The following is a 115,343-nucleotide window of genomic DNA, read 5'->3' as shown; positions in this document are numbered from 1 at the left end:
AAAGTAATATTTTTGAGATTGCAAAAAACTACGATATTCTTGTGGATTGCACGGATTCCATCGAAACCAGATATTTAATCAACGACATTGCAGTTTACCTCAACAAACCGATGATTTACGCTTCTATTCATAAATTTGAAGCACAGTTGAGCGTTTTTAATTATAAAAACGGTGCAACTTATCGATGTTTATTTCCAGAAAAAGAAAGTGAAACTATTCCAAATTGTGTCACGACTGGAGTTTTAGGAGTTTTACCAAATACTTTGGGAATGTTGCAAGCAACAGAAGTTTTAAAAATACTATTAGGAATTGGTTCAGTTTTTTCGGAGAAACTGCTTCTTTATAATTCTTTAGAAATGTCATTTAATGAGATTGAATTTACTAAAAATAAAGAACAATTTGAAATTGGTTTTGAAAACGGAAAACAATTAATTCAAAATAAAAAACAAAATTTAGAATTGAATAAAATCGATTTTTTAGAAAAATGTTTGGATGAAAATTTCAAAATTATTGATTTAAGGGAGGATCACGAATTGCCAAAATTAAATTATAATTCAGTCATCAATATTCCATTTTCAGAAATTGAGAAACATCAAAATGAATTCGAAAAAATTCAAAAAATTGTACTTTTTTGTCAGAGTGGAATTCGCAGTAAAAAAGCATTAGAACTATTTATAAATAAAGGTTTTACCAATGTTTATCATTTGCAAAATGGCATTCAATCTTTACATTTAGAAAATTAATTATGGAGAAAAAAACTATAAAAAAATCATTCACTCAAGGTGCAATTGCTGCAGAATTTATTGGAAATTCTATTGCAAAACACCAAAACAAAACATCCATTGGTGCGCACAATATTTTTTTAGGTCAAGTTCGTGCAGATGAAATTGAGGGAAAAATAGTTTCTGCGATAGAATATTCTGCTTACGAAGAAATGGCAGAGCAAAGTTTTTATGAAATAAGAGAAGCTGCTTTCGAAAAATATGATCTAACGTGTTTGCATATTTACCACAGTTTAGGATTGGTGAAAACGGGAGAAATCTGCTTATTCGTGTTTGTTTCTGCACCAAGAAGAAAGGTGGTTTATAAAGCTTTAGAATTTTTAGTAGAAGAAATTAAAGAAAAAGTTGCCATTTTCGGCAAAGAAATATTTGAAGACGAAACTTATACTTGGAAAAAGAATTCTTAAAAATGTCCGTTTTTACAAACACACAATTATTTGCCACAATATTGTCATTCCGTAGGAATCTCAACGTTTTGATAAAGGGTAATTTAGATTCCTACGGAATGACAGAAAAATGTTTAAAAAACTTTTAATTATAAATCACGGACAATTTCAAAATAAAAATTATGGTAGATATCACACATAAAATTACAACACAAAGAACTGCAACGGCTCTAGCTATTGTAAAAGTGGGAAATCCCGCAACAATTCAAGCGATAAAAGATAAAACCGTTCCAAAAGGTGATGTTTTGGAAGTGGCAAGAACTGCAGGATTATTTGCGGTGAAAAATACATCCAACGCAATTCCCGATTGTCATCCTTTGCCAATAGAATTTACGGCAATTTCCTACGAAATTTTAGAAATGGAAATTCATATAGAAATTACGGTAAAAACGATTTACAAAACTGGTGTTGAAGTGGAAGCGATGCATGGAGCGAGTATTGTGGCTTTGACAATGTATGATATGCTGAAACCTATCGATAAAAATGTAGAAATTTCTACCGTTAAATTATTGCACAAAAAAGGCGGAAAATCTGATTTTAATGATGCTAAAAGTTTAAATTTAGAGGTTGCCGTAATTGTTTGTTCGGATAGTGTTTCTAAAGGAAAAAAAGAAGATAAAGCTGGAAAAGTAATTACTTCTAAATTGAATACATTAGGTTTGGAAGTTGCCAATTATATCATCATTCCAGATGAATTGACGGAGATTCAAAGTGCTGTAAATCAATTCAATAAAGATAAAATAGACCTCATCATTTTAACTGGCGGAACTGGTTTATCGAACAGAGATATTACACCAGAAGCAATAATTCCGATGCTCGATAGAAGAATTCCAGGAATTGAAGAAGCCATCAGATCTTACGGTCAAAACCGAACGCCTTATGCAATGCTTTCGCGAAGTGTTGTTGGTTTTATTGGCTCAACTTTGGTGATTGCTTTACCCGGTTCTACAAACGGAGCAAGCGAATCTATGGATGCAATTTTTCCTGCGGTTTTACATTTATTTAAAATATTGAATGGCTTTAATCACGGAAAATAATATGCTTAAAATAGAAGATTTACACGGTAGAGTTCACGATTATTTACGAATTTCAATTACAGAAAATTGTAATCTTCGTTGCACCTATTGTATGCCTGCAGAAGGAATAAATCTGACGCCAAAAGCGCACATTATGACGGCAAATGAAATAGAAACTATCTCAAAAACATTTGTAGAATTGGGTGTCAAAAAAATCCGTTTAACTGGTGGAGAACCTTTGGTGCGAAAAGATGCACGAGATATTATCGAACGTTTGGGAAAATTGGGAACAGAACTGACGATTACTACAAACGGTTTGCTCGTTCATGAATATATTAAAACCTTTAAATCTGCGGGAATTTCTTCATTAAATATCAGTTTAGATACTTTAAATAAAGAAAAATACAAGCAAATTACAAGACGTGATCATTACGATGCTTTATGGAAAAACATCAATCTTTTAATGGAAAATAATTTTGAAGTTAGAATTAATGTTGTTTTAATGAAAGGTTTCAACGACTCGGAAATTATAAATTTTATTAATTTAACTAAAAACCTCAACATTCAAATTCGGTTTATAGAATTTATGCCTTTTAATGGAAATCAATGGGACAAATCGAAATTGGTGACTTATGCGGATATTTTAGAATTGGTTCAAAACAATTTTCAGGCAGAAAATATTCTTCGAATACAAGACAAACCAAACGATACTGCTAAAAATCATAAAATTAAATCTTACGTCGGAAGTTTCTCTGTCATCAGTTCTGTAACCAATCCGTTTTGTGGAACTTGCAACAGAATAAGATTAACTGCCGATGGAAAATTAAAAAATTGTTTGTTTTCCAACACCGAAAACGCGCTCTTAGATACCTTGAGAAAGGGCGAAAGCATTTTACCATTAATTGAAAAAAATATTAAATCTAAATTTCCTGTTCGTGGTGGAATGAAATCTGACGAAGAATTTCAAAACCCAGAATTATTTTCTAAAAATAGAAGCATGATAAAAATCGGCGGATAATTTCTATATATTTCGATTAATCTGGCCATTTTTATGATAAGATTATCAGACCACAAACGATGAATTTTATAAATATCTAATGCTCTCATTCTGCATAAGTTCGCTTTTTTAAATAATTATATTAGCTTTGCACACTTTTTGTACATTATTATCGTTTGTATGAAGTTACTATGTTGAAGTCTTATCTCTCAAAATTTTGCTTGCTTTCTTTATTTCTGTTGAATTCATTTGTCTTCGCACAAAAGGACAAAACCCGTGAAAAAGAAATTGAAGGTGTTGTAATAAATAATAAAAAAATAGAATATAGCAACAAAAAAGAAAATCCTGCTTATGCAATAATGCAAGAAGTATGGAAGCGCAAGCGCAACAACGGACTTTCAAACTACGATACCTACAGTTTTAAAGAATACGAAAAAATTGAATTTGATATCACAAATATTGATAGCGCCTTCATGGATCGTAAAGTTTTTCAAAAATTAGATTTTATCTTCAATTATGCAGATTCTGCAGATAATGGGCAATTGGCGCTTCCGCTTTTTCTGAATGAAGCAATCTACAAAAATCTTGGGCAAAACAAGCCAACAGCGAAAAACAAAAGACTATTGACGGCACAGAAAACCTCTGGATTTCAGCAGAACCAGATAGTTTCTTTGACGGCAAAAAATTTATACCGAGATTTTGATATTTACGATGATACCATTAATTTTTTCGATATCGGTTTCACCAGTCCTGTTTCTAGAAACGGATTTAGCACTTATGATTATCAACTTCAAGATACACTTTTCGTCAATGGGCAAGAATCTTTTAAAATAAAATACGAACCAAAAAGAAAAGATGTACTCGCTTTTGAAGGGTACCTTTACATTTCTACAGAATATTTTGCTGTGGTAGAAGCAACTTTAAGATCAACTAAAAAATTAAATGTAAATTTTGTGAATGGTATTTTCACGCAATTATCTTTTGACAATCCAGATGAAAAAACATTTCTGCGTACAAAATTTACAACGTCTATAGAACTTTCGCCAATATCTAAAGGAAAAAATGCAAAAGGTCTTTTGGCAACACGAACTGTAAATTATTCCGATTACGAATTTAATCCAAAACTAAAACCGGAAGATTTTGAGCAGCGGGAAGAAGAATTGGATCCAGAATTTTATAAAAAAGAAGATGTTTTTTGGGATACTGCCAGAACAGATTCTCTATCTACTAAAGAAAAAGGCATTTATACGATGCTTAATCAACTAGAAGAAACTCCAAGATTTAATAGATTGGTGAAATTATATGAAACCCTAGCTTCTGGATATTATAATGTAGGAAATGCTATAGATTTGGGTAGTGTATATTCAATTTATGGTTTTAATGAAGTGGAAGGTCATAGAATTAGATTGGGAGCAAGAACATATTTCGGAAGAAATGATACATGGAGACTACAGGGTTTTGGTGCCTATGGTTTTAAGGATCAGCAATTTAAATATGGTTTTGAAGGGAAGTGGATGCTTAACAAAATAAATAGATTCACTATTGGTGCAGGCACAAAAAGAGACATCACGCAATTAGGAGTTCAATTAACGAATGACGATGGCGTTTTAAGCAGATCTTTCGCATCTTCTACCGTGTTTGCAAGAGGAGAAAATGCTAGTTTAAGTTCTGTAAATCAAACCAATATTTTCACCTCTGTAGAACCATGGAAAAACTATCAATTGAGAGTAGATGGAACTTTGCAAAGTATAAAATCTGCAAATCCCGTTGCATTCAATTTAAATTATATCTACAATGGAGACCAACTTCGCAAAACTGTGAATGATAGCCATGTGACGGTGAGCTTAATTGCAAGACCGGGCGCAAAATTTTCTACCTACGGTCTAGATCGGTATGAACATTCTGCATTAACTCCAACTATTGTTTTAAAATATACGCGCGGAATTGAAGGACTTTTCAATGCGGATTTTACGTATAATAAATTACAATTTCTCTACTATCAACCATTTCTATTAGGAAGTTGGGGGAAAACTTTAATTAATGCAGAAGCTGGGAAAAATTTTGATACCGTACCGCTTGCGTTGCAAAACGTGATACCAGGAAATCAAAGTTATGGTTTGGTTCCCAATACTTTTGCACAATTAAATTACTATGAATTTGTTGCAGATGCCTATACAACTTTGCACGTGGAGCATCATTTTAATGGTAAAATTTTATCTTATATTCCTCTCATTAAAAAATTGAAATTTCGAGAGGTAGGATTTTTCCGAGCAGCTTATGGTACATTGAGTGATGCTTCTAAAAACATCAATGTAGAAGGATTTAGATATTCTGCACCTTCTGAAAAAATCTACTACGAATACGGTTTTGGAATAGAAAATATCGGCTTTGGGAATGTAAGGATTTTGAGAGTAGACTTCAATTGGAGAGGAAACTATTTAGACCGAACAGATATTTCAAAATTTGGTATAAAAGCAGGCTTTCAGTTTTCATTTTGATGGTGATATTCCTTATTAAATTAATTTTTTGATTTAAATTTTCCACTGTATCGCTTATGTACTATAATCGTGTTTAAAAATTATAGTTAAAAAAGATTTTATAAATTTGCAGAAAACAATAAATAATTATGGGATTGCATTTGAAGCCGATTGATGTTGTAGATGATATTTCTAAAGAAGATTTTCTAGAAAAGTATGTAAAGACCAGAAAGCCTGTAGTTATTAAAAATATGGCTAAAAAATGGCCTGCTTATGAAAAGTGGACCATGGAATATATGAAGGAAGCTGTTGGAGATGTAGAAGTTCCGCTATACGATTCTTCTAAAGCAGATCCTGCTGCACCAATAAATGCTGCAACTACCACAATGAAATTTGCAGATTATATAGATCTTATCCAAAGAGAACCTACAGATTTACGAATTTTCTTTTTTGATCCAATCAAACACGCACCTCAGCTTTTGAAAGATTATGTTTCTCCAAAAGAATTGATGGGTGGTTTTTTAGATAAATACCCAAGCATGTTTTTTGGTGGCGAAGGTTCTCAAACTTTTCTCCATTTTGATATAGATATGCCACATCTTTTTCACACCCATTTTAATGGTAGAAAGCACGTTTTGCTTTTTGATTATAAATGGAAAGAAAGATTGTACAAATTGCCTCTTGCAACCTATGCTTTAGAAGATTATGATATTTCTAATCCAGATTTCGAGAAATTTCCTGCCTTGGATGGTGTAGAAGGTATAGAATGTTTTTTAGAACATGGAGACACCTTATTTATGCCAACAGGATGGTGGCATTATATGAAATATTTAGATGGTAGTTTTTCTATTTCGCTAAGAGCTTGGGATAAATCTTGGGCTGTAAAAGCGCACTCGCTTTGGAATCTTACCGTTCAGCGAAATTTTGATAATCTGATGAAAGGGCAATTCAAGAAAAAATATATGGATTGGAAAGAGAGAAAAGCAGTAAAAACTGCTAATAAAGCTCTATCTAAAGGTTTGCCTAAATAAAATTTAAAACGCTTTCATTAATTTGAAAGCGTTTTTTGATTATTTTTCTTACTAAAAATTCTCCATGCATCTGTAGAATAAAGTGTTAGAAAAATTAAAACTGGCTGCATGAAAAGTCTACCCAATCTTTTCGCATCACTATCCAAACCAAAACCATCCAATTTCTCTGTATATTGGTGAATGTTTCCAGGGAAAATTAATACATAGAAAATTGCCAAAACCAAACCAATTTGCTGCTTCTTCTTTCCACCCAAAACCATTGCTAAACCAAATGCGATTTCTACAAAACCAGAAGCGAGAACCGTAAAATCTTTAGAAAACGGCACAAAATCTGGAACCTGCGCTTGAAAAGTTTTGCGAACAAAAGTTAGATGACCAATTCCCGCAACTATCATGGCCAAACCCATTCCTATTCTGATGACGTTTTTCATTTCTTATATTTTAAGCTACATAAAAATACAGTTTTCTAATCAATTATTTTCATATCTTTAATTCGAAATGGGAAAATTGAAATTTCTTTTAATTATTTTGATAGTTTGCAGTTGCAAAGAGAAAACTTTTGCGGATGATATTGCGTTGAATTTTCATAAAAGTGAAAATCTGACTATTCAGAAATTTAACGAAGATGGGAATGAAATGGGAAGTAGTTTAATCTATTATGGTAAAATAGATTCTATAATTGATGTGAAATATTATCGAAATATGATTGAGCCACCTCCTCCTCCGCCAGAAAAAATGGAAAATAGAAAGGATTATGAAAAAAATTTACTTCAATTAAATAAAGAAAAAGACCCTAGTAGAAAACTTGAAAATCTCTATTTCAGAACTAAAGAAATTCCTTATTTATCTACAAAAGATTATATAGCAGATTCAATTACCAATAAAAATCTCTCCATAATTGTAAAAGAAAAAGATACCATTCCACTTTACAAGATGGATTATCAAAGTAATGAAATAAAAAAACACAAAGCATTTCCTATTTTTTTTAAAAATATTTCTGGTAAAACCTTGAAAATTCCTACTGAATTTTATCGAATTGCTGTATTCGTAGATTACAAAAACGGTTTTCACTTAATTAGAAATTCTGAACATTTAGTTCTTGGTTGCTTTCCGCCAATTGAATTTTCGTATTTTGACTTAAAACCGAACGAAATCATAGTTTTCGCCTTACCACATTTAAAAAAAGGGTTAAATAGGAAAGCAAAAATTAAATTTTACAACGCAGAATCCAAAGAGTTTAATATTTCAATCGATGAGAAAATTCTTGAAAAACAGGAACGCTCCAACTTTGGTTTTTTAGAATAAAAAATTCCTGAAAAATTTTCAGGAATTTTATTTTTATTTAAATTTCGTAAGAATCGAAAATCTGTGTATTAAAGATTGCTTTCCCGATGCATCGGGACAGGCTGTTTCTCGCAATTACAAAACTCTGTCTAATCATTCAACTTCAAAACTGCCATAAATGCAGATTGTGGCACCTCTACTCTACCAATTTGCTTCATTTTTTTCTTTCCTTCTTTCTGCTTTTCTAGCAATTTTCTTTTTCGAGAAATATCTCCACCATAACATTTTGCGGTTACATCTTTTCTCAAAGCTTTCACGTTTTCACGAGCGATTACTTTTGCTCCCAAAGCTGCTTGTATCGCAATATCAAACTGTTGACGCGGTATCAATTGTCGCAACTTTTCGCACATTTTTTTACCAATGTTGTAAGCATTACTGTCATGAATCAGCGATGAAAGTGCATCTACCATATCACCATTGATCAAAATATCCATCTTCACGAGTTTAGAAGCACGGAAACCAATTGGGTGATAATCAAAACTTGCATATCCTTTGGAAATGGATTTCAGACGATCATAAAAATCAAAAACAACTTCTGCTAAAGGCATATTAAACGCTAATTCTACGCGTTCTGCGGTAAGATAAGATTGGTTGACAATCTCGCCACGTTTTTCTATACAAAGTGACATAACGGAACCTACAAAATCAGATTTAGTAATGATGGTTGCCTTTATGTATGGTTCTTCTACTCTATCTAAACCAGAAGGATCTGGTAATTCTGAAGGATTATTGATCAATACCGCCACATCTGGATCTTTTTTGTGATATCCGAAGTACGAAACGTTTGGAACAGTAGTGATTACGTTCATATTAAATTCCCGATCTAGTCTTTCTTGCACTATCTCCATGTGAAGCATTCCTAAAAATCCGCAACGGAAACCAAAACCAAGTGCTGCAGAACTTTCTGGCTCAAAAACCAGAGAAGCATCATTCAATCTCAATTTTTCCAAAGAAAATCTCAGTTCTTCAAAATCTTCGGATTCTATTGGGTAAATTCCAGCAAAAACCATTGGTTTCACGTCTTCAAAACCATCTATCGCTTCTTCTGCAGGGTTTAAAGTGCTCGTAATTGTATCTCCAACTTTTACTTCTCGCGCATCTTTAATTCCAGAAATAATATAACCAACATCTCCGCATTCTATTACGTTTTTTGGAGCTTGTTTTAATTTTAAAGTTCCTACTTCGTCTGCATCATAAGATTTTCCGGTAGCCATAAATTTCACCTTCTCTCCTTTTTTGATGCTGCCATTCACTACTTTAAAATAAGCTTCTATCCCACGAAAAGGATTGTAAACAGAATCAAAAATCAAAGCTTGAAGCGGACCATCTGGATTTCCTTTTGGAGCCGGAATTCTATTCACGATATGCTCCAATAATTCTAAAACGCCTTCTCCAGTTTTCCCAGAAACACGAAGTACATCTTCATAATCACAACCGATTAAATTCATTATTTCATCCGTAACTTCTTCGGGATTTGCCGAAGGAAGGTCGATTTTATTAAGAACAGGAATAATTGTTAGATCATTTTCCAAGGCCAAATATAAATTGCTTATCGTCTGTGCTTGAATGCTTTGTGCAGCATCTACAATAAGAAGCGCACCTTCACAAGCTGCAATGGAACGAGAAACTTCGTAAGAGAAATCTACGTGTCCTGGTGTATCTATTAGATTAAGAATAAATTTTTCTCCTTTAAATTCATAATCCATCTGGATTGCGTGAGATTTTATGGTAATTCCTCGTTCTTTTTCAATATCCATATCGTCCAAAGTTTGCGCTTGCAATTCTCTGGATGTTACGGTGTTTGTATATTCTAAAAGTCTATCTGCTAAAGTAGATTTGCCGTGGTCTATATGCGCAATAATGCAAAAATTTCGCGTGTTTTTCATTCAATAATTCAATTGTATGCAAATATATCGTTTTTTAGTCGAAATCTAATACTAAAAAGAGCTTTACCAAATGGTAAAACTCTTAGGGTTTTTTAGAAATAAATTTAATATTATCTCCGTCTTTCGCTTTCGTTTCTGTGCGCGCTTTCTGTATTTTCGGTACTTTGTGTTTGTCCTTCCACTTCTTGGTTTCGTTCTCTCACTTTTGCTCGCATTCTTCCTTCACTTTCAAAAAGCTCTAAAACTTGCTGCGGTTTTATGATTTTCTGAAATTTTTTGGCGTATTCTTTTTTATTGTTCAATAGTTTTTGTCCAACTTCAAAACTTTTATCCAATTCTAAAATTGCTTCTTCATCTGTCATGTTTTCGAAATCTTTGCTTGGTCTGAAGGTGTTTTTTATATCTCTTTGGCTACTTTGGTAATTATTATACAAAGCACTAAAAGCTTCTCTATTCGTGTCTTTAATTTCAAGTTGTTCCTCTACAAGATTTTGTTTAAAACCTTGCATTAATTTTATCTTCTCTTCTGAAGTCATTTTATTTAATTCCGCTTTTTTTTCTTCGGTACTCATTTTTTTCCAATCTTTTCCTGGTTGCGCAGAAAAAAATACAAATGAAAAAAGAAATAGAATGTAGGATATTTTATATATGTTTTTCATATCTTATTTTTAAATTAATATAAATCTAGATACACATCTTGATCAGAATTTTTTGCTAAAATTGCCATATCTTCTGGAGTGAAATTTTCTAAAAGAAAATCTATCTGATCTTGTGGTTTTATTATTTTTACTTGCTTTTTTGTTTCAGTTTTTGCGATACTAGATTTTGCTGCATCGTTTAAAACTATATTTTTTTCCTTTTCCAAAACTGCTTCTTCTATAATTTGTTCGGGTTGTATTGTTTCTACAGATGCAGTATTAAAAATTGAATCTTCTGCAGCACTACTTTCTGGTATTTCAATTTTTGAGATCATTTGTTCTGCTGGTTCCACAGTTTTATGATCTAAATTGTTTTCTTGGAAGAAATAAGTTCCCCCAAAAATAATGGCTAATGATGCTGCGGCAGCATAAATCCAATTCAGTTTAGCTTTGGGTTTAAGTTCTACAATTTTGGTTGTGTTGATTGTATTATTCAACACATTTTCTTGCATTTTTTTGTAAAAAGCTTCGGGCATCTCTTGATGTTTCCGATTTTTTATCTGTTCTAAATCAAAATTTTTCATGTTTAAAAAATTTAATCTTGGTGGTTTGTTTTTATATATTCTTCTATCTTTTGCTTGGCATAATGGTAGTTTGTTTTCAAAGTTCCGACAGACATATCTACTATCTGCGAAATATCTTCGTAAGAAAGTTCATCATAATACCTCATCATAAATACCAATTTTTGCTTTTCAGGAAGCGTTTGAATAGCTTTTTCTAGAATTTCTAAAATTTCTATACTATCGCTTTCATTTGTTTCTGCTACTAAATTCATCAAATGATATTCTGCATTTTCATCTGCTTTCTGCAGTTTTTTCATCTTATTGAGCTGTTGCAAAGATTCGTTTGTTGCAATTCTGTATAACCAAGTATAGAGTTGACTTTCTTTTTTAAATTTTTCTATATTTTGATAAGCTTTTATAAAAGTATCCTGCAAAACATCTTGTGCCAATGCATGATCATCCATTAATCTTTTTATGTGCCAATACAACCTGCTTTGATAGGTATCCATCATCAAGCGAAGACCTTTTTCATGACCTCGTTTGTGTAGCATCAACGCCAATATTTCTTCGTCTATTTCCTTCATAGATGCTTTTACAGTTGTTGGATGGTTAAAATTACAAAAGGTTAAATTGAATTATCAATATTTAGTCCAAATATTAAATATTATCTTTGTTTTAATAAATCGCCATAAATAATTAAAGGAGGAAAGCTAGTAATAAAAGCAATTCCAAATGGCAATTTTAATAATAAATTTCTTCAAATGAAAGTTGTAATCATCGGTTCTGGAAATGTAGCTTATCATCTAGCGAATGCTTTTGTGCTAAAAGGAATAAATTTAATTCAAATTTTTGGCAGAAATGAAAATGATTTGCAAGAAATTGCCCTCAAAACGGGCGTTCCTTTTTCAACTAAAATTTTAGATAATGCGGATTTGTATATCATTGCTGTTAATGATGGAGCTTTGGAAGAAGTATCTCAATTGATAACGAAGAAGAATTGCATCGTAGCTCACACTTCTGGCTCATTGCCAATAGAAATACTACAAGGTGAATATAGAAAAGCTGTTATCTATCCTTTGCAAACCTTTTCAAAATCTAAAGAATTGGAATACCATAAAATTCCATTTTTTTTAGAAGCACAAAATACTGAAGATTATTTATTTATAGAAAATTTGGCGTTAAAAATATCCGATCATGTAGAAGCAAGTTCTTATGAAAAAAGAAAATATGTGCATCTTTCTGCGGTATTTGCTTGTAATTTTGTAAATCATCTATTCGCAAGAGCGAAGGAAATAACCGATGCACATGATATTCCATTTAAATATTTGTTGCCTTTGATAGAAGAAACTACGCACAAAATTTTCCAGGTAGAACCTAAAGAAGCGCAAACTGGACCGTCTGTGAGAAATGATGTACGCATCACCAAAATGCAGGAAGACCTATTGAATGGGGAATTTCTCAAAATTTATAAAACAATGAATGAATCTATAAAAGAAATGTATGAGCTATAAAAATAAACTTAAAGATATAAAAGCATTTGTTTTTGATGTAGATGGCGTTTTTACGGATGGAAGTGTATACCTTTTACCAGACGGTAATATGAGCAGAGTAATGAATGTTTTAGATGGATATGCTGTAGTTAAAGCCATTAAAAACAATTATAAAATTGCTATAATAACTGGTGGAGATGATCCTATGGTGAAAAATAGATTGAATTATCTTGGGATTACAGATTACTATCCAAAATCACCAAATAAATTGAAAGATTTGGAAGATTTTAAGAAAAAATACGCTTTAGAAAAAGAAGATTTGCTCTGTATGGGAGACGATGTTTCTGATATATGTATTTTACAAGAATCGCAGATTTCTACTTGCCCGCCAAATGCTGTAGCCGAAGTAAAAGCGATGGCAGACTATATTTCGCCAATATTTGGAGGAAAAGGTGCCGTGCGAGACGTGATAGAGCAAGTGATGAAAATACAAGGAACTTGGATCATTGATGATACACAATCTGTTTAAATTTTAAAAATGAAATTACTTTTAGCTTCTCAATCTCCTAGAAGAAAGCAACTTTTGCAAGAGTTAGGCTTTGATTTTACAACCGTGAATATTGATTGCGAAGAGATCGTTCCAGATAATTTTGATGTAGAAAATGTGGCCGCCTATCTTTCAAAATTAAAATCTGAAGCTTACCAAAATTTGCAACAAGATGAAGTTCTTTTAACAGCAGATACCATCGTTATTTGCAACGGACAAATACTTGGTAAACCGAAAAATGAATTGGAAGCGACAGGAATGCTAGAGAAACTATCTGATAATCACCACTTTGTACACACTGCATTTACTCTAAAAAATTCTACCAAAATTTTGACAATCAATGATATTGCCAAAGTTTATTTAAAAAAATTAAATACTTCGGAAATTGATAGATATATAAAAACGTACAAACCTTTTGACAAGGCTGGTGCTTACGGAATTCAAGAATGGATTGGGATGGCTAAAATTGAAAAAATAGAAGGGAGTTTTTATACAATCATGGGACTTCCCACGCATCTTTTATATGATGCATTACAAGAATTTTCCATAAATTTGGAATGAAATCTGCTTTTCTTGAAAATTATTTATAATAAAATGTATATTAAGCAGTTATAATCTGACGATGAAAAAAAACATATTATTTCTTATTTTAATTTCGATCATCTTTTCTTGCGCTACTAAAAAGCCAGAACAGAGGTCTAAATTTTTAAAAGGATTCTCTTCTCAATACAATACACTTTTCAATGCTGAACAAGCTTTGCAAGCAGAATTTGATGCCAGAACATCTGCACACAAAGATAATTTTTATGCACCATATATATCCGTACTCACCTACGATGAGTTGCCAAAAAGCACCATCAGCGAAAATAATTTTGGAGCAGCTGGTTTTAATAACAATAACAACAATCCGCCGCCAATACCACAAAAAGGAGGCAGACCTTCCGTGCAAAATGATGGCCAATTAGATAGCAACGTAAAAGGTTCTTCCATATTAGAAATTGCGGAAGCTAAAGCACTTAAAACGATAGAAAAATATTCTGTAACACGAGAAGGACAAGAAAAAAACGACAATATTTTTGATGCTTATATTGCTCTTGCACAAGCGAGAATTTACATGGGAAAACCTCTTTCTGCTATAGATGCACTTTCCCAAGTTTCTTTGAAAATGAAGAATGACAAAAGATTGCCATTAGCCAAAATATATGAAGGTTTGGCTTATTCTAAGATGAAAGATAATTTCAAAGCCAACGAAATTTTCGCAAAACTAAAAACGGAAAAATTAAAGAAAAGTGATGAAAATCTTCTCGCAATTTTCTATTCAGAATCTCTTTTAATTTCTGGAAATAAAGAAGCCGCTCTTAAAGAATTGAACAATGGTTTTGATTTACAAAATGATAGAAAACTGAAAAGCAGAATTGCATTTTTGCGTGGGCAGATTCTCGCTTCTCAAAATAAAAATGAAATTGCTAGAGAAAGCTTTTTAGATGCATACAAATATGCCAATGATTTTGAATTTGAAGTGAAATCTCAAATAGAAATCGCGAAAACTTATAATAGCAAAAACGACTATTCTGGCGCAAAAGAATATCTTGAAAATATAAGTAAGAAAGGAACTTACGGATCTAGGAAAAACGAGTTTTACTATGCAATCGGTTTGATGGCGAATAGAGCAAGCAAAAAAGAGGAAGCTATGCAATATTTTCGAAAATCTTTGAAAGAAAAAGTATCTGATCCGCAGATAAGAGGATTAGATTATTTTGAAATAGGAAAAAGTTTTTTAAATGATAATGATTACATTGCAGCAGGAGCTTACTACGATTCTGCATTGGTTGTAATGACGTATGAACCAACAAAAATTGAATTGAAAGAGCAATCTGGATACATCAAAAAAATAGCTAAAAACTATTATTTAGTTAAGAAAAATGACAGTATTTTATCTTTGGCAAAGATGTCTCCAGAAGAAAGAGAAACTTATTTTTCTAAATATATTGCCAGCATAAAAGCGAAAGACGAAATAAAAGAAAGACAAAGATTGCAAGAGGAAAGAAACAAAGGTTTTGGAGATTCAGATACAAATGCAAACTCTATTTTTGCTGGAAATTCAAAATCTTTTGATGATTTTGGAAACGCAGGAAAAGGTTTCTATTTTGCAAACAATAATACTGTTTCCAAAGGATCTTCCGAGTTTAAAAAAGTATGGGGAGATAGAGCTTTAGCAGACAATTGGCGTCTTTCTGCAAGAAGTGCAACCATTGCAGATGAAAAAAATAAAGCTTTGGGACTATCTTCTTTACCAGATCCTAGAAGATATGAGTCTTCATTTTACATAGAAAAAATCCCAAATAACCCAACCATATTAGACGGTTTGAAAAAATCTAGAGATACCGCTTCTTTAGGTTTGGGCACAATGTATCAAGATTTCTTTACCAATACTCCCTTATCTACAAAAACATTGTATGATTTGGTAGACAATAAGCCAGAAGAAAAGGTGATGTTGCAAGCTTTGTATCAAATTTTTAATATCAATTACAAAGAAAATCCACAAATTGCAGAGCGCGCAAAACAAATTCTTATCACAGATTATCCTTATACATCTTATGCAGAGTTTGCAAGAAATCCACAAAATAGCACTTTCGTAAAATCTGATCCGGAAGCTGAAAAAGCATATAAAAGTGCGTTCTTTTTGTATGAGCAAGAAAAATTTGCAGAAAGTTCTAAGGTTATAGATTTAGCCTTGAAACAATATCCAAAAGATGCTTTGGTTCCTAAGTTTTCTTTATTAAATGCCTTTAATGCAGGAAAAACAGCTGGAAAAGAAGTGATGATTTTGCAATTAGAACAGATAGCACTCAATTTTGAAAAAACTTCTGAGGGGGAAAAGGCAAAGGAAATGCTTAATTATTTGAAAAGCAATCTTACAATACAAATGAAGGATAATAATGGGAATGCAATAAATCCGAACAGTCCTCCTGCAGATCCAAATGCTTTGCCCGAGAATAGTGGCAAAATAAATCAGCAAAAAATTCGGGAAGGTCTAGATAATCAAAAGAAAGAAGTTCAACCGCAAATGAACATAAATCCACAAGCAAACGAATTCACGCCTCCGCCAATTCCAAGTGCTGTAAAGAAGAAATAATATAATTATTTAGATTTCATCTTAACCCCTTGAAAATCTTTCAAGTAAAATGGATTAAAATAGGCAACGTCTTCAAAATCTTTGGCCTTAAATTTTTGAACTGCTTTTTTAATTAAATATTTTGCACTTGGGAAAACTGTTGCATCAAAGCTTGCTTTTTGCAATTTCAAAATCTCTTCTGCTTTTTTTGCGCCATCTCCCACAAAAATTATTTTTTTATCCGCATATTCTTGAAAAGAAGCTTCGTCTAAAATTTTCGCTTCCGTTTCTGTAAGGTTTAGACCCGTTCTTCCATCAAAAATTGCAGTATATACCTCCATTCTTCTGGCATCAATAAGGGGAATTATTAAATCAAAATCTTTGTTTACAAATGGTTCTACCAATGTTTCTAAGGAATTTATTGCAATCAAAGGAATATCTAACCCGAAGCAAAATCCTTTCGCAGATGCTGCGCCAATTCTGAGTCCTGTGTAAGATCCTGGTCCTTTTCCGAGCGAGATTGCATCTAAATCTTGTAGTTTTATTTCTGCGCCTTCTAAAGCCCACTCTACAAATGTGTGCAAAGATTCTGACTGTTTATAATTTTCGGAATTTTCTTCGCATAAACATAGTATTTCCTCACCATCGGAAATAGCAACAGAACAATTTTTGGAAGAGGTTTCTATATGAAGGATTTTCATGTTTTAATGTAACAATTTTGCAATGGAACCGTATAACATTTTATTAGATATACTCCCAATTAGATATTTATTAAGAACTGCTGCAAAGATAATTGAAAGTTTAAGTTTTATAGTATACTGCTACTTATTTTCCACACTTTGCCTGCTCCAGAGTTTCCACTCAGAATTTTTTTTAAGCCAAATTTCTAATAATGTTAGTTTTATTTGAAATAATTCATCTTTATAAGTACCAGAAACTTGCAGGATTCTTCTAATACTTGCAGTTCGTTTTCTAGTTTTATATTCTAAAATTTCTAATTGTTTAATTTCTTTGTAGACTACTTTCTTAGAAGAAAAATCTTTTTTAAAATCATCAAAATTTTGAACCCATCCATTGGAATGCCCAAAAGAAACATCATTACACAAAATATCTAGAATTTTATTATCATTATTTTGAAGATAAAAATCTAAAAGTTCAATTTTTTTTAATAAAATACCATCAATTTTAAAGGAATTTTGCTGCCCATTACAGAATGATACCATCAAAAATATAAGTAGAAATGTGAATTTTCGCATTCTATTTTCTAAAAACCGTTCTTGGTTCTGCTTGCGCTTTCGGGAAAATAGCCACATCTGCAATACTCACTCTTTCTGGTGCATTCACAATATAAGACACCAAATCTGCAATATCTTCTGCTTGCAAAGCATCATAACCTTCATATACTTTTGCTGCTTTTTCTACGTCTCCTTTGAAACGTACCTCGGAAAATTCTGTAGCAACTGCACCTGGTTGCACATTGCATACTTTTATCCCAAATTCTGTAAGTTCAATTCTCATACCTTCAGATAGTACATCTACCGCTTTTTTGCTGGCACAATACACAACACCATTTGCGTAAGTTTGGCGAGCCGCAACAGAAGAAATATTGATGATTTGTCCAGATTTATTAGATTTCATTATTTTAATAATTGGCTGAGAAACGTAGAGTAGGCCTTTCACATTTCCGTCCATCATTGCATCCCAATCATCTGTGTTTCCTTCTGCAATTGGATCTAAACCATGTGCATTTCCGGCGTTATTGATGAGTATATCTATATTTTTAAATTCTTCTGGAAGGCTTTCTATTGCTGCAAAAACTTCGTCTTTTTTTCTAACATCAAAAGCGAGACTGCAAACTTCGGTGCTTACTGCAAGCTCTTCTTTTAAATTTTCTAAAACCTCTTTTCTGCGTCCACAAATGATCAATCTAAATCCTTGTTTTGCAAAATTTTGGGCAATTGCTTTTCCTATTCCAGAGGTTGCTCCGGTGATGAATGCTGTTTTCATTATTAAATTTTTTAAATTTTTAATTGGCGTCAAAGGCTTCAAAAGCGTTTTCTAAATGGGTAATCTGCAATTTTCCTGCAGCATCTGGAAGCACAGAAATAATATCAAACCGAACTTCTTCAGTTCTATTTCCCTTATTCATATATTCATTTGCTGCCATCACAATTAATTTAATTTTTCGTTTGTTTACGGCTTCCTGCGGTTCTAAAAACACATCGGTACTTCTTGCTTTTACCTCAACTATTAGAATTTCATTTTTATATAAAGCTATAATATCTATCTCCGCTTTTTGATAGCGAAAATTTCTTTTCAAAATTGTGCAGCCCATTTTAGTTAAAAAATCTACTGCCATTTCTTCTGCAAGATTCCCAAATTCGTTATGATCCGCCATAGTTTGTAAATTTAAAGGCCCACCAAATTAAAACCAATTGCAGCGGCAAACGCAAAATTGCCAACCAAAGATAAGGATGATTTTCTGTATAAAAATCTTTCGCCATTTGAATATTCGCAGGAAAAACTGCGATGAAAAGGGCAATAGAAAGCTTGGCTCCAATGTTTTGAGTTTGTGGAAACAGCAACAAAATTCCACATAAAATTTCTACCAAACCACTTATATAAACTAGTTTTAAATGAAATGGAATATAGCTGGGCATTATTTTAATAAAAAAATAAGGCTTTACGAAATGCATAACTCCGGCGAAAATTAAAATAATTGCTAGTATATATTTTGAATATTGCATTTGATTAAATATAAAATACAGAATTTTCTTTCCCAACTGTAAGTTGCACATTTGCACCAATGATCAACGGTCTATTTTCAAAAATATGTCCGTTTGGAAAGCGAAATAGAGTAGGGAATTGGTATTTTTTTATTCGCTCCGCAATTATTTCGTTGGCAAATTGATCAAAACTTTCGTTGAAGTTTTTGTTGCTTTCTTCCTTTCCCATATTGATCATGCCACCTACAATCAAGCCTTTTATTTTTTTGAAAACGCCCGCCATTTCTAAGCTCATCAACATTCTATCTAAAGCATAAAAATTTTCGCCTATTTCTTCTATGAAAAGAATTTTATCTTTCCATTTGAAAGAATCTTTTGTGCCAAGCAGAGCATATATTAACGCTAAATTTCCGCCAACTAATTGTCCGTCTGCTTTGCCTTTCTTATTAAATTGAGATTCTTCAACCAAGTATTTCGGTGAAGTGCCATTCAAAATTTTAAAAATTTCATTATAGCTTTGATCAGAAACTCCAAAGGACGATGTTTTAATAGTTTGCCCGTTGATAGAAGCAATTCCTTTTTTCAACAAATAACTGTGGATTACTGTATTATCAGAATATCCGATGTACCACTTTGGATTTTTGATTTGCTTTTTTAAATCTAATTTTTTTATCAAATGCTGACAACCATAACCTCCTCTTGCTGCCCAAATTGCACCTATTTTGTCATCATTAAAAGCCCAATTTAAATCTTCAATTCTCTCTTTTTCTGTTCCAGAATATTCGTATCCAAATTGATATTTGCCAAATAAGTGTTTGCCCAAAATAGGATTGTAGCCATTTGTTACTAGTAAATCCAAAGTTGATTGCAACTGATCTTTTCCTACAGAACCAGCTGGAGCGATAATGGCAATGTTCCCACCTTTATAAATGCTTTTCGGAAAGATAATCTTGCTCATCAATTTGGTCTTTTTTGTTGTACTTGTTCTGCTTTTTCTAATTTTTCATTAAATGTATTGAACTTTGCAAAACTTTGTGAAAAGATAAAAACACTTACAATTATTAAAATAATACCAACAATCTTTCTTATTAAGTTCACAATTTTTGGTGTCATTTTATAATGAAAATGTTTTGCTAAAAATATTTTAGCAAGATCTATGCAGAGATAGGTACCTAGTAAAAATGCAATATAGATAACAAAATCTATTGTCTTCGGATATTTATTTTGGACTGTAATTACGGTACCTAGCCAAAATAAGACAACACCAATATTTAAAAAATTTAGAAAAAATCCGTTGAAAAAGGTTTTTATATAATTTTGATTGATGAGTTTTTGCTCATTTTGAAGATGCATTTTTGTACGAGAAGAAAGCATAAAAAGACCATAGACAAAAATAATAAATGCCGAAATTTGGTAAAAACCTGGATGTTCATCAATAAGATTAACCAAACCCTTACTTGCAAAAAAAGCCGCGGTAATACAGAGCAAATCTGCTGCTATCACGCCAAAATCTAACGCCAATGCATGTCTTGGTCCACGAGAAAAAGAGGTCTCTATCACAAGAAAAAATATAGGTCCGATGAAAACCAAACTCAACATAATTCCAAGACCAACCGCAGAAAAAATTAATTCTAGCATGTAAGTTTACTTTAAAACGCTAATCTACAATTTTAAAATCCAATTGTTTTTGAATCGGTTAAGAAATTCATTAATGCAGGTTAAATATTTAACCACAAAGTCACAAAGTTTTTTGAAAATTACCGTAACAAAAAGTTCATAGAGTTTTGAAAATCTTGATTTTGAACTAATGTTTACTTTCAGCGATTTTATATTTACTTTATTCTTTTGTGAATTTGTGGTTAAAATAGCATCGCTTATTTCTAATCTACAATTTTAAAATCCAGTTGTTTTTGAATTAAATTAACCTTCGTTACTTTTATTTTTACTTCCGCTCCCAATTGAAATTCTCTGCCCGTTCTTTTGCCATAAACTGCGTGTGCTTTGGCATCGTACGAATAAGAATCATCTGTAAGATCTCGTAATTTTATCAAACCTTCAGCGCCATTTTCTGGAATTTGTACCCAAAAACCAAATTCTGCAACACCGGAAATTACACCAGAAAATTCTTCTCCCAAATGTTTTTCCATGAATTTCACTTGCATAAATTTGATAGAATCTCTTTCTGCATCTGTTGCCAAACGTTCTCTTGCAGAGCAATGCGTGCAATATTGTTCGTATTCTTCTTTGCTTGGGGATTTTCCGCCATCTAGATAATGTTGCAGCAATCGATGTGCAATCAAATCTGGATACCTCCTAATTGGCGAGGTGAAATGGGAATAAAAATCAAAACCAAGACCGTAATGCCCAATTGGATTGGTGGAATAGATTGCCTTCGTCATGCTTCGCATTGCCAAAGTTTCTATCATATTTTCCTCGCCTTTACCTTTCACATCTTTCAGCAATTTATTCATGCTTTCTGCTACTTTTTTGGTGTTGGCAAGATCCATTTTATAGCCAAAAGTTCCTACAAACTCACGCAAAGCCTCCAATTTTGCAGGATCTGGATCATCGTGAATTCTGTAGATGAAAGTATTGTTGGACATTCTGCCATTCTTTAAAGACACAAATTCCGATACTTTTTTGTTGGCCAAAAGCATGAATTCTTCTATCAAATGGTTAGAATCTTTGCTCACTTTGAAATAAACGCCAATCGGTTGGTTGTTTTCATCCAGATTGAAACGAACTTCGCTTCTATCAAAGGTGATTGCACCATCTTCAATTCTTTTTGCGCGTAGAATTTTTGCAAGCCTATCCATCGTCAAGATTTCATCTGCCAATTCGCCTTCTTTGGTTTCTATTCTTTCTTGGGCATCTTCGTAAGCAAATCTTTTGTCGGAATGAATCACCGTTCTTCCAAACCATTCTTTCACAACTTCTGCATCATCATTCAATTCAAAAACTGCAGAAAATGTATATTTATCTTCATTCGGACGTAGCGAACACACATTATTACTCAAAACTTCAGGCAACATCGGCACCACACGATCTACCAAATAGACGGAAGTGGCTCTTTTGTAGGCTTCATCATCCAGAACGGTTCCGGGTTTTACGTAATGCGAAACATCTGCGATATGCACGCCAATTTCCCAGTTTCCGTTGTCTAATTTTTGGATAGAAAGTGCATCATCAAAATCTTTTGCATCTTTTGGATCTATGGTAAAGGTGAGAATATTTCGCATATCTCGGCGTTTTGCAACTTCAGATTCGTGGATTTCTTTATCCATTTCTTGTGCATAATCTTCTACCTCTTCCGGAAATTCGTAAGGCAAACCATATTCTGCCAAAATGGTATGAATTTCGGTTTCGTGTTCTCCTGCGTTTCCTAGAATCTTAATAATTTCTCCTGTAGGATTTTTTTCTCCAGCTTGCCAATCCAGCATTTTCACAACAACTTTTTCGTTGTTTTTTGCACCATTGATGTTGCTTTTTGGGATAAAGAAATCTGTATTGATCTGTTTTTTGTCACAAACTACAAAGCCAAAATCTTTGTGTTCTATCAATTCAAAAGTTCCCACAAACTGCTCTCTGCTTCTTTCCAGCACTTCTACTACAGAACCTTCGGTTTTACTTCCTTTGTGTTTATAGGTGATTATCAATACTTTATCGCCTTGTAATGCATCTTTCACATTTTTGGAATGCACAAAAATATCGTTTTCTACATCTTCCACTTTCACGTAGGCATTTCCTTGCTGATTGAAATCTATGGTGCCAGAAAGCGTGTCTTTCACTTTGAGATTCAGGATGTATTTTCCTTTTTCTATTTCTTTTATTTTCTCCGTAGCCAACAATTGATGCAGTGTTTGTATCACCAATTCTCTTTGTCTCGGATTTTTCTGTTCTATTCCGTCTGCAATTTGTTTATAATTGTAGATCTTGGAAGATTTCTCTGCCATAAATTTCACAATATCTTTAGCGATATTCTGCAAATGATTGGTCTTTTTTTGGCTGAAAAATTTTTTTTGTTTTGCCATGTTTTTTATATATTTTTATTTTATTTTTCTGTAATTACCAATTTCCATTGATTGTTTACAAATTTGTAATTGTATTTTTTATTATTCAAATCAAGAATAACATCATAAGGATTTTCTTCAACAAAAGAAGCGTTTAATTTTAAACTTTTTGAAGATTTATTCGTTTTTGACCCTTTGATTTGAATTTTATATCCCTCGTAATTTTTTATAAAATAAATATATTGTTCTTTAGACATATCTAAATAATTATTCATTTTTTCTTCGCTTGCTAAATTAAATTTTGATGTTGTTATCGGTAATAATACATTGTTCTTTAAATTTTCAAAGGTATATTTAGAAAATAATTTACTTATCAAAAAGTCATATTTATTAGATTTTAAGGTACTTCTGCACTGTAGAACACTCCCTGATGGTTGATAATAACAACTTGGTTCTGTTTCAAATAATTCTATATAAATTAACCCAAAATCTTTTTCTTCGGAAATTTTCTGTACAATTAAATCCGCAAGACCTTCATAATTCTTGGATAGATTATTATTTTTTAATTTAAAATTTTTAAAAGAAATACTGTCACTTTTAGTAATCTCTAAACATTTTATTCTCGGATCTGGACATCCGTTATTATCTTTTAAACCAACAACGGTTGGACAAGCATCATCTTTATCCAAAATACCATCGTTATCTGTGTCTGGCCAAGGACAGCCATTATTTTCAAGAGGTCCTGCAACTATGGGACAAGCATCATCTTTATCTATAAGAAAATCTCCGTCTGTATCTGGCCAAGGACAACCATTGTTTTCTATTGGTCCTGCATCATATGGACATTGGTCTAAATAATGCAAAACGCCATCTTCATCTTTATCCGAAAGACAGGTTTTTTTATTAAATTCTTTTCTGCAATTTTTGAGCGCATCTTTATCTGTAATCTGCTGGGAATTGCAGAAAATTAAAGTGAAGAGGAATAGAAGTGAGAGGTGGGTTTTCATTTGTTTTCTAATAAAAATTCACAATATCTTTCCCGATATTCTGCAAATGATCGGTTTTTTTTTGGCTGAAAAATTTTTTTTGTTTTGCCATTTTTTTATTTAATTGTATTTTGATAATTATCCTCCGAAATTTTTACCCAGTCTTCAGTTTCAAAATTATATTTAAATTTAATATAATTGAGAGTTTTTAGGGTTGTTATTTTAAAAGTAATCTCTGTCTGAAATTGCTTGTTTATAATTCTTGTATCTTCCTCAAATATAATTCTATTAAATTCAGTTGGCAATTTTGATAATATTTTTGATTTATTTTTGTAATATTTTATATTGCCATATTTGGGGTCAGAAAATGTGGTAAGTTTAGAAATAAATTTTATTTGTTCGGTATTTAAATTTCTAAATTCCTCATCATTTTCTCGATAAAAACCTGCTCTACCCCAAAATAATGAATTTCCTGATGCTGGAAAAAGATTTTGATTGACTGTTTTTGAAATATTTTCTAACATCTGATTATCCCAAATGTAAGATTCTGCAGTGTAATTTAATGTTTCTGGAAATTTAAAATCTGGACATTCTGAAGGCCCTTCTCCTTCAAAAACATCTGAATTTATTATTAGTAAAATTGAAGAATCGTATTTAATTTTTTTTAAGAATTCGAGAAGGTGCTTTTGTATAGATTTATAGTTTATGCTTTGCTGTAATTTGATAAAATCATCTGCTGCTTTCTTACCAATCCTATAATTTTCACTACAATCTTTTTTTGGACAACCATTTAATTCAACAAGACCAACAACGGTTGGACAAGCATCATCTTTATCCAAAATTCCATCTCCATCTGTGTCTGGCCATGGACAACCAATGTTTTCCATTGGTCCTGCAACTGTGGGACATGGATCATCTTTATCTATGAGACCATCTCCATCAGAATCTGGCCAAGGACAACCATCATTTTCTATTGGTCCTGCATCATTTGGACATTGGTCTAAATAATACAAAGTGCCATCTCCATCTTTATCAGAAAGACAAGTTTTTTTATTAAATTCTTTTCTGCATTTTTTGAGCACATCTTTATCTGTAATCTGCTGGGAATTGCAGAAAATTAGAGTGAAGAGGAATAGGAGTGAGAGGTAGGTTTTCATTTGTTTTCTAATAAAAATTCACAATATCTTTCCCGATATTCTGTAAATGATTTGTTTTCTTTTGGCTGAAAAATTTTTTTTGTTTTGCCATTTTTTTTTATTAATAATTATTTTAGTAACTTTTATTTAATTTACTCTATCATATACAAAAAACATAAACCCCGTTTTCAGTTCTACTTCTCCTATCATCTTGTCTCCGTACTGATTTTTGTAATCATTCGAGTCTAAAAATTTAAAATTTCCTGCTTTATTTTCATTCATTTGTTGAGAAACATACTCTCTATTATTATCCAATATTAGATACTCTTTTTCTTCTTCTCCTTGCCCGAGATACCATACTTTTCCCCTGTTGGTTTCTGCACACATAAGAATTGTATGGGGATCTGTTGATAAGCGATTAATCTGAAAATCAATCACAACATCATTTACATTTAAAATTTTTAAAACATCCAGAACCGATAGGTTATATTTTTTTGATAGATCGAACTCCTTCACAAGATTGCCATTTTCATCAAACTCATATTGTTTTATCGTAATTGCACTATATGAGAGTCGCTTCAGGTTTAAACTACCATTGGAATAGTAGCCTCTATATTCCTTAAATAACATTGGTTGTGAATTGAAAAAATCATCGCGAAGTGATTTATCTTGTAAAAGAGGATCACTATCATAATAAGTCATTATACTAAAAGAATTTGTTTGGTTAAAATTATATTGAATAGTACTGCTATTTGAATTATATTCAGTTAAACTTACATTAATTGTATCTGGCATTGCCATTGTACCTTCATATTCTTTTAGAGATTTTCTTTTTTCTACAGCAGTATTCTTTGCAATTTTATTTTTGTTATCAAATACTTTTTTTTCGCATGAAGAGAGTTTTTCCTTACTCTTATTGATATCAGGTATTACAAATTCTTTATTAAAGAGTTTTATTTTCTTGAATGGAACATTAACTGTGATCTGCTGGGAATTGCAGAAAATTAGTGTGAAGAGCAACAGAAGTGAGAGGTGGGGTTTCATATTTTTTCATTTAAAATTTATACTCTTCAATTGTGGGAATTTCTACCCATTTTTTGTTTTGATATTGGTAGGTTTTAAAAATACTATTATCTTCATTGTATTTATATTTCACTGTGACAATTTTATCCAGATAATTAGTAAATTTTAAATGCAATTCATCATAATTTCTAATAACCGTTCTAACATCATTTTCTAGTACCAAATTTTCTTTTCTATGGAAAGGAAAGTAGAAAAAATTTTGTACTTCTTGATTCGTTTCATTATAAATTTTTATATATTTTCCTTCTTGTTGCTTTCTTGTGTCAGCCGATAGTTTTCTAAAATTTGTTGTTGATTTGCTCGTGATTTCATCATAAATAAATTCATCTCTAGTACCATTTCTTGGAATGAGATTTTTACTAAATTTTTTGACCATCAATTTAATATTTTTTTTTGTCCAAAAATCTGATTGATTATAAAGCGGGTTGCTGTAATTGCAATAGACTGGAGTATAATCATACTTATCTATAATCATAACTGAATTTAATGAGAATGAAGGTCTATAATCTATAATAATGTTTCTTTTTGTGTTATCAAATATGATATTTTCAACAACAATTTTTTCTAACTTTTTAAAAGAAATGTTTTCAAAATCTTTTATTATAGCATTACATTTTTTAAAATCTTCAATTTTTTGTTCATCTATATATTTCTGTTCAGCAACAGTATCTCTCCCCGTTTGGCTATAACTAAGCGCAAAAAAGAAAACTAATAGAAAAGAAAGATATTTTTTCATCATCTAAAATTTGTTTTACTCTTTATTATTATCTAATATCAATTTTGCAGTCAATGACTGCAAAATTTTATTATTCTCATTTTTAAACAGATATAAGGTTAAAATAAATATTAATAAGTTATTTACTTCAATTTTAAAACCAAATTTACATACTTTTTAATTGAAAACAGATTTCTCCAACCATTGGTTGGACATTTTAAAAAGTTTAACTAAATTTCATCAATATTCCACCACATTTCTACTTTGCCAAAACTTCGCTCTTGCGAAAAATTTCCGGTGTGCATCAATGATTTTGTTTTAATAGAATCCATATCTAAATTTTAGTAATAATTTAAACCTTTGAACATATCTGTCAAATTAGTTTCCGATGCGTTTATTTCTATAAAGAAAAACCACACTAACAAATTAAATCATTAATTTATATATAACGAAATGATTATTTGATAATTGAATCAAAAATGATAATACCAATTTTGAAAAATACGGTACTCAACTTTGAAAAATCCTATTTATTAACACCCAATTTTATCAACTCTATTTTGATGCCTTCCTCCTTCAAATTCTGTAGCGAGAAATGCATCTACTATTTTTAATGCTAAGTCTTCAGATATAAATCTTGCGGGCAATGCTACCATATTCGCATTGTTGTGCTGTCTTGCCAATTGTGCAAGTTCTACTTCCCAACACAATGCACAACGGATTTTTTGATGTTTATTTGCTGTAATAGAAACTCCTTGTCCACTTCCGCAGATTAAAATTCCCATGTCATTTTCTCCATTTTCTACAGAACTTGCTGCAGGATGCACAAAATCTGGATAGTCTACAGAATCTAAAGAATGCGTGCCGAAATCTTGCACCTCAAACTTACCTTCTAAATGCTTTTTGATTAATTCTTTATACTCAAAACCGGCGTGATCTCCTGCTATCGCTATTTTTTTCATATTGTTTTACTTTTGTTTATCACAAATTTAAGATTATAAATTGACTTAAAGTTTTTATCCACAACAAGTTTGAAAATTTAAAATATTAATTTTTGTTAAAAGATTGAATGTTAGTTCTTTTTAATTTTTAACTAAAACGTAAACACTTAGTTCAAAAGCAATTAACATTTAGTTAATATTAGCGTTGAAAAGCGATACATTTTTGGTGGATAAGAAATAATAAATACGAGCTTGAAATTCCCTAAAAATAATGCATTGCACTTTAAAATTTAAGTTTGAAGATTTATCTTTTATTAATTTTCAGCAAGAATTCTTGCTTTTATTAATGTTCAAGTTTTACACATATAGAAACCTGAAATAATTTGTCTATTGTGGATAAATGAAATAATATACTACGAATCAATAAGTTATAAAATTTAAAAATAGGGATAACTTTTGAATCAAATATCAACAACTATATTCAAAATATTTCTCCCCATTACTAACAACACTCAACAACACTACCCATCTTTCTTTTATATATATTAAAAATTTGTTGATTACTGATAGATTGTTTAGGGTTGAAATTAAAATGCAGATTTTTCTTTTTTGAATTTTAGAAACGCTAAATTTGTAATTCAAATAATCCAGAAAAACAATTTTATGCAAAGCTTCAAAGATTTCAATTTTAAAGATAAAAAAGTACTTGTTCGTGTAGATTTCAATGTTCCTCAAGACGAAAGTGGAAAGGTAACCGATAACACGAGAATTTCTGCGGCAAAAGATACGATTGATAAAATTTTGAACGATGGAGGTGCTGTAATTTTGATGACGCATCTTGGAAGACCCAAAGGTAAGGTAAGTGCTGAATTTTCTTTGAAAAATTTGGTTCCAGAAATTGAAAGTGTTTTAGGAAAAAGTGTTCAATTTTGTGATGAATGCGTAGGAGAGAAGGCAGAAAAAATAGCATCGGATTTGAAACCAGGGGAAATTTTATTGCTAGAAAATTTAAGATTTCATGAAGAAGAAGAAAAAGGTGACCATGAATTTGCGAAAAATCTCGCTAAACTAGGAGATGCTTACGTGAATGATGCCTTTGGAACTGCACATAGAGCGCATGCTTCTACAGCAATAATTGCAGAAAATTTTCCTACAACTAAATTTTTCGGTTTATTGATGTCCAAAGAGTTAGAAGCAATAAAAAAAGTATTAAAAGATGGTGAAAAACCAATTTTAGCCGTGATTGGAGGATCCAAAGTTTCTTCAAAAATTACGGTGATAGAAAATATTTTGCCAGCAATAGATAAGTTAATCATCGGTGGAGGAATGGCTTTTACTTTTATAAAAGCACAAGGAGGTCATATCGGAACTTCACTAGTAGAAGAAGATAAAATGACGTTGGCTTTGGAAATTTTAGAAAAAGCAAAAGAATTGAATGTAGAAGTTTTGCTTCCTGTTGATGCTATAATTGCAGAAAAATTCGATAATGATGCTCCACAAAAAGAGGTTAATATTTACGAAATTCCCGAAGGTTGGATGGGATTGGATGCCGGAGTAAAAAGCAGATTATTATTTCATGATGCTATTATAAATTCCCGAACAATATTGTGGAATGGTCCATTAGGTGTTTTTGAAATGCCAAATTTTGCTGCAGGAACTATATCTTTAGGAGAAAGCATCATAGAATCTACCAACAACGGAGCTTTTTCTTTAGTTGGTGGAGGAGACAGCGTTGCGTTTGTAAAATCCAACGGATTGGAAGATAAAGTATCTTATGTATCTACCGGAGGAGGAGCGATGCTAGAAAGTTTGGAAGGAAAAGAACTGCCGGGAGTTTTGGCAATTAATAGCTAGATTAAAGTATTTTCGATTGTATTTGGAAATTTTTCGGTGTAATTCCTTCATGTTGGTGAAAAACTCTTGTGAAATAATTGGTATCAGAAAATCCTGTTTGGTAAGTTACTTCTTTTATTGTTTGATGCTCGAGCAGTAATTCTTTTGCCTTTTTAAGTCTTTCTTTAATGATGAATTCATTTGGTGAGATGCCAATTTCTTGTTTAAATATTTTGAAGATGTTTGATTCACTCACATAACTTTGTTTTGCAATAGACTTAATGGATATTTTCTGGTGGATATTTTTTTTAATATAACTAATAATATAACCCATTCTGGTTTGATTTGTAGATGATTCTCTTTCCAAAATTTTTCTAGCTTGAGTTTGCATTAATCTGATAATCAATTCTTTAATAGCAAAATCTGCCATTATATCTTTATGTGCACTATTATCCATTGCAATTCGCATAATATTGTTTGTTGCAGAAGTTAATGATTGATCATTCAGTAAAAAATATTCATTGCTAGAAATTCCCCAAATTTGAGATGAATCGTCAATTTTAGGTGTATTATGATTGATAAAATCGAGAGAATTGTTTATATAGTCCGAACTTAATGATAAAGAAAGACATTGTGACGGAGTTTTGTCTGCTTCTGGAAAATCGATAATCATCGTTTCACCTGGCGAGATTAAAAGGCTTTCACTTGGTAAATAATCGAAATAATTTGTTTTATTTTCTAATTTCATTACTTTTTTCCCGCGCAGCATTGATGTAAAAGCTAAATCATTAAAATGTAATTTAACATTTTTTGCCGTTTGATGTGTTTCATATATAGAAAATTCACAGTTTTTGAGTTGAAAAGTAGTCTTATTTTCTACAATATTGTTCAAACGATTTGTGGAAGTTAATGAAATTTCATTGAGCAAATTGACCTTACTTTTCATAGCATTAATTGTATTTATTACATTTATCTAAATTAATTAATTTTAAGTTATCAAATTAAAATATTAGTGTTAATATTATTATAAAGTTAACAGTAAAAAGAATTTTACTATAAATATGTAGGATTGTGCTATCATTTTTATTTTTTTATTTGGAATTTAGTATTTCGAATTTTTAATAATTAAAACAATTGATATGAGTACATCAACAGAAACAAAAAACGAAAATATTTTAGAACGGCCAGATTTTAAAAAGCAATATGGGAATTATATCGGAGGAGAATTTGTAGCTCCAGTTTTAGGTAATTACTTTGATGTTATTTCTCCCATTGATGGACAGGTTTTTACTCAAGTAGCACATTCTAGTAAAGAAGATTTAGAATTAGCTGTAGATGCCGCTTCCAAAGCCTTTGAAACATGGAAAGATTCTTCTTCTACTGAAAGAAGTATTATTTTAAATAAAATTGCGGATAGAATGGAGCAAAACCTAGAATATCTTGCGGCAGTGGAAACAGTAGACAATGGAAAAGCGGTGCGGGAAACATTGGCAGCAGATTTACCTTTAGCAATAGACCATTTTAGGTATTTTGCGGCCGTTATTCGAGCAGATGAAGGTTCTCATAATGAGTTGGATAAAGATACAGTTTCATTGATTGTACACGAACCTCTTGGTGTAGTAGCACAAATAATTCCATGGAATTTTCCTATTTTAATGGCTATTTGGAAACTAGCTCCAGCTTTAGCAGCAGGAAATTGTGTAGTTCTAAAACCAGCGGAAAGTACACCGGTTTCTATTTTAATCTTGATGGAACTAATTGGAGATTTGCTGCCAAATGGAGTGGTAAATATCGTAAATGGTTTTGGTGGTGAGTTAGGAAGAGCTTTGGTAACCAACCCGAAAGTAAATAAAGCAGCATTTACAGGATCTACTGCAACGGGAAGATTGGTAATGCAATATGCAACAGAAAACATCATTCCTGTAACTTTGGAATTGGGTGGTAAATCTCCAAACGTTTTCTTTAATTCTGTAATGGATGAAGACGACGCATTTTTAGATAAAGCTATTGAAGGAGCTGTTTTATTTGCTCTAAATCAAGGTGAAATTTGTACTGCGCCTTCCAGATTATTGGTTCAGGAAGATATAGCGGATGCCTTCATAGCAAGAGTTATTGAAAGAGTTAAGGCCATAAAAGTTGGAAATCCTTTGGATAAAACCGTAATGATGGGAGCGCAAGCTTCTAAAATTCAAAAAGATAAAATTAATTCTTACATCAAATTAGGAAAACAAGAAGGTGCAGAATGTTTGGTTGGTGGAGAAACAAACGATCTTGGAGGAGACTTTCAAGGTGGTTATTATATCCAACCAACTATTTTTAAAGGGAATAATAAGATGAGAATTTTCCAAGAAGAAATTTTCGGTCCAGTCTTGGCTTTTACAACATTTAAGGACGAAAAGGAGGCTATTGAAATTGCAAATGATACAATTTATGGACTTGGAGCAGGTGTTTGGACAAGAGATGCTCATCAATTATATCAAATACCAAGACAGATTCAGGCTGGTAGAGTTTGGGTAAATCAATATCATTCTTATCCTGCAGGAGCACCTTTCGGTGGTTATAAGCAATCTGGAATAGGGCGAGAAAATCACAAGATGATGTTAGATCATTATAGACAAACCAAAAATATGTTGATTTCTTATAATAAGAATAAATTAGGTTTTTTCTAGATGATAAAACGATTAAGCGTTACCGAGGAAGCATTAGATACAATTTTTGAATTAGAAAAAAAATATGGTGATCTGATGTTTTATCAAGCAGGAGGATGCTGCGAAGGTACGCAACCACAATGTTTTGAAAAAGGCGGATATTTCCCAAGGATGAACGATGCCATGATTGGGCATATTAATAAACATGAATTTTGGGTTGATCGTGATTTGTTTGAGTATTGGAAATACTCGCATTTTACTCTCGATATTTTAGAAGGAATAGGACCGGGTGGATTTTCTTTGGAGACACCACTTGGAAAAACTTTCAAAGTTCATTACAAATTATTTTCTGAAGAACAATTGGAAAATTTAGAACCTGTTATCAGGAATGAATAAAATTTTTAATTAATAATAAAAAAACTCTTTCAATTTTTTGGAAGAGTTTTTTATTTAATTTGAAGGAAAACCTATTTTTTCCAATATTTTATTGAAATGTGCTTAAATTTAGCCTTCATAAATAGGTTTAAAAGCTAAAATCTATTTTTTTTCGATAATATACACCAAACTGGAATATTCGTTGTTTTTAATAGCTTTAAAATTAGAAATCGCTCCCAAGAAGGTACCTTTTAACCAAAATAATGGATTTTTTTTATATTTTTCACTTAAAATGGAAATATAAAATGAATCGAGTAGGAGTGGTTTTATTTTATTCAATTTCCAAATTTCATTATTAAAAAGTTTTAGCATCCCATTTTTTGAGAAATGAAAAATATGACGAGGCACATCATAAGCTGCCCAAAATTCTTTATAATATTTTGCATCATAGGAAGTATGGTTTGGAACAGCGATGATAAGAACTCCATCTTTGTTTAATTTCTGATGAAAAAGTTGCATCATTTCCTTTTGATTTTCCACATGTTCGAATACGTGCCACAAAGTAATAACATCTAAACTGGAATCCTCGAGCAAATTTATATCTGAGATTATTTTCGTTTTCGATGCTTTATTTCTCGCAATATTTCTCGCATCTTCGTCTGGTTCATATCCAAAAGTTTCGAAATCATTTTGGATATATTTAATAAATTCACCAGCTCCACAGCCATAATCTAGAACCTTTGCTCCGGAAAATGTTTCCGCTGCTATGATGTTGCGCTTATAATTCAGATTAAAATATTGCGCTATTTTGTAAATTTTTTGTTTAAATGAAGCTTCGTCTTGATTGTGTGAAATATAATCATCGCTTTCATAATATTTACCAATATTTTGTGGTACAGGCGAAGTTTTTAGGATACCTTCAATTTCAGTAGGCACGATAACAAATGATTCTTTTGTAAGAAGATGATCTACAATTTTCATAAATAAACTTATAATTTTTAGTGCTTTAAAGTACTTACTTTAAATATTTTTTCAGACTGCGACAGTCCATTCGGATTGCAACCTGGGCTTCCTTCTGGAATGGCAATGTTTAATTTTTTGTAAAATTCTTGCCAATATTCGTCAGTCTTACCAGTTTTTGGATTGATGAAAGTCATTGGATTCAGCTGAAAAATAGAATCTTTTCTAAAACTCCTTTCAATGAAATCTGAACAATAATAGGAATTTTCGTTCAATACGTAAGAAACATTATATGGCCTTTTCAACAGTGAATTTGCTTTTTGAATTGCTTGGTCTATACTAAGATTATATTCTTTTTTTAATCTATATACATCTATAGTTCTAGAGTTATAATCCTTCAAAAAATCTTTTATATTTTCTTTAATGGAGCCTTTTTCTGGTGCAGCGTGTAAGACAAATAAATCTTTCCTATTTTTTTCAATGATGCCAATATGATCATAAGAAGGTATATTTTCTTTTTTTGTAACTCTACTTATTGCACCCGAAAGGTTTTCTTCCTTCGCTTGTATAAAAATTAAGTCGCCATTTTGTAGATAGGAGTATTTACTTTTACAACTGGATAAAAGTAAAAAAAACATAAAGCAAATTGCAAGATTTTTATAATTCATAGTGCAATGTTTCACGTGAAACATTTCGTTTTATCTGCCGAGAAATATAAGTAAAACGTTAATATCTGAAGGCGAAACACCACTAATTCTTGATGCTTGAGCAATAGTAGATGGGCGAACTTTAGATAATTTTTGTTTGGCTTCTGATGATAAAGATGCAATACTATTAAAATCTAAATCAGGATCTATTTTGTAAGATTCTAATTTTTTTAATTTTTTCACGTTTTCGTTCTCTTTTTCGATATAACCTTTGTATTTAATCTGTATTTCTGCTTGTTCCTTAACGATAGTGGAGTAGGAGAGTAAATTCTCTTTTATAAAATCTATTTCCTCTAGTTTTTCTAAAGAAAAATGAGGTCTGGAAAGTATGGTATTCGCGCGAAATGCTTGATCTACAGGATTCGATTCTACACTTGCTAATATAGGATTTATAATACTAGGTTTCAAGCTTGTTTCTGATAAATAAGTAATAATTTCATTCGATTTTTTAATTTTATCTTGTACAGCAGCCAATCTTTGGTCACTTGCTAAACCTATTTTATTTGATTTCTCTGTCAAACGGATATCTGCATTGTCTTGTCTTAACAATAATCTAAATTCTGCTCTGGACGTAAACATTCTGTATGGCTCTTCAGTACCTTTAGTTATCAAATCGTCTATTAATACACCAATATATGCTTCGTCTCTGTTTAAAATAAATTCCTCTTTTTCATTTATCTTCAAATGGGCATTTATTCCTGCCATCAAACCTTGTCCAGCTGCTTCTTCATAGCCAGTTGTTCCATTGATTTGGCCGGCAAAATATAGGTTTTCGACTATTTTTGTTTCCAAAGTATGTTTCAATTGCGTAGGTGGAAAATAATCATATTCTATGGCATATCCAGGTCTAAAAATTTTCACATTTTCAAAACCAGGTACATATTTAAGCGCTTTTAACTGCACATCTTCAGGAAGTGAAGAACTAAATCCATTTAGGTAAATTTCTACGGTTCTCCAACCTTCTGGTTCTACAAATAATTGATGTCTCGTTCTTTCTGAAAAACGATTTATTTTGTCTTCAATACTCGGGCAATATCTTGGACCAATACTTTGTATGGTACCATTGAACATCGGACTTTTTTCAAAACCTTCACGCAGTACATCATGTACAGTTTCGTTGGTATATACAATATGACAACTTTTTTGTTTAGAAATTTTTGGTGTATCTGTGTAAGAAAAATTTTGAGGTTTTTCATCACCCTTTTGTTCTTCCATTTGTGAATAATCTAAAGATCTTCCATCTATTCTAGGTGGAGTTCCTGTTTTCATTCTGCCAGATTCAAAACCATGAGCTTCTAATTGTTCGGTAATACCTACAGATTTAGATTCGCCCATTCTTCCTCCGCCTAGCTGTTTGTCGCCAACGTGAATAAGGCCATTCAAAAAAGTCCCATTCGTAAGAATTACAGATTTAGCTCTTAATTGTATACCTAAAGATGTAACCACACCTGTAACTTTATGATTTTCGATGATCAAACTTTTAACCATATCTTGAAAAAAGTCTAGGTTGGGCGTGTTTTCTAGAGCTATTCTCCATTCTTCAGCGAACATCATTCTATCATTTTGAGATCTTGGAGACCACATTGCTGGACCTTTAGAAAGATTCAGCATTTTAAATTGTATGGCAGAAAGATCTGAGATGATGCCACTATAGCCTCCCATTGCATCAATTTCTCTTACGATTTGGCCTTTTGCAATTCCTCCCATTGCAGGATTGCAACTCATCTGCCCAATAGTCTGCATATTCATAGTTACCAAAAGTGTTTTGGAACCTAGATTTGCAGCAGCAGCAGCAGCTTCGCATCCTGCGTGACCACCACCTACTACTATTACATCATATATTTCGTTTGTCATTGTAAATGTTTTACGTGAAACATCTTTATAATTTATTGGAAATCAAAATTATAAAAAGGTTTTAAAGTATTTTATCGAGATAAAAGTTCTCTTTTTCCGTCATTAGATGCTGTTCCGCATCGGTTTTGTCTTTATATCCACAGAGATGAAGCAAGCCATGAGCTAGAACTCTTTTTAATTCTATATCTTTATCAGTACAAAATTCTGCCGCATTATCCGAAATTCTTTGCAAAGATACGAAAATATCACCGCTGATTTTTTTACCCTTCACATAATCAAACGTAATGATATCCGTAAAATAATCGTGCTGCAGATAGTCTTTGTTTATTTTTAAAAGATATTCATCATCGCAAAAAATATATTGGATTTTCCCAAGACTCTTATCTTCAGATATTATTAAATTCTCTAGCCATATTGATGTTTCGTCACCAATAATAATGGGTTCTATTTCTTCAAAAAAATACTGTATCATATTAAAACCAATGTCCGAGGATGATGTTAAAAGTTCCATTCTTACTATTCAATGGTTGGCTATAATTAATTTTTATCTGCCCAACTGGAGATTTATAACCTGCCGTTACTCCTGCAAATGTATTGGTAATACGTAGGATTTCTTCCAATTTTATATCATTAAATTCATTTAATATACCGGCACTTCCCGTAAAAAAAATATTTTTAAATGCTCTTATTTGAAAATCCGCAGTGGAGGTAAGAAGTTGATCACTGCTGTATTCGCCAAATTGTAAACCAGCAAATGGAGTAAAGTTGTTTAAAGATTGTCCAAAAATTCCTCCTGGTCTGTATTTATAATATTCTGGTAAGCTTTCGCCAATCGTAAAACCGCCAAACATATTCATTCTAAAAGTAAAAATTTCGGAAATGGGAATATTGAAACTAAAATGTGCTTTAGCCTGGATATCTTTATCAGAAATATCTTCATTAAGCAAGTCTAATATTTTTCCTTCGGCATTTAAATAAATTCCTTTTGTTGGAAAATTAGAATCATCTTGGGTGTCAGACTTTAAAAATGCATAGGGATTTACGTAGCTTCCAGATGCTAAAATATTGTTGCGGGATTCAAAATAGTCATAACTTAATCCTCCGCCAAATGCATATCTATCATTTAAAATTGATTGAATGAAAATTTCATTTCGAAACCAATTCCATCGATCTTTTGTTTCAGAAAATTCATTTTTTAAATCTAAAGTCATACCGGAAGAATTAATTCCGAAACCTGGAATGTAGCCATTATCTACAAAATATTTTAGATAATATCTTGGCTTATCTCCAATTACTAAATCTAAAGAAAGATCTGAATTTCTGAAAAGAAATCTTTTTGCACTTGCATTTAAAAGTAGCCCAGTTTTGAAAACTTCATCGTAGTGCAAGCCAAATTTTAAAAACAATTTTGCAGGATCTTCTGTAGTTACAACTTTCAAATAATTTAAATTTTCCTCTTGGATGATGTCGTAGTTTATTAAATTAAAGTTGTTTGTTGCGTACAACTTATTTATCATTGCGTTTATTTTGCTATAAGTTTGAAGTGAAGGCAATTTTAAGCCCATTTTACCTCGTATATAATTCTGCGTATAGATATTGTTGTTTTCTACCACCAAACTGTCTATTTTGTACACGTTTGAAAAGATAGAATTGTTGCTTGCACGTAATTTATTTTGATCTGATTTTGGCAATTTCGAGAGCGGCGCTATATATTTTTTCGCTTCATCAAATCCTAGTTTTATGATGGCTTCTTTATCTCCAAAACTGGTAGCACTAAATTTACCTAGATTTGGATGTATATTTATATCCGTATAATTATATTGATTTATAGTTTCTTTTTGAATACCCATATCAATAACTTGATTCAAGATACTCACGACCGAAGTAAGTTGATCTCTTGTAGCTAAACCTTGACTTAAATCTACCCCAATTACAATGTCCATCCCCTTGTCCAATAGTGGTTTAGAAGGATAATTTAAAGTAATAGCTCCATCAATATATACGCTATCACCAACTTTCACCGGATTCATTAATGAAGGAAAAGCAGAGCTTGCCATAATGGAAGTAACCAAATCTCCACGTTCTAAAATTTTGAGTTTTCCTGTTTCTAAATTGGTTACCATGCACATAAAAGGAATAGGCAATTTTGAAAAATCATCTATATTTGATACATTTTTAAATAATTCTTTCAGCAAATAAATATTCTTTTGTCCGGATGATATTGCTTGCGGCAAAACATTTATTTTATTGTCTATAATTGGGATTGTGTACAAATATTTATCATTGCTCTTGCTAAAAAACGAAGTTTCTTGCCGCGTTTTCTCATTAGATATTACGTCGAAAAAATCTGTATTTAGTACTAATTTTTCAATTTCAGTAGCAGAATATCCAGAAGCATAAAGACCACCAACTATCGCTCCCATACTTGTACCAGAGATATAATCGATTTTTACACCCATAGAATCTAGTACTTTTAGCACTCCAATATGCGAAAATCCTTTTGCACCACCACCTGAAAGTGAAAGTCCAATTTTTGGATTTTTGGGTATTACCAAGTTTTCTTTTACTTGAGAATAGGAATAAATTCCAATAAAGAATGAAAAGTAAAGCAGTAATTTTTTTATCATTTATTTCTTTATATAAATTCGTTTCACGCGTTGAGAGATTGATGTCAAAACCTCGTAAGGTATTGTATTACAATATTTTGAAAAGTCTTTGAGTGTTGGATTTCCGTTAAATAAAATTACTTCATCACCTTCGATAAAATTATTATCTCCAATATTGATCATCATCATATCCATACAAATATTCCCAACTATCGGAAAAAGTTTTTTATTGATTCCTACATAACCAACCTGATTTCCTATACTTCTCGGTATTCCATCTGCATAACCTACTGGAATTGTAGCAACAAGCGTATTTTCATTGGCAATATAATTTCTATTATATCCTACGGAATCACCTTTTTTTACTTCAGATATTTGACTTATCACTGTTTTAAATTCTACAGCATTTATCAATTTTTTTTCGATAGATTCGTTGGAAGAAATACCTATCATTCCAATCCCAATTCGCACCATATCAAATTGATATTCCGGATAGTTTGCGATACCAGAACTATTCAGCAAATGCAAAATCGGTTTATATCCCAAACCTTCTATCAACTTTGAAGATATTTCTATAAAATTATTTGCTTGGAATTTCGTGTACTCTTTTTCAGTTTCAGAATCAGCTGAGGAAAGATGACTAAAAATAGTTTCAACAGAAACATTCATGTCCTTTAAGTTATCGATGATGTCAGCAACTTCAAAATCCTTAATACCAAGACGATGCATTCCAGTTTCTATCTTAAAATGTATAGGATAAGTTTTTTGAATACCCTTTTCAATCAATTTATCATGAAAAAGATTTAACACACGCAGACTGTAAATTTCTGGCTCCAAATCGTATTCTATAATGGAAGAATAACTACTTTGTTCTGGATTCATTACAATTATAGGAGTTGTGATACCTTTTTTACGCAATTCTACTCCTTCATCTGCATAGGCTACACCCAAATAATCTATATGGTGATGTTGCAAAATTTCTGCAATTTCATAATTTCCCAGTCCATATGTGTATGCCTTTACCATCGCCATCATTTTTGTAGTTGGTTTTAGCAAAGATTTATGAATATTGATATTGTGTAAAATAGCATTTAAATTCACTTCTAAAACTGTGTCGTGCTTTTGCAAAGCGAGAATATTTTTAAGTTTTTCTAAGGTAAATTTACGAGCTCCTTTTAATAATATCAATGAATTGTTAATATCTTTAATCTGCTGGCTATCAATTAATTGTTTAGTGTTAAGGAAAGTATAACTTTCATTATTAAAAAATTTTTGATATTGTGAAATTTCCTCCCCAACCAAAAATATTTTATCAAAATTTTGTTGGTTTGTAAGGTTTGCAACATATTTATAAAAATTCTCAGAAGAATCTTTACCTTCCATGAAATCTGTGAGCACTAAACATCTTTTCTGCTTGCGATATTCTTTTATAAATTGATAAGAAATATACAAAGAATCCAAATCCAGATTAAAAGAATCATTGATTATTAAATTATCATTTTCACCGACTACGCTTTCTAATCGCATTTCTATGGGTTTCAGCAAAGACAATTTTTGAATAATTTCTTCGTTTTTATAATCTAATTGTTTTAATACGGCAACGATACAAAGCATGTTGCTTATAGTTGCTTCATCTCTGTTTTCTACTTGTATTTTTATTTTTTCCTCTCCAATTGAAATTAGAACATCTTCGTTTTTATTGTTAAAATCATTTTCTAGATGTACAAAATTGTGCTTTTTTAAGCCGAACGAAAATAATTTCTTATCTGCGTAGGATTTTTTGATCTCGGTTTCTACTAAATTAAAATCTCCATTATAAATAATAATTTCAGAATTTTTAAATAATTTTAATTTTTCTAGGAGAATTTCATTTTGATTTTCAAAGTTTGCAGAATGTGCACTACCTAAATAGGTGAAAACCCCAATTTTAGGCGAAAAAACAGATTCTTGTATATCCATTTCATTCGGTTTGGAAATTCCTACTTCGAAAATTCCCACTTGGTGTTTTTTAGAAATTTCTAAAAGGGAAAGCGGCAAACCTAGCTGAGAATTAAAACTTTTCGGGCTTTTTACTACAGACAAATCATCATTTAAGCATAAAAATAACCATTCCTTGATGATTGTTTTTCCATTACTTCCTGTAATTCCTATTGTGTTGATATCAAAATTTTGTAGATGAATCCTTGCTAATTTTTGTAAAAATTCTAGAGGATTTTCAACAATAATCCAAGTAATTGGGTGAGGCGTTTCTATCTTTTCTGTAGAAATTATAATTTCTATCCCCTTATTTATAGCATTTTGTATATATTTCCTGCCAGAATTTATCTCCGTTTCTAAAGCTATGAATGCGGTTTCTTTGTGGGTAAATATTTTTCGCGTATCATAAGCTATATTGGAAATCATTAAAGTTGAATCTCCAAAAATTTGTGAGTTGGTAATTTTCGCTATTTCTTCACAACTATATTTCATCGCCTACATTATTTTTTGAGATATTTTCTTCTACAAATACTTTTCTACTCACCGCATTGTAACTTTCTGTTTCACCTAGTTGTACCAAGTCTTTATTATCAGAAATACGCATAGAGTAGTTGGCAAGATTTCCTGTTTTTCTGCAAATTGCGTGCACTTTCGTCACATATTCTGCAGTTGCCATCAAGTTGGGCATCGGTCCAAAAGGTCTGCCCAAAAAATCCATATCCAAACCTGCAATTACCACTCTTACTCCGTTGTTTGCTAAAGTATTAGCTACTTCTACAATGTGCTCATCAAAAAACTGAGCTTCGTCAATTCCCACAACATCGCAATTGGAGCCAAGCAAAAGCACCTCGGTAGAACTTTCTACAGGCGTACTTCTTATTTTATTATAATTATGAGAAACTACGTCGGTTTCGTCATACCTTGTATCTATTTTTGGTTTAAAAATTTCTACATTCTGCCCGGCCATTTCTGCTCGGCGTAGTCTTCGAATCAGTTCTTCTGTTTTACCAGAAAACATGGATCCACAGATGACTTCCATCCATCCACTTTGTTTCGCGTGATTTATTGTATTTTCTAAAAACATTTGTTAAATTAGCAGTATTTTACAGCCTCAAAATTAAGCAAATTTATCTACAAACTGCTATGCAAAATTCTACGGATATTCTACAAAAAGTGTTTTCAGAAACAAAAGAAATTTTACAGAAATTATCTGATTGCCAATCAATTGATGATTTTTTAGCCTTAGACAAGGAAAGATTAAAGCTTCAGGATTATACAAACTTTCTAAAAATTTACAAAGAATTTGAAGAGGAGATAGACAATTCTCAGAGTTTTTCCGATACGATTAATGAAGAAATCTCGGACAATCAATCTCAAATTGATGAATGGGATGAATTTAATAACAATGATTTTTTTGAAAAGGTAGAAGAAGAAGAAAGCTTCGATGAAATAGAACAAATTGAAAATTCTGATGATTTCGATAAAGAATTACCAGTAGAAAATATTTTAACTTCTCAAAATGATGATAATTCAAACTCAGATTTTGAAGCGGAAGATAAAATCTTGATAGTTGATGAAAATATAACAGAAGAGGAAATGAATTCTCAAGAAACTGTAGAAATTTCGATGGAAGACATAATTTCTTCTCCGGAAATACAACCTATAATTTCTTCAGAAGAAGTGGAAATTTTAGAAATAAAACATCAGGAAGAAAAAAAACTAAGACTATCAAACATAAAAGGCGTAAAAAAAATGGAAACACTTTTTGAAGACGATTTTTTTGAGAAATTTTCCACCATAGAAAATGTTAGTAATACAGAAATTCCTATAGAAAGTAATGTTTCATTAGAGCAAATGGAAGTTCAAAAAGAGAAACCAATTTTTAAATTAGATTTAAATGACAGAATCGCTTTCACTAAAAAATTATTTTCTGGTAGCCAAAACGATCTAAACGAGGCGGTTACAAAATTAAATGTGTTTACAAATTTAGAAGACGCAAAAGAATATTTAAGCGAATTATATTACGACAAAAATTGGGAAAAAGAAGATGAATTTGCACAAAGATTATGGAGTCTTGTAGAAAGTAAATTTCAGTAAAATAGTAGAATGATAAAAGATATTTCAGATTTTAAGAACGTATTTTTCATAGGTGTTGCAGGTGTTGGAATGAGCGCTATTGCGCAATATCTGCAAGGAATTGGTAAAGAGGTTTCTGGTAGCGACAGATATTTCAACCCAAATGAAGAGAATAAAATTAGAACACAATTAGAAGCAGAAGGTATCCAATGTTTTTTGCAAAATGGAGAAGGAATTTCTGAAAAAACCGATGTAATAGTAGCTTCTACCGCAATTGAAGACACGGTTTTAGAAATTGTAAAAGCTAAAGAACTACGGATTCCAATCTTGAGAAGAAGTGAATTGCTAGCAATGATTGCTAAAAGTAAAAAAACCATTGCCATTGCGGGAACTTCTGGAAAATCTACAACTTCTGCCATGTTGTACCAAATTTTGTTGGATGCAAAATTAGAGCCCAGTATTATTTCTGGCGCAGGTTTAACGAGCATCATTAAACAAGGAAAAATAGGAAATGCCGCCGTTGGAAATGGAGATTGGCTCATCATAGAAGCAGACGAAAGCGATGGTTCTGTGGTGCAATATCATCCGGAAATTGGCGTGCTACTCAATATAGACAAAGATCATCAGGAAATTGATGAATTGATAGATTTATTCACCATATTTAAAAACAATACCAATAGCTTGTTTGTTGTAAACCAATCGAATACATTGGCGAAATCTTTATCCGAAAATAGTAAAAACGACTTCGGTTTTGAAGATGGAAATGCTGGATTTTCTGCCAAAAATTTCTCGCAAAATGGTTTTCAATTAAAATTTGAATTGCAAGATCAATTGTTTGAAATGAATGCTCTCGGACAACATTCTGTAGAAAACGCTGCCGCAGCTATTGCTGTTGCTTTGCAAATTGGCGTAAGTGCAAAAACCTGCGCAGAAAGCCTGAAACATTATGAAGGAATATATAGAAGACATCAAATTTTAGGAGAGAAAAATGGAGTTTGGGTAATAGATGATTATGCGCACAATCCTGCAAAATGTGCTGCTTCCATTAAAGCTTGTCAACCTTTGGCAGAGAAAGTAATTGCTTGGTTTCAACCGCATGGTTACAAACCAACCAGATTTTTGCGAGCAGATTTTGTGGAAGAAATTGGCAATGCGCTTCGCGAAAATGACGAAATTTGGATGAGCGAAATTTTCTATGCTGGTGGAACAGCAAAAAAGGACATTTCTGCCAATGATTTGATTCAAGATTTACAAAAAAATAGAAAAAACGCTCATTTTGTAGAAAATCGAGAAGATTTTTTAGAAACCATAAGACCAAATTTGAAAGAAGGAACGGTTTTATTATTAATGGGAGCAAGAGATCCGAGTTTGGAAGAGTTTGGGGCGGATTTATTTGAGCAATTGTGATGCATGAATACCAAAGATTGAAATCTTTGGTTGGAATATCGGTCGTCGCTATGCGACTTATCGAAAGAGTCGCATAGCGACGACCGATATCCAGAAACGGAATTTATTCCGATGAAATGATAGTGTTGCGATAAAAACAGAAATTTTAAATAAACAAAAATGCCGAACACTTATGTTAAAATTTATGTTCAAGCTGTTTTCGCTGTGAAATATCGCAGAGCATTAATTAAGGATCACTTTAAAAAAGATTTGCATGCTGTTTTGGGAAATTTAATCAATGAAACAGGTTGTAAAACAATTATTGTTGGTGGAGTGGAGGATCATGTTCATTGTTTTTTTTCTTTAAAAACTACCTGTTCACTTTCAGATGTAATGAAAAGTGTAAAGGCAAAATCCTCAAAATGGATCAATGAAAACGGGTTTTTAGAAGATAGATTTGAATGGCAAAGAGGATTTGGAGGTTTTAGTTATAGCCAATCTGCTATTAACAATGTGTATAAATATATTGAGAATCAAGAAGAGCATCATAGAAAACAAAATTTTAAAGCTGAATATAAAAATCTTTTACAGAAATTTGAAGTCGAATATGATGAAGACTATTGGTTTGAAGATTTAATGTGATTTTTTTTAAGTCCTAAAATTAAAATTTTAGGCAATTATATCGGTCGTTGCTCTGCAACTTGGCAGTTGTTCGCAAAGCGATGAGCGATAAACCAACTTTGGAATTTATTCCATAATTTTTAGTCAAAAATTTAGGTCGTAGCTTTGCAATTCAACAGTAGGTCGCAAAGCGACGATAGATAAACTAACTTTGGAATTTATTCCATAGATAAAAACAAATGAGCGGAATACTTTACTTCGTACCAACACCCATCGGAAATCTGGAAGACATGACTTTCCGAGCCATTAGAATTTTGAAAGAAGCAGACTATATTTTGTGCGAAGACACCAGAACTTCTGGCGTTCTTTTAAAATATTATGAAATAGCTAAACCTTTGAAATCCTATCACTTACACAACGAGCATCAGATGACGCAACGTGTAATTGAGGATCTTAAAAACGGGCAAAACATCGCCTTAATTACCGATGCAGGGACACCTGGAATTTCGGATCCTGGTTTTTTGATGGCGAGAGCAATAGCAGAAGAAAATTTAGAAATGCAATGTTTGCCAGGTGCAGTTGCTTTTGTACCAGCATTGGTAGTTTCTGGATTGCCAAATAACGAATTTATTTTTGCAGGATTTTTGCCCCCCAAAAAAGGCAGGCAAACAAAATTAATACAACTAGCTGCAGAGAAAAAAACCATCGTTTTATACGAAAGCCCACACAAAATAAATACGACATTGGAGCAGATAAAAGAATTTTTTGGTGAGGAAACAAAAGTAAGTTTAAGCCGAGAAATTTCTAAAAAATTTGAAGAAACAAAGCGCGGAACCATTCAAGAATTGATAGATTTTTCTAAAAGTAAAACCTTGAAAGGGGAGATTGTATTGGTGATTAATAATTTAATATAAAGGCGCCATTAACAAAATAAAACCTTGTCCTTTAAAAAATAAAAATCTACCGATGAAAATAGCCATCATTCACAAAGCAACTTTACCCGTCACCAAATATGGTGGTACGGAACGTGTTGTTTGGGATTTGGCGGAAGAACTTCACAAGCAAAACCACGAAATTACCTTCGTGGTAAATGGAGATTCTAAAATTCCGTTTGGGAAAAAAATTGCCATAGAAAGTATTGTTGATATTAGAAAAGACCTTCCAAAAGATGTAGATGTTTTGCATTTTCATTCCGGTTTTGAAGGTATGGATGAGCTGGAAACACCTTTCGTTTTTACCTTGCATGGCAACATTCCATTTGGGCATTTGCTTTTAAAAAACACCATCTTTGTTTCGAAAAACCAAGCAGAAAGATATGGAGGAGATGGTTTTGTTTACAATGGATTAAATTGGGACAATTATCAAAAACCAGATTTAGATAGCAAAAGAACCCACTTTCATTTTTTAGGAAAAGGAGCTTGGAGATTGAAAAATTTGCAGGGAGCAATAGATGTGGTGAAAAATGCGCCACGAGAAAAGCTCTTTGTGATGGGTGGCAAAAGATTCAACATCAATATGGGACTTCGTTTTACCTTTACACCAAAAGCAAAATTTTTTGGGATGGTAGACAACGATCAAAAATCGCGAATTATGAATACTTCAAAAGGTCTTATATTTCCCGTTTTGTGGAATGAGCCTTTTGGTTTGGCCATCATAGAAAGTCTGTATTTCGGCTGTCCGGTTTTTGCAAGTCCTTACGGAGCAATATCTGAATTGGTGCCAAAAAACCTAGGATATTTATCAAATTCTCGTAAAAAATTGACAGAAGCGATACAAAATTTCGAAAATTTTGACAGAAATGAAGCCCATCAATATGCAGTAGAAAATTTTAGTGCGAAAGTAATGGCAGAAAATTACATCAAAATGTATCAAAAAGTAATCGACGGAGAAACCATTAATTCTGAAAATCCGACTTTGAAAATTGAGGAGCCAAAATTTTTACCTTGGCTAGATTAAAAAGATTTTGTAAATTTAAATTAATCAAAAAAGGACTGATATAATTTTTCCACAAGTAAATAACTTGAAAAATTAAATATTATTTAAAAATAAAAAACTTTAACAGGATAAGATATGAAATTATTAGAAGGAAAAGTAGCCTTGATTACAGGAGCTACAAGAGGAATTGGAAAAGGAATTGCAGAGGTTTTTGCAGCGCAAGGTGCAGAAGTTGCCTTCACGTATGCTGGTTCTGTAGAGAAAGCTAAAGAGTTAGAAACTGCTTTAAGTGCAATCACCAAAGTGAAAGCATATCAATCTGATGCGTCTGATTATGATGCTGCTCAAAAATTGGTAGAAGACGTGATGGCAGAATTTGGAAAAATAGATATCCTGATTAATAATGCTGGAATTACCAAAGACAATTTGATGCTTAGAATGTCTAAAGAAGATTGGGACAAAGTGATCAACGTGAATCTGGATTCTGTGTTCAACCTTACAAAAGCCGTGGTGAAACCAATGATGAAAGCAAAAGCTGGTTCTATTATCAATATGACATCCATCGTTGGTGTGAAAGGAAATGCAGGACAAGCCAATTACGCAGCTTCAAAAGCGGGTGTTATTGGTTTTACGAAATCTATAGCTTTGGAGTTAGGTTCTAGAAATATCCGTTGCAATGCAATTGCGCCAGGATTTATAGAAACTGAAATGACGGCAGCATTAGACGAAAAAACCGTACAAAGTTGGAGAGATGGTATTCCATTAAAACGTGGCGGACAGCCAGAAGATGTGGCAAATGCTTGTGTTTTCTTGGGAAGTGATATGTCTTCTTACATTTCTGGGCAAGTATTAAATGTTTGCGGCGGAATGCTAACTTAATGAAATTTTTAGAAAATTTTTTATTATACCTATCGATAATTTTAATTTGTAGCCTGTGTTACATTTCGATGTTTAATACCTATCAAACAGATGATTACGGCTTTGCGGCTTCTACAAATGAATTGGGTATTTGGCAACATTGCATTCAGAAATATTTTAATTGGGGAGGCAGATATTTCGCCTTTTCGTTGAATGCTTTTAATCCTGCGGGAAATTTATCATTAAATTGGCTGCCAAAAGCATTTCCAATGTTTCTCTGGGGAAATTTGATATTTGGTTTTTTTCTAAATTTTCAAAGATATTTTAACTTAAATAATAGTCAAGCGGTGAAAAAATCTTTCATCGCTTTTCTTTTTTACACGGTAGTTTTAGCGAGTTTGTCTGAACATTATTTTTGGTTGACAGGTGCGATAGTTTATCAACTACCTCATATATTTGGCCTGTATTTCTTATATATTTTAGGCATAAAAAAAACCAATCTTCTGCTGGAAATTTTAAAATATTTTTTAATTTTTGCGATGATGGGCTCTAATGAAATCGTTGCACTTTTCTTGTTATTATTTTTGATATTCCAATTTTATAAAAATCTAAATAAAGATACTTTTTCGCAATTTGTTTTTGGATTAATTTTCTTTTGCTTCACCTTTTTTGCACCAGGAAATTTTGTGAGAATGGGAGACGAAGAAACAGATTTTTGGATGAGCAATCTGAAAAAAATTGCTGTTGCCATTGCAAACGCAGTTTATGTTTTGCTGAAAGTTGGTCTAATTATTCCATTATTTATCGCAGTTTTTCAAGCAGAGATTTTAAAAATAAAGCAGCAATTTTCTGTAAAAGATTTATGGAAATTTCAAATGATGTTGATGGTTGTTTTAGCCTTCACAGGTTTCATAATGGTAGCCTCAGAAAGGAGTTTGGAGCCGATTTTAATATTTGCATTACTTTCAACGAGTGTTTTAGTTTCTCAATATTTTAATAAAATTAAAAAGCTCTGGATGGTTTCTTTAGCATTAATTTTTATTCCATCAATTATGCTATTTCCTTATAAATCAATCTATTTCAATCTCAATTATAATTTAAATGAAATTGGGGAAGAATTGATTTCTACAGATTTACAAAAATTTGAAAATGAAATCGCTGATAGACACGAAACCTTACGAACTTCTAAAAGCAAAGAAGTTGGATTAAAACCCATAAAAACAGTTCCCAAAATTCTCTATTTTGATGAATTGGGAACTGTTAATAACAGGAATTATGTAAATTCTCAATTAAAAGCTTTCTACAAGAAAAAAAGTGTATTTATTGAAAATTAGACTAGGAGTTCAAAATCTGCCCCAATTCTGCAATATATTCATGCGCAGTCAAATCAAATTTTACTGGAACTACGGAAATATAACCTTCTGCTAAAGCCGTTTCATCGGCATCTTCGCCTTCGTCCATATTATTGAAATAGCCAGAAAGCCAAAAATATTTTTTGCCGTGAGGATTTATTCTTTCGTCAAAATTTTCTTCCCATTTTGCATTGGCTTGTCGGCAAACTTTGATGCCTTTTATTTCTGAAGCTGCTAGTTTTGGAATATTTACATTTAAAACGACACCTTTTGGCAAAGGATTTTCCAGCACATTTCTCACAATTTTCTGTATAAATTCTTTTGCATGAGAAAAATCTGCATCCCAAGCAAAATCTAAAAGCGAAAATCCAATAGCTTGCAAACCTTCTACACCAGCTTCTACTGCGGCACTCATGGTACCAGAATAGATGACGTTGATGGAAGAATTTGCACCATGATTAATGCCAGAAACCACCAAATCTGGTTTGCTTGTTAAAATTTTATCCAGCGCAAATTTCACGCAATCTACGGGAGTTCCGCTTAGTGCATAATCTTTTTGTGGTCCTTCAAGATTTATTTCTTCAAAAGTAAGCGTTTGGTTGATGGTAATTGCATGTCCTTTCCCAGATTGTGGGGAATTGGGTGCAACCACGGTTACATCTCCTATTTCATTCATGAATTTTACCAGATTTCTTATTCCTGGTGCGGTAATTCCATCATCGTTGGTTACCAGTATTGTGGGCTTTTGCATAAAATTTTGTCTGTTTTCACAAATTTAATTAAAATAAAAGGGATATTTGTATTTAAGGTATTAAATTTGATGACAGAAAATCCGTCTGTAACATTATTTACGTTACTCTACACTAATCTAGATATATATTCAAAAATCTTATGTTTAAAAAATATAAACTCAACAAAGTGCTTTTCGTTTTGCCATTGCTAACATTAATGTTCTGCTTTAATTCCCCAAAGAATGAGGACGAAAAAATGCAAACCATTATGGTAAGCGTAAAAAATACACTTTCGTATTTACACTATAGTCCAAAAGCCATCAACGATGCTTATTCTAAAGACGTTTACAAAAAATATTTTGAATCTGTAGATCCGGCGAAAAGATACTATATGCAGTCTGACATGGTAGAATTTAGCAAGCACGAGACAAAACTAGACGATTATCTAAACCAAGGTGATCTTACGTTTTTTAAATTGACGAATGCAAGATTGCTACAAAGAGTAGACGAAATTGATAAAATGACGAAAGAAATTTTGACCAAGCCAATCAATTTAGAGGAAGATGAAGTTCTTATTTTGGACGCAAAAAATAAGAATGCGCCTAATAATCAACAAGAATTGTATAACGAATGGAAAAAGTACATCAAATACAACATTTTGCAAGAAATGGAAACGATGACTTCAAAAGAAGAAGCGCAAAAATTGAAAAAGGATTCTGTACAGAAATATAAATTGCAGGATACTATTAAATTAAATATTCTTTCACCAGAGCAAAAATTTACAAAAGCAAAAGAAGAAGTAGGAGATTTGATATCAGATTCTTTCAGAAGATTTAAAAAAGTGAAAGAAATGGATTGGTTTTCACGTTACATGAATGCTTATACAGAAGTTTTTGATCCGCACACAAATTATTATTCTCCAAAAGATAAAGAAGATTTTGATGTTAGTTTCACAGGTAAAATTATAGGAATTGGTGCTATCATTCAAGAAAAAAGAGGAAATTTATTTCTGGGTGCTTTAACGGTAGGAGCTCCAGCGTGGAAATCTAAACAACTTACAGAAGGAGATAAAATCTTAAAAGTACGTTCTACACCAAAAGACGAACCTGTGAATATGGTTGGAATGCTTGCAGATGAAGCTGTAACATATATCCGTGGTGAAAAGGGAACCCAAGTTACATTAACCGTTGAGAAAAAGGATAAATCCATCAAAGAAGTTACCATGACGCGCGAAGAAGTTTCTATTGAAGATACTTTTGCAAGAAGTATAGTTGTGGAAAACAATGGAGAAAAATATGGTTTCATTAATTTGCCAAGTTTCAACGTAAATTTTAATGATGAAAATGATCACAATGCATCAGATGATATAAAAGCAGAATTGATAAAACTAAAAGCGCAAAACGTAAAGGGAATTATTCTAGATTTAAGAAATAATGGAGGAGGTTCTCTTACGGAAGTTGGAGATATTATGGGATTATTTATGAATGCTGGTCCATATGTGCAAGTGAAAGATGGACAAGGAAAAATAACGACGCTCAAAAATAAAAACAATTCACCAATCTGGACAGGACCTTTAATCATTATGCAAAATGAACTTTCTGCTTCTGCTTCAGAGATTTTTGCTGGCGTAATGCAAGATTATGGTAGAGCTTTGGTCATCGGTTCTCCACAATCTTTCGGGAAAGGAACGGTACAAACTTTTGTAGACTTAAATAGATTTTTAAATACAAGCGACGATTTTGGGTCTCTGAAACTTACAATTCAAAAATTTTATAGAATCACAGGAGAATCTACCCAAAGAAAAGGTATCAATTCTGATGTAATGCTAGATGATTTCTACACCTACTCGGAAATAGGAGAAAGATATGATGAAAACGCTCTTGCGTGGGACAAAATACCTTCCACACAATTTCAGAAATCTAATGCTTTTGATATTAAAAAATTAGAAATGAAAAGTGCAGCAAGAATGAAAACCAACAAACAATACCAGTTGCTTTTAGAATCTGCAGCTTGGAAGAAAAAATTGGATGAAGAGGAAACCATCTCTTTAAATCAGAAAAAATTCTCTGAAGTGATGAGCGTAAGGAAAGCACAAATTAAAAAATTTGATGGGGAAGATAAAACCGGGACAGATAAAGACGGAAAAACTTTAAATTTCTCCATCTTTCAAGATGAAATAAAAAGAGAAACCACAGACGAAGCTTTTAAGAAAAAAACAGATAATTGGATTAAAAATTTAAAGAAAGATTTTTATCTAAAAGAAGCTGTGAACATTATTGCAGATATGAACACATAAATGCAGAATGCTATCTTTTAGCAACTTAAATATGGATGAAAATGTACAGAAGATAAGTGATAAGGTAAGTCCTAGTTTAAGGGATTTCCTAGAATATGATATATTTTCCCTCGGGAAGTATACGCTTTCTGTATATGAAATTTTGGCCGCAATCTTGGTTTTAGTTTTGGGAGTATATATTTCTAAAATTGTAAAAAAACTAATCTATAAATCTAATAAAATAGATGTAGGCAAGAAGTTCGCATTTTCACAAATTTTCCACTACGCCATTATTATTATTTCATTTTTTTTAATGATGAAATCTTTAGGTGTCAACATATCGCCACTTTTGCTTGGTTCTGGTGCCTTGTTGGTGGGTGTTGGTTTAGGTTTGCAAAGTTTGTTTTTAGATTTTATTTCTGGCGTTATAATTCTGTTTGATCAAACGGTGAAAGTAGGAGATATTGTAGATATAGACGATAATATTGGAGAAGTACAAGAGATTAGAATGCGCACATCTACAATACTTACAAGGGATAATAAAAGTATGATATTCCCAAATTCACTCTTGACCAAGGAAAAACTGATCAACTTTTCTCATCATGATAATATCGTTCGTTTTCAAGTAAGCGTAGGTGTACATTATGATTCCGATGTAGAATTAGTAGAAAAATTAATGATTAACGCTACCAAAAATCATCCAGATATATTCCAAAGTAGAGAACCGTTCGTATGGCTAGAAGATTTTGGAGAAAGTTCTTTAGATTTCACCATATATTATTACTCTAGAAATCTTTTTTCTGCACCCAGAATAAGAAATGATGTACGCAAAGCAATTCTCAAAAATTTTAGAGAAAATGGAGTTAATATTCCTTATCCAATGAGAACGGTACAATTTCCTCAAAATAATAAAACATAAAAAATGCCTATTATTAGGCATTTTTTTTTACTAAACAGAAATTGAATTCAAAATTATTTTATTTCCACACATCCAATTCTACCACCTGCATTTCCGCTTGGCTGAGATTTAAAATCGTCTTTATCTGCATGAATTACAATAGATTTCCCCATGATGTTTTTTTTATCATCTTCACAAGTCATGCACCATTTGTCTGTTTTGAAAACTAATTTTGCAGTACCATTTTTGTCAGCAACTAAATTTCCAATATCTCCCATGTGAAATTCATCTTTTTCCCATTTGCCATGCATTTCACCAGACGGATTCCAATGTCCACCAGCAGATTTGGCATCAGCTGCAGAGCAATCTCCGAACTCATGAATATGCACTGCGTGAATTCCTGGAGATAATTTGTAAACGCTCATATCCATCTCTACCATCTTATTTTTTTCAGAAAATTTAACGGTGCCTTCTGTGTTGGCTCCGCTTTTTGGATAGATGGTTAATGTTTTAGAAGCACTTGCCTTTGATATTGTAGAGCAGGAGGCAAAAAGTAAAGAAGCTCCGATTAACGAAAGATAAATTGTAGTTTTCATAGAAAAAATTTTATTTTTTTAAATTTACAATAATACTTTTACACGCTCACAAGAATTGGCAAAATCTTCAAATAATTCTAGATAATTATGAAAATATTATTTACAAAAAAACTATATTATAAAAAATAAGTATCTTTGATTCTACTAATTTTAAATTATAAAAATGAAAAAAATATTGTTAAGTTTCGTCCTTTTTGCTTCTACAAGTTTTGCTTTTGCGCAAAATAATTTTGAGAACGCAATGGCAGGTAATATATCTAAATTAGAAGCTACAAATAAAATTAATGATTTAGATCAAATCGCTTCTGAATTTGATAGACTTACGGTACAAAAAGATTCTTGGTTGCCGTACTATTATGCTTCTTATACATTCGTGAAAAAAGGAAAAGCACTTCTACAAGCCAACAAAACAGAAGAAGTGAATGGCGCAATTGCTTCTGCATTCAAATATGCAATGGTTGCAAAACAAAAAGAAGGCAATTCAGCAGAAATTTCTATTTTAATGAAAATGATTCACAGCTTAAAAATGCGTGTTGCACCAGAAAAAAGTTACAAAGAAGAAAATGCTCTAGGCATGGCAGAAATTAAAAATGCGACAAGCTTAGATGCAAAAAATCCTAGAATTACGATAGCTTTAGCAGACGATTTGTATTATTTGCCAACAGAATATGGTGGAAACAAAGAGCAAGCAATTCAACTGTACAAAACAGCTGTAGATCAGTTCAAAAATTACAAAGCGAAAACTGCACTATCTCCAAATTGGGGAAAAGAAGAGGCAATGCAAATGATATCTGGCACAAATTAAATTTAAAATTTCTAAATATAAACTCTGCATATAGCGGAGTTTTTTTTTGATAAAAATTTTTATAATTTGCGAAGAAGCATTCCTATTTTAATTATTAAATGATAGAAGAAATAAAAGAAGCATTACAAATGCTTTCTATCCCAGAAAAGGCATCATTCTACCCTAGGTTTTTCAAAACTGGAAAAGGAGAATATGGTGAGGGAGATGAATTCATCGGCGTTACCGTTCCAGACCAGAGGAAAATAGTAAAGGAATATTTTGAAATTATTACCTTATCGGATCTAAAAAAATTGCTCTCTTCAAAAATTCATGAGCATCGCCATTGTGCAATATTAATGCTGGTCGCAAAATTTGAAAAATCAAACGATAATGAAAAGGCAGACTTTGTTTCTTTTTATCTAAATAATCTAATACATATCAATAGTTGGGATTTGGTAGATAGCTCTTGCTACAAAATTTTAGGTCGTTACTTTTTTCATTTAAACGATGACTCCATTCTAGAAAATTTAGCAAAAAACGACAACTTATGGCAAAAAAGAATGGCAATAGTTTCTACGATGTATTATATTAGAAAAGACAAGTTTGATTTAACAAAAGACGTTGTACAATTAAATTTAGAGCATCCGCATGATCTTATGCACAAAGCAAACGGGTGGATGTTGCGAGAAATGGGGAAGAAAAATGAGCGAGAATTATTAGAATTTTTAGAAAAAAATTATGAAAAAATGCCAAGAACTACTTTAAGGTATGCCATAGAAAAACTGGATAACGAGATGAGAAAAGAAATTTTAAGAGGTCAATTTTAAATGGATTATTATTTCGTAAAAATTGGCGCGCATTATTTTCTGCATTTCATTTTTCCTGTAGTTATTGCGTATATTTTCTTTAAAAATAATTGGAAGAAAGCTTATTTCATTATGCTTTGCACCATGCTTGTAGATGTAGATCATCTGTTTTCTACTCCCATTTTTGATGCTACTAGAAATAGCATCGGCTTTCATCTATTTCATTCTTATCCTGCAATTGCTATTTATGTACTAGGAGCAATTTTTTTAAAAGGCAACTACAGAATTATAGCCGTTGGTTTGCTTTTTCACATGTTTACAGACTTTCAAGATTTTTATTTCTGGAATTATAGATTGTAGCAATTTTGTGTTTCGTTATTCATAATCAGCCATCTATCATGTTTCTACTTCCTCGCCATTTCCATTTTGTAAGCCATTAGATTTGCAATATTGCTTGCTTTTGTCTTCGCAGCTTCTGCATTTTCTCCTTCAAAATTTTCATCTACTGTTGCCGTCCAAAGTTGTAACCAATGATCAAAATGATGTTTTTCCATAGCTTGCAATTCGTTGATAGGAAAATGTTTTGCCATTGGATTTCCTTTATAGGATGCTTTGCCAAAAAGTAAAGTTTCCCAAAATTGATACATTTTTGGAAGATGAGAATCCCAATTTACTTTCGCTACATCATTAAAGAAAAAACCAATTGTCTCATCTTTACCTACTTTTTCGTAAAAGGTATTTACCAAAAATTCTACATCTTCACGGGTTTCCAGATTTTTCATATGGTAAATTTACACAATTTATAATGTTGGATTTTAGGAGTTTTGGCAGCTTTTTTATTTTTAGTTCGAATTTAATCATTAATCAGCAGGTTTTTCTCACCAAAATTTATATTTAAAATAGCTAAGCACTTCTTAACTTATACTAAGTGGAATAAATTCCTTCAAAAAATACTTCTGGCTTATTTTATTTAAATTAATTTTGCCAAATGGCAGGATTTTTTGATAGGTTTTCTCGATTGAAAAGTGAAAACGACACCGGCTTTAGCAATACTGCTTCTGGTAGATTTCTGAATAGCAATGGCTATCCAAATGTAAAAATGGCCGGCTTAAATCCTCTGGAAAAGTACAGTTGGTATCATGTGATGATCAACTTGAATAGCTTTTTATTCATTCTTCTATTGATCGTAAGCTACATAGTCATCAATATTTTTTTCGCATTTATTTATTATCTCATTGGTATTGATCATCTTACGGGAATCGACAAAAGCAATGTAATAAATGAGTTTACGGATGTTTTCTTTTTTAGCTCTCAAACTTTCACAACTGTAGGATATGGTAGAATTGCGCCAGTAGGGTTTTTAGCAAGTTTGGTTGCGACTTTTGAAGCTTTTTTGGGTTTGCTTTCTTTCGCGATTGCCACAGGTTTATTTTATGGTAGATTTTCTCGGCCGCGCGCTTTTTTAAAGTTTAGCCAAAATGCTTTGATCTCGCCTTATCAAGATGGCAAAGCTTTGATGTTTCGTTTGGCTCCTTTCAAAAATAATCTTTTAACGGATGCTGTTGTCATTTTAAATGTAGCGATAAGCAACAAAGAAGCCGATTCTCAAACTGAGTTTTTCACCATTGAAGCAGAGATTAACAAAATAAATTCATTGGTTTTAAATTGGACCATTGTGCATAAAATAGATGAAAATTCACCATTTTTTGGTAATACACAAGAAATTTTTCAAACTGCTGAGGTAGAAATTTTTGTGCAAATTCGCGCTTTCGACGAAGGTTTTGCAAGCACCGTTGTGCAGAGAACTTCTTACACATCAGAAGAAATAATTTTTGATGCTGCATTCTTGCCCATGTTCAAACCATCTTATAACCATGAAACCACGATTTTGAATTTGGATAAAATTAATGATTTCAAAAAAGTAAATTTAAACTAAATGGATTTAGAATTCTACAAAGCAGAGGCTCAGAAAAAAGGAAAAGAGCACAAAAAATTCCTCGAATCTCTGAAAAAGAAACCGCCAAAAAATCTAGACTATATAGTGCAGGAAGTTCATGATGAGGTTTTTGAGGAGGTAAATTGCCTTAGTTGCGCCAACTGTTGCAAAACCACTGGTCCACTTTTTACGAAAATCGATATCGAGCGAATTTCTAAACATCTGCGGATGAAACCCAAAGATTTTGAGCAAAAATTTTTGCGAACAGATGAAGATGAAGATCAGGTATTGCAAAATCTACCATGTTGGTTTTTAGATGAAGACAACAAATGCACGATATATGATATTCGCCCAAAAGCTTGTAGAGAATATCCGCACACGGATAGGAAAAAGGTTTTTCAGATTAATAATTTGATGCTGAAAAATACAGAAATCTGCCCTGCAGCTTTTGTTTGGGTAGAGAAAATGGAAGAGAAGTTGGGAAAGCGATGATTGTACCTTTGAGACCTAATAACGCTGATGCAAAATATTTTACAAATTATTAAGAATAAAATCTTTCGGATATTTTACTTTGTAGCTTACTCTCAATTTTTTAGTTTCAGAAGCGCCAATTTTTAAATTCCATAGAAGAATTCCAGTTTCGTCGTCTTTTTTTGCGCCACTTGTTTCCAAAACTTCTACTTTTATTGCCTCGTTGTTGCTTAGAGGTATTCCATCTTTTATTTCAATATTGATGCTTTCTTTTTTATTATTTCTGATGATTAAATCATAAGTAACCACTTTTTCTCGGCTTGAAGAGAGAAATTTATCGCTGGATTTATCTTTAATATCTTCTTTTTTAATGCTGATTCTTCTATCATTTCCAAGCGTAATATTCAATTCTGCATCGGTTTGATTTGGATTGATGGTTGTTTCGCCGATGTACATATTTTCGAAAATAATATTTGCCGGAGCGGTAAGCAAACCATATTTGCTAAAATCTTTAATCTTTGCAAGAAGAAAAGCGTCGTTGGAAAATCTTGGTGCCGCAAAATATTCATAAGTTGCGGGAATGTTTTGTTGAAAGAGATTGATGATGTGATCTTGCCCGTTTGAAAGAATATTATAGGGAATATCTACATCATAGCTGACGTTAAGTTGATTAGAATTTGCAGAAAAACCAGCATTTGCGCTATATCCTTGTACAACAACTTCATCTATTGCAACATTTGAACTATATTCTGCCACAGATTTTAATCTAACATTTATTCCAGGCGCACTTCCAGGTATTCCATTTAATTTATCTCGCTCATCTTTACTTTGGCCATATAAAAACCAAGGTTGCACAACTGGTGCAGTATTATTTCTAGAAGAAACACCATTGATTAGACTTAATTTAACATCTTTCCAATCTAAACCAGTTTTTTGGTTGATTACAGCTTTTAAGGTAACATCTAGTGGATCAGAAATCTTTTCGCCTTTCACTTCATACAGCGGATTCCAACTTACTCGGTTTGCCAAATAATTAATATCAAACCTTACGCTACCTGCAGTTCTGCTCATTATTTTTAATACCAGAACGCCGCTTGCAAATTCTTCTGCTTCTTTCTGTTCATTCGTTTTAAGGCTGCTTTTTAATCGTGTTAATTTTGTTTGAAGATCTACGATGTCTTTTCTAATGGCAACCAGTTTTGTGCTTATTTCTATGCGTTTCTTGGTATAATAATCTGCCAATTGCGTTAGTTGTGCAACCGTAGAAGTGTTGCTTCCCACCAAAACCGTTTGGTTTTTATCCAAAAGTTCTAGCACTTTGTTGTTCGCTTCCAATTCTATATTACTTTTCACGATGGCATTTTCTACCAATTTTATAGAATCGTTTACTTTCTTGATGATAGGATTTGTAGTATCTAATTTGAAATCTGTGGCATAATCGTCTGTGAATTGAGATGATAGGATTGTTACATTTTTATTATTGATGCCTATCTGTAAAGATTTTTCATCAATTTCTTGAGAAATATTCCCGATCACGATTTCAGAATTTCCGGCAGGAATTGTCACTGAAGCACTATTTTGCAATTCTGCAGATTGTCTATACACATTTGCAGTATTCACTTTAGCTTTTGTGAAAATTGGTTTCTGAGCAGATAACATTTGAAAACCAACCGAAAATATTAGAAGAAACAAAAATTTTTTATAAGTCATTTGTTAGATTTTAGTGGAAATGGGATTTAATATTTTGATGATGAATAAAGTTTTAGAAAGATAAGAAATAATTATTTTATTAAAATTTAGTGCATGAAACTTTCTTATAAAAAAGAAATACCTGAACTTCTAGCCCAGATAGAAATGGATATCCTTTTTTTAGCTAAACATTTTCTATTGCTAAACCTCTTTTCTAAAAAAAGATAGGAATGGATAGCTGGTTATGGTATTGAAAAAAGGAAAAACATTGATGCTTCTAAAAACAAAAAAACCCGAAAAATTCGGGTTTTAAATCAATTATTTAATATTTGTTTACACAACTCCTTGTGCAAGCATTGCTTCTGCTACCTTCACGAAACCTGCGATATTTGCACCTTTCACGTAGTTTACGTAGCCATCTTCTTCTTTTCCATAATCTCTACAAGCCTTATGTATACCGATCATTATTTCTTTCAAACGAGCGTCTACTTCTTCAGAAGACCAGTTGAGACGGATAGAGTTTTGCGTCATTTCTAATCCAGAAGTTGCAACACCACCTGCATTAGAAGCTTTCCCTGGGGAAAATAGAACTTTATTGTCTAAGAAATAGTTAATTGCATCTAGTGTACTTGGCATATTTGCAGCTTCTACTACACAAGAAACTCCGTTTGCAACAAGAATTTTTGCATCTTCAAGATCTAGTTCGTTTTGTGTTGCAGATGGTATTGCTACATCGCATTTCACATCCCAAGGTCTTTTTCCTGCGTGGAATTCTGCGGAAGGATATGCTTTTACGTAATCTTCTGCACGGTTATTTCCTGAGGCTCTTAATTCTAAAAGATAATTTATTTTTTCTCCAGTTATACCATCTTTATCGTAGATGTAACCGTCTGGTCCAGAGATTGTAAGCACTTTGCCGCCCAATTCGTCCCATTTTTTTATAACTCCCCAAGCTACGTTTCCGAAACCAGAAACAGTTGCTGTTTTTCCTTTGATGTCTGTACCAATTGTTTTTAGCATTTGCTCTACAAAATAAACCACACCATATCCTGTAGCTTCTGGTCTAATTAAAGAACCTCCGTACGCTATTCCTTTCCCAGTTAAAACACCTGTAAATTCATTTCTAATTCTTTTGTATTGGCCGAAAAGGTATCCTATTTCTCTAGCTCCAACACCGATATCTCCTGCAGGAACGTCTGTTTCTGGACCAATATGACGGCAAAGTTCCGTCATGAAAGATTGGCAAAAACGCATAACTTCCATATCAGATTTTCCTTGTGGATCAAAATCTGCACCTCCTTTTCCACCTCCCATTGGAAGCGTTGTCAAAGAATTTTTGAAAACTTGTTCGAAGGCTAAAAATTTAAGTACAGAAAGATTTACTGTTGGATGAAAGCGTATACCGCCTTTGTATGGTCCAATTGCAGAGTTCATTTGTATTCTAAAACCTCTGTTTACTTGAATTTCACCCTTATCATCTACCCATGGAACACGGAAGATGATTACTCTTTCTGGTTCTGCCATTCTTTCCAAAAGTTTCATACCATTATATTTTTCTCTGGTTGAAATAAAAGGAATTACAGTTACCGCTACTTCCTTCACCGCTTGAATAAATTCTGGCTCGTTAGGATTTTTGGCTTCTACTTTGGCAATAAATTCTTCAATTTTTTGCTCTACGTTATAATGTTCCATAAATATAGATAATTAATGTTATCAACAAATTTAAATTTTTTTTCTAAACTCACAATGGAGATTTTGAATTTAATGAAAATATAATAAAAAGCAGGCAAATATTTATTAAATAAACAATATCATTTGATTATTTGTAGAAAAGTGTGCATTAGCTAATTATTAATAGAATATTACGAAATCGTAAACTTTAGATTGCTACAAATTTTTTCCCCGAAAGTGATTTCAATACTCCCAAAAGTTCTAATTCTAGTAAAATGCCTAAGATTTTGTGCGAAGGAAATTCAGATAGCATAGAAATATCGTCTAAATTTAAAGAGGGATTTTCTTTTATTAAATTATAAACAGAAAGTTGATTTTCTTTTAGTTCTAATTTTATTTCAGATCTAGGAAAAAGTTCCTCCATTTTATTTGAATTATCATCAAAATTTAATTGTGTGAGCAAATCCTTTATGGTTGAAATAGTTGCTGCTTTATTTTGAGAAATGAGAAGATTGCAACCTTGGCTGTATTTATCCGTTATTCTTCCTGGCAAAGCGTAGACTTCTCTATTGTAGTTGTTGGCGAAAGTTGCGGTGGAAATTGAGCCGCCGCCAAAAGCAGTTTCTAATACGATAGTACTTGCAGAAAGTGCTGCTACAATTCTATTTCTTTGTATAAAATTCTCTCGATCTGGCTTTTGAGAAGAATTAAATTCTGTGAAGAGTGCACCACCATTTTCTAGAATTCTGTTAGATAATTTTCTATTCTGTGAAGGATATAAAGTGTGAAATCCATGAGCTAAAACTGCAATTGTAGGCAAATTATTTTCTATAGATTTTTCATGAACTTCTGTATCTGCTCCCAAAGCCAAACCACTTACGGTTACTATTTTTTTAGAATTTATTTCAGACAGAAAATTTTCTAGAAAAGTTTTTCCATAAGCTGTAAAATTTCTAGTGCCAACGATAGAAATTTTTTCAAAACTTGTATTATATGTTCCTTTTTGGTAGAGTATTGCAGGAGCATCTCCACATTCTTGAAGAAGGTTGGGCAATTCTTTTAGATGTCTTAATTTTATAAAAATATTATTCTTTTCGCAGAATTGAATTTCATTTTCTGCAAATTTTAGATGTTCTGGATTGCCAATGTCTGCGGAAATTTTTTTTCCGACACCATCAATTTTTTGCATACTTTTTTTGCAAAAATCCCAAACTTCTTTTGCAGAACCTATCGTATTTACCAATTTATGAAAATTACCATCGCCAATAGATTGGCACCGGCGCAAAGCGATAGAATAGAGATGTTCTTCCGTAAACATTTAAATTGTTTTATCCAAAGATAGATAAAATCTAAATTTTTGAGTAGAATTTTTCTTCAAAAAAAAGGAAGATTTATTTATTTCTTAATTCGTCCAAACCATCCCATTCATCTTTTGGCTTTCTGTAGGGCAATTCTAAAAAATCATTTGGATGGTTTTCTTTATATTCTTGCCAAAGCAAGTCATCTTTTTCGCTATAATAATTTGGAAATTGCCAGATAAATTTTACTTTTTTTTCTCCTTCACTTCTATAAAAATAGGCTAAAAAACCTCCAATTAAAGCACCAGCTAGATGAGATTGCCAAGAGATTTTACTGGGTTCAGATAATTTTGAAAATAATTCCTCTGGCAAAACTCCCCAAACCAAACCGCCATAATAGAAAGCTACGACTAAAGAAACCGTCAATAATCTCATGTTCCAACGAAATACACCGCTGAAAAAAATAAAAAATGCTAAGACATATACTATTCCACTTGCTCCAATGATGCAAGTATAATTATAGTTTCCAGTAAAAAAATTTAATGGTGGCAAAAGCCAAACTAATAGACCCGTTAAAAACCAACCAAGTAGAAAAATTTTGGTTGCAATTGGTTTATAAAATTGATAAAGTAGGAATAGCAAAATAAAAATGGGAAGAGAATTGGAAGTTATATGATCCAAACTTCCATGCAGGAAAGGGGAAAAGAAAATTCCTTTCAAACCTTCAGAACTAAGTGGAATAAGCGCTCCCCAACAATTTTGAAATAGCCCAAAATGTTGCAGCAGAAAGCCGAGCCACATCAAAATTAACATGAGGAAGGGAATCTGTAGAGATTTTATAGAAAAAATGTTTTTCCAATTCATTGTGCAAACTTGTCAAACCAAAAGCCAAATGCAAAGTACTGAAATTATGGCTATTAAAATTTAACATAAAATTATTTGTGCGCCAAATTGTTCATTTTTTTCATTTTAAAAAAAATAAATGTAATTTTGGAATTGAAAAAATTGCAAAAAAATGATTTTCAAAGTACTTTTACCTTTGTTTACCAACATCATCAAAGCACCAATATAATTGTATTGGATATAGTTTAAGGCTGTTTATTTCCTTATTCCGTCACAAAATTTCTTTCAAATTCACTATTTTCTATCCCAACTATATATAATAATAAGACGGTTGTTTTATTACTAATATTTGCACAGGCTTTAGAAAACAAAAAAAACAAAAAAACTTTAATGAGTAAAGTCGCAATTATAGGCGCCGGTGTTTCTGGATTGAGCATGGCAAATTACCTCGAAAAAAATAATATTGAGTATCATCTTTATGAAAGACGAACCAAAGACGATCTGAAAGGTCATGGTTTTATTTTACCAAAAGAAGGTATCGAATGTCTTTCGCAAATCATTGATATTGAAGAACTCTACAAAAAAGGTAGTTTTTTAAAAAAATATATTCATTACGATCATAAAGGAAATGTGCTTAGTGAAAAAGATTTAGACGATGTTTTTGTAATTTCTAGAAGCACTTTGATAAATGTTTTGAGCAAAAATATACCTGCTCAAAAAATTTCTTACAATAAAACCCTCAATCTTGCAGGATTTTCTGATGGTAAAGCAATCATAGAATCTGAAAACAAAATGTTTGATGATGCAGATGTAATAGTAGCTTCGGACGGATCTAGAAGTAGAATAAGAAGGACAATATTTGAAGATGAAGTGATGCTTGCTGTGCGTGAAAATGAAGTGGTAAATATTATTGAAAATGAAGAAATAGCCAATCAAATTGAGCATAATTTTCTAAAATTTCATCATGAAAAAGGGGGTTTAACATTTGGAATATTAAAACTTTCCCCAAATAAAATATTGTGGTATTGCCAGTTTGATATCGAAAAATATTACATGAAAGAAAATTATGATGCAGCATCTATAAAGCAATTCATGATCGATTATTTTGGTGACTGGAATCCGCTTATTTCATCAATAATTGAGCAGTCTAGTTATGAAAATGCGCATATTTGGAAGGTATACGAGTTGGAAAAACTAAATCCTTTTTATCATCAAAATATAGTGTTTTTAGGAGATGCAGCGCATCCTTTGATACCTTTCACAAGCCAGGGTGTAACTTCTGCGCTGAAAGATTCTTTTATTCTAACAAAACTACTCCTAGAAGAAAAAAATCTGCAAAATGCTTTTCAGAAATATGAAGAAGAAAGAAAAGCAGAAATAGAAATTCACATAAAAAACGGGAGAATATTACTAGAGCAGTTTTTATTGCCCGTAGATCAACAAACAACTCACGCATTACCAATATCATACAAATAATATGTTTACAAACGCAGATATAAATTTTGAAGCTTTAAAAAAGAAGGCATACAACGGAAGATGGGCAACTTTGGAAGATGGTATAATACCATTAACAGCTGCAGATCCGGATTTCCGAATGTCTACAGAAATTGAACAAGGAATTATCGACTATATAAAGGATGGATATTTAAGCTATGGTCCTTTTTCTGGGCTTCCCGAATTCAAAAATAGTGTTGCAAAACATTTCAACACGGAAAAAAATGGAAATTACACGCCAGAAAATGTTCTTGCCGTAAATAGCGCTGCACAAGGAATGTTTTTGATTGCAAAATATGTGTTGAATCCAGGAGATGAAGCTATCATTTTTGATCCTGTAGATTTTTTGTTTAAAAAAACAGTAGATGCAGTTGGCGGCTCTTTGAAACTTTGCCCAGTAGATGCTAAAACCGGAGATATTAATTTTGAAATCTTGGAGTCTTTAATTACCTCCAAAACAAAATTAATCAGCATTTGCAATCCACATAATCCAGTTGGTCGCGTTTATTCTAAAGAAATTTTAATTAAAATTTCAGAAATTGCTGCAGCACACGATTTATGGGTAATGAGCGACGAAATATGGAGTGATATTATATATGATAATATTGAATTTCATACCTATTCTTCCGTATCGGAAGCTGCAAAAAATAAAAGTTTCACCGTTTTTGGTTTCTCAAAATCTTTTGGAATCGCAGGTTTAAGAATTGGCGCGGTTTTATGTAATGACCAAGAAATTTTAGAAGATTTTACAGAGAAATCTCAATTTAATTCAACAATAGAAGGTGTTTCTACACTATCACAAATTGCTGCAAGTGTGGCGATTGAAAAAGCAAAACCTTGGTTTGCAGATTTTTTAGCACATTTACAAAGCAATAGAGATTTGGCTTATAAAACTTTAAATAAATCTGGAATTTTAACACCAAATCTACCGCAATCTACTTTTGTAATATTCCCAAAAATAGAAAATGGATTTTCTAGCGAAGATTTTGCAAAAAGATGTTTAGAAGTCGGGAAGGTTTCCGTAGTTCCAGGATCTGAAAGATGGTTCGGAAAAGGAGCAGAAGGCCATATTCGCATTTGCTTTTCTACATCTGCAGAAATTTTGACAGAAGGTTTGGAGAGAATTATAAAAAGTTTTTAGTAAATAAATCCCAAATTTCAGCAAAAAAAATCGGAGAGCAAACTTGCTTTCCGATTTTTTATTTTTATCTAAACGAAATGTTTAGTTCGCATTTAAATCAAATGAAGCTCCAATTGCTACTGCAAATTGGTTATTTAAATATTCATAATTACTAGCGTTGGTATTGTATCTTGCTAGTGGAAATTGCAACTCACCGAAAACGCCAAAACCTTTCCCAAAGAAATAACGGGATCCAACATGTGCACCGAAATTCTTTAGACCTAAATTTAAACCTGGATAGATATCAAAATTTTCTGGTAAACCAATTACATCTCCCAAATGTGCGTTTGCTCTTGCTTTTATATCAAATCTATCTGTGAAATCTGGTTTTCCTAAAATATCATACTCTTTTACACCCAAAAGATACCCAGCTTGTACACCTAAAGAAAAACTTTGGCCCAAACCATAATCTAACGTTGTGTGTATTCCCGTTCCACCGTCTTGAAGATTGACCCCAATATTTAATCTTGTATCTCCCTTTCCACTGTAAGCGTCAGTTGATTGTGCATTAGCAAAACCGAAAGCTACAATACCTATTGTTAAAAATAGTTTTTTCATAATTTATATTTCTGTTTGCAAATTTACAAAATATTTATTTTGAGCGCGATATTGTTTTATTTAAGATGGAATTATTTAAACCTTGCATTTCTATTTAATTTGTGATAAATTTAATTTCTAAATTTTAGATAATGGAACTTATAAAAACGTATATAGATTATGTCTCCAAAATAATGGAGGCAATTGGGGTGCTCACCATTTTTATAGGCTCTTCTGTTGCATTGATAAAATATTTAATTTTTTTCCAGAAAAGCAAAGATTACAATTATGTAAATCTTCGTCAATCGGTAGGAAAATCTATTCTATTAGGTTTAGAAATTCTCATTGCGGCGGATATTATGGCAACCGTTGTTACAGATCCAACGCTACTTTCTGTTTCTATTTTAGGTTTGATAGTGATCATCAGAACATTTTTGAGCTTGTCTTTACAAGTGGAACTAGAAGGTAAATTCCCTTGGCAAAATTCTAAAAAAAAAGATCAATAATTTTTATTTTTTAGAAATTTTATACAATTTTCCACTGTCTGTAATGGCGTACAAATTTCCATCTGCACCATCCAAAACATCCCGAAAACGTTCGTCTTTATCACCGAAAAGCCATTCTTCGCCCATTACTTTATTGTTTTTTATTTCTAAACGAATGATTTTTTGCCCGCTCAAACATCCTAAAAATAAATTATTTTTCCATTCTGAAATGTTTCCGGTGTAGAAAGTAATTCCGCTCATAGAAACCGAAGGATCCCAATAATAAACGGGCTGTTCTAAACCAGTTTTTTCACCAATTCCGTTGCCAATTGTGGAGCCAGAATATTCTTCTCCATAAGTTATAGTTGGCCATCCGTAATTTCTCCCCGCTTTTATGAGGTTGATTTCATCTCCACCTTTTGGTCCCATTTCTGCTTCCCAAAGTTGATTGTTTTCGTCCATTGCCAAACCTTGTGGATTTCTATGGCCAGTAGAATATATTTCTGGTTTCCAACTTTTTAAGCTTGGATTTCGATTGGTTGCTTTTCCGTTTTTATCTATTTTAATAATTTTGCCGAGATAAGATTGTTGATCTTGAGCGAGCGGTCTCGTTTCCTTATCAGATCTTTCACCTGTGCTTACAAAAAGATTTTCGTCTTTATCAAAAACCAATCTGCTTCCGTAGTGTAATCTTCCATCATAGGAAGGTGTTGCGCGAAAAATTACGGAGACATTATCTAGTTTTTTGTTATCAATTGAAAGTTTTCCTTTTCCTACAGAAGTAAGGTTTCCTTCTCCAAAAGCTTCTGAAAAAGTAAAGTAAATCATTCTATTTTCGGTAAAATTTGGATCCAAAGCAATATCTAAAAGTCCACCTTGTGCACGATCATCCACTTTCGGAAATCCTTCAATTTTTTGGATAATGTTTCCGTCTTTATTGATGAGGTAGGCAAAACCAGATTTTTCTGTGACTAAAAACTGTCCGTTCTCAAAATTAATAATTCCCCAAGGTCTACCCAAATTTTCTGTGATGGTTTGTATTTGAATTGGAGTTTTTGTTTGAATTCCTTGCACTCTAGTTTGCCCGGAAAATGCAGGTTTGATGCTGGTATTTGGCGATTCTGTTTCTGGATTTGGCAATAGACCATTTTGTTTGATGGTATCATTTTCTGCTGTGTTGGATTTTGAATTTCCACTGCAAGAAGTGAAAACTAATAATAGAGAAATTGCGCAAGTTTTATATAATTTTAAATTCATATCAGGGAGTATTTATTCATGTAAATTAAGTAAAATAATGATCTAAAAATCATTAATATGTAAATTTTATTAAAAATAATTTGCATAATTAAATAATCAATTCTACATTTGTAGAACAAAAGTAATTATTGTAGAACAGATTAATTCAATTTATAATGAAACCCATCAACATTACAGAAGCCGAAACAGAAATAATGGAAATATTGTGGAAGCAGAAAACCGCCTTCATGAAAGATATTCTAGAAATTTTGCCCGAACCAAAACCTGCGGCGACAACCGTTGCAACATTATTAAAAAGATTGCAAAATAAAGATTTGGTCGGCTACAAAACTTTCGGAAATTCTAGAGAATATTTCCCAAAAGTAGAGAAAAAGCAATATTTCAACCATGAAATGTCGGGAGTTATCAATCGTTTTTTCAATAATTCTGCGGGACAGTTTGCTTCCTATTTCACGGCAAATGCAAAACTTTCGCAGAAAGAATTGGAAGAATTGCGAGATATTATAGATCAACAAATTAAAAATTAAAATTATGGAAACGTATATTTTAAAGGCAGTTGCGTGTTCTTCCATTTTGATAGCAATTTATTATCTCTTTCTTTCAAAGGAAAAAAGCTTCCAATTCAATAGATTTTATTTGTTGTTTGCACTTTTATTTTCTTACCTCATTCCAATTATTAGTTTAAAATTACCAGCAAAGGAAGAATTGAAATCAGCGATTGTTTTTCAAAATGCGCCAACAGAATCAATCATTCTATCCGGAAAACCTCCGGAAGCAGAAATAAATTGGGCGATGATTATCTTATCAATTTATGGAATAGTCGTTTTATTTCTTTTAGCAAAAAGTATTTTTTCTGTGCTAAAAATTTTCAAATTAAAAGGTGAAAAAAGGGTTTACAACGATTTGAAAATTAAAGTTTTAGATAATCAAATGCCGCCTTTCAGTTTTTTTGGAAGATTGTATTTGGGCAAAAATTATTTTAAAAATGAAAAAATAGATGAACGCATTTTCTTGCACGAAAAAAATCATATCGAACAAAAACACAGCCTAGATTTAATTTTAATTGAATTTTTGAGAATATTTTCTTGGTTCAATCCGGCACTTTATGTTTATAAAAAAGCAATAATCACCAACCACGAATTTCTAGCCGACGAAGATGTAATTTCGCAAAATTTTGAAATAAAATCCTATCAAGAATTAATTTTAAATGAAATTTCTAGTAGTCAAAATTTACAATTCACCAATCAATTTAATTTTAGCAACACCAAAAAAAGATTTATCATGATGACAAAAACCAAATCCAAATTTACGCAGGTGAAAAAACTTCTCACGCTGCCAGTTTTAGCCTTGCTCGCTTTTTTGTTTGTGCAAAAGACGTATGCAAAAACAAATTCAACAGAAAAAATGATTGAAAACTTACCGAAGAAATTGCCTTCAATAAAAAGTTACGATACTCAAGAAGTTTTTCAGAAGGAATTTGAAGCTCCAAAATCCGATACAATAAAAAAACCTACAAAAAAAGTTGAATCACAAAACCCACCACCACCTCCGCCAAAAGAAGTAAGTGTAAAGAAAAACAACACAGAATATGTGATGCCACCTCCTCCTCCAACTTCCGCACTTACAGAAGTTGATGAATTGCCAGAATTTCCGGGTGGGATAAATGCTTTTCGAAGTCAACTTTCTAAAACCTTTAATGTTGCAATACTGACGGGTAAAGAAGGTATGATTAAAAGCGAGATTTATTTTGTGGTTGAGAAAGATGGAACAATATCTGATGTAAGTGCAGCAGGCTCAAATGAAATGTTTAATAATGAAGCAATACGTGCAACGAAATCTTCAAATGAAGATCAAACTTGGAAGCCTGCGGTGAAAGATGGAAAACCCGTAAGATATCGTTTCCGATTACCGTTAACCATGAGTTTTTAAAACTTTTTTATTTAAACTAATTATTTAAATATGAAAAGAGCGATAATTTTTCGCTCTTTTTTCATTTTAAATGTATTACATTTGTATTACAATCGCATACAAACATTTACAAAATGGTACAAGAAAAGAAATTAACATCCATCAGATTAGGAAAGAACTTATACGCAGAATTAAAAAAGAAAGCGAAACAGGAAAATAGAAGCGTAAACAATTATATTGAAACTGCGCTCATGCAAAGTTTAGATTTCTACGAACCAAATGAAGAAACGATAGCCGCAATGGAAGAGGTGGAGGAAATGACTAAAAATGGGACTGGTGAATCATTTACAGTTGTTAGAAAAATGTTGGAGAAATTGAGAGATGAAGATTAAACCATATTCTTATAAATAAAGGAAGACGGTTTTATTTTGTTTTAAATAATTTGGTTTCGCAGAGCCTTGTTAGAGCTTCGAGCTCTAACAAGGCTTTCAACGCAATAAATAGTATGCAAATCGGCGTGATTATTCCGTAGCGATTTAATGCGTTATTTCTCATCGGATTGAAAACTTCGTTAAGTGGTTTGAAGATTTCAATCTCTACACTACAAATTAATAGGGCGAGATTCCTACTGAATGACAAAATTGTATTAAAACTTTTTGTTTCTAAATCGGCAAAATCTTGTTCATCTGCTTACTGAAATTTTCGATACAAAAGCTTGCTTCGTTCCTCGCAATGAATAAATCCACACAAATTTTCTCAGACTTGAATATCGCTGATTATGAAAATTTTATTCAGCAGAATGTAATTATTTTATAACATCCTTTTTTGTAATTTTGTAAAAATCACAATGTTATCTTTACGCTCAACTTTCTATGAAATTCAACCTGCATTCAGAATTTAGACCTACCGGAGATCAACCAACTGCAATTAAAAAATTGACGGAGGGCATCAATATTGGCGAAAAATATCAAACTTTACTGGGAGTTACGGGTTCTGGTAAAACTTTCACCGTGGCTAATTTGGTGAATAATGTGCAAAAGCCAACGCTTGTTTTGGCACACAACAAAACTTTGGCAGCGCAACTTTTTGTAGAGTTCAAAGAGTTTTTCCCAGACAATGCGGTAGAATATTTTGTGAGTTATTACGATTATTACCAACCAGAAGCTTTCATCGCTTCTTCCAATACTTATATAGAAAAAGATCTTTCCATCAACGAAGAAGTGGAAAAACTTAGGCTGTCGGCTTCGGCGAGTTTACTTTCTGGACGTAGAGATGTTTTAATTGTAGCTTCTGTTTCTTGTATTTATGGTGTAGGAAATCCCAAAGAGTTCGAAAAAACTTTGGTAAGCATTGCAATTGGAGAAAAAATTACCAGAACTGGTTTACTTCATGATTTAGTTAGTGCGTTGTATGCCAGAACTTTGAACGAGTTCCAACGAGGTACGTTTCGCGTGAAGGGAGATGTGATAGATGTGTATCCTGCTTATGCAGATAATGCGGTACGGATTCAATTTTTTGGAGATAAAATAGAAAGTATTAAAAGTTTTGATCCTATTTCTGGAAACGTGATGTCCAATTTTGAGACCATACAAATTTACCCTGCCAATCTTTTTGTTACCTCAAAAGAAACCATGAACTCTGCAATTGGCCAAATTCAAGATGATCTTTTGGATCAAGTTGGATTTTTTGAATCTATAGAAAAACCTTTTGAAGCAAAACGTTTGCAAGAACGCACGGAATTAGACCTAGAAATGATTAAAGAATTGGGATATTGTTCTGGGATAGAAAATTATTCTAGATATATGGATGGTCGCGAACCAGGAAGTCGCCCATTTTGTCTTTTAGATTATTTCCCAAAAGATTATTTGATGGTGATTGATGAATCTCACGTTACAATTCCGCAAGTTCATGCCATGTATGGCGGAGATAGAAGCAGAAAAGAGGCTTTGGTTGAATATGGATTCCGGCTTCCAGCAGCCATGGACAATCGTCCTTTAAAATTTGCAGAATTTGAAACCATGCAAAACCAAGTAGTTTATGTTTCGGCAACTCCCGCAGATTACGAATTAGAAAAATCTGGTGGAGAATATGTGGAGCAGATTATCCGTCCAACTGGTTTGTTGGATCCACCGATTGAAATTCGACCAACCGTGAATCAGATTGATGATTTGATGGAAGAAATTCGCAAACGTGCAGAAATAGATGAACGCGTTTTGGTGACTACTTTAACCAAAAAAATGGCGGAAGAACTCACAAAATATTTCACAAAATTTGGAATTCGCTGTAATTATATTCACTCAGATGTAGAAACTTTGGATAGAATACAAATAATGCAAGATTTGCGTTTGGGTGTTTTTGATGTTTTGATTGGGGTAAATCTTTTGCGAGAAGGTCTGGATTTGCCAGAAGTTTCTCTCGTTGCTATTTTAGATGCCGACAAAGAAGGAATGTTGAGGTCTAAAAGATCCATGACGCAAACTGTGGGAAGAGCTGCAAGAAATGTGAACGGAATGGCAATAATGTATGCAGATAAAATCACAAAATCTATGCAAAGTACCATAGATGATGCAGATTATAGGAGAGAAAAACAGCGCGCCTACAATTTGGAACATGGAATTACACCAACTCAACTAAATAAGAAAATATCGGAAATTTTAGTAGGTAAACCAAAAGATTTCCCGGATGAAAAATACATTCAAAAAAATATTTTGCTAAAAGTTGCAGAGGAAAAAGCAACTTACGGTTCAGACGATTTAGATTCCGCGATTGCAAGCAAACAAGCCGCCATGGAAAAAGCCGCCAAGAATTTAGATTTCATTTTGGCAGCGAGATTACGGGATGAATTGGCTGTTTTGAAAGGTTGAGGTTTAATGTAACAATTTATCAATGTAGCAGTGTAACAATTTTTCAATAAGTTTAATTCTTAAATTATTTTGTTGATGTAAAGTATTTAACCATTAAGATTTGGTGAAGTAGTTAAGATTAATGAAGTAAAAAATCAAAAATTTTTTAGAAAGCGCAATAAAATCTGCTTGCAGATTCTTAATGCCCTTAATTTCTTAACCCATACTTAATGGTTTGTTTTTATTTCGATTTTCAGAAAATTTTTTCCCAATAGTAGAGTTGAAATATTCCTTCTTCTATAAATAATTTTTATTCCCACTTCATTTCAGTAATTTTGTAAGAATTTCTTTTTAATAAATGTCAGACGTTATCCAATTATTGCCAGATCATGTTGCTAATCAAATAGCAGCAGGAGAAGTGGTGCAAAGACCCGCTTCAATCGTAAAAGAATTGCTAGAAAACGCGATAGATGCAAACGCCACAAATATAGAATTGATCATTCGTGATGCAGGGAAAAACCTAATTCAAGTGGTAGATAATGGCGATGGAATGTCGGAAACGGATGCTAGAATGGCGTTTGAAAGACATGCAACCTCAAAAATAAAAACTACAGAAGATATTTTCAAAATTTCTACCAAAGGTTTTCGGGGTGAAGCTTTGGCTTCCATTGCTGCAGTTGCACAAGTAGAACTCAAAACCAAGAAAAAAGATTCCGTAGTTGGTACCAATATTTATATAGAAGGTGGCACTTTACAATTTCAAGAGCCGGTGCAAACCGCGGAAGGTTCTAATTTTCAAGTAAAAACCTTGTTTTATAACGTTCCCGCAAGACGGAAATTTTTGAAAAAAGACAATGTTGAATTTCGCCATATTATTGATGAATTTCAACGCGTGGTTTTAGCACATGAGCAAGTGGAATTCTCGCTTTATCATGACGATGATATTATTTTTAAATTAAGAAAAGGAAATTTACTGCAACGTATTGTAGAAATTTTTGGCAGAAAGCTACAGCCTTTGATGATTCCTATCAAAGAAGACATCGGTTGGATGCAACTTTCTGGCTACATCGCCAAACCAGAAGGTGCAAAAAAGAACAGAAACGAACAATTTTTGTTTGTAAATGGTAGGTATTTTCGCAGTCCGTATTACAACAAAGCGGTGCAAGATGCTTTTGAAGGCTTACTTTTACCCGGATATAATCCCTCTTATTTTTTGTATTTAGAAATAGAACCAGACAAAATAGACGTTAACATTCATCCTCAAAAAACGGAAGTAAAATTTGAAGATGAGCATATTATCTATGCTTTGTTGAGGTCTACCATCAAAAAATCTCTGGGAATTTATAATATTGCACCCAGTTTAGATTTTGAAAAAAGCACCAGTTTTGAAGAAGCTTTGGCCAATAGCAGCAAAAAAAGCACGGGTTTTAGAATTCCAGACATCCAGGTAGATAGAAACTACAATCCTTTTGATGAAGGCAAAAATACGCAGGCTTCTCGGCAGAATCTTACAGAAATGTATCATCAAAATATAGAGGCAGAACCTTCTAAAATAAACCTTTTTGAAGATGAAGATTTTGATGAAGATTTGATGCGATTGCCAAACGGATATTGGCTTTTAAATAAAAATGGAAAAACGTTGATGTTGGATTTGGGCAGGATGCACAGATTGATAATAAGCGATAGAAATAAAGACAAAAAGCCGGTAAATAGTTCTTCGCAGCTCTTATTTTCTCTAGAATATCACATGAATGAGATTGAGAAAAGCAAATACAGTTCTATCAAAAAATTCCTACCCAGTTTAGGTTTTGAAATGGTAGTTGCGCACGGAAATGTATTGAGAATAGATGCGGTGCCAGAAGGTTTGAAAGAAACGCAAGTAATGAATTTCATGGAAACTCTTTTTGATGTTTTGGAATACAGAACGGAAGAAGATTTTATGGATTTTTACAATCATCAATGGAACAAAATGCAGAGCAAATCTCGTTTTGATTTTATTTATAAGGTAGATGCAGAGCGCATTATAAAAGAATATACCGCCCTCAATTTTCCGGAATATTTGCCCAGCGGAAAGCGCTGTTTTTTGGAATTGAATTTGGAAGAATTAAAAAATAAATTTTAAGAAAATATGTTTAGAAATATGTTTGGTCAACTTACACCGATCACGAAAAATATTATTATACTAAATGTAATAATGTATTTGGCCTCAAATTTTTTCATGCAAGATAAAATGTATGAATTGTTTTCTGCTTTTTATGTAGAATCTCCTTATTTCAAAGTTTGGCAAGTTGTAACGCACATGTTTATGCATGCGCCTTTTGATGGTGGAGCTGGTATTATGCATATCGTTTTTAATATGTTTACGCTATTAAGTTTCGGGCCAATAATTGAGAAAATTTTAGGTGAAAAGAAATTCGTGATTCTGTATTTTTTAAGCGGATTTGGCGCTTTTGCCTTGCATTGTCTATGGAATTATTTTGAAATTGCAGAACATGGTGCAAATATCAATATTATCTATGGAACCCCTTTAGTTGGTGCTTCTGGCGCAATCGCTGGTATTGTTGCAGCGTTTACAATGATTGCTCCAGATTCAAAAATCGCCATTATGTTCATCCCAATTGGCATTAAAGCTAAATATTTGATGACGGCAGCATTGGTGGCTTCTTTGTATTTTGGAATTAATGGTGAGGCTGGTGGAATTGCACATTTTGCGCATATTGGTGGCGCAATTGTTGGCTTTATTTATATGTATTTCTGGAAAAAAGACAAATACAGAATCGCTTAATGCTACCTAAAATGATTAAAAATAGTTTCTTTTCTTTATTGATGATTGGTGCTTTTTCCTGTTCGAAAAACGATACAGAGAACAATCTTGATGCAGAAAATTATGTGGCTCCAAAATATGATACTTTGGCGATAGATTCTTTTTCTACTGGTGCAATTTCTGTAGATGTAGCGGCGCAAATCCGGAAATCTTCTGTTGCCTATCAAGATTCCATCACCAAAGTGAAAGTAGAAGCAGCGCTTGCTAAAAAAGAATTAGAGATAAAGCAAAAAGCTGAAAATTTAGAAAAGGAAAAGTTGGAAGCCGAGAAGAAAAAAGAGAAACAAAAGGCTAGTACTCCTAAAACGGAATAGTAAGAAATTTAATGTAAAGATTGATTTAATTTCAAAATCGGATTTAGATATTCTCGATCGTTGCTTAATCTTGGGACTTTATTTTGTCCGCCCAATTTGCCTTGTGACTGTAACCATTGATAGAAAAGATTGTGCTTTGCAACATGAATTACTGGCTTGTTCAGGGTTATGTTTTTGTAGCGTTTTGCTTCATAATCAGAGTTGATGCATTGCAGATGATTATCAAAAATAGTAGAAAATTCTTCTAAATTTTCTGGAGCTTGGCTAAATTCAAAAATCCATTCGTGCGCTCCTTTTTCCTTATCATTCATAAATATTGGCGCACCGGTATATTCTAATACAGCAGCGTTTGTTTGTTTGCAAGCTTCTGCTAGTGCATTTTCTACATTATCAATCATCAATTCTTCTCCAAATGCATTGATATAATGTTTTGTTCGCCCAGAAACTTTTATCCTAAAAGGTTCTACCGAAGTAAATATTACGGTATCTCCGATTAAATACCTCCACAATCCACCATTTGTTGTAATTATCAACGCATAATTGGTGTTAATCTCCACATCTTTTAAGGTGAATACTCGTGGATTTTCTTTCCCGAAATCTTCCATCGGCATAAATTCGTAGAAGATGCCATAATCCAACATCAATAGCATATCTTCTGCACCAGCTCTATCTTGGATGCCAAAAAATCCTTCGGAAGCGTTGTAGATTTCGTAATAATTGACGTGTTTGCCCATCAATTTTTTATATTGATCTCGGTAAGGTTTAAAACTAATTCCGCCATGAAAGAAGACTTCCAAATTGGGCCATAATTCGGAAACATTTTTCTTTCCCGTTTCTCGCAGCACGTTTTGTAGCAAAACCATCATCCAACTAGGAACACCCGTCAAACTGCTTACTTCCTCGTTTTTCACTTCGTCTACAATGGCCAAAAGTTTGGTTTCCCATTCCGACATAAGAGAAACTTTTTTACTCGGCGTTGTGGTAATTTCTACCCAAAAAGGTAAATTTTCTATAATAATTGCAGAAAGATCTCCAAATTTGGTATTGAATTGTGCGTAATTTTCCGCGCTTCCACCTAATCTTAAATTTTTATGTACAAATAATTGATTTTCTGGGTGATTATTTACATAGATAGATACCATGTCTTTTCCCGCTTTCAGGTGGCATTCGTCTAAGCATTCATCAGAAATAGGAATAAATTTACTTTTTGCATTGGTGGTTCCAGAAGATTTTGCAAACTGCTTAATTGCTCCTGGCCAAAAGACATCTTTTTCACCTTCACGAGCTCTTTCTATGTATGGTTCAAAATCTTCGTAGGTAACGATGGGAACTCTGGTTTTAAAATCTTCGTAGTTAGAAATAGAACTGAAGCCATGTATTTTGCCGTATTCTGTATTTTCTGCGTACATCAGCTGAGAGAAGAGCACATTGTTTTGTGTATCTAAAGGATGTTTTTTAAAATTTTCAATTTGATCTATCCTTTGTTTGATAAACCAATTGACCACAGAATTAAACAAAATTTTGGTTGCCATTGCTCAAAGATAATTATTTTTTAACTTCCTGAAAAGTGGATTACTTTGGAATGTACGACTTTATTTATTTTCTCGCTGATTTATGTGATTTTTTGAGTTTTTTATAATAAATTTTATAAAAAAATAGGATTTATTAATAGATCAAAAATTTGTAGAACAAAAAAAACTTTGCTATTTCTAGCAAAGTTTAAGATTTTTTTATCTGAAAAATAATTAGCAAAATTCAGAATATGCAGCTTTCAAATTTTCTGCAATTGCTTCTGCACCATTACCTTCAATGTGGTGTCTTTCTAGCATGTGCACCAATTCGCCATCTTTGAAAAGTGCGATGCATGGGGAACTTGGTGGAAATGGCGCCAAATGTTTTCTAGCTTCTCCTACTGCTTCTACATCAAAACCTGCGAAAACTGTAGCCAAATTTTTTGGACTTTTACCATCAGATAATGAATGCAAAACCCCTGGTCTTGCTGCTCCTGCTGCACAACCGCATACAGAATTGATCATTAATAGGGTAGTTCCTTCTTGTGTTAAGGCTGTATTTACAGCATCTGCGGAAGTTAAATCTTGAAAACCTTTATTGGTAAGTTCTGCCTTCATTGGCATTACTAATTCTTCTGGATACATATTTTTAAATATTTAAAGTTAAAATTCTTTTGCAAAGATAAATGTTTTCTATCTTTCTATTTGATATAAAAGTTAGATGAATATCATTCCAAAAATCTATTGCGGACAAAATGGCAATAGACTTACCCTTTCTTAGGTATTTCAATTGATAGAGATATTTTTTCAGGTGTGATCTTTTTATTTAAAAAAGAATTTTTAGAATAGTTGTAGGTGATAATTTAGTAAATTTTGACAAAAAAAATAACTCAATGATTTTCAAAGAGTTATTTAAAAAAAAGATATTATTAAAAATTTAACTTAACAAGCTTTTCACCATTTCAGAAATTCGTTTTCCTTCCACTCTTCCGGCTAAATTTTTGGAAGCAAGACCGATTACTTTTCCCATTTCTTTGATGGACGTTGCACCAGTTTCCGAAATTAAATTTTCAATTTCTGTTTGCAGTTCTTCGTCTGTCAATTGTTTTGGCAGATATTCTTCAATCACATTTATTTGCGCTGTTTCTACTTCTGCAAGATCTGTTCTGCCTTGTGCAGAAAATTGCTCGTAAGAATCTTTGCGCTGTTTCACCATTCTTTGCAAGATGACGATTACCTGATCGTCTGTAACTTCTGCACCTTTTATTTCCGTTTTTAGAAGTAAAATTTGAGATTTTACTGCTCTCAAAGAATCTAGCGCAACTTTATCTTTCGCTTTCATGGCAGTTACAATTGCCGTACTTATTGTGGTTTCTAAACTCATTTTTTTTAATTATATAATTTGAAAATGTGTTAATTTGAAATTTAATGCAAACACACATTTTAGTATTTAAGGGAAATTATTTTCAATAATTCAATTAGCACATTTGTACATTCTCAAATTTTCAAATTGAAATTAATCCACGTCTTTATTTAAAAATTTATTTTCTCTTACCTGCATTTGTCCTTTATCATTTTCTGTGAGGTAAGAATTTATTCTTTGTTCAGATTGATTTTGTCCTTCGATTAAAATATTTTTTCTTCTGAAAGCAGGAATAGTTTCAAAATCGCTTTCCAAATCTGTAACTTGATATCTGGAATTAAATTCCTTCAATTTATTTCTTCTGTCCAATACTTTTTCAGAATCGCCGCTATTTTTAGATTTAAAAATGAAATCTCCACTGGTTTCAATTATTGTTTCTTCCTCAATTTCTACCGCTACTTCTTCCATTTTTTGCTCAATTACCATTTTATCTTCTATGATTGGTGCTTGAGATTGTGCATATTTTTCTTTGGACTCTTCAAAAGTTTCAAAAGATTTTTCGCTAGAGAATGTGAATTCTACTGGTTTTTCATCAGAAAAAAAGATTTTTTCTACTTCACCGCCTTTTGGCTTAGATGCATCTTCCTTTTTATTCTCGATGTCGAAAGAGAAAGATTCTGATGTTGGCTCATCATCTTCTATATCATCATAAGAGAAAAGATCTACCTCTTTGTGTTCGTTTTCTGCAGAAAAATCTTCTCTACTGATTTGTTGAGCCTCAATTTTTGTCTCTCTAGATTCATTTTTTATCTCAAAACCACTTTTTTTTTCAGAAAATTTGTTGCCAAAATTTTCTGCATCAAAATCTTCATCATCCTCTAAATGAAAGAGACTTTTCTTTTCCACAGGTGCAGAATTTTCTTCTGTATTGGCATTACTGGTGAAAGGATCTGGTCTTTTATCTGCTAAAGTATATTTGATTTTCTCTGTATAACCATCATTTATTCTGTTTTCTTTTGCAAAACCTGTCGCGATAACTAAAACACTCACAGCATCTCCCAATTCTTCGTCTGATCCTACCCCAAAAATAATTTCTGCAGTATGGCCAGCTTCTTTTTGAATATGATCCATAATCACACCTATTTCGTCCATGGTTACTTCTTCGGAACCACTTCTAATTAGAAGCAATACGTTTTTCGCACCGGTAATTTTGTTGTCGTTCAACAATGGGGAATCCAAAGCTTTTCTTACGGCTTCTTCGGCTTTATTTTCGCCAGAAGCCAGTCCTGTAGAAATAAGTGCGGTACCAGAATTTGCCAAAACGGATTTTGCATCTCGGAAATCTATATTTACATCAAAATATCCTGTAATTACTTCTGCCATTCCTTTGGCAGCATTTGTAAGAACTTCGTCAGCTTTTGCAAAACCTTGTTTGAATCCTAAATTACCAAATTGTTGGCGCAGTTTATCATTATTGATCACGATCAACGAATCTACATTTTCTCGTAATTTTTCTAAACCTAATTCTGCTTGGTCTAATCTTCTTTTTCCTTCAAAACTAAATGGAATTGTAACAATACCAATGGTTAAAATTCCCATTTCTCTGGCAATTTTTGCAATTACAGGTGCTGCTCCAGTTCCGGTTCCACCTCCCATTCCTGCGGTGATGAAAACCATTTTGGTGTTTTGCCCAAGCGCAGCTTTTATCTCGTCTATACTTTCTATAGCTGCTTTTTCACCAACTTCTGGGTCTGCTCCTGCTCCAAGACCTTCCGTCATCGTAATTCCTAATTGCACTTTGTGCGCAACAGGATTATTGTCTAAAGTTTGAGCATCTGTATTGCAAACCACAAAATCTACACCGTTGATTCCGCGTTCGTACATGTGTTTCAACGCGTTGTTTCCACCGCCACCTACACCAATTACTTTTATTATTGATGAATTTCCTTTTGGCAAATCGAAAGAAAATCCTTGTGTTGCTATATTATTATCCATAATCTTATTTTTTTTCTATGTTTCGTTATTCAGTTTCGTCGAAGAATTTTTTTACTTTTTCCATTAAATTTTGTCCGAAGGTTAATTTACTTCGTCTTTTTTCTATGGCTTCTTCTATTTTCATTGCTTCCAAAATTTCTGAAGATATTTCTTGGTTTGGATTATCAGAAATGTTCTCAGTAATTTTTTCTTCGGTTTCTTCATTTAAAGATAAGGGTTTTTTATCTCTAATCTTCAAACTTTCCATTAATAATCCTATGGAAGTTGCATATTCTGGTCCGCGCAGATGGTGGTTTTTATCATTTGCTACATATTCGTTTGCAAACCCAATTCTGCTATCAAACCCAGTAGTATAATTGGCCAGTTGTCTTAGATTATTCAAATTTGAACCTCCACCAGCTAAAACTATGCCCGCAATTAATTTTTTCTTCTGCTCGTGTGCTCCATAAGCTTTCAATTCTGTATTCACCATTTCCAAAATTTCTTCCACTCTTGCATTGATAACTTGTGCTAAAGTTTTCAAAGAAATTTCTTTATCTTCTCTTCCATGCAAACCCGGAATAGTAACAAATGTGCTATCTTTTTCTAAATCGGGAACTGCAGAGCCGAATTTTACTTTCAATTGCTCTGCATGTTTTTCTATGATAGAGCAACCTTCTTTGATGTCATCCGTAATAATACCTCCACCATAAGGAATTACACAAGTATGACGAATAATATTATCTTTAAAAATAGCAATATCCGTAGTACCACCACCAATATCTACAATGGCAACTCCTGCTTCTTTTTCTTCTTTCGTTAGTACTGCTTCGGAAGAAGCTAGAGGTTCCAATGTTAATGCTTCCATCTCCAAACCTGCTTCTCTCACGCATCTTGCGATGTTTCTAATGCTTCCCATTTGTCCCACAACTACATGGAAATTTGCCTCCAATCTTTTGCCATGCATACCAATTGGTTCTTGTATTTCTCCTTCAGAATCTACTTTATATTCTTGTGGCAAAACGTGGATGATTTCTTCACCAGGAAGCATCACCAATTTTTTCACCTGATTTTTCAAAGTTTCTATATCTTCTTCCGAAATATATTGATCTGGATGTTCTCTCATGATGTAATCTGAGTGCTGAAGCGAGCGAATATGTTTGCCTGCAATACCAACGGTAACTTTTTCTATCGTTACGCCAGAGCTATTTTGCGCTTCTGCAACGGCAGATTTTATAGAATTTATTGTTTGTGATATATTGTTCACAATTCCTTTGTGTACACCTAAACTTTTAGCCTTTCCGGCACCCATTATTTCTATTTTGCCGTGCTCATTTCTGCGACCAACAATCGCTACAATCTTGGTAGTACCAATGTCTAATCCAACTGAATACTCTTGATTTTCCATCTTATTGTATATATGTTTTATTTATTTTTTCTTTAATTGTCTTTCCTTTAGCTCTGCCAGCTGTTTTCGTTTTACCAAATCTGGCAGTTTTTCCATTTCTTTTTTACCTAACGCAAGCAAACTATCATTTTCTGCGAAATTTGGATTTAGTGTGGTTACAATTTGATTTTCATATTTTAATGAAATTTTGTTGTAAACATCTGGGCTTTTGTAAGATAAAACCTTTTCCATAAATGTTTTGAAACCTTTCACTTTTAAATCTATTCTCTCTAAATCTCCAATTTCTACCTTATAATTTCCTTCTACGGGAAGTAGGTTGTAGCTGCCTTTTATTTTTGAAATCCCTATGAAATACTTTTTACTAAAAGGATCTTCCTCTATTTTCTTCACCAATTCTACCAAGGCAGGATATTCGCTTTTCTCTACATTTCCATTTACCAACATACTCGGATGTGAATAAGTTTTGGAAAGTGGAAATTCATTTCCTTTTGCATCTACGTAGAATGTGTTTCCATTTTTTGTTAATCTGAAAACGGGAACTTTCTGTCTTATATCTACATTTAATGTTCCATTCAAGTTTAAAAATACATTTGCGCTATCTATTGAGGGTAAATTATTTATTAATTTTTCAATTTTTGGTATATCTACATCACCGATTTTTTGCGTAGGATTATTTTTTTGAACAATACTTCTTATCTCTTTCTCATCAATGAAATATACTTCTGGTTTTGTAGGATTCAGTTTTACTTTAATGGTTTCTAATTTCGCTTCATTAAATCTCTTCAAAGAGAAACTGAGCAGAAACCCAAAAAGGATTACTGTAATTGCTATTTTTAATATGCGCCATTTATTTTTCATTTTTTTTCTATCAACATCCTTTTGTTATCGTAATTTTTTACTGTTTTTAGCATGTAATTAAAATTTTCTTTTAATTCTTTTTCATAATCCCAATCATCCATTTCCGTTTTTCCATGACCTAATGATGTTGTGAAAATTACTTTATCGTTTTTCAACCAAAATTTAACATTCCAAATGGATATATCTTCAGAATCATTATAGTTTTGATAAGTAATTCCCTCTTGTGCATATATTTTACTTTCATTTTTCATTACAAAATCATAGGAATATGTCGCCTTATAATCTCCGTCTTTTTCATCCCAATTTCGAGAAATTTTTACGATTTCGTTACTTTTCTTTTCATATTTATAGAGAATATTTTTATCACTTCCTATAACAGTGAACTTATATTTTTTTACACTTTTATCTTTTTCGATTGCATCAGAATAATAGTCAATGCTTTTTTTTTGCTTAAGTTCTGCGGTAGTTTGCGAGTATGCAAAACCAAAAAGGAAAAATAAAAAAAGCAGTAAAAAAAATTTTTTCATTTTAAACTCAAACCTTCATCCAACTCAAAATCGGGTCATACAAAGTGTCTATATTTCCTGCGCCAACTGTAAGTACAATATCAAACTCTTTCTCTTTAATTTTCTTTAATGCATCTTCTAATTTTAAATTTACTTTTTTGTCTAAATCAATTTTTTCTAACAACCATTCGGATGTTATTCCCTCAAAATTTTCTTGCAATTCTCTCGCAGGGTAAATATCTAAAAGAATCAACTCATCACTCTTGCTCAAACTTTCTGCAAAGCCATCTGCAAAATCTCTCGTTCTACTGAACAGATGAGGTTGAAAAACAACCAACAATTTCTTGTCTGGATAAAAGGTTTTTATAGAACCGATAACCGCATTCAATTCTGTGGGATGATGCGCATAATCATCTATATAAATTTTTCCGCTGTCAAATCTATGTTTTGTATATCTTCTCTTTATCCCTTTAAAACTCGCAATTCCTTTCTTTAAAACCGATAATTCTACACCAGCTGTATTAAGCAGAGCGATAGCCGCAGTTGCATTCTCTACATTGTGAATTCCTGGAATCTCCCAAGAGAAATCTTTGGTTGTTTCTGCTTCTGTATGAAAATCAAATAGAATTGTATCGCCTTCCATTCTTAAATTATCCGAATAAAAATCTGCCTTCTCATTGACTGCATAAGTCTGGAATTCTCCCTTTATGGAAGTTCCTTTTCTCACAAATAATTGCTGTTTTTTTGGCAATAAATTTGCAAATTCTTGAAAGCCTTCTTCTATAGTTTCCACATCACCGTAAATATCCAAATGGTCTGCATCTGTGGAAGTTACGATTGCCCAATCTGGCGAAAGCGTGAGAAAACTTCTATCGTATTCATCTGCTTCTACTACAGAATATTCGTTGCCGCTGTGATAGAAATTGCTTTGGAAATTTTCTGAAATTCCGCCTAAAAAACACGAAAAATTCAAACCTGCTTCCTTGCAAAGATGTGCCACCAAGCTGGATGTTGTTGTTTTGCCATGAGTTCCTGCAACTGCGATGCATTTTGTATGTTCGGTAATTAAACCGAGAACTTTTGCTCTTTTTAAAACGGTGAATTTATTTTCCTTAAAATAATCTAGAATTTCTAAATTTTTGATTGCAGGTGTATAGATTACTAAAGTGTTTTCTGGGCTTAAATTTTTAATTTCTTCGGTAATTTCACCTTGAAAATGCACAGAAATTCCTTCCTCTTTTAATTTCAGGGTTAGTTTTGTCTCCGTTTTATCGTAGCCCAATACATTTTTGTTGGATGCATAGAAATACCTCGCCAATGCAGACATGCCAATTCCTCCGATTCCCACGAAGTAAAAATTTTGAAAAGAGTTTAAGTAGGTCATTATTTCAGTACGGTTTTTAAAATTTCGTCCACTATTTCTTTTGTAGCCTCTGGTTTACCCAATTTTTTCAAATGATTGGCTAGGTCAGATCTCAAGGTTTCATTATCTATTATTTCTGTAAGAACATTCCAGAATTTCTCTGGCATTTCTTTATCAGTGATCATTTTTGCGGCATCATTTTCTACCAAAGACATTGCATTTTTGGTTTGATGATCTTCTGCTGCATAAGGAAAAGGTACTAAAATTAAAGGTTTGCTTGCAACTGCCAATTCTGAAATCGCAATTGCCCCAGCTCGTGAAACAATAATATCTGCCGCGGAATATGCCAATGCCATGTCTGAAATAAACTCCTTTAGAATAATTGATAATTGATGCTTGATGATTGATTCATTTTTACTCAAATCATTATACTCCGTTTTTCCGGTCTGCCAGATCAATTGAACGTCAAGCTGTTTTAAATTTTCTAAATTTTGCAGCCAAGCATCATTTAAAGTTTTGCTTCCTAAAGATCCACCGACAGAAAGTATGCATAGTTTTTCTGGATCTAGACCCATTTTTGTTTTAGCTTCCTTTGTATCTTTTAAGCCTGTAATAATATTTTCTCTTATTGGATTTCCAAGATAGTGCGTTGTGGTTTCAGGGAAAAAATGTCCCATCTTTGGATATGCGGTGAAAACGGCTTTTGCTTTTTTAGCCAAAAACTGATTGGTCTTTCCCGGCAAAGAATTTTGTTCTTGTAGAAAATATGGAATTCCCAATCTTGAGGCCATAAATAGGGAAGGAGCAGAAGCAAAACCTCCTGTGCCAACAGCAAAATCTGGATTGAAGTTTTTGATCGTTGATTTTGCATTTTTCAGGCTTGAAAATATCTTAAACGGTAAGGAAAGATTTTTCATCATATTTCCTCGATTAAAGCCTGCGATATTTAATCCCACAATTTTGAAACCTGCCTGTGGAACTTTTTCCATTTCCATTTTTCCATTGGCGCCAATAAATAAAAATTCTGCATCCGGAAATCTTTTCTGGATTTCTTGTGCAATCGCGATCGCCGGGAAGATATGTCCTCCGGTTCCGCCGCCACTCATTAGAATTTTTAGTTTTTTCATATTACATTCCATAGGATAAATCTTATGGTTATTGTTGTTTCATCCCTTCGGGATTTATGCATATTTATTTTTAATATCAATCATCAATTATCGTCAAGCAATATCATTGATTTCCTCTAAATTTTGTTTTTTTCCTATTCCTTCTTCATCATAAATTTGTATTCTAGAACTTACATTTAATATTAAACCTAATTGAATGTAAGTAACTAGCATTGAGGTTCCTCCATAACTGATCAATGGTAAAGGTTGACCTGTAACGGGAATTAAATTTACTGCAACGGCTATATTTACTGCAATTTGCACAAAAATCATTACTCCCATTGATAGCACCAGTAAACTCCCAAAAAATGCGGGCATTTTGCTGGCAATCATCACAATTCTAATGATCATTATTAGATAAGCTCCAATTAAAAACATGGCACCAAAAAGTCCGTATTCTTCTACAATTATTGCGAAGATAAAATCTGATGCAGATTGCGGAAGCATTTGTTTTAAAGCGCTTTTTCCCGGTCCAATTCCCGTGATTCCACCATGAACAATCGCTGCTTTTGCTTGCATAGATTGATAGTTTTTGGCTTTCATGGCTTCTGTTTCTACATCGTTTGCTTTTGTTTTTGTAGATGTAAAAGTTTCTATTCTGCTCACCCAAGTGTGGATTCTATTTCCACCAATCATATTTGTATTCAAAGCTACAAGAATGAATAATGTTGTAGATATAAATGCTACGGAAATAAAGCCTGCAATATATTTTTTGCTAAATTGACCGATGAATAATACCGCGATGGAAACCATCATAATCATCAAAGCTGTAGATCCATTGTCTTTTGCAACCAAGAAAAATATGGCGAGAATTGGGCCGAAAACTAGTAAAAGATTTTCCCAAGGTGCTCTTTCCGTTTTTATTTTTTTGGTTAAATATCTGCAGAGATAAATGATCAACATCAAATATGCGAAAGATGAGGGTTGGAATGAGAAAGGTGTTCCAGGAATTTTCAACCATCTAGAAGCACTTGCACCATCAATCGTTTGTCCGCTGAAAAATGTGATGACCAGTAATCCTGCCATAAAAATGAGCATCATTAAGCTCAATTTCCCGATGTGCTCGTATTTTACAGTGCCTACAATTCTTGTAACGACTAAACCGAGCAAAACAAAAAAGCTGTGTTTCAAAAGTACGCTGCTTGTTGTGCTGCCAGTATTAACGATATATTCCAAATTTGAACTCGCAGAATAAACGGGGAAAATTGAGAAAATAGAAATCACAATAATGATGATCCAAAGGATTTTATCGCCCTTTAGATATTCAAATTTGTTTTCTGTAAGTAGGTTTTCCATTTTTAAAGTATCGCAATTATGCCGTCGCTTTTTTTAGATATTAATTAATTTTTTCACTTCATTTTTAAACTGATTTCCGCGGTCTTCATAGTTTTGAAATAAATCAAAACTTGCGCAACACGGCGAAAGCAAAACAGTATCTCCTTTTTCTGCAACAGTTTCCGCCACTTGTACTGCTTCCTCCATGCTAGAAGTGCTGTAAATAAGGTCTTTTTTATCTTTAAAGAAATCTATAATTTTCTGATTATCAATTCCCATACAAACAATGGCTTTTACTTTCTTGTGTACCAATTGCTCTATTTCTGCATATTCATTGCCTTTGTCTACGCCACCTACAATCCAAACTGTTGGGTTTTTCATGCTTTCTAATGCGTAGTAAGCTGCATTTACGTTGGTAGCTTTGCTATCATTAATATATTTCACTCCAGAAATTTCTGCAACTTCTTCTAAACGATGTTCTACCGCTTGAAAAGTCATCAAAGAATTTCTTATACTTTGGTCGCTGATATTCAATATTTTACCAGCGATGGAAGCTGCTAAGCTATTGGCAATATTATGATTTCCGACCAAAGAAAGTTCTTCTACATTCATAGAGAATTCTTGTTGCAGTTTTACAAAAATTTTATTTTCTGTAGCATAAGCTCCTTCTTTCACCTTTTCTTTTAGGGAAAATGGAAGCATTTTGGCTTTTATAGCTAATTTTTGAAGTAAGTTTTCGCTCATTTCATCATCTTTATTATAGATGAAAAAATTATCATTTTCCTGGTTTTCTGCAATCCTGAATTTCGCCAAAGCATACTCTTCATAGTTGTAGTTGTATTGGTCTAGATGATCTTTGCTTAAATTCAACAACATAGAAATCATCGGTCTAAAATTTTGAATATCGTCTAGTTGGAAAGAACTAACCTCCAAAACATAAAATTCATGATTGCCTTCTGCAACCATTTTCGCAAAACTTTTGCCGATATTACCGCCTAATCCAACATTGAAACCGTCATTCTTTAAAATATGATAGATTAAAGATGCTGTTGTAGTTTTTCCATTACTTCCTGTAATCGCGATGATCTTTGCATTCGTAAACTCTGAGGCAAATTCTATTTCAGAAGATAATCTAATTCCTTTTTGCTTAATTTTAAATACAATATCTGCTTTTTTCGGAATTCCAGGACTTTTCACAATCCAATCTGCGGCAAGTATTTTTTCTTCGTTGTGGTTTTCTTCTTCAAAATCTATATTATTTTCCTGCAGTAGTTTTTTGTACTCAGGTTTGATGATACCACGATCTGAAAGAAAAACTTCAAAGCCTTTCTCTTTCGCTAGATAAGCTGCACCAAAGCCGCTTTCTCCTCCTCCTAAAACTACTATTTTCATATAATAATGCTATCCCTTCGTTATAATAATGTCATCCCATTGGGATTTGCTATTTTTCATATTCCCATAGGATAAACCCTATGGCTTATTTTGTTTCATCCCTTTGGGATTTTTTCGATGGAATAAATTCCACCGTTTTAATATCGATCGTTCCTTTATTTAAATCCAGATGATAAATCATATGGCTAATATTGTTTCATCCCTTTGGGATTCTTTATTTTGATCTATTCATTCTATATCATTAAACATCTTGCAGCCCGACTTGAGTGGAATTCCTTTTTTGAAAAAAAAGAATGGGAACGGAAGGCGGATTAAGCTGCCCAAATAATTCTAATACTTGACTTTATAGTTTATCTTACTTTTAATGTTATCAGGCAAATAATGGCGAATAAAACACCCATTATTATCATTCTATTTACAATTTTGCTTTCATGATATCCTTCTTTTTGATAATGATGATGAAGTGGCGACATCTTGAAAAGCCTATTGTTTTGAGCATATTCTAACCCAAATTTTTTCTTACGGTATTTAAAAACCACTACTTGAAGCATTACCGATAGATTTTCTATTAAAAATATACCGCATAATACGGGAATGAGCAGTTCTTTTCTTAAAATTATTGCTAAAACTGCGATTACTCCACCCAACATTAAACTTCCGGTATCTCCCATGAATACTTGTGCTGGATAGGTATTGTACCAGAAGAAACCGATAACTGCTCCCACCAAAGCTAAGGCGAATATGGTGGTTTCTCCCATGTTGGGCAGAAACATGATGTTGAGGTAATCTGCGATAATTAGATTTCCCGAAATATAAGTGAAAAATGCGAGTGTGAGCAGTATTACGGTGCTTGTTCCTGCTGCCAAACCATCTATTCCGTCGGTAATATTTGCACCGTTTGAAACTGCCGTCACAATGAAAATTACGAAGGGTATAAATACAATCCAAGACCATTTGTCTGCATCTTTTTCGCTCATCCAAAAGAGAATTCCGCTATAATCAAACTCATTGTTTTTCACAAATGGAACGGTGGAAACGGTGGCTTTTTCTGCCGGCATAAAGTTTTGCTCTACATTGTTTCTATTGATGACTCCTGCATCTGCATATTTTCTTTTGATGGTAATATCTGAATGGAAATACATCGTAATTCCTACAATTAAGCCTAGACCAACTTGTCCAATAATTTTGAATTTTCCGCTTAAGCCATCTTTGTTGTTTTTAATTTTCTTTAGATAATCGTCTACAAAACCTATTGCTCCCATCCAAACTACGGAAACCGTTAGTAAAATAATATAGATATTGGTAATTTTTGCAAAGAGAAAAACAGGTATCAATGTTGCCAAAATGATGATAAGTCCGCCCATTGTTGGTGTACCTTCTTTCTGTTTTTGACCGTCTAAACCAAGATCTCTCACGGTTTCGCCCATTTGTTTTCTACGCAAATAGTTGATTATTTTTTTACCATAAACCAATGCAATGATCAACGAAAGCAAAACTGCCATCGCTGCACGAAAGGTGATAAAACGAAACAAACTCATCCCCGGAATATTGATTCCGTGTTGATTGAGGTATTCGTAGAGGTAGTATATCATATTTGATTATTGATGGTTGATAAATGATGATTGATTATAAATTATACATTTTTGTAAAAACATCGTTTCTGTATTTACAAATTGAATCTACATTCTTTTCAGGATTTTTAAATAATAATCGAAATCCGCCAAAAGGTTCATCGTATAACTTTAAAATTTCATTTTTGTAAATAGTTTCTTTATTAATATCATATTTTTCGCAAAGACATAAAGCAACTTCTACTTTTGCGTTTCCTTCTGAAACATCTAAAAATCCAGGTTCAGGTTTTTCTACCGTATAAGTTGCCTCGCAATCTAAAATTTCTATTTTTTTTAGAAATGAATAATTAAATACAAATACTACTGCTCCAATTAGAAAAATTGAAGAAAGAATTATTAATATTTTTTTCTTTGTATTCATTGATATTTATTTTCCCATTTTCGCTGCCAGTTCCAGCAAAACTTCCTTATCGTCAAAATGATGTTTTACACCATCGATATCCTGATAAGTTTCATGTCCTTTTCCCGCAACTAGGATGATGTCTTTTGGTTCGGCAAATTTTATAGCCATTTTTATAGCTTCTTTTCTATCTGGAATTGAAGTGTATTTGCTAAAATTTTGAGGATCAACTCCTGCTTCTATTTGCTTAATAATTTCTGTAGGATCTTCCGTTCTTGGATTATCTGATGTGATGATTGCCAATGTAGATTTTGAACTGGCGATTTTTCCCATTTCTGCGCGTTTTGTGGTATCACGATCTCCGCCACAACCAAAAACGGTGATTAATCTTTCGTTTTTGCTGCGAATTTCGTTGATGGAATCTAATACATTTTCCAAAGCATCTGGAGTATGCGCATAATCTACCACGAAGAAAATTCCGCCTTCGGATTTTAATAATTCAAACCTACCGGAAACTCTTTTTAATTGGGAAATACTTTGCAAAACATCTACCTCATCAAAACCTAACTCCACCGCAATTCCGAATACTAGAAGCAAATTATACACATTGAATTTACCAGAAAGTGTGCTCCAAAATTCTTTACTATTAAATTGTAAAAGCATCCCGTTGAAATCTGCTTCCATTAATTTTCCATGATAGTCTGCCAAAGTTTTCATCGCAAAAGTTTTCACGGTGGCTTTGGTATTTTGTACCATTACGTTGCCATTCTTATCATCAATATTTGTGATGGCAGTTGCTTCTGGAGATAGATTGTCGAAGAATTTCTTTTTCGTATTTAGATATTCTATAAAAGTTTTGTGATAATCTAAATGATCATGTGTGATATTGGTGAAACCTGCGACTGCGAAATTCAAACCTTCGGTTCTATATTGGTCTATTCCGTGGGAACTTACTTCCATTACAGCGTACTCGCAGCCAGAATCTACGGCTTTTCTCAAAATTTTATTGAGCGTAATTGCGTCTGGTGTTGTATGTGTAGATGGAAATATTTCTTCATCAATTCTATATTCTACCGTAGAAATTAAGGCAGATTTATGATTTAATAATTTTAATAGATCAAAAAGTAGAGTAGACGTTGAGGTTTTGCCATTTGTACCCGTAATTCCTATTAATTTTAAATTTTCTGTAGGATTTCCGTAAAAATTTGAGGCCAATCTTCCAAGAGATTTTGCCGTATTTTTCACCTTAATGTAGGTGATTTTTTCATTTAAATTTTGTGGTAATTCTTCACAAACAATTGAATTTGCGCCCTTTTCTATCGCTGAATCAATGAAAGAATGTCCGTCTGAAACAGAACCAGAAATAGCTACATACAAAGAATCGGCGACAACTTTTCGGCTGTCGAATTGGATTTCAGAAACTTCCCGTTGTATGTTTCCGTGAATTTCTAAAACTGGGATTCTATGTAAGATTTTTTCTAATTGCATATCATTAATTTTCATCAGGCGATGCCCAATCCTATTCATTTTGCCCTTTCAGGCATTTTTTTAATTTAAACTTAAATATATTCTCTGGTTTTTTTTAATAATAGTTCCAACCACGGGAAATTGCTCTTTTATCTTTCCAACACCTTTATATTCAACTCGATATCCTAAATTTTCTAACTGTGGAATAATGTTTTTTCCAACCAAGCCAACCAAACTAGGCATTTGATTTTGTTTTATAGAAATTTTCTTATTGGGATTGGCAATTTTCTTTAAGTCTATTTGTTTGTCTACCAGCATTTCTTTTTCCACATTTTGTGGTGTTTTCAAAAATGTTTTTCCGGCAATTTCCTTAAAAACTGGTGCTGCAACTACAGAGCCATAAAAACCTTTAGAATTATCTGGTTGATTAACCATCACAATACAAGTATATTTGGGATTGTCTGATGGATAAAATCCTGCAAAAGAGGCTTGATATTTCATCGGTCCTGGTTTCCAATATTCAAATCTTGCAGTTCCGGTTTTTCCTGCCATTTTCAAATTTGGGGTAAAAATACTTCTTGCAGTTCCTTTTTCTACAGCTTTTGTAAGCGCATTCGTCATCATCGTAATTGCGTTTGCAGAAGCCATTTTTTGTACCATTACTTCTGGTTTTGCCTCGTGCAGAATCTGGCCGTCTTTCATTATTTTATCAATGAAAATTGGTTTTACCATGGTTCCATTGTTGGCAATTCCGTTGTAGAAAGTGGTGAGTTGTAGCATATTAAATCTGGAAGCGTAGCCATAAGCCAAAGAAGCTAATGTTGCGGCATTCCATTTTTTATTATCTGGCGTTACGATATAAGGTTTTGTAACTCCTGGAAGTTCAATGTCCATTTTGTCGAACATTTTCCAGCGTTTTAAGTGATCTAGAAAAACTTGTGGTTTGTCTGCATAAAATTTAGTAATTAATTTTGCGGAGCCAACATTGCTGGATTTTGCAAGTACATCACTTATTTCATAGGTTCCACCACCATGTCCATCGGAAATTCTCTGTCCGGCATAAGTCCAAACGCCATTTCCAACATTTACTGTTGTATTTTCATCTATAAAACCATCATCCATTGCTGCCAAAAGTGAAACCGTTTTGAAGGTAGAACCTGGTTCGGAGGCATCTTTCATCGCATAATTATAAGCATCGATATAAATTCCTGGTTCGGTTCTGCGCAGATTGACCATGGCTTTTATTTTACCCGTTTTCACTTCCATTACCAAAACGGAACCGTGAACAGCATCAAAATTGATCAATTGTTTTTCTAAAGCAGAGTGTGCAATATCTTGAATTCTCAAATCTATTGTGGTGTAAACATCTTGCCCATCGATTGGCTCTTGGGTTTTCCAATAATCTATAGGTTTCCATTGGCTAGAATTTACTCGTTGTTCCAATCTTTTTCCATTTATACCGGTAAGATATTCTGAAAAAGCACCTTCTAGACCAGATTTGTATTCGCCATTATCCATGCCAATAGTTCCTGTACCGATTTCTGAAGTTGCCAATTCTCTTTTGAAATTTCTATCAACTATAAAACCTCCACGATTTTTTCCTTTTTTAAATATGGGAAATTTTCGAATTCTATCGTATTGATCAAAGTCTAAACCTTTTACCAAGCCATAATATTGATTTTCCTTTTTCCTTTGTGCGTCAAAAATTTGGCGGTAATAATTTCTTGGTTTGCCAAACATTGCACTCATAGAATCCGCAAGTGCTGCAACATTGTTGGTGTAGGTTGTATCTCGTATGATTTTGAAATCTAAAAAAATATCATATCGCATTACTGTTGTTGCAAGTATGGAACCATCTGCAGCATATAAATTTCCACGAGCAGCTTTTAGGGTCGCTTCGCGGTAATTATTGTTGATGTAGTCGTTTTGAATTTCTTCCACATTCGTATTTTGCAAACGAACTATTTGAACCAAAAAAACCACAAAAGTAACTATCGCTACTCCTGCAAAAAGGTATCCCCATTTTAAGGTATTTTTTCTTTTTAGTTCAAAATCATTTTGGTTTTGCATCTTTGCTGTCTAATTTTATCAATAATTTGTGTGGATGGTTTTCTAGTGGTATCAAAGAATCTAAAACCATTTCTTTTCCTAGTTCAGATTCCATTTTTACTTTTATCAATCTACTTTGTGCGTATGCATTTCTAGATTTATATTCTTCTGCTTGCTCTTTTAAATTATTTACAATTTCTATTTTTTGATTGACTAAATGATTGCTGTATATAATAATCAACATCAAAACAAAAAGCAAAAGATAGAGTTTGTAGTGAGATTTTATTTCATCTCTATTTAAAAAATTCCCTTTAAATATGTCTATCAAAGTTAATTTCTTAGGAGCTTTTTTTATATTTCTTTTCGCCATATTATTTGGCTTTATTCACTTTTATACCAATTCTCATTCTTGCACTTCTTGCTCTCGAGTTTTTTTCAATTTCCAACTCGTCTGGCATTATTGCTTTTGTTTGCAGTAGGTTGAAAGATTTTTCAAAATTTCCAAAGATATCTCTTGCAGGTTCGCCTTCGAACATTCCGTTTTTCAAAAATCTTTTTACCAGTCTATCTTCCAAACTATGGTAAGAGATTACAGCCAATCTCCCTTCTGGTTTCAAAATATTATAAGATTGCAAAAGCATTTCTTTTAATGCTTCTAACTCTTGATTTACCTCTATTCTTATTGCTTGAAATATTTGTGCAAATACTTTATTTTGTTTGTGAGCTGGAATAAAGCTGAATAGATTTTTCAAATCTGCCGTTGTTTCTATCTTTTTTTCTGCTCTTTTGGTTACAATTGTTCTTGCCATTTTTCTGGCTTCTCGCAATTCTCCATAATTATATAGAATATCTGCTATCTGTTCTTCTTCAAAACTATTGAGTATTTTTTTTGCATCTAATGGTTGTAGTACATTCATTCTCATATCTAAAGGTGCAGAATCTCTTATAGAAAAACCACGCTCCAACTTATCAAATTGGTGAGAAGAAACTCCTAGATCTGCCAAAATACCATCTACTTTTGGGTATCCATACATCGTCATAGAATTCTCTAAAAATCGAAAATTTTGATTAATCAAGGTAAATCTAGAATCTTCAATTTTATTTTCTAAAGCATCTAAATCTTGATCAAATGCGAAAAGTTTTCCTTTTTCAGATAATTTATTTAGTATTTCTTTGGAATGTCCACCTCCACCGAATGTACAATCTACATAAATACCATCTGGATTGATAACCAGATGCTCTACGCTTTGATGCAATAAAACAGGATCGTGATACATTTTTATTTTTTTTATTTTTAAAACTTTACTTTAAATTTCAATTTCAATTTCACCTCCGCCCATCACTTCTTCTGCAAGGCTAGAAAAATTTTCTACATCTGCAGATATTACTCTTTCGTAGGCTTCTTTGTCCCAAATTTCAAAAAAATCTCCCGCACTTGTTAGCACGATTTCTTTTTCCAGATTTGCAAATAATGTGAGGTCTTTGGATATTTGAATTCTACCTGCTCTATCCAATTCTGCAGTTTTCACTCCAGCTGTAAAAATTCTAATAAAATCTGCGTTTTTCTTTACAAATCTGTTTAGTTTATTTACTTTTTCCATCATTAAATCCCACTTGCTCAAAGGATAAACCTCCAAACAGGATTGGAACACAGCACGTTTTACGACAAAGGTATCATCGCCAAAACCTTCCATCTGCTTTGCGAGCAAAGTAGGGATTTTGATGCGACCTTTATCGTCTATCTTACATTCAAATGTGCCAATGAAATTTCTCATTTGGGACAAATTTATAGAAATATTTCTATATTCTCCCACTTTCTCCCACTTTTTCACTTAATGTGAATAACTTTTATATTTTTTGTATCTGGAATGGTAACCAATTGAGGTGTAAATAGTTGTATTACTATAAATTAATATCATATTATTTATTAGTTATAGAAAAAAGAATTATATTTATAAAATTAATAAAAGTACCAAGAGATTTAGGTATTAATTGTATTTTTACCAACTTGTAGAAGGCTTATATGCTATTAAAAAAGAAAAAACATAAAAATTTTGGTTTCATCTCCAAAGGGGAAGGTGAGCCTATTGTCCTGTTGCAAGGATTAATGGGTGGTTTAAGTAATTTCACTAAATTGATGGATTACTTTGCGGAAAGAGGATATAAAGTTTATTTCCCAGATTTACCAGTGTATGATATGTCGATATTGAACACGAATCTTACCACTTTAGCGAAATTTGTGGCAAAATTTATCGAAGAAATTGTAGAAGAACCGTGCACAATCGTAGGAAATTCTATGGGCGGTCATGTAGGTTTGATACTTACATTAGCTAGACCAGATTTGATAAAGCGAATGGTACTTACAGGAAGTTCTGGCTTATATGAAAGAAGTTTTGGAGATAGTTTCCCACGGAAAAGTGATAGAGCTTATATTCAAAAGAAAGCAGAAGAAGTATTTTACGATCCTTCTGTAGCAACACAAGATTTGGTAGATGAGGTTTTTGCTGTAGCAAATGATAGAGGGAAAGGAATAAAAACCGTAATGCTTGCAAGAAGTGCAGTAAAGCATAATATGGAAAAGGAACTTCACAAAATTACAACTCCTACCTGCATTATTTGGGGAAAACAAGACAACGTAACACCTCCAGATGTTGCCACAAAAATGAATGCATTAATTCCAAATTCAGATCTATTCTGGATTGATAAATGTGGACATGCAGCAATGATGGAAAAACCAGACGAATTTAATCAAATATTATACGACTGGCTAAAAACTAAAAATTAAAACAAATTCTATGGTCATAAAAACAACGGAATTTGTGAAAAGCAGCCAAAGATGGCAAGATTGTCCGGAAGGAAATAAGCCAGAATATGCTTTCATCGGAAGATCCAACGTAGGAAAATCTTCACTCATCAATGCGATGATGAATTCTAAATATCTTGCAAAAACATCACAAACACCCGGAAAAACACAGTTGATTAATCACTTTTTAATCAACGAGCATTGGTTTCTCACAGATTTACCAGGATACGGATATGCAAGAGTTTCTAAAAGTACAAGGAAAGACTTTGAGAAGATAATCACCAATTATATATTAAATAGAAATAATTTGGTAAATCTTTTTGTGTTGGTAGATTCTAGATTGGCGCCACAAAAAATAGATTTGGAATTTATACAGTGGTGTGGTGAAAGTGGAGTTCCTTTTAGCATTGTCTTCACGAAAGCAGATAAATTGAAACCAAATACCGCGTTGAAAAATGCAGAAATTTATCATGAAGAACTTCTAAAAACCTGGGACGAATTGCCAGATACCTACATTACTTCTGCTGAAAAAAAGGAAGGAATGGACGATATCTTGAATTTTATAACGGACACAAATTTAATGTTGGCTCAAAATAAAGTTCATTTTGATGAGTAATATTCTATGGAAATTAAAATCTTTTGAGCAATTATTAACCGAAGATTTATACAAAATTATCAAAGCGAGAATTGATGTTTTCGTAGTGGAACAAAATTGCCCATACTCAGATTGTGATGATGCAGATCAAGTTGCTTTGCATCTTTGGGCAGAAGAAAATGGAAAAGTAGTTTGTTACTGTAGAATTTTTCCCGAAAATATAAAATATGCTGAAAGTTCTATCGGCAGAGTTTTAACAACAGAAATTGGCAGAGGTAGAAACCTTGGCAGACAAATGATGAAATATGCAGTTGAAGCTGTAGAAAATAGACTTCATACTTCAAAAATTCGTATTTCTGCTCAGGATTATTTAATTCCTTTTTATAATGAATTTGGCTTTATAGCAACAGATAAGAAATATTTGGAAGATAATTTGCCGCATACAGAGATGTTTAGAGAATGAATTTTCAAGCGAGACGATCTACAAAATACCTATCTAAAATTTAAATAAAAAAAATTCCTGAACAATTTTGTTCAAGAATTTTTTTTTGTAATCTATACGAGAATTATTCCGCTTTCAACCAGCCCAAATCACCAAAATGTTTTTTAAACTTTTGAATTTTTGGTCCTACTACTGCGCTGCAATACGGTTGGTTTGGATTTACTTCGTAATATCCTTGATGATAAGTTTCTGCCGGATAGAACACATCTAATTTAGAAATTTGCGTCACATATTTCCCGTTCCATTTTCCAGTTGCTTCAGATGCTTTCATGGCAGCTTCCGCTTTTTCCATTTCTTCGGCATCTTGGTAGAAAATTGAAGATCTGTACTGTGTCCCGATATCATTTCCTTGTCTATTGAGTTGTGTAGGATCATGTAAGAAATAGAAAACCTCCATCAATTGCTCGTAAGAAATAACATTTGAATCATAAGTTATTTCTACAACTTCTGCATGACCTGTATTCCCGCTACAAACTTCTTCGTAAGTAGGATTTTCTGTCAATCCTCCAGCATAGCCAGAAACTGCTTTTTCTACTCCATTCAACATATTGAAGCAACTTTCTACACACCAAAAACATCCACCGCCAAAAACAACGGTTTGTATATTATTATTTTTCATTTTTGTTAATAAAATTTTAAGATTTTTTAAATTTTAAAATTAATTTTTACCAAACCAATGCACTTGCTCCTAAAATTGCAGCATCTGCTTCATCTAGTTCACTAAAAATTAATTTTACTTTTCCGCGAAAGATGGGTAGCAAATTGTGTTCCATGTGCATTTTTGTTGGTTCTATTAGAAAATTGCCAGCTTTTATAACACCACCGAAAAGCAAAATAGCTTCTGGTGAAGAAAACATGACAAAATTTGCCAATGCTTCGCCTAAAATTTGCCCTGTATAACGGAAAACTTCAATAGCTGTTGCATCACCTTTCACAGCACAATGGTGAACTGTTGCTGAACTGATGTCGTCTTCATGAAATTCATTCAACATAGAATTTGGGAATTCTGCACGCAGTTTTTTTGCAGTAATAGCAATTCCTGTTGCAGATGCATATGCTTCTAAACATCCGTGAGATCCCGTACTCCAATGTTCTCTTCCATTTGGTTTTACGATGGTATGTCCAAGTTCTCCAGCAAAGCCATCATGTCCGTAGATTAATTGTCCGTTTGCTATTATGCCACTTCCAACTCCAGTTCCAAGGGTAATCATGATGAAATCTTGCATTCCTTTGGCAGCTCCGTACATCATTTCTCCAAGTGCAGCTGCATTTGCATCATTAGTTATTTTGCAAGAGTAACCAAATTTCTTAGTAATCATTTCTGCGAATGGTATTATACCCTTCCAGTTTAAATTGGGCGCATGCTCTATTGTGCCATTATAAAAGTTGGCATTTGGTGCACCTATGCCAATTCCTTTAAAATTTTTGCCAACTTCGAAATTTTTCAAAAGGGGTTTTATTTTAGAATGCAGCGCATCTACAAAATCTTCTACGTCTTCATAATCCGTAGTTTTCAAAGTTTCTTTTGATAGTATTTCTCCACGATGATTTACAATTCCAAATTTAGTATTGGTTCCACCGATATCTATACCTAAAGCGAGCTCGTTTGAAAGATTTATTAACGACATTTATTTTTATTTTGGAGTAAAAAGGTACAATTTTTTTGTCTTTAAATATTTAATAAAATTTTATTTATTCAAAATTAATTACTTTTGATGATAATTAAAAAAACAAAAAGATGAAAATATTAATTTCAGTATTGCTTTTCGCATCTAGTTTTATTTTTGCGCAAATAGGAACTTCTACAAGATTGGGCGGCGAAAATTCTAAATGGACTTTTGGTGGTTCTGCTGGTTTAGGCGGCTCATTTGGAAATGGTGGCGGAACAAATATTTATGTAACGCCAAGAGTTGGGTATCTGGTTTCTGAAAATTTTGAAACAGGTTTGGCAGGAAATCTTTCTTGGAATAATTCTCAATTCGTATCTTCTACCATTATCGGTGTTGGTCCTTTTGCGAATTATTATTTTGCGAGAACGGCTTACATTTCCACTCAATTTCAACAGTATTTTATTAGCTCTAAAGATAAATTTTCAAACAATAAATATTCTACCGAAGAATCTGCCTTGTATCTTGGTGGTGGCTATATGCAAAGTTTGGGAAATGGAATATATATGCAAATTGGCGCACAATATAATGTGCTATATGATGCGCAAACCTCTATTTTCAATGGTGGTTTTGTGCCAAATGTTGGGATTGTTGTTGGTTTGTAGTCTTTTATCTAATTCATTAAAAAATGATAAGATAGATGCCTAAATTTCATTATTTTTATTGAAATCATTAAACCTTTTTCTTCTTTTTGGTATCAATAGGCATATTGGAGATTAAAAAGAGTGGTATTGTAGAAGTTTGCGAAGGAGGCTTAATGCATTAAAATTCTTTTTTATTTCCAGTTTCTTAAATTTAAAAAAATAGTATCTTTACGAAAATCAAAATTAAATGTTTCTCACAGAATGTCCTAGAGACGCGATGCAGGGTTGGAATGATTTCATACCAACGGCAAAGAAAATAGACTACATCAATGCATTGATGGAAGTAAAATTTGATGTGTTAGATTGTGGTAGTTTCGTGTCTGCCAGAACAATACCACAAATGGCAGATTCTGGCGAAGTGCTAGATAATATAGACAAAAGTCTTTCTAATACACAACTATCTGTAATAGTTGCAAACTATCGTGGTGCGGAAAAAGCGATGATGCATGAGCAAGTAGATATAATGGGTTTTCCGTTTTCTATATCAGAAACTTTCCAGCAGAGAAATACGAACAAAGGGCAGGAAGAGGCTTTTGCGGATGTTTTGAAAATAAACCAATTGGCGAAAGATGAAAATAAATCTTTAAACGTTTATTTATCTATGGCCTTTGGAAATCCGTATGGCGAAAATTGGGATATAAAAGAATTGGATTTTTGGACAGAACGCTTTTACGATGCTGGTATTCAAAATGTTTTGATTTCAGACACAACCGGCACAGCAACGACAACACAAATAAAGCAGGTTTTTACAGATTTACTAGCTAAATTTCCAGAGTTGAATTTTGGTGCTCATTTCCACAATAAGTATGAAGAATCTTACCCAAAACTAAAAGCTGCTTATGATGCGGGTTGCCGTAGTTTTGATAGTGCTATAAAGGGAATTGGTGGTTGTCCTTTGGCGACGGATGATCTCACAGGAAACATGCCGACGGAAAAAGTTTTTAATTTTATGAGCCTTGAAAAGATCGATATTCGCCAAAATTTATTGCATTTTGAGAGAGCATATAATTTGGCGAAAGATATTTTTCATTTCTAAAATTAAACTAGAACAAAATCCCTAATTCAAATTTTGCTTCTTCGCTCATCATATCTTTATTCCAACTAGGCTCGAAGGTTAATTCCAAATCAACTTCCTTTACACCATCTACTTCTGCAATTTTTTCTTTCACTTCTTGTGGTAGACTTTCTGCAACAGGGCAGTTTGGAGTCGTTAAAGTCATGATGGTTTTCACCTCGCCTATTTCAGAAATTTGCACGTCATAAATTAAGCCTAATTCATAGATGTCTACAGGAATTTCTGGATCGTAAATTGTTTTTAAAGCTACAATTATTTTCTCTCCAATTTCTGATATTTGATCGTCTGTATAATTCATTTTTTCTTATTCGCTAATTGTGAATATATCTTCTTGCCGCATCTTTCGAAAGATATTTGCCAAAGTTAAGACATCTTTTTCACAATATTGAACAATTCTAAATAAGTCTTTCTCTATATAGTAGATAGATGCAACCATAGATCCGTCTATATCGTCCTTTGGCGTGGGAATTCCGAAAACGTGCGCAAGTAATTCTAAAGACACGAAACTTTTGTAATCTCCAAATTTCCAGAGTTCCATGGTATCGATATGTGGAATTTCCCATGGTTTTTTTCCGAAAAGTTGAAAGGGTAGTGGTGGCAACATACCATTAATTAAAAATCTGCGTGCAATCCAAGGGAAATCAAATTCTTTTCCGTTGTGTGCGCATAGCATTACATCTTGCAAACGCGGGCTGTTGAAAATTTCTCCAAATTCTAAGAGTAGTTTTTTCTCATCATCTCCATAGAAGCTTTTTATTTTCAGCGTATTATTTTTCTCTGCCATACCTACGGTTATGCAGATTATTTTCCCAAATTCTGCCATTATACCTGCTCTTTCATAAAACTCCTCACCAGAAATCCCATCTTTGCGTTGGAATCTAGTTTTCTTATCCCACAATTTTTGTTCGGTTTCATCTAATGCTGCCCAATCTGAAGCAAGCGGAACCGTTTCTATATCTAAAAACAATATTTTTTCTAAGGGAATTTTATGAATCATTGGTGTGTATTAAAAATTAAATTAAGGATATTATTTGATCACTGAAATATATATTGGAAAAATAATCTTGCTTATTTAGCAGATTTGTCTACTTTTTTATTTAGCAGATTATAATCAATTAATTGGTGAAAAATTACTTATCCCAGTTTGCTTCCATTTTCTGTTTTCAATCCGGGATGAATCAAGCTTACTTCGTTATTTTCTCCATAAACACCTAAAACTAAACATTCACTCATAAAATTGGCGATTTGTTTTGGTGGAAAATTAACGATGGCAAGAATTTGCAAACCAATTAAATCTTCTTTTTTGTACAAATCTGTTATCTGTGCAGAAGATTTTTTAATACCCAAAATTCCAAAATCTATTTCCAATTGGTATGCTGCTTTTTTGGCTTTTGGGAAATCTTGCGCATCAATAATAGTTCCTGTTCGGATGTCTATTTTTTCAAAATCTTGCCAGGAGATAAGGTTTTTCATTTAATTAGCATATTTGTAATATAAAATTTTGCATTATTTCGCTTGAATTAATTTAACTATTTCTTCTTCGCTTGATAAACCAACAGAAGATGCTAAAATTTTCAAATTATTATCTATTAAAACCGTATAAGAAATGGTGCTATTTAGTTTTAATTGAATTTGAAGCGCTTCATAAGCTGCGTCTTTTCTATCAACAAGAAGTTTCTTCCATTCCATGTTTTCTGCTTTTAGTGCTTTGTTCCAATCTGTTTTATCATCATCTATAGAAATTGAAACAAACTCTACATTATCTTTCTCTTTTGCATATGTTTTTTTCAATGAAGGAATTTCTGCTCGGCAAGGTCGGCACCAACTTGGCCAGAAAATCACCAAATGTTTTTTGTATTTTTTATCGAGAATTTCTGTTTTTAGACCTTTGTCATTTTCCAATAACGGTAAAGATGTCTTTTTTGAAGTTAATCTCTTTTGATTGTAAGCAGACAATTTTTTGTAAGAAGTGCTTTGTGTAATCTCGCCTTTAAATAATTTTAAAAATTCCTCTATTTTTTGTGCGGTAAAATTATTTTTATTTTGGACGATCACATACAAAAGATGATAGGAATTTGGATATTCTATTATTTTCTGTGCAACAGCTTCTATAGTTTTTTTATCAATTTTCTCGAAAAGATCTCCATTGATATCATAATACGCTTCTGTCTGTTTTCCGCCTTTTAAAGGAGGACCAGTAACGTTTTTAATATTATCAGATAATTTGTAACCGGGAATGTCTTCATCATAAGTTAAATCACCATTAATTGTAATTATTGAATCAGAATAAAAGGCAGAAGTTCCCCAACCAGCGTTTCTATATGTCGCATTTGTTTTAAAAGCAAACAACCTTTTTACACCTTTTTTATCAAGATGGTAAACACCAATAGAAACAGGTTCTTTATTTTCATCCCATTGATGTGTTAGTTTAAATTTTCCATTGCTTGTCGTAGTACTATCAATGGTGTTTACTGGACCTCCTTCTTCCCACAAATACATAGTTCCATCTGGAAGATTTGGAATATTTCCGTTAATAGTGGTTTGTTTTTGTTCAGTTTTTTTGCAACTGATTATTAGAAAAATAATACAAAAAAGTGCCAGAGTTTTTTTCATCTATTCAAAAAGTATTAATTTATATCGTTATTTTTTCTAAATGCTTTTCTACCTCAATTTTTTGTTCTGCATATTTTATTTGTAGGTCAGAATTTTCTCCCATTCTTTTGTAATATTCTAAAGCTTTTTCAGCAAATTGCTTTTGGCTAAAATGCGATGCATCTGGAATTTGTGGAAAAATTTTGTGGAAGAGCATTTCGTAATACGCTTGAAACTCACGTTCATTTCTTTCCACAATAAAGTTTCCTGGTGCTTTTTGCCTTACGTGCAACATTTCGTGAGCTAAGAGATTTAAAACTAATTTTAAATCAAAATCAAAAAGATTTCTTGGAATTCGTACGATTTGAGATTCCCCTAAAGCTCCTTCTGCTGTTAGTAAAATAGAATTTGCAGATAATTCTTCGCGAAAATCTAAGCCTGCAAAATTTTCATGATCGAGATTAAAAGATGAGATAATATGAGATGCAGCGTCTAATATTTGATTATTGCTTTTGTAGGCATCAATGTGAGATTGAATAGTTTCTAAATTCATTAATAATTAAATTTTATTTAAAAATATAAACCTTTTTTACTTTACTTGAATCGAAACCTAAATTTTCAATTTTTTTGCTATCAACTTCCATTTCCATTAAGTTTACTTTTTTATTTTCAAATAATTTTTGGATGTCATTTTTCTTAATTTCTTTATTTTTAAATAAATATATTGTCTGTTTCTCTTGCCTTTCCATTGAGGCATTGAAAGATTTCATTTTGTTATAAAACTCAGGATTTGTAGGTAAATCTACAATCGGTTGATTTTTATCTAATACGTACAAAGATTTTTTGCTGCAAGAAATTGATACCAATAAAAAAGCTATCCAAATTATGTTTTTCATTTTTTAAAATTTTAAACATAATAAAGATAGCAATATTTCTAAAGAATTGAGATTTCTCTCAATATTTTATTCTTTTTCTATAGGATTATTATTTTTTGCAATTTCGTCTTTCATTCTTTTTTCTGTTTCTTTTTGTCTCTGTGGATCTTGTGTTCTGTTTCCACCACCGCCACCGCCATTTCCTCTACCTCTGCCTCCTCCAAAGCCTTGTCCCTGAGATTGAGATTGAATCGTTGCTATTGGGTCTTTTTCATACTTTGCCAATTGTTTTTTGAAATCTGTCCTTTTTAATTTTACAGTACTTCCAAAAGTTTGAAATTCTGCCATTTGGGCAATTTTTTTCGTTTCTTGTAAATCAAAACTGTAATCTCCATCTGCATCTTCAACTTTTACAATCAAACCAGGCAGTCCAGAAAATTTATAAGGACCATCTTGATAAGGCAGTTCTTGAGCAAAATAGGCTATCCAAGTTCTTCCGGCGAATTCTGTTTCTGCTTTTTGCACCTTGTATTCTCCAATTTTTGTAGTTTCTGGCAAAATCTTCCAAACCATTTTGCGATCTTCTTCATATTCAAAATTATCTCGAGCAATTCTTTGTTGGATGCTGGTTTTTTGCGTTCCAAGATCTTTTATTACCAAAAAATCAATCTTCGATCTCAAATCTTCAAATTGACTGCGGTCCCAATTCCCAGTTTTTATATTCCTGCTTATCAAAGAATCTCGAAGCATCCTTTTTTCTCCATAAAACATAGATTTTGTTGGGGAAATATCTAAATAAGCTTTTTCTGTAAATTCAGAAGCTTTATCATTAGCATCTGGTTTCATCGTCACTTGATAAATAAATCGATTGGTTTGTGCAAAAGATAATTGGAAAGCAATTGCGAGAAATAATAGCGTAAGTTTTTTCATAATTTATAAATTCTGATAAATTGTTTAATTTTAGGTAGGATTGTTAATTTCATTCAAAGTTAAATCTTCTTCTCAAATTTTTTATAAATAATTTTCTTTAAATGTAATAGTTATTATCTATTGCTTTATTAGACTAAAATTAAGCCAAAGTGATGTTAATAATCCGTTGAAATTTGAATATGAATTATATAGTTTGTATTTTTGTAATCTAAAATCAGTCTAAATAAAAATAATGATAAAAGTATCAGATTACGCAAAGCAAAAAGCCATGGAATTAATGACGGAAGATGGCTTTGATCCTACACAAGATTATATTCGTGTAGGAGTGAAAAGTGGTGGTTGTTCTGGATTGGAATACGTTTTGAAATTTGATAATGAAAAATTAGAAGGAGATCAAATTTTTGAAGATAATGGCATTAAAGTAATTATTGAAAAGAAATCAATTCTTTATTTAGCAGGAACAATTTTAGAATATTCGGGAGGATTAAATGGGAAAGGCTTTGTTTTTAATAATCCAAACGCAAGCAGAACTTGCGGATGTGGAGAAAGTTTTTCTCTTTAGTCAATCTTTTAATAAAAGAAAATGAAGTATACAGAAGACGATTTAAGAGTAGATTTAGAAAACCAGAAATATGAATTCGGTTGGGAAACCATTATGGAATATGAAGAATTCCCTACTGGATTGAATGAAGATATTGTGCGCGCTATTTCTGCGAAGAAAGAAGAGCCAGAATGGATGACAAACTGGAGGTTGGAATCTTACCGCATTTGGGAAAAAATGGTAGAGCCAGATTGGGCAAATATTTCTTACGAAAAGCCAGATTTGCAAGCGCTACAATATTATGCCGCGCCAAAAGTAAAACCAGAATTGGCAAGTTTAGATGAGGTAGATCCAGATCTTTTAGCCACATTTGCAAAATTAGGTATCAATATAGAAGAGCAAAAACGTCTTGCAAATGTTGCCGTAGATATCGTAATAGATTCCGTTTCTGTTAAAACCACGTTTTCAAAAACTCTAAAGGAAAAAGGAATTTTATTCTGTTCAATATCTGAAGCGATAAAAGAATATCCAGATTTGGTGAAGAAATACATGGGAAAAGTGGTTCCGCGTGGAGATAATTATTATGCAGCATTAAATTCTGCCGTATTTTCCGATGGAAGTTTTTGCTACATTCCAAAAGGTGTAAAATGTCCAATGGAACTCTCTACCTATTTTAGAATAAATCAATCTGGAACGGGTCAATTCGAAAGAACTTTGGTAATTGCAGACGAAGGAAGCTACGTTTCATATCTCGAAGGTTGCACAGCACCTGCAAGAGATGAAAACCAATTGCATGCAGCAGTGGTGGAATTAATTGCTCTTGATGATGCAGAAATTAAATATTCTACCGTGCAAAATTGGTATCCTGGAAACGACGAAGGAAAAGGAGGTGTTTTCAATTTTGTAACCAAAAGAGGTTTGTGCGAAAGAAATGCAAAAATTTCTTGGACACAAGTAGAAACAGGTTCTGCCGTTACGTGGAAATATCCTAGCTGTATCTTGAAAGGTGATAATTCTATCGGGGAATTTTACAGCATAGCGGTTACAAACAACCACCAATATGCAGATACAGGTACCAAGATGATCCACATCGGAAAAAACACCAAGTCTACTATTATTTCTAAAGGAGTTTCTGCGGGAAAATCCAACAATTCTTACCGCGGATTGGTAAAAGTAATGCCATCTGCAACCAATGCTAGAAATTTTTCTCAATGTGATTCATTATTGATGGGGAATGATTGTGGAGCACACACCTTTCCTTATATAGAGATTAAAAATCCAACAGCACAACTAGAGCATGAAGCAACAACTTCAAAAATTGGAGAAGATCAAATTTTCTATTGCAACCAAAGAGGAATTTCTACAGAAAAAGCCATCGCGCTCATTGTAAACGGTTTCAGCAAAGAAGTTTTGAATAAATTACCAATGGAATTCGCAATAGAAGCACAAAAATTGTTAGAGATTTCGCTAGAGGGAAGTGTTGGGTAAAATTCAATTGTTTGATTTTGTTTTAAATTGTTTAATATAGTTTTTAAAGAATGGCAACAGTAACTAGGTTTGAAGATTTAGAAATCTGGAAACTTTCGCGAGTTTTAAGCAAAGATATTTGTAAAATTGCAGACCGTGACATCTTTAAAACAGATTATAAATTAAAAACTCAAATAAAGGGAGCAGTTGGATCTATTATGGATAACATTGCTGAAGGATTTGAAAGGGATGGAAATGCAGAATTCAAACAATTTTTATCTATTTCCAAAGGGTCAGCAGGAGAAGTAAGATCACAAATCTATCGGTGTTTTGATAATGACTTTATCACTGAGGAAGAATTCATAGATTTAAAGTTGAGATGTGAAATATTAAGTGTGAAAATTAAAAATTTCATGACCTATCTTCAAAATAGAGATTTTAAAGGAAATAAATTTAAATAAGATTATAAATTTTAGACGGTTAGAACAATATAAAACAACTTCAAACCAAATAAAACTATATTAAACTAAACATAATTATGTTAAAAATAAACAACTTACACGCTCAAATTGAAGAAGGCGTAGAAATTTTAAAAGGAATCAATCTGGAAATTAAACCAGGCGAAATACACGCAATCATGGGACCAAATGGTGCCGGAAAATCCACACTTTCCTCTGTGATTGCAGGTAAAGAAGATTACGAAATCACTGAAGGAGAAATCCTTTTTGAAGGCGAAAACATCATCGAAGATTCACCAGAAGATAGAGCGCACAAAGGTATTTTCATGTCTTTCCAATATCCTATAGAAATTCCAGGAGTTTCTGTAATGAATTTTATGAAAGCTGCTATCAACGAAACCAGAAAAGCAAACGGACAAGAAAGTATGCCCGCAAAAGAAATGCTCGCTTTGGTACGTGAAAAAACAGAAAAATTAGAAATTAAAAAAGAATTTCTTGCACGTTCGCTAAACGAAGGATTTTCTGGTGGCGAAAAAAAGCGCAACGAAATTTTGCAAATGATGATGCTTAATCCAAAGTTAGCAATTTTAGACGAAACAGATTCTGGATTGGATATTGATGCATTAAGAATTGTTGCAGATGGCGTAAATACCTTTAAAAACGAAGGAAACGCAGTTCTTCTTATTACCCACTATCAAAGGCTATTAGACTATATTGAACCAGATTTTGTACACGTTTTAGCAGATGGGAAAATCATCAAAACTGGCGATAAATCTCTTGCGTTGGAGTTGGAAGAAAAAGGCTACGATTGGTTGTTAAATTAATTTATTTACGAATTGCGCCAAATTAAAACAATATTCAAATTAAAATGATTTGGGCAGCAATTTAACCTCTTCGAAAAACAAAATATTAATTTTTATGGCAGCAATCTCCGCCTTCCGTTCCCGCTTTTTTATGCTTTTTTTGTCAAAAAATCATAAAAAGAGCTTCACTCAAGTCGGGCTGCAAAGAGATTAAGGTAGGAGAGGTAATTCAAAATCAAAGCAATCACAATAAAAACTAATCTATAATTAGTATATCAAAGAAAATATGGCATTATTAGATAATATTCAAGAAGGTTTTTCAAAATTTTCTAGTCAAGCAAACTCAATTTTTTTAAACGATAAAAGAGGATTTGCGCTCAATCAGTTTTTAGATAAAGGTTTTCCAACAAAAAAAGATGAAGAGTACAAATACACCAATCTGAAAGAAATTACGGAGAAAGATTACAACTTTTTTCCTTCGGAAAATAATTCACTAACGGAAGAAAAATTGCAAAATTTAAGTCTTGGTGAAGAAGATTCTGATAGAATGGTCTTTATAAATGGTTTTTTCTGTAAAGATTTTTCTACAGTTTCTAATAGAAATGTAGAAATGCTGACGATGAAAAATGCATTAAAAGATGATGCTCATCAAGAAATAATTGCAAAATATTTCAATACTTTAGCCAATAATAATCTTGCTTTTACAGATTTGAATTTAGCATTTGCTGAAGAAGGATTTTTCTTAAAAGTTGGCAAAAATGAAGTATTGCCAAAGCCAATTCATATCTTTTATATTTCTGATAATCAACAAACTAACTCTTTTTATAACATTAGAAATTTATTGATAGCAGAAGAAGGCGCTCAAGTAGAAATTATAGAATCACATCACAATTTGGATGCCGGTTTTGTGCTTACAAATGCTGTGACAGAGATTTTTGTACATCAAAATGCGAAAGCAGATTGGCACAAATTGCAAAATGACAGCGACACTTCTTATATGGTAGATCATACTTTCGCGAAACAAGAAAGAGATAGTTTGGCAACCGTAAATACTTTTTCTTTCGGCGGAAAATTGGTGAGAAACAACCTAGATTTCATTCACAATGGAGAAAATATCAATTCTTTCATGAATGGAATTACCATGATTTCTAAAAATCAATTGGTAGATCATCACACTGCAGTTCACCACAAAACGCCTAATTGCGAAAGTTATCAAAACTATAAAGGAATTTATAAAGATAATTCTCACGGAGTTTTTAACGGAAAAGTTTTTGTAGAAAAAATTGCGCAAAAAACAAATGCTTATCAACAAAATAATAATATTTTGCTAGATGAAGGCGCAAAAATTGACACCAAACCACAACTGGAAATCTTTGCAGACGATGTGAAATGTTCCCACGGTTGTACAGTTGGTAGATTAAATGAAGATGCGCTGTTTTATTTAAGAGCAAGAGGAATTTCTAAAAAAGAAGCAGAAGCAATGCTTTTGTATGCTTTTGCAAATGATGCAATGCAAAATATTAAAATAGAATCTTTAAAATTAAAAGTTTCTCAACTCTTGGCACAAAAATTAGAAGTAAATTTAGATTTGTAATTTAAAGATACAATAGATATTAATGAAAGCGGGATTCAAATTTTTGAATCCCGCTTTTTTTTTGCTATTTTTTAGAATGAATTATTTCCACATTTGATTTTTTTTATTTTCAGATCGATCTTTTCCCTTAATGATATTATAGGCAAAACCAATTCCCAAAGTTTGCTTCACTTGCGTTTTCTGTATTTGATTGTGATCATAAATTACATCTGCCGTTATATTTGCAGAAATATATCTATTGATTTTCATATTCAAAATTCCGCCATAACCAAGCACCAATCTATCTGGATGATCTAAATAATTTGTGAAAACGGAGGCGGTATTAGTTAAAGAAATGTTTTCCATCAATTGCACTTTATACAAAGCTGTTCCTAAAAAACCAAATTGAAAAAGAGATGAATCTCCGTTGTTTTTCAAACCGTAGTTTCCAGCTAATTGCAAATCTTTATCTAGTACAAAAGTCCATCTGGCATTGGCTGGGCGAAGTGTCATCGTGAAATTATCGTTCGGTCTGTAGGTAAAGCCCGCTCCTAAATTTACAAAACCTGGCGCCATAAAATTGGATAACTTGAAGGCAGAAGGATTGTTTCCATCTTCAAAACCTTCTGCAAATTGTGTTTGCAAACTTGCTCCTCCAGAAGCATACCAATTTTTAGAAATTTTCCTTCCATAATTTGTAGAAAGATTGATGGCATCTTGGGTTTTTCTATTTCCAAGACCTTCTGTATTGTTTTGTCCGTAGCCAAGAATTACGATATTTTCCCAAAGATCATCACCTTTTTCGTACGTCATATTGTAATTTATCCCCGCTATAAAACCAACATTATTCGCACCACCACCAATCCAATTGGAAAAAGAAGCTTGATTGAGCATTAATGTATTTTCGCCACGTATAGACCACGCTTTGATAGAATCTTCTGTTTTCGCATCTCCGTTTTGTTGAGCAAATGCAAGAATCCCAAATAAGGAAATTGTAGAAAGTAGTAATTTTTTCATATTGTATTTTAAAATCCAAATATAAAAAAAATTAACAAAATGAAAAACGAGATACTTTTAAATTTCTTCTTGAGAACGGAAAATTGGCTCATCTGTATGAAATCCTGCAACACCACCACTCACTGCAAACTTCATGGCAGCAGCTGCAGTCATACCAATTACGGGTTTTATATTGGTTTCCTCTGTTACGATTACCCAACCAGAAATTGCGTAAGAATGTGGCAAATAAACGGCTACATAATTATATTTTTCCACATCGCCCATTTCATCTTGGGTTAGAAATCCTATTCTCCAAATTTCTGGGTTCGCATTTGTTTTCACCCAAACAGGACGGTTAAATTTTTTTTTATCACCTACAAAAGATGCCATCACATCTTTGGTTGGAGCATATATATGTTTTACGCCCGGTGTTTTTTCCAAAAGCTGGTCTATACTTGTGAAGAGGTATTTACCAAACATGAATTTATTAAAGAAAAAACCAATACCTGCAATAAAAGCAATTAAAGTTATCAGTCCCAAACCATGAAGATTCATATTTTCTGGTAAAATAAGATCAAAGGGAATAATATTATCTAAGGTATTGAATATAAAATAAAGTACATAAATGGTTGCAGCTATAGGTCCAATGATGATGAGCCCTTTCAAAAATGATTTGAAAAAGAGGCTGAAAAATCGGTCTAAACCAGTTTTTCTGGTTTTTGCTTGTTCTAAATTAAATGGATCCACAGATATTATTTGAGATGATACAAAATTACGCTATTCTGAACATTATTAAACAAAAATTTAAAATATTTCAACACTATCCTTATTCTTTTCAATATTCTAGGTATATGCGATTAAGATGATAGATTGGCATTTAATTTGAAAATATGAATGGAACAAAATTAAAGTATCATGAAAAATTTAAATTATCTACAAAGCTCTTTATCGAAAATGAAATTGATGGCAATTATGGTTTTAGCGAGTGTATATTCCTTTGCGCAAGATTCTACTAGCAAAGTTGTGAATACTACTACTACCACTACCAAAACTGAGGAGTTTTATACAAATCCTATTTACTGGGTTATCGGTGGCCTTGTTTTGATTATCATTATCGCCTTATTTGCGAGAGGTAATGGTAAAAAAGACTAGTATTTGTAAGTCTTTAAAAATATATCAACCGTTTCATATTTTCTGTGAAACGGTTTTTTTTCTTAAAAATTCCAAAATTTTCCAAACAATATCATCCAATTTTTTTAAGCCTTCTGCCAACGGAATTACCATTATTAAATTAATTGAAAACACTATTGGCAATAATAAATACCATTCCATTGAATCCTTTAACGGAACAACAACAAAATATATAAGGGAGGAAGTAATACCTTGAGCGAAATAATAAAATATAGCATTCTTTCCAATGTAAGTAATCAAACTGTTTTTTTCAATTTTTAATCTGTTGTAGCCCACAAAAAGAGTGAGCAAACAGAAGGAGAGATACAGCATATAAGACCATTTTGGTGGAAATTTTTGCTTGTTCAATTGGTAAAATAGACCTGTATCATAAAACCAAAAAAGACCAACTAATATAGAAATTACAACTAGATAAAAAGGAGCAATCCATTTGGCGGGAATTTTCTTGCCTTTCATTTGATTTCCAATTAGAAAAATGGCTAAATAAAATGTAACATAGCCAACTTGACCAGAAGGATAATATTGCGGAAAAATATTGAAAATAGCGCACAAAACAAAACACAAAACGATGATATGAGGAATATGCTGAGAGAAAAATTTAACAATCAAAGTTCCAAAAAGTGCTAAGATAAAATATACTTTTAGGTACCAAAAACTTCCCATCACTACGGGAAAGGTATCTGCATTGCTATATTGATGAAGATACCAATTGCCCAAATTTTCCCACTGTGGTTGCATGGAAATAGATTTCGGTACCAATTTACCACCGAAAGTTCCATAGTAATCCATCAACCAATTTTGTCCAAAAAATTGCATTCCCAAAACCTTAAAAAAGTAGTCTGCAAAGAATAGTACAGTTACAAAAATCATGTAGGTTATTTGTAATTTCAGCAATCTATACATCGTTTTTTCTATATTTCCACTGGAAGTAATTCCGCTTAAAGCATAGAACAAAACCACATCAAAAAGCAAAGATAAAATCCTTAGTTCTCCAGGCACGTAAAATTGCCCAGACCAATAAGTGGTATGTATAAAAATCACAGAAAGTGTAGCCAATCCTTTGGCAAAATCTATGTAGAGGTCTCTTTTCATTTTATTTTATTCTGAAATCAAAAATAGCAAAAAACTCTTCTAAAAAATTTCATCAAAGTTATCCACAATCTAAAAATAATTATTATCTTTGCACCTCGAATTAATTAACTAAATACATAAACAATGTTTGCAATTGTAGAAATAGCAGGGCTTCAATATAAAGTTGAGCAAGACCAGAAGTTGTTTGTAAACCGTTTGAAAGGAGAAGTAGGAGACAAATTATCTTTTGATAAAGTTCTTATGACTGTGAACGGAGCAATCACACTAGGCGCCCCAGCTATCAAAGACGTCCTAGTAGACGTAGAAATCCTAAATCATTTGAAAGCCGATAAGGTAATCGTTTTCAAAAAGAAGAGAAGAAAAGGTTATACCAAGAAAAATGGTCACAGACAATCTCTTACTCAAATTCAAATCACAGGTATTACCGGGTTTGATAGCAAAGATTCTGCAAAAAAGGAAACTGTGAAAGCAGCACCTAAAGCAAAAAAAGAGGCAGTAGAGAAAAAGGTTGAAGATAAACCAGAAATCGAAACTGCAGATTAATTATTAAAAGTAAAATAAAACGTCATGGCACATAAAAAAGGAGTAGGTAGTTCCAAAAATGGTAGAGAATCGCATTCCAAGAGATTGGGCGTGAAAATCTTCGGTGGACAAGCTGCTATTGCAGGAAACATCATCGTAAGACAAAGAGGTACAACGCATCATCCAGGTGAAAATGTAGGTATGGGAAAAGACCATACTTTACACGCATTGATTGATGGTACTGTAGTTTTCAGAAAAAAGAGAAACGATAGATCTTTCGTATCTATTGAAGCAAACGCTTAATTAAAGCGTTTCATTATATAAATTACCTCAACTTTTTTTAAGTTGGGGTTTTTTGGTTTGGATAGAAATATTTAATTAGTAATAATTTTCTTTAGTAGAAGAGTATAAATAAGCATCCAAATTTTCTATATCCTCATCAATAATAATTAAATTTGTAATTAAACAAAACATTTTATGCAATCAATAGAATTCAACCAAGAATGGAAAGATAAACTCCTCAATCGTTTTCTTTCTTATGTAAAAATATATTCCACCAGCGATGCCGAAAGCGAAACTTGCCCATCTACAGAAAGACAATGGGAAATAGCAAATTTCATCACAGAAGATTTGAAAAACATTGGATTAGAAGATGTTTCGATTGATGACAATGGCTACGTGATGGCAAATCTGCCCGCAAATAATGGAGAAGAACAGCCAGTTGTTGGTTTTATTTCTCATTATGATACTTCGCCAG

Annotated in this window: 116 protein-coding genes and 1 pseudogene (2 of these 117 only partly in view); 52 read left to right on the top strand and 65 right to left on the bottom strand. The window is 32.6% G+C overall.

Features of this window, described 5'->3' with window-relative positions; all coding sequences use genetic code 11:
- The 6 genes from HNQ03_RS01360 to HNQ03_RS01335 form a co-directional block, all read left to right on the top strand.
- Positions 1–743, top strand: the 3' portion of a protein-coding gene (locus HNQ03_RS01360) for a HesA/MoeB/ThiF family protein (protein ID WP_173777836.1). Its footprint begins 319 nt before the window's first position; the window shows 743 of its 1,062 coding nt (coding positions 320–1,062); the start codon falls outside the window, past its left edge; it ends in the stop codon at positions 741–743.
- A gap of 2 nt (positions 744–745) precedes the next feature.
- Complete coding sequence (locus HNQ03_RS01355; protein ID WP_173777835.1) at positions 746–1,189, top strand: molybdenum cofactor biosynthesis protein MoaE; 444 nt, start codon at positions 746–748, stop codon at positions 1,187–1,189.
- Positions 1,190–1,350: 161 nt separating this feature from the next.
- Entirely contained in the window at positions 1,351–2,265 is a 915-nt protein-coding gene (gene moaCB, locus HNQ03_RS01350; protein ID WP_173777834.1) for a bifunctional molybdenum cofactor biosynthesis protein MoaC/MoaB, read from the top strand.
- Positions 2,243–3,262 (top strand): GTP 3',8-cyclase MoaA, encoded by a 1,020-nt coding sequence (gene moaA, locus HNQ03_RS01345; RefSeq protein ID WP_173777833.1) that lies wholly within the window; start codon positions 2,243–2,245, stop codon positions 3,260–3,262. Before moaCB ends, moaA begins: the two co-directional genes overlap by 23 nt.
- Before the next feature lie 200 nt (positions 3,263–3,462).
- A complete protein-coding gene (locus HNQ03_RS01340) occupies positions 3,463–5,739 on the top strand; it encodes a DUF5686 family protein (RefSeq protein ID WP_173777832.1) in 2,277 nt (758 codons plus the stop codon).
- A 128-nt stretch (positions 5,740–5,867) separates the two neighbouring features.
- The gene (locus HNQ03_RS01335) at positions 5,868–6,749 is read left to right on the top strand and encodes a cupin-like domain-containing protein (RefSeq protein WP_173777831.1); all 882 of its coding nucleotides are present in this window, start codon (positions 5,868–5,870) and stop codon (positions 6,747–6,749) included.
- Between the two features lie 17 nt (positions 6,750–6,766).
- Here the strand turns inward: HNQ03_RS01335 and HNQ03_RS01330 are convergent, their stop codons facing one another.
- Entirely contained in the window at positions 6,767–7,180 is a 414-nt protein-coding gene (locus HNQ03_RS01330; protein ID WP_173777830.1) for a DoxX family protein, read from the bottom strand.
- Between the two features lie 76 nt (positions 7,181–7,256).
- Here HNQ03_RS01330 and HNQ03_RS01325 point away from each other — a divergent pair, with 76 nt between their 5' ends.
- Positions 7,257–8,054, top strand: a complete 798-nt coding sequence (locus HNQ03_RS01325; protein ID WP_173777829.1) for a hypothetical protein — start codon at positions 7,257–7,259, stop codon at positions 8,052–8,054.
- A gap of 128 nt (positions 8,055–8,182) precedes the next feature.
- Here HNQ03_RS01325 and lepA read toward each other — a convergent pair whose 3' ends face one another.
- From lepA to HNQ03_RS01305, 4 genes are all read right to left on the bottom strand, one after another.
- On the bottom strand, positions 8,183–9,979 hold the full coding sequence (lepA, locus tag HNQ03_RS01320; RefSeq protein WP_173777828.1) for a translation elongation factor 4: 1,797 nt from the start codon (positions 9,977–9,979) through the stop codon (positions 8,183–8,185).
- Positions 9,980–10,089: 110 nt separating this feature from the next.
- On the bottom strand, positions 10,090–10,638 hold the full coding sequence (locus tag HNQ03_RS01315) for a hypothetical protein (RefSeq protein WP_173777827.1): 549 nt from the start codon (positions 10,636–10,638) through the stop codon (positions 10,090–10,092).
- A gap of 14 nt (positions 10,639–10,652) precedes the next feature.
- Complete coding sequence (locus HNQ03_RS01310) at positions 10,653–11,201, bottom strand: hypothetical protein (protein ID WP_173777826.1); 549 nt, start codon at positions 11,199–11,201, stop codon at positions 10,653–10,655.
- Positions 11,202–11,212: 11 nt separating this feature from the next.
- The gene (locus tag HNQ03_RS01305; RefSeq protein WP_173777825.1) at positions 11,213–11,764 is read right to left on the bottom strand and encodes an RNA polymerase sigma factor; all 552 of its coding nucleotides are present in this window, start codon (positions 11,762–11,764) and stop codon (positions 11,213–11,215) included.
- A 177-nt stretch (positions 11,765–11,941) separates the two neighbouring features.
- Here HNQ03_RS01305 and HNQ03_RS01300 point away from each other — a divergent pair, with 177 nt between their 5' ends.
- The 4 genes from HNQ03_RS01300 to porW all read left to right on the top strand — a co-directional run bounded on the left by HNQ03_RS01300 (position 11,942) and on the right by porW (position 16,353).
- Positions 11,942–12,691: a Rossmann-like and DUF2520 domain-containing protein gene (locus tag HNQ03_RS01300; RefSeq protein WP_173777824.1), complete on the top strand. Its 750-nt coding sequence runs from the start codon at positions 11,942–11,944 to the stop codon at positions 12,689–12,691.
- Positions 12,681–13,199 (top strand): KdsC family phosphatase, encoded by a 519-nt coding sequence (locus HNQ03_RS01295; RefSeq protein WP_173777823.1) that lies wholly within the window; start codon positions 12,681–12,683, stop codon positions 13,197–13,199. Before HNQ03_RS01300 ends, HNQ03_RS01295 begins: the two co-directional genes overlap by 11 nt.
- A gap of 9 nt (positions 13,200–13,208) precedes the next feature.
- Positions 13,209–13,778 carry a Maf family protein gene (locus HNQ03_RS01290; RefSeq protein WP_173777822.1) on the top strand — a complete coding sequence of 190 codons (570 nt, stop codon included), beginning with the start codon at positions 13,209–13,211 and terminating at the stop codon, positions 13,776–13,778.
- A 61-nt stretch (positions 13,779–13,839) separates the two neighbouring features.
- Positions 13,840–16,353 (top strand): type IX secretion system periplasmic lipoprotein PorW/SprE, encoded by a 2,514-nt coding sequence (gene porW, locus HNQ03_RS01285; RefSeq protein WP_173777821.1) that lies wholly within the window; start codon positions 13,840–13,842, stop codon positions 16,351–16,353.
- Between the two features lie 5 nt (positions 16,354–16,358).
- Here porW and tsaB read toward each other — a convergent pair whose 3' ends face one another.
- The 13 genes and pseudogenes from tsaB to rpiB form a co-directional block, all read right to left on the bottom strand.
- Entirely contained in the window at positions 16,359–17,033 is a 675-nt protein-coding gene (gene tsaB / locus HNQ03_RS01280) for a tRNA (adenosine(37)-N6)-threonylcarbamoyltransferase complex dimerization subunit type 1 TsaB (RefSeq protein WP_173777820.1), read from the bottom strand.
- A 120-nt stretch (positions 17,034–17,153) separates the two neighbouring features.
- Positions 17,154–17,588, bottom strand: coding sequence for a nuclear transport factor 2 family protein (locus tag HNQ03_RS01275; RefSeq protein WP_173777819.1), 435 nt, complete (start codon positions 17,586–17,588; stop codon positions 17,154–17,156).
- Between the two features lies 1 nt (position 17,589).
- Complete coding sequence (locus HNQ03_RS01270; protein WP_173777856.1) at positions 17,590–18,342, bottom strand: SDR family NAD(P)-dependent oxidoreductase; 753 nt, start codon at positions 18,340–18,342, stop codon at positions 17,590–17,592.
- A 16-nt stretch (positions 18,343–18,358) separates the two neighbouring features.
- Positions 18,359–18,730: a YraN family protein gene (locus HNQ03_RS01265; RefSeq protein WP_173777818.1), complete on the bottom strand. Its 372-nt coding sequence runs from the start codon at positions 18,728–18,730 to the stop codon at positions 18,359–18,361.
- Positions 18,717–19,079: a DoxX family protein gene (locus HNQ03_RS01260; RefSeq protein ID WP_173777817.1), complete on the bottom strand. Its 363-nt coding sequence runs from the start codon at positions 19,077–19,079 to the stop codon at positions 18,717–18,719. The genes HNQ03_RS01265 and HNQ03_RS01260 overlap by 14 nt, the downstream gene beginning before the upstream one ends.
- 4 nt (positions 19,080–19,083) lie before the next feature.
- Positions 19,084–20,016 carry a S66 peptidase family protein gene (locus HNQ03_RS01255; RefSeq protein WP_173777816.1) on the bottom strand — a complete coding sequence of 311 codons (933 nt, stop codon included), beginning with the start codon at positions 20,014–20,016 and terminating at the stop codon, positions 19,084–19,086.
- Positions 20,016–20,696 carry a LysE family translocator gene (locus tag HNQ03_RS01250; protein WP_173777815.1) on the bottom strand — a complete coding sequence of 227 codons (681 nt, stop codon included), beginning with the start codon at positions 20,694–20,696 and terminating at the stop codon, positions 20,016–20,018. Before HNQ03_RS01250 ends, HNQ03_RS01255 begins: the two co-directional genes overlap by 1 nt.
- Positions 20,697–20,938: 242 nt before the next feature.
- Positions 20,939–23,089: a ribonuclease R gene (gene rnr / locus HNQ03_RS01245; protein ID WP_173777814.1), complete on the bottom strand. Its 2,151-nt coding sequence runs from the start codon at positions 23,087–23,089 to the stop codon at positions 20,939–20,941.
- Between the two features lie 20 nt (positions 23,090–23,109).
- Positions 23,110–24,075: a thrombospondin type 3 repeat-containing protein gene (locus HNQ03_RS16245; protein ID WP_173777813.1), complete on the bottom strand. Its 966-nt coding sequence runs from the start codon at positions 24,073–24,075 to the stop codon at positions 23,110–23,112.
- A gap of 755 nt (positions 24,076–24,830) precedes the next feature.
- Positions 24,831–25,088, bottom strand: a pseudogene (locus tag HNQ03_RS01235) (thrombospondin type 3 repeat-containing protein); the annotation flags it as partial.
- Positions 25,089–25,337: 249 nt separating this feature from the next.
- Complete coding sequence (locus tag HNQ03_RS01230; protein WP_173777812.1) at positions 25,338–26,234, bottom strand: hypothetical protein; 897 nt, start codon at positions 26,232–26,234, stop codon at positions 25,338–25,340.
- Between the two features lie 10 nt (positions 26,235–26,244).
- Positions 26,245–27,009, bottom strand: a complete 765-nt coding sequence (locus HNQ03_RS01225) for a hypothetical protein (RefSeq protein ID WP_226927406.1) — start codon at positions 27,007–27,009, stop codon at positions 26,245–26,247.
- 512 nt (positions 27,010–27,521) lie between these two features.
- On the bottom strand, positions 27,522–27,950 hold the full coding sequence (gene rpiB, locus HNQ03_RS01220; RefSeq protein WP_173777810.1) for a ribose 5-phosphate isomerase B: 429 nt from the start codon (positions 27,948–27,950) through the stop codon (positions 27,522–27,524).
- Between the two features lie 642 nt (positions 27,951–28,592).
- Here rpiB and HNQ03_RS01215 point away from each other — a divergent pair.
- Positions 28,593–29,783 (top strand): phosphoglycerate kinase, encoded by a 1,191-nt coding sequence (locus HNQ03_RS01215; protein WP_173777809.1) that lies wholly within the window; start codon positions 28,593–28,595, stop codon positions 29,781–29,783.
- 1 nt (position 29,784) lies between these two features.
- On the opposite strand, the gene HNQ03_RS01210 is transcribed toward HNQ03_RS01215, so the two are convergent.
- Entirely contained in the window at positions 29,785–30,708 is a 924-nt protein-coding gene (locus HNQ03_RS01210) for a helix-turn-helix domain-containing protein (RefSeq protein ID WP_173777808.1), read from the bottom strand.
- 193 nt (positions 30,709–30,901) lie between these two features.
- Between HNQ03_RS01210 and HNQ03_RS01205 the strand changes: the two genes are divergently transcribed.
- Entirely contained in the window at positions 30,902–32,431 is a 1,530-nt protein-coding gene (locus tag HNQ03_RS01205) for an aldehyde dehydrogenase family protein (protein WP_173777807.1), read from the top strand.
- Positions 32,432–32,806, top strand: a complete 375-nt coding sequence (locus tag HNQ03_RS01200; protein WP_173777806.1) for a DUF779 domain-containing protein — start codon at positions 32,432–32,434, stop codon at positions 32,804–32,806.
- Between the two features lie 141 nt (positions 32,807–32,947).
- On the opposite strand, the gene HNQ03_RS01195 is transcribed toward HNQ03_RS01200, so the two are convergent.
- From HNQ03_RS01195 to HNQ03_RS01165, 7 genes are all read right to left on the bottom strand, one after another.
- The gene (locus tag HNQ03_RS01195) at positions 32,948–33,766 is read right to left on the bottom strand and encodes a class I SAM-dependent methyltransferase (protein ID WP_173777805.1); all 819 of its coding nucleotides are present in this window, start codon (positions 33,764–33,766) and stop codon (positions 32,948–32,950) included.
- Between the two features lie 17 nt (positions 33,767–33,783).
- Entirely contained in the window at positions 33,784–34,383 is a 600-nt protein-coding gene (locus tag HNQ03_RS01190; RefSeq protein ID WP_226927405.1) for a YiiX/YebB-like N1pC/P60 family cysteine hydrolase, read from the bottom strand.
- A 60-nt stretch (positions 34,384–34,443) separates the two neighbouring features.
- The gene (mnmG, locus tag HNQ03_RS01185; protein WP_173777803.1) at positions 34,444–36,306 is read right to left on the bottom strand and encodes a tRNA uridine-5-carboxymethylaminomethyl(34) synthesis enzyme MnmG; all 1,863 of its coding nucleotides are present in this window, start codon (positions 36,304–36,306) and stop codon (positions 34,444–34,446) included.
- A 61-nt stretch (positions 36,307–36,367) separates the two neighbouring features.
- Positions 36,368–36,778, bottom strand: coding sequence for an rRNA maturation RNase YbeY (gene ybeY / locus HNQ03_RS01180; protein ID WP_173777802.1), 411 nt, complete (start codon positions 36,776–36,778; stop codon positions 36,368–36,370).
- 1 nt (position 36,779) lies between these two features.
- The gene (locus HNQ03_RS01175) at positions 36,780–38,933 is read right to left on the bottom strand and encodes a patatin-like phospholipase family protein (RefSeq protein ID WP_173777801.1); all 2,154 of its coding nucleotides are present in this window, start codon (positions 38,931–38,933) and stop codon (positions 36,780–36,782) included.
- Positions 38,934–41,381, bottom strand: coding sequence for a bifunctional UDP-N-acetylmuramoyl-tripeptide:D-alanyl-D-alanine ligase/alanine racemase (locus HNQ03_RS01170; RefSeq protein WP_173777800.1), 2,448 nt, complete (start codon positions 41,379–41,381; stop codon positions 38,934–38,936).
- Positions 41,371–41,973 (bottom strand): thymidine kinase, encoded by a 603-nt coding sequence (locus HNQ03_RS01165; RefSeq protein ID WP_173777799.1) that lies wholly within the window; start codon positions 41,971–41,973, stop codon positions 41,371–41,373. Before HNQ03_RS01165 ends, HNQ03_RS01170 begins: the two co-directional genes overlap by 11 nt.
- Before the next feature lie 59 nt (positions 41,974–42,032).
- On the opposite strand from HNQ03_RS01165, the gene HNQ03_RS01160 reads away from it, so the two are divergent.
- From HNQ03_RS01160 to HNQ03_RS01130, 7 genes are all read left to right on the top strand, one after another.
- The gene (locus HNQ03_RS01160; RefSeq protein ID WP_173777798.1) at positions 42,033–42,986 is read left to right on the top strand and encodes a hypothetical protein; all 954 of its coding nucleotides are present in this window, start codon (positions 42,033–42,035) and stop codon (positions 42,984–42,986) included.
- 9 nt (positions 42,987–42,995) lie between these two features.
- Positions 42,996–44,372: a UDP-N-acetylmuramate--L-alanine ligase gene (gene murC, locus HNQ03_RS01155; protein WP_173777797.1), complete on the top strand. Its 1,377-nt coding sequence runs from the start codon at positions 42,996–42,998 to the stop codon at positions 44,370–44,372.
- Between the two features lie 159 nt (positions 44,373–44,531).
- Positions 44,532–44,993, top strand: coding sequence for an IS200/IS605 family transposase (tnpA, locus tag HNQ03_RS01150; protein ID WP_173777796.1), 462 nt, complete (start codon positions 44,532–44,534; stop codon positions 44,991–44,993).
- Between the two features lie 218 nt (positions 44,994–45,211).
- A complete protein-coding gene (gene rsmI, locus HNQ03_RS01145; protein WP_173777795.1) occupies positions 45,212–45,886 on the top strand; it encodes a 16S rRNA (cytidine(1402)-2'-O)-methyltransferase in 675 nt (224 codons plus the stop codon).
- A 52-nt stretch (positions 45,887–45,938) separates the two neighbouring features.
- Positions 45,939–46,928, top strand: coding sequence for a glycosyltransferase (locus tag HNQ03_RS01140; protein ID WP_173777794.1), 990 nt, complete (start codon positions 45,939–45,941; stop codon positions 46,926–46,928).
- Positions 46,929–47,042: 114 nt separating this feature from the next.
- Positions 47,043–47,786, top strand: coding sequence for a 3-oxoacyl-[acyl-carrier-protein] reductase (gene fabG, locus HNQ03_RS01135; RefSeq protein ID WP_173777793.1), 744 nt, complete (start codon positions 47,043–47,045; stop codon positions 47,784–47,786).
- A complete protein-coding gene (locus tag HNQ03_RS01130; RefSeq protein WP_226927404.1) occupies positions 47,786–49,099 on the top strand; it encodes a DUF6056 family protein in 1,314 nt (437 codons plus the stop codon). The genes fabG and HNQ03_RS01130 overlap by 1 nt, the downstream gene beginning before the upstream one ends.
- Before the next feature lies 1 nt (position 49,100).
- Here the strand turns inward: HNQ03_RS01130 and surE are convergent, their stop codons facing one another.
- On the bottom strand, positions 49,101–49,868 hold the full coding sequence (gene surE, locus HNQ03_RS01125) for a 5'/3'-nucleotidase SurE (RefSeq protein ID WP_173777791.1): 768 nt from the start codon (positions 49,866–49,868) through the stop codon (positions 49,101–49,103).
- A 140-nt stretch (positions 49,869–50,008) separates the two neighbouring features.
- Between surE and HNQ03_RS01120 the strand changes: the two genes are divergently transcribed.
- Both HNQ03_RS01120 and HNQ03_RS01115 read left to right on the top strand, forming a co-directional pair.
- Entirely contained in the window at positions 50,009–52,144 is a 2,136-nt protein-coding gene (locus HNQ03_RS01120) for a carboxy terminal-processing peptidase (protein ID WP_173777790.1), read from the top strand.
- 31 nt (positions 52,145–52,175) lie between these two features.
- A complete protein-coding gene (locus HNQ03_RS01115) occupies positions 52,176–53,042 on the top strand; it encodes a mechanosensitive ion channel family protein (RefSeq protein ID WP_173777789.1) in 867 nt (288 codons plus the stop codon).
- 53 nt (positions 53,043–53,095) lie between these two features.
- Here HNQ03_RS01115 and HNQ03_RS01110 read toward each other — a convergent pair whose 3' ends face one another.
- Positions 53,096–53,617 carry a superoxide dismutase family protein gene (locus HNQ03_RS01110; RefSeq protein ID WP_173777788.1) on the bottom strand — a complete coding sequence of 174 codons (522 nt, stop codon included), beginning with the start codon at positions 53,615–53,617 and terminating at the stop codon, positions 53,096–53,098.
- Positions 53,618–53,780: 163 nt separating this feature from the next.
- On the opposite strand from HNQ03_RS01110, the gene HNQ03_RS01105 reads away from it, so the two are divergent.
- The 3 genes from HNQ03_RS01105 to HNQ03_RS01095 all read left to right on the top strand — a co-directional run bounded on the left by HNQ03_RS01105 (position 53,781) and on the right by HNQ03_RS01095 (position 55,567).
- Positions 53,781–54,422 (top strand): hypothetical protein, encoded by a 642-nt coding sequence (locus HNQ03_RS01105; protein WP_173777787.1) that lies wholly within the window; start codon positions 53,781–53,783, stop codon positions 54,420–54,422.
- Positions 54,423–54,520: 98 nt separating this feature from the next.
- A complete protein-coding gene (locus HNQ03_RS01100; RefSeq protein WP_173777786.1) occupies positions 54,521–55,228 on the top strand; it encodes a DNA alkylation repair protein in 708 nt (235 codons plus the stop codon).
- Positions 55,229–55,567 (top strand): DUF6122 family protein, encoded by a 339-nt coding sequence (locus HNQ03_RS01095; protein WP_173777785.1) that lies wholly within the window; start codon positions 55,229–55,231, stop codon positions 55,565–55,567.
- Positions 55,568–55,611: 44 nt separating this feature from the next.
- On the opposite strand, the gene HNQ03_RS01090 is transcribed toward HNQ03_RS01095, so the two are convergent.
- A complete protein-coding gene (locus HNQ03_RS01090) occupies positions 55,612–55,989 on the bottom strand; it encodes a group III truncated hemoglobin (RefSeq protein WP_173777784.1) in 378 nt (125 codons plus the stop codon).
- A 206-nt stretch (positions 55,990–56,195) separates the two neighbouring features.
- Here HNQ03_RS01090 and HNQ03_RS01085 point away from each other — a divergent pair, with 206 nt between their 5' ends.
- Positions 56,196–57,143: an ion channel gene (locus HNQ03_RS01085; protein ID WP_173777783.1), complete on the top strand. Its 948-nt coding sequence runs from the start codon at positions 56,196–56,198 to the stop codon at positions 57,141–57,143.
- Positions 57,144–57,635, top strand: coding sequence for a YkgJ family cysteine cluster protein (locus HNQ03_RS01080; RefSeq protein ID WP_173777782.1), 492 nt, complete (start codon positions 57,144–57,146; stop codon positions 57,633–57,635). It abuts the gene before it with no gap.
- 39 nt (positions 57,636–57,674) lie between these two features.
- Here HNQ03_RS01080 and HNQ03_RS01075 read toward each other — a convergent pair whose 3' ends face one another.
- The 4 genes from HNQ03_RS01075 to HNQ03_RS01060 all read right to left on the bottom strand — a co-directional run bounded on the left by HNQ03_RS01075 (position 57,675) and on the right by HNQ03_RS01060 (position 63,136).
- Entirely contained in the window at positions 57,675–59,324 is a 1,650-nt protein-coding gene (locus HNQ03_RS01075) for a DUF4139 domain-containing protein (RefSeq protein WP_173777781.1), read from the bottom strand.
- Between the two features lie 312 nt (positions 59,325–59,636).
- Positions 59,637–60,995, bottom strand: a complete 1,359-nt coding sequence (gene gdhA, locus HNQ03_RS01070; protein WP_173777780.1) for an NADP-specific glutamate dehydrogenase — start codon at positions 60,993–60,995, stop codon at positions 59,637–59,639.
- Between the two features lie 187 nt (positions 60,996–61,182).
- A complete protein-coding gene (gene dprA, locus HNQ03_RS01065; protein ID WP_173777779.1) occupies positions 61,183–62,292 on the bottom strand; it encodes a DNA-processing protein DprA in 1,110 nt (369 codons plus the stop codon).
- A gap of 73 nt (positions 62,293–62,365) precedes the next feature.
- Positions 62,366–63,136 carry a rhomboid family intramembrane serine protease gene (locus HNQ03_RS01060; protein WP_173777778.1) on the bottom strand — a complete coding sequence of 257 codons (771 nt, stop codon included), beginning with the start codon at positions 63,134–63,136 and terminating at the stop codon, positions 62,366–62,368.
- Positions 63,137–63,505: 369 nt separating this feature from the next.
- Between HNQ03_RS01060 and HNQ03_RS01055 the strand changes: the two genes are divergently transcribed.
- Both HNQ03_RS01055 and HNQ03_RS01050 read left to right on the top strand, forming a co-directional pair.
- Positions 63,506–64,591 carry an FAD-dependent monooxygenase gene (locus HNQ03_RS01055; RefSeq protein ID WP_173777777.1) on the top strand — a complete coding sequence of 362 codons (1,086 nt, stop codon included), beginning with the start codon at positions 63,506–63,508 and terminating at the stop codon, positions 64,589–64,591.
- 1 nt (position 64,592) lies between these two features.
- Complete coding sequence (locus HNQ03_RS01050) at positions 64,593–65,750, top strand: pyridoxal phosphate-dependent aminotransferase (RefSeq protein ID WP_173777776.1); 1,158 nt, start codon at positions 64,593–64,595, stop codon at positions 65,748–65,750.
- A gap of 81 nt (positions 65,751–65,831) precedes the next feature.
- Here the strand turns inward: HNQ03_RS01050 and HNQ03_RS01045 are convergent, their stop codons facing one another.
- A complete protein-coding gene (locus tag HNQ03_RS01045; protein ID WP_173777775.1) occupies positions 65,832–66,347 on the bottom strand; it encodes a DUF6646 family protein in 516 nt (171 codons plus the stop codon).
- Between the two features lie 131 nt (positions 66,348–66,478).
- Between HNQ03_RS01045 and HNQ03_RS01040 the strand changes: the two genes are divergently transcribed.
- Complete coding sequence (locus tag HNQ03_RS01040; protein WP_173777774.1) at positions 66,479–66,832, top strand: DUF1622 domain-containing protein; 354 nt, start codon at positions 66,479–66,481, stop codon at positions 66,830–66,832.
- A gap of 3 nt (positions 66,833–66,835) precedes the next feature.
- Here HNQ03_RS01040 and HNQ03_RS01035 read toward each other — a convergent pair whose 3' ends face one another.
- A complete protein-coding gene (locus HNQ03_RS01035; protein ID WP_173777773.1) occupies positions 66,836–68,068 on the bottom strand; it encodes a PQQ-dependent sugar dehydrogenase in 1,233 nt (410 codons plus the stop codon).
- Between the two features lie 155 nt (positions 68,069–68,223).
- On the opposite strand from HNQ03_RS01035, the gene HNQ03_RS01030 reads away from it, so the two are divergent.
- The 7 genes from HNQ03_RS01030 to HNQ03_RS01000 all read left to right on the top strand — a co-directional run bounded on the left by HNQ03_RS01030 (position 68,224) and on the right by HNQ03_RS01000 (position 75,957).
- Complete coding sequence (locus HNQ03_RS01030) at positions 68,224–68,595, top strand: BlaI/MecI/CopY family transcriptional regulator (RefSeq protein WP_173777772.1); 372 nt, start codon at positions 68,224–68,226, stop codon at positions 68,593–68,595.
- A 4-nt stretch (positions 68,596–68,599) separates the two neighbouring features.
- Entirely contained in the window at positions 68,600–69,997 is a 1,398-nt protein-coding gene (locus tag HNQ03_RS01025) for a M56 family metallopeptidase (protein ID WP_173777771.1), read from the top strand.
- A gap of 113 nt (positions 69,998–70,110) precedes the next feature.
- Positions 70,111–70,368 carry a ribbon-helix-helix protein, CopG family gene (locus HNQ03_RS01020; RefSeq protein ID WP_173777770.1) on the top strand — a complete coding sequence of 86 codons (258 nt, stop codon included), beginning with the start codon at positions 70,111–70,113 and terminating at the stop codon, positions 70,366–70,368.
- 480 nt (positions 70,369–70,848) lie between these two features.
- Complete coding sequence (gene uvrB / locus HNQ03_RS01015) at positions 70,849–72,840, top strand: excinuclease ABC subunit UvrB (protein WP_173777769.1); 1,992 nt, start codon at positions 70,849–70,851, stop codon at positions 72,838–72,840.
- Between the two features lie 337 nt (positions 72,841–73,177).
- Positions 73,178–74,941: a DNA mismatch repair endonuclease MutL gene (mutL, locus tag HNQ03_RS01010; RefSeq protein ID WP_173777768.1), complete on the top strand. Its 1,764-nt coding sequence runs from the start codon at positions 73,178–73,180 to the stop codon at positions 74,939–74,941.
- A gap of 6 nt (positions 74,942–74,947) precedes the next feature.
- The gene (locus tag HNQ03_RS01005) at positions 74,948–75,604 is read left to right on the top strand and encodes a rhomboid family intramembrane serine protease (protein WP_226927403.1); all 657 of its coding nucleotides are present in this window, start codon (positions 74,948–74,950) and stop codon (positions 75,602–75,604) included.
- An 11-nt stretch (positions 75,605–75,615) separates the two neighbouring features.
- Complete coding sequence (locus tag HNQ03_RS01000) at positions 75,616–75,957, top strand: hypothetical protein (protein WP_173777767.1); 342 nt, start codon at positions 75,616–75,618, stop codon at positions 75,955–75,957.
- An 8-nt stretch (positions 75,958–75,965) separates the two neighbouring features.
- Here HNQ03_RS01000 and HNQ03_RS00995 read toward each other — a convergent pair whose 3' ends face one another.
- The 18 genes from HNQ03_RS00995 to mraZ all read right to left on the bottom strand — a co-directional run bounded on the left by HNQ03_RS00995 (position 75,966) and on the right by mraZ (position 96,035).
- Positions 75,966–77,489 (bottom strand): GH3 auxin-responsive promoter family protein, encoded by a 1,524-nt coding sequence (locus HNQ03_RS00995; protein ID WP_173777766.1) that lies wholly within the window; start codon positions 77,487–77,489, stop codon positions 75,966–75,968.
- 213 nt (positions 77,490–77,702) lie between these two features.
- The gene (locus HNQ03_RS00990; RefSeq protein WP_173777765.1) at positions 77,703–78,113 is read right to left on the bottom strand and encodes a BrxA/BrxB family bacilliredoxin; all 411 of its coding nucleotides are present in this window, start codon (positions 78,111–78,113) and stop codon (positions 77,703–77,705) included.
- Positions 78,114–78,405: 292 nt separating this feature from the next.
- Positions 78,406–78,852, bottom strand: coding sequence for a GatB/YqeY domain-containing protein (locus tag HNQ03_RS00985; protein WP_173777764.1), 447 nt, complete (start codon positions 78,850–78,852; stop codon positions 78,406–78,408).
- Positions 78,853–78,984: 132 nt separating this feature from the next.
- Positions 78,985–80,826: a cell division protein FtsZ gene (ftsZ, locus tag HNQ03_RS00980; protein WP_173777763.1), complete on the bottom strand. Its 1,842-nt coding sequence runs from the start codon at positions 80,824–80,826 to the stop codon at positions 78,985–78,987.
- 25 nt (positions 80,827–80,851) lie between these two features.
- On the bottom strand, positions 80,852–82,213 hold the full coding sequence (gene ftsA / locus HNQ03_RS00975) for a cell division protein FtsA (RefSeq protein ID WP_173777762.1): 1,362 nt from the start codon (positions 82,211–82,213) through the stop codon (positions 80,852–80,854).
- 21 nt (positions 82,214–82,234) lie between these two features.
- Positions 82,235–83,071 (bottom strand): cell division protein FtsQ/DivIB, encoded by an 837-nt coding sequence (locus HNQ03_RS00970; RefSeq protein WP_226927402.1) that lies wholly within the window; start codon positions 83,069–83,071, stop codon positions 82,235–82,237.
- On the bottom strand, positions 83,068–83,598 hold the full coding sequence (locus HNQ03_RS00965) for a hypothetical protein (protein WP_173777761.1): 531 nt from the start codon (positions 83,596–83,598) through the stop codon (positions 83,068–83,070). The genes HNQ03_RS00970 and HNQ03_RS00965 overlap by 4 nt, the downstream gene beginning before the upstream one ends.
- 7 nt (positions 83,599–83,605) lie before the next feature.
- Positions 83,606–84,961, bottom strand: a complete 1,356-nt coding sequence (gene murC / locus HNQ03_RS00960) for a UDP-N-acetylmuramate--L-alanine ligase (protein ID WP_173777760.1) — start codon at positions 84,959–84,961, stop codon at positions 83,606–83,608.
- Positions 84,961–86,067: an undecaprenyldiphospho-muramoylpentapeptide beta-N-acetylglucosaminyltransferase gene (gene murG / locus HNQ03_RS00955; protein ID WP_173777759.1), complete on the bottom strand. Its 1,107-nt coding sequence runs from the start codon at positions 86,065–86,067 to the stop codon at positions 84,961–84,963. The genes murC (HNQ03_RS00960) and murG overlap by 1 nt, the downstream gene beginning before the upstream one ends.
- 93 nt (positions 86,068–86,160) lie before the next feature.
- Positions 86,161–87,402, bottom strand: coding sequence for an FtsW/RodA/SpoVE family cell cycle protein (locus tag HNQ03_RS00950; RefSeq protein ID WP_173777758.1), 1,242 nt, complete (start codon positions 87,400–87,402; stop codon positions 86,161–86,163).
- A 33-nt stretch (positions 87,403–87,435) separates the two neighbouring features.
- Complete coding sequence (murD, locus tag HNQ03_RS00945) at positions 87,436–88,773, bottom strand: UDP-N-acetylmuramoyl-L-alanine--D-glutamate ligase (protein WP_173777757.1); 1,338 nt, start codon at positions 88,771–88,773, stop codon at positions 87,436–87,438.
- A gap of 350 nt (positions 88,774–89,123) precedes the next feature.
- On the bottom strand, positions 89,124–90,365 hold the full coding sequence (mraY, locus tag HNQ03_RS00940; protein WP_173777756.1) for a phospho-N-acetylmuramoyl-pentapeptide-transferase: 1,242 nt from the start codon (positions 90,363–90,365) through the stop codon (positions 89,124–89,126).
- 34 nt (positions 90,366–90,399) lie between these two features.
- Entirely contained in the window at positions 90,400–90,765 is a 366-nt protein-coding gene (locus tag HNQ03_RS00935) for a hypothetical protein (RefSeq protein WP_173777755.1), read from the bottom strand.
- A gap of 6 nt (positions 90,766–90,771) precedes the next feature.
- Positions 90,772–92,232: a UDP-N-acetylmuramoyl-L-alanyl-D-glutamate--2,6-diaminopimelate ligase gene (locus tag HNQ03_RS00930; protein ID WP_173777754.1), complete on the bottom strand. Its 1,461-nt coding sequence runs from the start codon at positions 92,230–92,232 to the stop codon at positions 90,772–90,774.
- A gap of 60 nt (positions 92,233–92,292) precedes the next feature.
- On the bottom strand, positions 92,293–94,281 hold the full coding sequence (locus tag HNQ03_RS00925) for a penicillin-binding transpeptidase domain-containing protein (RefSeq protein WP_173777753.1): 1,989 nt from the start codon (positions 94,279–94,281) through the stop codon (positions 92,293–92,295).
- Positions 94,265–94,630, bottom strand: a complete 366-nt coding sequence (locus HNQ03_RS00920; RefSeq protein WP_173777752.1) for an FtsL-like putative cell division protein — start codon at positions 94,628–94,630, stop codon at positions 94,265–94,267. The genes HNQ03_RS00925 and HNQ03_RS00920 overlap by 17 nt, the downstream gene beginning before the upstream one ends.
- 1 nt (position 94,631) lies before the next feature.
- Entirely contained in the window at positions 94,632–95,537 is a 906-nt protein-coding gene (gene rsmH / locus HNQ03_RS00915; protein WP_173777751.1) for a 16S rRNA (cytosine(1402)-N(4))-methyltransferase RsmH, read from the bottom strand.
- 30 nt (positions 95,538–95,567) lie between these two features.
- On the bottom strand, positions 95,568–96,035 hold the full coding sequence (mraZ, locus tag HNQ03_RS00910) for a division/cell wall cluster transcriptional repressor MraZ (protein ID WP_173777750.1): 468 nt from the start codon (positions 96,033–96,035) through the stop codon (positions 95,568–95,570).
- 248 nt (positions 96,036–96,283) lie between these two features.
- Between mraZ and HNQ03_RS00905 the strand changes: the two genes are divergently transcribed.
- From HNQ03_RS00905 to HNQ03_RS00895, 3 genes are read left to right on the top strand one after another with little or no spacing between them, the layout of a single operon-like run.
- Positions 96,284–97,045: an alpha/beta fold hydrolase gene (locus tag HNQ03_RS00905; RefSeq protein ID WP_173777749.1), complete on the top strand. Its 762-nt coding sequence runs from the start codon at positions 96,284–96,286 to the stop codon at positions 97,043–97,045.
- A gap of 10 nt (positions 97,046–97,055) precedes the next feature.
- Positions 97,056–97,679, top strand: a complete 624-nt coding sequence (gene yihA / locus HNQ03_RS00900; RefSeq protein WP_173777748.1) for a ribosome biogenesis GTP-binding protein YihA/YsxC — start codon at positions 97,056–97,058, stop codon at positions 97,677–97,679.
- Complete coding sequence (locus HNQ03_RS00895) at positions 97,672–98,121, top strand: GNAT family N-acetyltransferase (RefSeq protein ID WP_173777747.1); 450 nt, start codon at positions 97,672–97,674, stop codon at positions 98,119–98,121. Before yihA ends, HNQ03_RS00895 begins: the two co-directional genes overlap by 8 nt.
- A 103-nt stretch (positions 98,122–98,224) precedes the next feature.
- On the opposite strand, the gene msrA is transcribed toward HNQ03_RS00895, so the two are convergent.
- Positions 98,225–98,779, bottom strand: coding sequence for a peptide-methionine (S)-S-oxide reductase MsrA (msrA, locus tag HNQ03_RS00890; protein WP_173777746.1), 555 nt, complete (start codon positions 98,777–98,779; stop codon positions 98,225–98,227).
- Between the two features lie 46 nt (positions 98,780–98,825).
- On the bottom strand, positions 98,826–99,788 hold the full coding sequence (locus tag HNQ03_RS00885) for an ROK family protein (RefSeq protein WP_173777745.1): 963 nt from the start codon (positions 99,786–99,788) through the stop codon (positions 98,826–98,828).
- Positions 99,789–99,898: 110 nt separating this feature from the next.
- Here HNQ03_RS00885 and HNQ03_RS00880 point away from each other — a divergent pair, with 110 nt between their 5' ends.
- Together HNQ03_RS00880 and HNQ03_RS00875 are read left to right on the top strand one after the other, a co-directional pair.
- Positions 99,899–100,432 (top strand): hypothetical protein, encoded by a 534-nt coding sequence (locus tag HNQ03_RS00880; protein ID WP_173777744.1) that lies wholly within the window; start codon positions 99,899–99,901, stop codon positions 100,430–100,432.
- Between the two features lie 226 nt (positions 100,433–100,658).
- Positions 100,659–101,507: a beta/alpha barrel domain-containing protein gene (locus HNQ03_RS00875; protein ID WP_173777743.1), complete on the top strand. Its 849-nt coding sequence runs from the start codon at positions 100,659–100,661 to the stop codon at positions 101,505–101,507.
- A gap of 7 nt (positions 101,508–101,514) precedes the next feature.
- Here HNQ03_RS00875 and HNQ03_RS00870 read toward each other — a convergent pair whose 3' ends face one another.
- The 7 genes from HNQ03_RS00870 to HNQ03_RS00840 form a co-directional block, all read right to left on the bottom strand.
- Positions 101,515–101,844 (bottom strand): SUF system Fe-S cluster assembly protein, encoded by a 330-nt coding sequence (locus HNQ03_RS00870; protein WP_173777742.1) that lies wholly within the window; start codon positions 101,842–101,844, stop codon positions 101,515–101,517.
- Positions 101,845–101,850: 6 nt separating this feature from the next.
- A complete protein-coding gene (locus tag HNQ03_RS00865) occupies positions 101,851–102,543 on the bottom strand; it encodes a 3'-5' exonuclease (RefSeq protein ID WP_173777741.1) in 693 nt (230 codons plus the stop codon).
- A 137-nt stretch (positions 102,544–102,680) separates the two neighbouring features.
- Complete coding sequence (locus tag HNQ03_RS00860) at positions 102,681–103,019, bottom strand: tRNA-binding protein (protein ID WP_173777740.1); 339 nt, start codon at positions 103,017–103,019, stop codon at positions 102,681–102,683.
- A 33-nt stretch (positions 103,020–103,052) separates the two neighbouring features.
- A complete protein-coding gene (locus tag HNQ03_RS00855) occupies positions 103,053–104,159 on the bottom strand; it encodes a TlpA disulfide reductase family protein (protein WP_173777739.1) in 1,107 nt (368 codons plus the stop codon).
- A 19-nt stretch (positions 104,160–104,178) separates the two neighbouring features.
- On the bottom strand, positions 104,179–104,691 hold the full coding sequence (locus tag HNQ03_RS00850) for a hypothetical protein (protein WP_173777738.1): 513 nt from the start codon (positions 104,689–104,691) through the stop codon (positions 104,179–104,181).
- A 13-nt stretch (positions 104,692–104,704) separates the two neighbouring features.
- Positions 104,705–105,034 carry a hypothetical protein gene (locus HNQ03_RS00845; protein WP_173777737.1) on the bottom strand — a complete coding sequence of 110 codons (330 nt, stop codon included), beginning with the start codon at positions 105,032–105,034 and terminating at the stop codon, positions 104,705–104,707.
- A 66-nt stretch (positions 105,035–105,100) separates the two neighbouring features.
- The gene (locus tag HNQ03_RS00840; protein WP_173777736.1) at positions 105,101–105,943 is read right to left on the bottom strand and encodes a GLPGLI family protein; all 843 of its coding nucleotides are present in this window, start codon (positions 105,941–105,943) and stop codon (positions 105,101–105,103) included.
- A gap of 232 nt (positions 105,944–106,175) precedes the next feature.
- Here HNQ03_RS00840 and HNQ03_RS00835 point away from each other — a divergent pair, with 232 nt between their 5' ends.
- From HNQ03_RS00835 to sufD, 5 genes are all read left to right on the top strand, one after another.
- Positions 106,176–106,505: a HesB/IscA family protein gene (locus tag HNQ03_RS00835; RefSeq protein ID WP_173777735.1), complete on the top strand. Its 330-nt coding sequence runs from the start codon at positions 106,176–106,178 to the stop codon at positions 106,503–106,505.
- 21 nt (positions 106,506–106,526) lie between these two features.
- On the top strand, positions 106,527–107,972 hold the full coding sequence (gene sufB / locus HNQ03_RS00830; protein WP_173777734.1) for a Fe-S cluster assembly protein SufB: 1,446 nt from the start codon (positions 106,527–106,529) through the stop codon (positions 107,970–107,972).
- Between the two features lie 50 nt (positions 107,973–108,022).
- Positions 108,023–108,412 (top strand): four helix bundle protein, encoded by a 390-nt coding sequence (locus tag HNQ03_RS00825; RefSeq protein WP_173777733.1) that lies wholly within the window; start codon positions 108,023–108,025, stop codon positions 108,410–108,412.
- 77 nt (positions 108,413–108,489) lie between these two features.
- Positions 108,490–109,233, top strand: a complete 744-nt coding sequence (sufC, locus tag HNQ03_RS00820; protein ID WP_173777732.1) for a Fe-S cluster assembly ATPase SufC — start codon at positions 108,490–108,492, stop codon at positions 109,231–109,233.
- Positions 109,234–109,498: 265 nt separating this feature from the next.
- Complete coding sequence (gene sufD / locus HNQ03_RS00815; RefSeq protein ID WP_173777731.1) at positions 109,499–110,806, top strand: Fe-S cluster assembly protein SufD; 1,308 nt, start codon at positions 109,499–109,501, stop codon at positions 110,804–110,806.
- 81 nt (positions 110,807–110,887) lie between these two features.
- Here sufD and HNQ03_RS00810 read toward each other — a convergent pair whose 3' ends face one another.
- Together HNQ03_RS00810 and HNQ03_RS00805 are read right to left on the bottom strand one after the other, a co-directional pair.
- Positions 110,888–111,802 (bottom strand): DUF3078 domain-containing protein, encoded by a 915-nt coding sequence (locus HNQ03_RS00810; RefSeq protein ID WP_173777730.1) that lies wholly within the window; start codon positions 111,800–111,802, stop codon positions 110,888–110,890.
- A gap of 57 nt (positions 111,803–111,859) precedes the next feature.
- Positions 111,860–112,528: a DUF502 domain-containing protein gene (locus tag HNQ03_RS00805; RefSeq protein ID WP_173777729.1), complete on the bottom strand. Its 669-nt coding sequence runs from the start codon at positions 112,526–112,528 to the stop codon at positions 111,860–111,862.
- Positions 112,529–112,696: 168 nt separating this feature from the next.
- Here HNQ03_RS00805 and HNQ03_RS00800 point away from each other — a divergent pair, with 168 nt between their 5' ends.
- Complete coding sequence (locus tag HNQ03_RS00800; RefSeq protein ID WP_173777728.1) at positions 112,697–112,933, top strand: hypothetical protein; 237 nt, start codon at positions 112,697–112,699, stop codon at positions 112,931–112,933.
- Between the two features lie 33 nt (positions 112,934–112,966).
- On the opposite strand, the gene HNQ03_RS00795 is transcribed toward HNQ03_RS00800, so the two are convergent.
- Positions 112,967–114,064 (bottom strand): acyltransferase family protein, encoded by a 1,098-nt coding sequence (locus HNQ03_RS00795; protein WP_173777727.1) that lies wholly within the window; start codon positions 114,062–114,064, stop codon positions 112,967–112,969.
- Between the two features lie 123 nt (positions 114,065–114,187).
- Between HNQ03_RS00795 and rplU the strand changes: the two genes are divergently transcribed.
- The 3 genes from rplU to pepT form a co-directional block, all read left to right on the top strand.
- Positions 114,188–114,607 (top strand): 50S ribosomal protein L21, encoded by a 420-nt coding sequence (gene rplU / locus HNQ03_RS00790; protein ID WP_173777726.1) that lies wholly within the window; start codon positions 114,188–114,190, stop codon positions 114,605–114,607.
- Between the two features lie 24 nt (positions 114,608–114,631).
- Positions 114,632–114,889, top strand: a complete 258-nt coding sequence (gene rpmA / locus HNQ03_RS00785) for a 50S ribosomal protein L27 (RefSeq protein WP_173777725.1) — start codon at positions 114,632–114,634, stop codon at positions 114,887–114,889.
- Between the two features lie 174 nt (positions 114,890–115,063).
- Positions 115,064–115,343 carry the 5' end (the start) of a peptidase T gene (gene pepT, locus HNQ03_RS00780; RefSeq protein WP_173777724.1) on the top strand. 971 nt of this gene lie beyond the right edge of the window, so 280 of the gene's 1,251 nt are visible here — the first part of the coding sequence; the start codon lies at positions 115,064–115,066; the stop codon falls past the right edge of the window.

Source organism: Frigoriflavimonas asaccharolytica (assembly GCF_013294015.1).
GTDB classification, from domain to species: domain Bacteria; phylum Bacteroidota; class Bacteroidia; order Flavobacteriales; family Weeksellaceae; genus Frigoriflavimonas; species Frigoriflavimonas asaccharolytica.
The sequence above is the reverse complement of the archived record's forward strand: the minus strand, read 5'-3'. Positions and strand labels throughout refer to the sequence as shown.

Coding starts and splice junctions, on each gene's coding strand:
- HNQ03_RS01355 (WP_173777835.1), top strand. CDS start 746: ATGGAGAAAAAAACTATAAAAAAATCATTCACTCAAGGTGCAATTGCT.
- moaCB (WP_173777834.1), top strand. CDS start 1,351: ATGGTAGATATCACACATAAAATTACAACACAAAGAACTGCAACGGCT.
- moaA (WP_173777833.1), top strand. CDS start 2,243: ATGGCTTTAATCACGGAAAATAATATGCTTAAAATAGAAGATTTACAC.
- HNQ03_RS01335 (WP_173777831.1), top strand. CDS start 5,868: ATGGGATTGCATTTGAAGCCGATTGATGTTGTAGATGATATTTCTAAA.
- HNQ03_RS01330 (WP_173777830.1), bottom strand. CDS start 7,180: ATGAAAAACGTCATCAGAATAGGAATGGGTTTGGCCATGATAGTTGCG.
- lepA (WP_173777828.1), bottom strand. CDS start 9,979: ATGAAAAACACGCGAAATTTTTGCATTATTGCGCATATAGACCACGGC.
- HNQ03_RS01315 (WP_173777827.1), bottom strand. CDS start 10,638: ATGAAAAACATATATAAAATATCCTACATTCTATTTCTTTTTTCATTT.
- HNQ03_RS01310 (WP_173777826.1), bottom strand. CDS start 11,201: ATGAAAAATTTTGATTTAGAACAGATAAAAAATCGGAAACATCAAGAG.
- HNQ03_RS01305 (WP_173777825.1), bottom strand. CDS start 11,764: ATGAAGGAAATAGACGAAGAAATATTGGCGTTGATGCTACACAAACGA.
- HNQ03_RS01300 (WP_173777824.1), top strand. CDS start 11,942: ATGAAAGTTGTAATCATCGGTTCTGGAAATGTAGCTTATCATCTAGCG.
- HNQ03_RS01295 (WP_173777823.1), top strand. CDS start 12,681: ATGAGCTATAAAAATAAACTTAAAGATATAAAAGCATTTGTTTTTGAT.
- HNQ03_RS01290 (WP_173777822.1), top strand. CDS start 13,209: ATGAAATTACTTTTAGCTTCTCAATCTCCTAGAAGAAAGCAACTTTTG.
- porW (WP_173777821.1), top strand. CDS start 13,840: ATGAAAAAAAACATATTATTTCTTATTTTAATTTCGATCATCTTTTCT.
- tsaB (WP_173777820.1), bottom strand. CDS start 17,033: ATGAAAATCCTTCATATAGAAACCTCTTCCAAAAATTGTTCTGTTGCT.
- HNQ03_RS01275 (WP_173777819.1), bottom strand. CDS start 17,588: ATGCGAAAATTCACATTTCTACTTATATTTTTGATGGTATCATTCTGT.
- HNQ03_RS01265 (WP_173777818.1), bottom strand. CDS start 18,730: ATGGCGGATCATAACGAATTTGGGAATCTTGCAGAAGAAATGGCAGTA.
- HNQ03_RS01260 (WP_173777817.1), bottom strand. CDS start 19,079: ATGCAATATTCAAAATATATACTAGCAATTATTTTAATTTTCGCCGGA.
- HNQ03_RS01255 (WP_173777816.1), bottom strand. CDS start 20,016: ATGAGCAAGATTATCTTTCCGAAAAGCATTTATAAAGGTGGGAACATT.
- HNQ03_RS01250 (WP_173777815.1), bottom strand. CDS start 20,696: ATGCTAGAATTAATTTTTTCTGCGGTTGGTCTTGGAATTATGTTGAGT.
- rnr (WP_173777814.1), bottom strand. CDS start 23,089: ATGGCAAAACAAAAAAAATTTTTCAGCCAAAAAAAGACCAATCATTTG.
- HNQ03_RS16245 (WP_173777813.1), bottom strand. CDS start 24,075: ATGAAAACCCACCTCTCACTTCTATTCCTCTTCACTTTAATTTTCTGC.
- HNQ03_RS01230 (WP_173777812.1), bottom strand. CDS start 26,234: ATGAAACCCCACCTCTCACTTCTGTTGCTCTTCACACTAATTTTCTGC.
- HNQ03_RS01225 (WP_226927406.1), bottom strand. CDS start 27,009: ATGAAAAAATATCTTTCTTTTCTATTAGTTTTCTTTTTTGCGCTTAGT.
- rpiB (WP_173777810.1), bottom strand. CDS start 27,950: ATGAAAAAAATAGCGATAGCAGGAGATCACGCCGGTTTTGAGTATAAA.
- HNQ03_RS01215 (WP_173777809.1), top strand. CDS start 28,593: ATGCAAAGCTTCAAAGATTTCAATTTTAAAGATAAAAAAGTACTTGTT.
- HNQ03_RS01210 (WP_173777808.1), bottom strand. CDS start 30,708: ATGAAAAGTAAGGTCAATTTGCTCAATGAAATTTCATTAACTTCCACA.
- HNQ03_RS01205 (WP_173777807.1), top strand. CDS start 30,902: ATGAGTACATCAACAGAAACAAAAAACGAAAATATTTTAGAACGGCCA.
- HNQ03_RS01200 (WP_173777806.1), top strand. CDS start 32,432: ATGATAAAACGATTAAGCGTTACCGAGGAAGCATTAGATACAATTTTT.
- HNQ03_RS01195 (WP_173777805.1), bottom strand. CDS start 33,766: ATGAAAATTGTAGATCATCTTCTTACAAAAGAATCATTTGTTATCGTG.
- HNQ03_RS01190 (WP_226927405.1), bottom strand. CDS start 34,383: ATGTTTTTTTTACTTTTATCCAGTTGTAAAAGTAAATACTCCTATCTA.
- mnmG (WP_173777803.1), bottom strand. CDS start 36,306: ATGACAAACGAAATATATGATGTAATAGTAGTAGGTGGTGGTCACGCA.
- ybeY (WP_173777802.1), bottom strand. CDS start 36,778: ATGATACAGTATTTTTTTGAAGAAATAGAACCCATTATTATTGGTGAC.
- HNQ03_RS01175 (WP_173777801.1), bottom strand. CDS start 38,933: ATGATAAAAAAATTACTGCTTTACTTTTCATTCTTTATTGGAATTTAT.
- HNQ03_RS01170 (WP_173777800.1), bottom strand. CDS start 41,381: ATGAAATATAGTTGTGAAGAAATAGCGAAAATTACCAACTCACAAATT.
- HNQ03_RS01165 (WP_173777799.1), bottom strand. CDS start 41,973: ATGTTTTTAGAAAATACAATAAATCACGCGAAACAAAGTGGATGGATG.
- HNQ03_RS01160 (WP_173777798.1), top strand. CDS start 42,033: ATGCAAAATTCTACGGATATTCTACAAAAAGTGTTTTCAGAAACAAAA.
- murC (WP_173777797.1), top strand. CDS start 42,996: ATGATAAAAGATATTTCAGATTTTAAGAACGTATTTTTCATAGGTGTT.
- tnpA (WP_173777796.1), top strand. CDS start 44,532: ATGCCGAACACTTATGTTAAAATTTATGTTCAAGCTGTTTTCGCTGTG.
- rsmI (WP_173777795.1), top strand. CDS start 45,212: ATGAGCGGAATACTTTACTTCGTACCAACACCCATCGGAAATCTGGAA.
- HNQ03_RS01140 (WP_173777794.1), top strand. CDS start 45,939: ATGAAAATAGCCATCATTCACAAAGCAACTTTACCCGTCACCAAATAT.
- fabG (WP_173777793.1), top strand. CDS start 47,043: ATGAAATTATTAGAAGGAAAAGTAGCCTTGATTACAGGAGCTACAAGA.
- HNQ03_RS01130 (WP_226927404.1), top strand. CDS start 47,786: ATGAAATTTTTAGAAAATTTTTTATTATACCTATCGATAATTTTAATT.
- surE (WP_173777791.1), bottom strand. CDS start 49,868: ATGCAAAAGCCCACAATACTGGTAACCAACGATGATGGAATTACCGCA.
- HNQ03_RS01120 (WP_173777790.1), top strand. CDS start 50,009: ATGTTTAAAAAATATAAACTCAACAAAGTGCTTTTCGTTTTGCCATTG.
- HNQ03_RS01115 (WP_173777789.1), top strand. CDS start 52,176: ATGGATGAAAATGTACAGAAGATAAGTGATAAGGTAAGTCCTAGTTTA.
- HNQ03_RS01110 (WP_173777788.1), bottom strand. CDS start 53,617: ATGAAAACTACAATTTATCTTTCGTTAATCGGAGCTTCTTTACTTTTT.
- HNQ03_RS01105 (WP_173777787.1), top strand. CDS start 53,781: ATGAAAAAAATATTGTTAAGTTTCGTCCTTTTTGCTTCTACAAGTTTT.
- HNQ03_RS01100 (WP_173777786.1), top strand. CDS start 54,521: ATGATAGAAGAAATAAAAGAAGCATTACAAATGCTTTCTATCCCAGAA.
- HNQ03_RS01095 (WP_173777785.1), top strand. CDS start 55,229: ATGGATTATTATTTCGTAAAAATTGGCGCGCATTATTTTCTGCATTTC.
- HNQ03_RS01090 (WP_173777784.1), bottom strand. CDS start 55,989: ATGAAAAATCTGGAAACCCGTGAAGATGTAGAATTTTTGGTAAATACC.
- HNQ03_RS01085 (WP_173777783.1), top strand. CDS start 56,196: ATGGCAGGATTTTTTGATAGGTTTTCTCGATTGAAAAGTGAAAACGAC.
- HNQ03_RS01080 (WP_173777782.1), top strand. CDS start 57,144: ATGGATTTAGAATTCTACAAAGCAGAGGCTCAGAAAAAAGGAAAAGAG.
- HNQ03_RS01075 (WP_173777781.1), bottom strand. CDS start 59,324: ATGACTTATAAAAAATTTTTGTTTCTTCTAATATTTTCGGTTGGTTTT.
- gdhA (WP_173777780.1), bottom strand. CDS start 60,995: ATGGAACATTATAACGTAGAGCAAAAAATTGAAGAATTTATTGCCAAA.
- dprA (WP_173777779.1), bottom strand. CDS start 62,292: ATGTTTACGGAAGAACATCTCTATTCTATCGCTTTGCGCCGGTGCCAA.
- HNQ03_RS01060 (WP_173777778.1), bottom strand. CDS start 63,136: ATGAATTGGAAAAACATTTTTTCTATAAAATCTCTACAGATTCCCTTC.
- HNQ03_RS01055 (WP_173777777.1), top strand. CDS start 63,506: ATGAGTAAAGTCGCAATTATAGGCGCCGGTGTTTCTGGATTGAGCATG.
- HNQ03_RS01050 (WP_173777776.1), top strand. CDS start 64,593: ATGTTTACAAACGCAGATATAAATTTTGAAGCTTTAAAAAAGAAGGCA.
- HNQ03_RS01045 (WP_173777775.1), bottom strand. CDS start 66,347: ATGAAAAAACTATTTTTAACAATAGGTATTGTAGCTTTCGGTTTTGCT.
- HNQ03_RS01040 (WP_173777774.1), top strand. CDS start 66,479: ATGGAACTTATAAAAACGTATATAGATTATGTCTCCAAAATAATGGAG.
- HNQ03_RS01035 (WP_173777773.1), bottom strand. CDS start 68,068: ATGAATTTAAAATTATATAAAACTTGCGCAATTTCTCTATTATTAGTT.
- HNQ03_RS01030 (WP_173777772.1), top strand. CDS start 68,224: ATGAAACCCATCAACATTACAGAAGCCGAAACAGAAATAATGGAAATA.
- HNQ03_RS01025 (WP_173777771.1), top strand. CDS start 68,600: ATGGAAACGTATATTTTAAAGGCAGTTGCGTGTTCTTCCATTTTGATA.
- HNQ03_RS01020 (WP_173777770.1), top strand. CDS start 70,111: ATGGTACAAGAAAAGAAATTAACATCCATCAGATTAGGAAAGAACTTA.
- uvrB (WP_173777769.1), top strand. CDS start 70,849: ATGAAATTCAACCTGCATTCAGAATTTAGACCTACCGGAGATCAACCA.
- mutL (WP_173777768.1), top strand. CDS start 73,178: ATGTCAGACGTTATCCAATTATTGCCAGATCATGTTGCTAATCAAATA.
- HNQ03_RS01005 (WP_226927403.1), top strand. CDS start 74,948: ATGTTTAGAAATATGTTTGGTCAACTTACACCGATCACGAAAAATATT.
- HNQ03_RS01000 (WP_173777767.1), top strand. CDS start 75,616: ATGATTAAAAATAGTTTCTTTTCTTTATTGATGATTGGTGCTTTTTCC.
- HNQ03_RS00995 (WP_173777766.1), bottom strand. CDS start 77,489: ATGGCAACCAAAATTTTGTTTAATTCTGTGGTCAATTGGTTTATCAAA.
- HNQ03_RS00990 (WP_173777765.1), bottom strand. CDS start 78,113: ATGTATCCAGAAGAATTAGTAATGCCAATGAAGGCAGAACTTACCAAT.
- HNQ03_RS00985 (WP_173777764.1), bottom strand. CDS start 78,852: ATGAGTTTAGAAACCACAATAAGTACGGCAATTGTAACTGCCATGAAA.
- ftsZ (WP_173777763.1), bottom strand. CDS start 80,826: ATGGATAATAATATAGCAACACAAGGATTTTCTTTCGATTTGCCAAAA.
- ftsA (WP_173777762.1), bottom strand. CDS start 82,213: ATGGAAAATCAAGAGTATTCAGTTGGATTAGACATTGGTACTACCAAG.
- HNQ03_RS00970 (WP_226927402.1), bottom strand. CDS start 83,071: ATGAAAAATAAATGGCGCATATTAAAAATAGCAATTACAGTAATCCTT.
- HNQ03_RS00965 (WP_173777761.1), bottom strand. CDS start 83,598: ATGAAAAAATTTTTTTTACTGCTTTTTTTATTTTTCCTTTTTGGTTTT.
- murC (WP_173777760.1), bottom strand. CDS start 84,961: ATGACCTACTTAAACTCTTTTCAAAATTTTTACTTCGTGGGAATCGGA.
- murG (WP_173777759.1), bottom strand. CDS start 86,067: ATGAAAAAACTAAAAATTCTAATGAGTGGCGGCGGAACCGGAGGACAT.
- HNQ03_RS00950 (WP_173777758.1), bottom strand. CDS start 87,402: ATGGAAAACCTACTTACAGAAAACAAATTTGAATATCTAAAGGGCGAT.
- murD (WP_173777757.1), bottom strand. CDS start 88,773: ATGAAAATAGTAGTTTTAGGAGGAGGAGAAAGCGGCTTTGGTGCAGCT.
- mraY (WP_173777756.1), bottom strand. CDS start 90,365: ATGATATACTACCTCTACGAATACCTCAATCAACACGGAATCAATATT.
- HNQ03_RS00935 (WP_173777755.1), bottom strand. CDS start 90,765: ATGAATACAAAGAAAAAAATATTAATAATTCTTTCTTCAATTTTTCTA.
- HNQ03_RS00930 (WP_173777754.1), bottom strand. CDS start 92,232: ATGCAATTAGAAAAAATCTTACATAGAATCCCAGTTTTAGAAATTCAC.
- HNQ03_RS00925 (WP_173777753.1), bottom strand. CDS start 94,281: ATGCAAAACCAAAATGATTTTGAACTAAAAAGAAAAAATACCTTAAAA.
- HNQ03_RS00920 (WP_173777752.1), bottom strand. CDS start 94,630: ATGGCGAAAAGAAATATAAAAAAAGCTCCTAAGAAATTAACTTTGATA.
- rsmH (WP_173777751.1), bottom strand. CDS start 95,537: ATGTATCACGATCCTGTTTTATTGCATCAAAGCGTAGAGCATCTGGTT.
- mraZ (WP_173777750.1), bottom strand. CDS start 96,035: ATGAGAAATTTCATTGGCACATTTGAATGTAAGATAGACGATAAAGGT.
- HNQ03_RS00905 (WP_173777749.1), top strand. CDS start 96,284: ATGCTATTAAAAAAGAAAAAACATAAAAATTTTGGTTTCATCTCCAAA.
- yihA (WP_173777748.1), top strand. CDS start 97,056: ATGGTCATAAAAACAACGGAATTTGTGAAAAGCAGCCAAAGATGGCAA.
- HNQ03_RS00895 (WP_173777747.1), top strand. CDS start 97,672: ATGAGTAATATTCTATGGAAATTAAAATCTTTTGAGCAATTATTAACC.
- msrA (WP_173777746.1), bottom strand. CDS start 98,779: ATGAAAAATAATAATATACAAACCGTTGTTTTTGGCGGTGGATGTTTT.
- HNQ03_RS00885 (WP_173777745.1), bottom strand. CDS start 99,788: ATGTCGTTAATAAATCTTTCAAACGAGCTCGCTTTAGGTATAGATATC.
- HNQ03_RS00880 (WP_173777744.1), top strand. CDS start 99,899: ATGAAAATATTAATTTCAGTATTGCTTTTCGCATCTAGTTTTATTTTT.
- HNQ03_RS00875 (WP_173777743.1), top strand. CDS start 100,659: ATGTTTCTCACAGAATGTCCTAGAGACGCGATGCAGGGTTGGAATGAT.
- HNQ03_RS00870 (WP_173777742.1), bottom strand. CDS start 101,844: ATGAATTATACAGACGATCAAATATCAGAAATTGGAGAGAAAATAATT.
- HNQ03_RS00865 (WP_173777741.1), bottom strand. CDS start 102,543: ATGATTCATAAAATTCCCTTAGAAAAAATATTGTTTTTAGATATAGAA.
- HNQ03_RS00860 (WP_173777740.1), bottom strand. CDS start 103,019: ATGAAAAACCTTATCTCCTGGCAAGATTTTGAAAAAATAGACATCCGA.
- HNQ03_RS00855 (WP_173777739.1), bottom strand. CDS start 104,159: ATGAAAAAAACTCTGGCACTTTTTTGTATTATTTTTCTAATAATCAGT.
- HNQ03_RS00850 (WP_173777738.1), bottom strand. CDS start 104,691: ATGAATTTAGAAACTATTCAATCTCACATTGATGCCTACAAAAGCAAT.
- HNQ03_RS00845 (WP_173777737.1), bottom strand. CDS start 105,034: ATGAAAAACATAATTTGGATAGCTTTTTTATTGGTATCAATTTCTTGC.
- HNQ03_RS00840 (WP_173777736.1), bottom strand. CDS start 105,943: ATGAAAAAACTTACGCTATTATTTCTCGCAATTGCTTTCCAATTATCT.
- HNQ03_RS00835 (WP_173777735.1), top strand. CDS start 106,176: ATGATAAAAGTATCAGATTACGCAAAGCAAAAAGCCATGGAATTAATG.
- sufB (WP_173777734.1), top strand. CDS start 106,527: ATGAAGTATACAGAAGACGATTTAAGAGTAGATTTAGAAAACCAGAAA.
- HNQ03_RS00825 (WP_173777733.1), top strand. CDS start 108,023: ATGGCAACAGTAACTAGGTTTGAAGATTTAGAAATCTGGAAACTTTCG.
- sufC (WP_173777732.1), top strand. CDS start 108,490: ATGTTAAAAATAAACAACTTACACGCTCAAATTGAAGAAGGCGTAGAA.
- sufD (WP_173777731.1), top strand. CDS start 109,499: ATGGCATTATTAGATAATATTCAAGAAGGTTTTTCAAAATTTTCTAGT.
- HNQ03_RS00810 (WP_173777730.1), bottom strand. CDS start 111,802: ATGAAAAAATTACTACTTTCTACAATTTCCTTATTTGGGATTCTTGCA.
- HNQ03_RS00800 (WP_173777728.1), top strand. CDS start 112,697: ATGAAAAATTTAAATTATCTACAAAGCTCTTTATCGAAAATGAAATTG.
- HNQ03_RS00795 (WP_173777727.1), bottom strand. CDS start 114,064: ATGAAAAGAGACCTCTACATAGATTTTGCCAAAGGATTGGCTACACTT.
- rplU (WP_173777726.1), top strand. CDS start 114,188: ATGTTTGCAATTGTAGAAATAGCAGGGCTTCAATATAAAGTTGAGCAA.
- rpmA (WP_173777725.1), top strand. CDS start 114,632: ATGGCACATAAAAAAGGAGTAGGTAGTTCCAAAAATGGTAGAGAATCG.